The following is a 109459-nucleotide window of genomic DNA, read 5'->3' on the forward strand; positions in this document are numbered from 1 at the left end:
GGGCAGCTCGGTCGCCAGCCGCTCGCGCAGCCGGGCGTACTTGGCCATGGGGAAGCGGTGCCCGCTGGGCAGGGGCAACACGAAATGGTCGGCGTAGAAGGCGTGCACGGTGGGGCTGTCGCAGGGCGCGCGCATTGTGGCCGGGCCCCGATGCCGCAGCCCGGGCCCGGGATTTAGAACCGCACCCCTAAAATGTTGCAGCGCAACAAAAACCGCTTGCACACGGCCGACCGGTCCCTATAATTCGAGCCATGTTGCAGCGCAGCATAAACGGACGGGAGGGACGCTTGGATCCACAAGCACCAGCGTCCACGCCGCAACCGTGAGTGCCCTCTTCCATCCACCTCTCAAGGAGTACCGACATGCTGACCGCCGAACAACTCATCGCCGCCCAGAAAGCCCAATTCGACACGCTCTTCGGCCTGACCCAGAAGGCGTTCGAAGGCGTCGAGAAGCTCGTTGAACTGAACATCCAGGCCACCAAGGCCGCGCTGTCCGAGTCCGCCAACAACACCCAGGCCCTGCTGAGCGTCAAGGACGCCCAGGAACTGCTGAGCCTGCAGGCCAGCATGGTGCAGCCCATGGCCGAGAAGTCGGTGGCCTACAGCCGCCACCTCTACGACATCGCCTCGGGCACCGGCGCCGAATTCAGCAAGGCCGCCGAAGCCACCGCCGCCGACGCGCAGAAGAAGTTCATGGCCGTGGTCGACAACGCCTCCAAGAACGCGCCCGCCGGCTCGGAAAGCGCCGTCGCCGTGATGAAGAGCGCCGTGTCCGCCGCCAACAACGCCATCGAATCCGTGCAGAAGGCGGTCAAGCAAGCGACCGAAATGGCCGAAGCCAACTTCAACACCGTCACGGCCACCGCCGTCAACGCCACCAAGACCGCCGCCAAGAAGCGCTGAAAAGCGCGCCTTCGGCGCCGCTGATCGCAGGACTTGACTTCCGGTCGGTTGCCCACAATTGAGTGCAGGCAGTCGACCGTAAGCTCTTTCGCAAGGTCTGCTGCCCCGGTTTTTTTCTGGTTGTCTCCTCGGGTCCCTTTCGAAATTCGATTTCATCGGACCCTTCGAAGCCCCCACCCTGCGGTGGGGGCCTTTTTTTGTGCCTGGCGCCCGGGGTATTGCCCCTGGCGGGCTTCTAAAATCCCCGCTCCCCTGGCCGGCTGGGTCGTCCGACCCACCGGCGCAGGGCAGCCCGTGAGACGCCATGCACCCTGCCGACCCCGCGATTCGGACCTGCGACGTACTGGTGATTGGCGGCGGACCGGCCGGCTCGACCGCGTCGACGCTGCTCGCCCGCCAAGGCCACCAGGTGGTCCTGATCGACAAGGACCACCACCCCCGTTTCCACATTGGCGAGTCGCTGCTGCCCGCCAACATGCCCCTGCTCGATGAACTCGGCGTGGGCGAAGCGGTGCGCGCGATCGGCATGCTCAAGCCGGGCGCCGAGTTCGTCTCGCCGCAGCACAGCCACACCCAGACCTATTACTTCGCCGACGCCTGGGACAAGTCCATGCCCACGGCCTACCAGGTCAAGCGCGCCGACTTCGACCACCTGCTGCTGCGCAACGCGCAGGCCCAAGGCGTGGAGGTGCACGAAGGCACGCGCGCGACCGAGCTCGCCTGGTCCGGCGACCGCCAGCGGCTCGAAACCGTCACCAGCGTCGACGCGCAGGGACTGCGCACCGAATGGCGGCCGCGCTTCGTGCTCGATTGCACCGGGCGCGACACCCTGCTCGCGGGCCAGTTGCAGGCCAAGCAGAAGAACCCCGACCACAACAGCGCGGCGATCTACGCCCACTTCCGCGGCGCGCGCCGGCTCAGCGGCCACGACGAGGGCAACATCACCGTGTTCTGGTTCGACCACGGCTGGTTCTGGTTCATCCCGCTGAGTGACGGCGCGACCAGCGTGGGCATGGTCACCTGGCCGTACCACATGAAGACGCGCGGCGAGCGCGGCCTGCAGCAGTTCCTGCTCGACAACATCGCCACTTGCCCCGGGCTGTCCGAGCGGCTGCGTGACGCCGAGATGGTCACGCCCGCCGAGGCCACGGGCAACTACTCGTACACATCGCGCCTGAGCCACGGCGAGGGCTTTCTGCTGCTGGGCGACGCCTACGCCTTCATCGACCCGGTGTTCTCCTCGGGCGTGTGGCTGGCCATGAGCAGTGCGCAGGTGGGCGCACGCACGGTGGACACCTGCCTGCGCGAGCCCGGCAAGGCGCCGGCCGCGCTGCGCGCCTTCGACCGCCACATGCGCCACGGCCCGCGCGCGTTCTCGTGGTTCATCTACCGCATGACCAACCCGACCATGCGCGGCTTCTTCATGTACCCGCGCAACCCCCTGCGCATGAAAGAGGCCCTGTTGTCGGTGCTCGCGGGCGACCTGTTCGGACGCACGCCCATCGGGCCGTCGCTGCTGGCGTTCAAGAGCCTGTACTTCGCCGTCAACCTGGGCAACCCACTGCGCAGCTGGCGCGCCTGGCGGCAGCGCAAACGCAACATCCGCCCCGGCAGCGCACTGCCCACGGGCTCATGAGGGAACGGCGCACGCGAGCCCGCGCCCACGCCGTGGCATGTCCCCCGGAGCGAAGCCGGTGAGCGGGCTTCACCTGCTGGCCAACGCCCTGCCCGCCGACCCGCGCCACGCACTCGGCGGCGCCGCCGTGCGGGGCGCGCCGGGCGCGCCGGCCTGGCCCGAACAGCGCCTGCACATGGCCCCGGCTGCCGCCGACACCGCCTGGCGCGAGACCTGGTGCGCGGACGATGCCGTGAACGAAGGCCGCGAGCCGGGCCTGCATTGGCGCGCCACGCCCGATCTGCTGTTCGGCCTGATCGAGCTCGACGAGCAACCCGGTCCGGGCCGCGGCGAACGCCTGCGCGCGCTCAGCGAACAGGCCTATGGCCGCCTGTTCGCCCTGCTGCAGGCGCAAGGCATGCCGCACCTGTGGCGGGTCTGGAACTACCTGGCCGAGATCAACCGCGACGACGACGGCCTGGAGCGCTACCGCTGGTTCAACCAGGGCCGCCACGACGCCTACCGCGCTGCGGGCGCGGCCACCGAACACCTGGTGCCCGCGGCCAGCGCGCTGGGCTGCACGGGCGGACCGCTGTCCATCGCCTTCATGGCGGGCCGCGCGGCGCCCTGCCCGATCGAGAACCCGCGCCAGATCAGCGCCTTCCACTACCCGGCGCAATACGGCCCGCGCCCGCCGGTGTTCGCGCGCGCCGCCCTGGCCTGGCACGGCTCGCGCGAGCTGTTGTTCATCTCGGGCACGGCCAGCATCGTGGGCCACGAAAGCGTGCATCCGGGCGACGTGACCGCCCAGTGCGAGGAGACGGCGCGCAACATCCACGCCGTGCTAGGCGCGGCGCGCCGCCACAGCCGCTGCGGCGGCGTCGGGCCCGACAGCCTGGTGCACCGCGCCTACGTGCGCCACGCCGCGCACATGGATGCGGTGCGCGGTGCACTGCAACGCCACCTGGGCGGCGCCCGCCTCACGCTGCTGCAGGCCGATGTGTGCCGCACCGAATTGCTGGTCGAGGTCGAATCGCTGGCCATCGCACCGGTGGCGGGCGCATGAAGATCCTGCACGCGCTGCGCGAGCACCTGGCCATGGTCACGGGCCTGGGCCTGCTCGCCCTGCTCTGCCTGAGCTGGTTCCCGCTGGCCATGGTGCTGTACCGCGTGCTGCCGCGGCGCTGGGGCCAACCGCTGGGGCGGCGCGTGGCCACCCTCACGTTCCGCTTCTACCTGTTCGCGCTCGAGCGCCTGTGCGGCTGCCGCTTCGACCTCAGCGCGCTCGAGCAACTGCCGCGCGAGGGCCCGATGATCATCGTGGCCAACCACCCGAGCCTGCTCGACGCGGTGCTGCTGATCTCGCGCCTGCCCGATGCGGTCTGCATCATGAAGGCCGGCCTGATGGACAACCCCATGTTCGGCGCGGCGGCCCGGCTCGCGCGCTACATCCGCAACGACAACCTGCTCAACGTGGTGCTGCGCTGCCGCCGCGTGCTCAACGAAGGCGGCCAGGTGGTGCTGTTCCCGGAAGGCACGCGCACCACGCGCTGGCCGGTGAACCCGCTGCTGCCCTCGATCGGCCTGCTCGCGCAGCGCACGCGCGCCACGGTGCAGACGGTGCTGATCGAGTTCTCCTCGCCCTACCTCGGGAAACAATGGCCGCTGTGGCGCCGCCCCTCGCTGCCGCTGGTGGTGCGGGTGCGCCTGGGCCGGCGTTTCGAGCCGCCCGACGACGCGTGCGGTTTCAATCAGGCACTGCAGCAACATTTCGACGACGAATTGCGGGCCGGACCGCACACCGCCGCGTGACATGCTCCGCCCCATGCCCCAGACGCCCGCAATGCCCCACACGTCCCGCACCCACCTCGTCCTGATCCCCAGCTACAACCCCGGCGAGCTGCTCGCCGTCACGGTGCGCGCGGCGCGCGCGCAATGGGCGCCCGTGTGGGTGGTGGTCGACGGCAGCACCGACCACTCCACCGCCGCCGTGCAGGCCATGGCCGAACAAGACCCGCAGCTGCGCGTGATCGTGCTGCCGCACAACCAGGGCAAGGGCGCGGCAGTGCTCGCGGGCCTGCAGGCCGCGGCCGCCGAAGGCTTCACGCATGCGCTCACCATGGACGCCGACGGCCAGCACCCGGCCGAACTCATCCCCACGTTCATGGCCACCTCCGCGGCCGCACCCGAGGCCATGGTGCTGGGCAAGCCGGTGTTCGGCCCCGAAGCGCCCGCGCTGCGCGTGCAGGGCCGGCGCGTGTCCAACGCCTGGGCCAACCTGGAAACCCTGGGCATGGGCGTGGGCGATTCGCTCTACGGCTTTCGCGTGTACCCGATCGCGGCGCTGGTGCGCGTGATGCGGGGCACGCGCTTCATGCGCCGCTTCGATTTCGACCCCGAGGCCGTGGTGCGGCTGTGCTGGGCCGGCGTGCGGCCCATCAACGTGGACGCGCCGGTGCGCTACCTGCAGCCCGACGAGGGCGGTGTGTCGCACTTCAAATACCTGCGCGACAACGCCCTGCTCAGTTGGATGCACACCCGCCTGTTCACGGGCTTCGTGCTGAGGTTGCCGCTGCTGCTGGCGCGCCGGCTCAGGCCATCGCGCCGTTGATGCCGATCACCTGGCCGCTGATGTAGCCCGCCGCGTCGCTGGCCAGGAAGGCCACGAGCGCGGCCACCTCGTCGGCGCGGCCCGCGCGCTGCATGGGCACGAGCTGCTTGATGGCGTTGGCGTCGAAGGCCTCGGTGGCCATGCCCGTGTCCACGATGCCCGGCGCCACCGCGTTCACCGTGATGCCGCGCGAAGCCACTTCGAGCGCGAGCGAGCGCCCCGCCGCGTGCAGCGCGGCCTTGGCCGCCGCGTAGTTGGCCTGGCCGCGGTTGCCCATCACGCCCGAGACCGAGCTGATGTTGATCACGCGGCCCCAGCGCGTGCGGATCATGGGCAGCAGCAGCGGCTGCGTGACGTTGAAGAAGCCATTGAGCGAGACGTCGATCACGCGGTCCCATTGCTCGCCGCGCATGCCGGCGAGCACCGCGTCGTCGTGGATGCCCGCGTTGTTCACCAGCACCTGCACCGGGCCGGCCTCGACCACCGCGGCCAGCGCCTGCGCGCAGGCCTCGCGGTCGGTGACGTCGAAGCGCAGGGCCTCGGCGCTGCCGCCGGCGTCGCGCAGGCGCTGCGCGAGCGCCTCGGCGCGTTCCAGGCCCTGGTTGGCGTGGATCAGCACATGAAAGCCGTCTTGCGCCAGGCGCTGCGCGATGGCCGCGCCCAGGCCGCCGCTGCCGCCCGTGACCAGCGCGCGCTTCATGCCGCCCCCCCGGTCGCGGCCGCGGCATCGAGCACCGCGGCCGCGCGGCCGTCGGCCAGGGCGCCGCGCGCGCCCTCGACGCGGAACTGGTAGAGCACGCTGCCGCCGTCGCCCGACAGGCGTTCGGCGCGGATGCGCAGCGGCGCGTCGGCGGCCTCGATCGTGTCGCGGTGCAACTGCACGCCACGCACGCTCGCGAGGTAGCCGGCCTTGGGCGCGTCGTCACGGCCCGCGAGCAGCGTGCCGTGCACCGCCATGGCCTGGGCCGCGTACTCCACCGCGTGCACGGCCGACAGCGCGCCTTCGTGGCGCAGCGGGTGGGTGTCGCCGGGGTCGGGCCAGGCTTCGCACTCGATGGCCGACGCGGACCAGTGCAGCACGCGGTCGAGCAGGCACATGCGGCCCTGGTGGGGAATGCGGCGCGCGATCGCGTCGCGCTCGAGGGTGGCGTCAGGGCTCATGGGTCAACGCGGGGTGAAGCGCAGCTGCAGGTGCTGCGGCGCGAGGTATTCGACGGTGGCCGGCGCGGTGTCGCCGCGGGCGATGCGTTCGAGCAGGGGCAGCGCGCGCAGCGAGGGGAAGGCGGCGCGCAGGCCCTCCAGGCCCGGGTCGGCCATGGCGTCGGCGGCGCCGCGCACCAGCGCGGTCTGCACCTGGCCCAGGCTGTGCGCGCGCGGCGCGCGGCCCAGCCACAGCGCCAGGCCCGCGGCGTCGGGCAAGGGGCGGCAGGCGTGCAGCGGCTCGGGGTACTCGCTGTCGTAGGCCACAAGCAGCACCTCGTCTTCGGTCTGGAGCTGGCCGAGCGCGTCGAGCCAGCCCGCGCCGAAGCTCGCGTCGTGCGCGCAGAGCACCTGGCTGGGCGCCATCGAGCGCGTGGCGATGCCCCAGTAGCCCGCGGCCGCGTTGTGCACCGAGTTGTGGAAGCGCGTGGGCGAGATCGCACGGTCTTCGCCCGCGAGCTGTTCGCACAGCGCATGGCAGTTGTGGCCGTCGGCGCCCGAAGCGGTGAACACGGTGGCGATGTCGGCCGGGTCCTGGCCGTCGAGCGCCTGCAGGCCGAGCGCGAGCGCCACGCGCACCACGCGGCTGGCACGCCGGCGCTCGGCCGCGGGCAGGCGATCGGCCGGCGGCAGCACGGTGGGCGCGTTCGCCCACGCGGCTTCGCCGCGCAGCACGGTGCGCGCCTGCGTCCAATGGTCGAGGCCCGGCGCGATCAGCCCGATGCCGTGCAGCCAGAGGGAGGGCAGGCTCATGCGCTTCCCCTGCTGAAGACCAGGCTCGCGTTGCTGCCGCCGAAGCCGAAGGAATTCGACAGCACGTGGCGCATGCCGGGCAGCGCGCTGCCCTCGCGGCGGTAATCGATGTCGATCGCGGGGTCGACCGTTTCGGTGCCCGGGCTGCCGGGCAGCCAGCCCTCGGCCAGCGCGATGGCGCAGACCACGGCTTCGAGCGCACCCGCCGCGCCCAGCGTGTGGCCGGTGGCGCCCTTGGTCGACGAGCAGGGCACGCCGCGGCCGAACAGCGCGGCCACGGCCAGGCCCTCGGCCGCGTCGTTGGCGGGCGTGGCCGTGCCGTGCAGGTTGATGTAGTCGATGTCGCCCGGCTGCAGGCCCGCGCTGCGCAGCGCCGCGGCCATGGCGCGCTGCGCGCCCAGGCCCTCGGGGTGCGGCGCCGACATGTGGTGCGCGTCGCTCGACTCGCCCACGCCCAGCAGGCGCAGGGGCGCGGGTGCCTGGCCCGGCTCGAGCAGCGCGAAGGCCGCGGCCTCGCCGATGGAGATGCCGTCGCGCGCGGCATCGCCCGGGCGGCAGGGTTGCGGCGAGGTGAGCTGCAGCGAGGCGAAGCCGTAGAGCGTGGTCAGGCACAAGGAATCGACGCCGCCCACCACGGCCGCGTCGATGGTGCCGGCCTGCAGCTGGCGCGCCGCGGCCGCGAATACCTTGGCGCTGGACGAGCACGCGCTCGACAGGCTCATGGCCATGCCCTCGATGCCGAAGGCCGTGCGCACGAAGTCGGCCACCGAGTAGGTGTTGTGCGTGGTGGCGTAGTGGAAGTCGGGGGGCAGCGCGCCGCTGGCCGGGTCGCGGCGGCGGTAGGCGAGCTCGGTCTCGAGAATGCCCGAGGTGCTGGTGCCCACGAACACGCCCACGCGGTCGGCACCGCAGCGGGCCACGGCCGCGCGCACGCGCTCGGCGAAGCCGTCGGCCTGCAGCGCGAGCCAGGCCAGGCGGTTGTTGCGGCAGTCGAAGCGCTCCAGGCCGGCGGGCAAGGCCACGGCGTCCACGCCGGGCACTTCGCCGATCCAGGTCGGCAGGTCCACGGTTTCGAAGCGGCAGGGCGTGAGGCCGCTGCGGCCCTCGCGCAGCGCCCGGGTGTGCGCGGCCACGCCCTGCCCCAGGCAGGAGGTGGCGGTGTGCGCGGTGATGGCGACCGGTGGCATGACGAAGGCCTGCATCAGCGCACCCGGCAATGCAGCATGACGTTGGCGAAGGGCTTGCGCCCGCTCATGTCGCGGTGGCTCACCTCGAAGCCCAGGGCCTCGAGGTCGCTGCGCCACTCGGCCAGCGGGCGGCAGTGCAGGCGCGGCAGCCGGTGGCCGCGCGCGAACGTGACGACCTTGTCGACCCCGTTGCACACGTGAAAGCGCCAGCCCGCCGAGGCATCGCCGATGCGCGTGAGGAACACACCGCCGCGCGGCAGCGCTTCGCGGATGCGGCGCAGCAGCGCGCGCTGGCGGTCCACATCGACGTAGTGCAGCGCGTCGAGGATGGTCACGGCCTCGGGCTGGCCGAGCGCGCTCTCGGTCATGTCGCCGAGCTCGATGCGCACCACCGGGTGGTCGGCGCCGAAGGCCTGGCGCGCGCGCTCCACGTCGGCCGGCATGAGCTCGATGCCGCGCAGCTCGGTGGCGCGCGGCGCGGGCGCCCAGCCGGCGGGCCAGTGGCCGCGTTCGGCCATCTGCTGCGCCGCGAGCAGCCACGAGAACAGGCTGCCCTGGCCGCTGCCGAGGTCGAGCACGCGCGTGGCGCCGCCCAGCAGGCCGTGGCTCAGCACGTGGTGGAAGATGGTGTCGTGGCCCAGCTTGCCGCGCGCGTAGTGGTAGGCGAAAGGCCCACCCGCGCGGAAGCGGCTGCTCGCGTGGTCGACGAGGTCTCGGATGAAGGCGTGGCTCATGGGGACGGGGGAGAAAGCGTGTCGGCCAGGGTCACGGGCCGCAGGCCCAGGCGCTGCGCGTCGGCCATCAGCCGCGGCAGCAGGTGCAGCAGCACGGGCTGACCGTCGGGCGCGCGCGCGCAGTGGCCGTCGTGCAGCAGCAGGATGTCGCCGGCCGCGAAGCCGCGCGCCAGGCGGCGGTGCACCGTGGCCACGTCGCCCGTGCGGGTGTCGTAGCCGCGGCGCGTCCAGCTCGCGTGCACCAGGCCCAGGCCGTGCAGCACCGGGTCGAGAAAGGGGTTGCGCAGGCCCGCGGTGGGCCGGAAGAAACGCGGCGCCTGGCCGGTGATGTCGGCCAGCACCCGCTGCGCGGTGGCGATGTCGGCGCGCATGCGCCGCGGCCCGAACAGCGAGAAGGCGTTGGAGTGGCTGTGACCATGGTTCTCCACGCGGTGGCCGCGCGCGACGATGGCGCGGCACAGCGCCGGGTGGGCCTGCGCGCGGTGGCCGATGCAGAAGAAGCTCGCGCGCGCGCCGAGCGCGTCGAGCGCGTCGAGCACGCGCGGCGTGACCTCGGGGTCGGGGCCGTCGTCGATGGTGATCGCGAAGGCGCCTCGGGCCGCGGCCGCGGCGGGCAGGCGCGTCCAGTTTTCGCCCAGCCACTGCGAGCGCGGCCACAGGCTGCCAGCCACCAGCGCCGCGTGGTTGGCGACCACGGCCGACGCGAGCCAGGGCCACCAGCCCGGCTGCCACAGGCCCAGGCCCAGCGCCGCGCCATGCAGCAGCGCGCTGGCGGGCAGCGCGGGCGCGGGGCGCCAGGGGCGCGGGGCGGTGGCGGTCGGGTTCATGCGGAGGCTCCGGGGCCCCGAGCGTGCCACGGCGCCAGGCCGTGGTGGAGAAAGTCCCCCCAGAGCCGGTGCCAGCAGGCCCAGTCGTGATCGGCGTCGATGCGGTGCACGGCGTGCCGGTCGGGCGCGCCCTGCAGGCGCTCGGCCATGCGGTCCATGCCGTCGCCGAAGCGGTCGGCGCTGCCATAGCCCAGCCACACGCGCAGGCTGCGCGGCGGCCGCCGCCACCAGGCCCACACGGCCAGCGCCGGGTCGCTCTCGTGCGGTTCGGGCGTCCAGGCATCGAGCCCGCCGGCCTGCGCGATGCGGCGCCAGGCCAGGCGGTCACCCGGGTAGGGCGAGAACAGGCACAGGCCGTCCACCAGCCCGGGATGGCGCGCCGCGCACAGCACCGATTGCCAGCCGCCGAGCGAGATGCCCGCGAGCCACACGCGCTGGCCCGCTTCGCGCGCGGGCCGCAGCACCTCGCCCGCGCAGCGGTCGATCGCGTCGGCGCCGTCCAGGCGTTCGGGTTCGAGGTCGATGGCGTCCATGTCGGCCGCGAAGCCGTGCGCGGCGAGCGCGGCGCCCCAGGGCTGGGCGGCGATGTCTTCGGCGCGCATGGCCGCGCCGGGCAGCCAGCACAGGCGCACGGGCGCGGGCGCGGCGTGGCGCGCCATGGGCAGGATTCTCACGCGCGCGGCCCCCCGGCGGCGGACGTGGCACGCGGCGCGAGCACGGCCGACAGCAGCAGCGCGAGCAAGGCGCCGGGCGCCACGGTCTGGCCCACGGCGCTGAGCACCGGCACCGACGAGCTCGCAAGCGCGCCAAAGCCGATCACTGTGGTGGCGCAGGCCACCATGATGGACAGCAGCGACTGCGGGTCGCCGTTCTCGTCGCGCTGCCAGCGCTCGAGGAACAGCGCGTAGTTCGAGCCCACGGCCACGATCAGCAGCACGCCCACCAGGTGCAGCAGGTGCAGCCGCACGCCCAGCGCGTGCAGGCCGGCGATCACGATCACCACCGTGACCGCGATGGGCAGCAGCACCGCGACCAGGCGGCGCGTGTGGCGCAGCGCCGCCGCCATGAGCAGCGCGATGGCGGCCATGCCGGCCAGCGACAGCGTGATGGCCTCGTCGAGGTAGTCGCCGTAGACCGCTTCGAACTCGGTCTTGAGGTCCAGGAAGAGCACGCCGCTGCCCGCGAGCGCGTCGCGCACCGCCTGGGCCGGGATGTCCGAGCCCTCGGACGTGGCCGCGGGGCGCAGCGGCAGCAGCGCGGTCCAGGCGTCACCGTGCGGCTGCAGCAGCGAATCGACGGCCAGCGCGAGCGCCGTGCCTTCGAGGTCTTTCGCGGTGAGCGCCGGGGCGTTGCGCGCATCGGCCACGTCCTGCACGAAGGGCGCCAGCCGCGCGGCCGACAGCGGCAGGTCTTCGGTGGCGCGGGCCAGGCTGGCACGCAGCGCCGCAGGCTCGGGCAGGCTTTGCTGGCGTTGCCGCTGCAGCGCTTCGCTGGGCAGGAAGCGCGCGGGGCTGTCGAAGCCGCCGATCAGGCCCTGCTCCACCAGCGGCGCGAGGCGCCGGCCCGCGGCCTCGGCGCCCTGCAGCGCGGCCTCGCGGCTGGGCGCGCGAACCACCACGATGTAGCGCGCATCGGGCGCGCCGAGGTCGCGGCGCAACTGCGTATCGCGCTGCGCTTCTTCGGCGCTCACCGACGACAGCGCCGACAGGTTGGGCTCCCACAGCGCCTGCCGGTGCTCGACGATGTGGGCCAGCGCCAGCACGCCCAGCGCCAGCACCGGCCAGCGCAGCACACGCAGGCGCTGCACCAGCGGCACCACGAACGCGGGCAACTGCGGCGTGCGCACCGTGAGGTCGCCGGCCATGGCCGGCAGCACCAGGCGCGTGACCGCGGCCGCGGTGATCACGCCGGTGAGCGCGTACAGGCCGAGCTGGGCCAGGCCCGGAAAGCCCGCGAACAGCAGCGCGCCGAAGCCGCACACCGAGGTCGCCACGCCCAGGCGGATGGTGGGCCAGTAGCGCCGCTGCCAGGCCTCGCGCGCGGCGCGGCCCGACTGCACGAAGTAGTAGATGCCGTAGTCGACCGCCTCGCCGATGAGCGCGGCACCGAAGCCCGCGGTGATGGCGAAGATCGAGTCGTGCACCAGCCCCACCGCGACCAGGCCCGCCACCGAACCGCTGATGACCGGCACGGTCGTGAACAGCAGCAGGCGCACGCGCCGGTACATGGCGAACAGCAGCAGGTTGATGCCGATCGCGCTGAACAGCGTGAGCTGGGCGATGTCGCCCTGGATCGCCGCGCGCGCCTGCACCGCAAAGAGACCCGGGCCCGAGATCTCGAGCCGCAGCCCGGTGTGCTCGCGCGCCACGCCCGCGAAGGCCTCGCGCACGCGCTCGATCGCGGCGGCCTGGCCGTCGGTGTCGGTGCCCGCGGCGCGCGTCTGCAGCAGCAGCAGCGCACGCGCGCCGTCGCGCGACACCCAGACGCCATCGGCCATGGCGATCTGGCCCTGCGACTGCCAGCCCGTGAGCACCTCCAGCATCTCGCCCGTGGGATCGCGCGTGAAGTGCGGCTTGAACAACAGACCCGCGGGCGAAGAGACGAGGTCGATGCCGTCGAGGATGGCCTGGCGCAGGGGCTCGGGCTCGAAGCGCTGCTCGTCCACCGCGGGGCTGAGCTGGTACCGGTGCTGCAGCAGCACGCCGAGCTCCTTGTCGAAAGCTTCGAGCTCGCCGTTCTGTACCGCCACGAAGGTGTCGCCCCGGGCCAGCCGCTCGCGCAGTGCGCGCGAGGCCTGGCCGCGCGCGGCTTCGTCGCCGCCTTCGATGGCCACCATCAGCAGGCGCGAGACCACGCCCTCGCGCAGCTGTTCCACCAGCACCTGCTGCGCGGGCGTGGGCCTGGCGGGCAGGAAGAAGGACAGGTCGGTGGTGAAGCGCGTGTTCGCGACGAACCACGCGCCCAGGCCCAGCAGCAGGGCCCAGACCACGATCACCACGCCGGCGCGCGGCAGCTGCGCGCGGCTCATGGCTTGCTCACCGGCGCGCTGATGCTCATTTCGGAGCGGTCACCGTCGGCCTGCTGGTATTCGATGTGGCGCACCAGCGCCTGCTCGCCGCTGATCGCGATGCGCGTGACGATGGCCAGCATGCGCGGCTCGCGCGGCACCAGCGTGAGCGTCCAGCGCTGGCGGTTGCCCTGGTAGGCGAGCGCGTAGTGGCGCTCGAGCCCGGCGCGGTCGCCCGCGAGCGTGCTGCGCACGCTGGCCACGAAGGCCATCACCTCGGGGCGCTGCGACACCGGCATGCTGAAGCGGCGGCGCTCGCGCTCGACCGTGAGCGTGTCTTTTTCGAGCAGCACGCGCTCGGGCCGCGGCTTGAGCGTGCGGCGTTCGAGCCAGTCGGGCGGGTAGTAGCTCATCTCGCCGCTCGATTCGAGCGGCTTGTCGAACATGGCCATGTGGCGCTTCTCGACAAAGCGCACCGTGCCGCCGGGGTTGGCGGCCAGCTCGGCCATCAGGCGGTCGATGTCGTCGGCGGCGCGGGCCGCGCCCAGGGGCAGCAGCAGCAGCAGCGCGAGCAGACAGGTCCAGCGGGTGATCATGCGTTCCAGAAGTCGAAGAAGTTGAACCAGTTGTAGGGCGCGGCGCGGCAGTGGGCCTGCAGGCATCGCACGTAGTCTGCCTGGGCCTGGCGCGACTGCGCCGCGCGCTGCGCGCGTTGTGCACCGCGCAGGTCGGCAATGGGCTCGAACACCAGCCGGTAGCGCCGCCCGCCCAGGTACAGGCCGGCCATGAAGAACACCGGCGCGCGCAGCACCGTGGCCATGTGCCAGGGTGCGAGCGGGAAGCCCGCGGGCGCGCCGAGGAAATCGTGCGGCACGCGGTCCTCGCGCGTGAGCGAGCGGTCGACCAGCAGGCCCACGAGCTGTCCTTGCTCGAGCCGCCGCGAGGCCTCGATCATCGAGTCGGGCTGGCCCAGGGCCACCACGTCCTGGCGCGCGTCGGGGTTGATGGCGCGCAGGGCGTCGGCCACCTTGCGCGCGTTGTCCTCGAACATCATCATGGCCACGCGGATGTCGGGGTGGCGGCGGCCCACGCAGCGCAGCACCTCGAAGCTGCCCAGGTGCGCGCCCATGAGCAGCACGCCCTGCCCGCCCTTCATGGCCTGCAGCAGCGCCTCGCCGCCTTCGATTTCGATGTCGAACAGGTCGAAGCGGTCGTTGAGCAGGAACACGCGGTCGTGCACCGTGGTGGCGAAGCTGAACAGGTGGCGGTAGACCTCGCGCCAGTGCGCGGGCCGGCCGAGCACACGCGCCAGGTAATCGCGGCTCGCGCGCCGCGCGCGGGGCGCAAACAGCACGAAATAGGCCGTGGCCCCGTGCAGCACCACGCGGCTCAGCGAGCGGCCGAGCAGCAGCGACAGGCGCACCATGAAGCGCAGCAGCCAGGCGTTGCTGCGCTCGGGCTGGTTGCGCCAGTCGGGGCGGGCCGCGCCGGGCTGCGTCATGGCGCGGCCGGTTCGGGTTTGAGCTGGCCCTGCGCCACCACCACGCCGGCGTGCAGGAACTCGAAGGCGAAGGCCGACGACGGCAGCGCGCGCAGCCGCAGCCGCAGCAACTGCCCGGGCGCCACGGTGCGCAGGAACTTGGCCTGCGGCAGCGCCCAGCGTGCGGCGCCGGGCGCGAGCGTGCGCGCGGCCTGCAGGGCCTGGTCGAGCAGCACCACGCCGGGCAGGATGGGCTGGCCCGGGAAGTGGCCCGCGAAGGCCGGGTGGTCGGCGGGCACCACCCAGTCGCGCTCCAGGGCGAAGGCGGGGGTGGCCTCAGGCGCGCTCATGCAACACCTCCCGCCGATACAGAGCACCCAGCGCCTCGCGCGTGAGCTTGCCGGTGGCGTTGCGCGGCAGGCCGGGCAAGAGCACCAGCGGGCGCGGCAGGAAGATCGGGTCGAGCCGCTCGCGCAGCAGCGCCATGAGCTGCGCGGCGCTGTGCTGCGGCGCCACCGCGAAGGCCGCGAGGCGGGTGATGCCGGGCGCGTCGTCGGCGCCGTCAGGCAGGTAGAAGGCCGCGTCGACCACGCCGGGCAGGCCCGCGAGCTGCTGGTTCAGGTAGGCCAGCGACGTGCGCTTGCCCGCGATGTTGACAAGATCGGCGATGCGGCCGTGCAGCACGAAGCGGCCGTCGGGCAGCGGCTCGAGCACGTCGGCCAGCGGCACCTCGCCCTCCACGTGACCGCCCGAGGCGGTGGCCACGTCGGCCTCGATGCGCAGGGCCACCTGCTGCATCAGGGTCCAGGGCACGCCGTCCACCGTGCGCCGGCTGGCCAGCGCCGACGACTCGGTGGAGCCGTAGATCTCGTGCACCTGCGCGCCGCTGGCGGCCTCGGCCTGGCGCGCCAGGCCTTCGGCCAGCGGCGCGGTGGCCGAGAGCACGCGCTCCAGCGGCACGCTGGGCAGCGCCGCCGCCAGCCAGTTGCCCAGGTGAAAAGGCGTGGTGACGAGCATGCGCGGCGCGGGCACGGCGGCCAGTGCGTCGGCGATGTCCTGCGGGTAGAAGGGCTTGCCCGACCAGAAGCGGCAGCCGCCGTGCAGCGCGAGCAGCAGGGTCGACTCGAAGCCGTAGCTGTGCTGCACCGGCACCGTGCCCACCAGCGAACACGGGCGCTCGAGCAGACCCAGCGCCGCGGCCTCGGCCTGGCCGTTGCGCACCAGACGGCCCCAGTGCTTGCGGTGCGGCTGCGGCCGGCCGGTGGAGCCCGAGGTGAACAGAATGGCCGCCACCTGCGCGTCGTCGATCAGGGGCACGGCCTCGGGCAGCGGCCCGCCCTGCCCCGCGCGCGCGGGCACCGCGAGGGCCGGCAGGTCGGCAGGCGCGGCGGTGGCGTCGACCAGGCACACCGAACCGGGATAGTCCTCGGCCACCTGGCGCAGGCTGTGCGGCGCCTGCGACGAGGGCTGCAGGCTGGTCTTGCCGCGCAGCAGACCGGCCGCAAAACCCACGGCAAAGCGGTAGCGGTCTTCACACAGGTTGATGAGCTGGCCCTGCGCCGGCAGCTGCGCGGCAAAGGCCAGGGCGTCGGCCAGGAACTCGCGCACGCTCACCGGGCCTTCGGGGCACCAGGCGAGCACGTCGTCGAGGCCGTGGCGCGTGATCAGGGGGGAACGGCTCATGGGATCAGGGTCGGTGCGCGCCACGCCGGCGCTCGTGGTCGCGGCGCCAGGCCTGCACCACCGTGGCCAGGCCGGGCCGCTCGTGGGGCGGCAGCACGCAGCGGCGCCAGAGCGATTCGAGCAGGAACATCAGGCCCAGCAGCGGGCCGGTGAGCACATTGGCGTGCACCGACCAGACCTCGCGCGGTGCCAACAGGAACAGGCCGGTGGACACGCTGGCGTTGAGCAGGAAAAACGCGGTCCAGGCCCAGGTGACCTGGCGCGTGTAGCGCAGGTTGCGCGCCGAGAGCCCGGGGCCGAAGATGCCGCGCGCCATGCGCGTGACCAGGGGCTCGGCCCCGCCCATGAGGCTGGCGCCGAACAGCGCGGCGAGCGCCAGGTGCACACCCAGGTGCTGCAGGTAGTAGAGAAAGGCGACTTGCTGGCGCAGCAGCGGCCACAGCACCCACAGCAGGCCTGCGCAGGCCAGCGCAAGCAACAGCTTCAGGAGCAGCGAGCGCCAGCGCGCCGCGACGACGAAAACCGCGAGCACCAGCGGCGCCACCGCCACCGCCACATGCAGGTCCATGGGCCCGCGCCCCGTGCTGCCCAGGTGCGACGCGGCGATCCAGCCCAGCAGCACCAGCCCGGAGCCGGCGGCGCGCAGCTTCATGTGGTGCGGTGGCGCGCGATGTGGGCCGCGAGCGAGCGCGGGCTGGCGAAGATCTGCTGGTTCTTCTCGTTGTCCGAGCGCATCTGGAAGCCGTAGCGCTTGGAGATCACCAGGGAGATCTCGAGCATGTCGATCGAGTCCAGGCCCAGGCCCTCGCCGTACAGCGGCGCATCGGGGTCCACGTCCTGCACGGTCAGCTCGAGGTTCAGCGCCTCGATGATGAGCTGCACCAGTTCGGGCACGAGCCGGTCGATCGCTTCGGGTTGAACGGCATCTTCCTGCATGGTGGGGTTTTCCTCGGGGAACGGAAGGTGGGAATCGGGAGGTGTGTAACGGGACGTCAGGCGGGCGCGCCAAAGGCCAGCACCGCGTTGCTGCCCCCGAACGCGAACGAGTTGCTCAGGGCCGCGCGCAGGCCGCTCGCGCGGCGGCCTTCGAGCACGTGGTCCACGCCCTCGCAGGCGGGATCGATGCGGCCGCGCAGCTGCGCCGTGGGCGGGATGGCCTGCTCGCGCACGGCGAGCGCGGTCACCACGGCCTCGATCGCCCCGGCCGCACCCAGCAGGTGGCCGTGCACGGACTTGGTCGAACTCACGGGCAGGCGCGGGGCCAGGGCACCGAACACGTCGCGCAAGGACTGGACTTCGATCGGATCGCCCTCGGGCGTGGCGGTTCCGTGGGCGTTGATGTAACCAATGTCTTCAGCGGCCAGGCCGGCGTCGGCCAGCACGGCGTTCAGGGCCCGCACCTGGCCCGCGCGGTCGGGCCGCACCAGGTGGGTGTGATCGCAGTTGGTGGCGTAACCGAGCAGCTCGGCGTGGATGCGCGCGCCGCGCGCCACGGCGTGGTCCCAGTCTTCGAGCACCAGGGCCGCGCCGCCCTCGCCGAGCACCAGGCCATCGCGGTCCTGGGCGAAGGGGCGGCAGGCGCGCCAGGCCGTGTCGGCGTCGCCCTTGGCCAGCACGCGCATGGCCTCCCAGGCGCGCACCACGCTCATGGACTGGCAGATGTCGGAGCCGCCCGTGACCATCACCGGCGCCTCGCCCGCGCGCACGCGGCGAAAGGCCTCGCCGATGGCGATGGTGGAGGAGGCGCAGGCCGCCGTGTGGCTGCTGCTCACACCGCCCAGTCCGAACTGGATGGAGATGTGCGCGTTGGCCGCGTTGTTCATGCCCATCACCACCGACAGCGGCGACACGCGCTCGCGGCCGTTGAGCCAGAGCTCGCGCGAGCCGCGTTCGTGGGCCGACAGGCCACCGAGCGCGGTGCCCCAGAAGCAGCCCCAGGCACTGCGGTCGCTGCCGTCGTCGGCGGCCGATTTCGCGAAGCCGGCATCGCGCCAGGCCGCGAAGGCCGCGGACACGCCGAGCTGCGAGAAGCGCTCCATCATGGAGGCCAGCGGCTTGCCCAGCTCACGCTCGGGCTCGAAGCCCTGGCACAGCACAAAAGGGGTCTGGATCGGGCGCGGCTTTTCGTCCACCGCCATCCAGCGCACCGCCGATTCACCGGCCAGCACACGCTCGAAGAAATCGTCCAGACCACCGCCGTAGGGGCTGACCACCCCGAGGCCGGTGACCGCGACGCGACGCCGCGCCATGCTCACCCCGTCTTGACCGGCGACAGCGAATCGATGATCGCGACCATCTCGGCCACGGTCCTGGGCGGCGTCTGGTCGGACGAAATGTCGATGCCCATGCGGTCCTCCGCTTCGAACATGAGCTCGGCGAGCATGAGCGAATCGACGCCCAGGTCGGCCAGCACGGCCTCGGGCACCACGGCGGCTTCGGCCACGCCCAGGCGGTCCACGAGGAACCGGCGGATCAGTTCGATGGAGTTCACGTCATTCCCTCTCGGTGCCGGCTCTGCTGCCGCCCGGCCAAAATCTTTGTTGGAAGCGCTCGGGTACACGCACGGGCCGATCGTGGAGCACCACCGCTGCAGCGGCGGCCAGGCCCTTCGGGAATGCCCTGGGTCGCGCTGAGAAAGCGGCGGATTATAGCGATCCACCCCCTGGGAGCCGGCTTGGCCCGAGCGCCTGCAAATGGCGTCATGGGCCTGGGTTACATTCGCGCCGATACCCCCCAAACAGCGCACCGCCGTCTGCCCGAAAGCCCTTGAACACACACCCGACCCCAGGCTGGACGCACCGGCTCGCCGCCCGGTTCTGGACCCTGTGGTACCTGAAGGCAGCGGGCACCACCGCCTTCATGGTGCTGTTCTTCCAGGCCTATTTCTGGGTGCTGCACCACCCGTCGAGGCCCCCCGTCGAAGTGCCGCTGCTGGCCATCGACCACTGGGTGCCGTTCACGCCCGCGGCCATCTACGCATATGGCTGGCTCTGGATCTACGTGTCGCTGCCACCCGCGCTGATCGTGGGTTTCTGGGCGCTGGTGCGCTACGGCGTGTGGATCGCGCTGCTGTGCCTGGTGTGCCTGACGATCTTCTGGCTCTGGCCCACGCAGACACCGGTCTTCGACATCGACTGGTCCGCCCACCCCGAGCTCGCATTCCTCAAGGGTCTGGACGCCGCGAGCAACGCCTGCCCGTCGCTGCACGTGGGGGCCGCGGTGCATGCCGCTTTCTGGCTGCGCCATCTGCTGCGCGAGATCGGCGCCCCGGGCTGGCTGCGCGCGCTCAATGCGCTGCAGTGCCTGGCCATCGTGTGGTCGACCATGGCGATCCGCCAGCACGTGTTCCTCGACGTGCTCGCGGGCGCCGCGGCCGGCCTGCTGTTCGCGTGGCTGTCGCTGCGCCGCTGGCGGCCGCTGGCGCGCGCTACAGCGGTCGGCGCTTCGCGAGCAACACCTCTTTGATCTGCGGCAGCGCGGCGCGGGCCGCCTGGCGACCGGCCTCGATCGCGCGTTTGCGCGCCGAGAAATCGGCCCCGCTCATGCCATTGAGCGCGGGGCGAAGCACCACGTCGGCGGTGGTGAGTTCGTGCCGGTTGATGTTCTGGCCCATGATCGCGAAGGTCTGCAACACCACCTCGAGGTTGCCGACCGCTGGGTTGTGTTCGGGCACGCTGGACACGTCCACCGCCAGCACCACCTCGGCCCCCATCTCGCGCGCCTGGCGCACCGGCACGGGCGCGGTCAGCCCACCGTCCACATACTCGGTTTCACCGATCTTCACCGGCGAGAACACGCCCGGTACCGCGCTCGACGCGCGCACCGCGGTGGCGGCGTCGCCGCGGCGAAACAGCACCCCGCGGCCGGTCTGCAGATCGGTCGCCAGCACACCCAGTGGCAGCGCCATGTTCTCGAGCAGCTTGCCGTCGACCGCCTTGCGCACGTAGCGCTGCAGCGCCTCGCCACGCAGCAGGCCGCGGCCCAGGATGGGCAGCGACCAGTCGGTGATCTCGGCCTCCTGCATCTGCAAGGCGACACGTTCGAGCTCGGCGCCGTTCATGCCGCTGGCGTACAAGGTGCCCACCAGGCTGCCGGCCGAGGTGCCGGCCACGAGGTCGGGCCGGATGCCCGCGCGTTCGAGCTCCTGAATCACCCCGATGTGCGCGAACCCACGCGCCGCGCCCCCGCCCAGGGCCAGGCCCAGGCGCGGTGGCCGCGTCAGCACCACCGGCGGCGTCGGCGGCGTGACGGCAGGCGGCGGCTCGGGCAGATCCACGACGGTGGGGGCGGTCGAACACCCCACGAGAACCACCAGGGCGCAAAGGCCCACAACACGACCAAGATACTTAGTAAGAACCATTCTCGTTCTGATACGATGCGCCGCACCCGACGCTGACAAGCGTCCGATTGTCCCAAAGCGCCCTTTCAAGTTCCGGAAAGTGACATTCATGAACATCTCCCGCCGTTTCACGCTCGGCCTGCTGGCCGCGGCCGCCCTGACCACCGGTGCCGCCCAGGCGCAGGACAAGGTGCTCAACATCTATTCGGCCCGCCACTACCAGACCGATGAAGCGCTTTACAGCGGTTTCACCCAGGCCACGGGCATCAAGATCAACCGCGTGGAAGCCGATGACGCCGGCCTGGTGTCGCGCCTACGCGCCGAAGGCGCGGCCTCGCCCGCCGACATCGTGCTGATGGTCGACGCCGCGCGCATGGCCTCGGCCGACGCCCAGGGCCTGTTCCAGCCCATCAAGTCGAAGAAGCTCGACGACGCCATTCCCGCGACCCTGCGCGCCACGCCCACGGCCGACGGCGTGACCTGGACCGGCTTCTCGACCCGCGCCCGCGTGATCGTGTACGACCCCTCGCGCGTGAAGGCCGAAGACGTGGCCACCTACGAGCAACTGGCCGACCCCAAGCTCAAGGGCCTGCTCTGCACGCGCTCGGGATCGCACCCCTACAACATCTCGCTGTTCGCCACCGTGGTCGAACGCCTGGGCGACCAGAAGGGCGAAGAGTGGCTCAAGGGCCTGGTGGCCAACCAGGCGCGCGCCCCCAAGGGTGGCGACACCGACCAGATCCGCGGCGTGGCCTCGGGGGAGTGCGGCGTGGCGATCGCCAACAGCTACTACATGGCCCGCATCCTCAAATCGGACAAGCCCGAAGACAAGGCCGTGGCCGAGAAGGTCAAGGTGGTGTTCCCCAACCAGGCCACCTCGGGCACGCACGTGAACATCGCGGGCGCGGCTGTGGCCAAGCACGCCAAGAACCGCGACAACGCCATTGCCTTCATGGAGTACCTGGCCAGCCCCGCGGCCCAGCAGTACTTCGCCGACGGCAACAACGAGTTCGCGGCCGCCAAGGGCGTGAAGCTCAACAACCCGGCGCTCAGCGCCATGGGCGGCGACCACTTCAAGCTCGAGACCGTGCCGCTGGCGGCCGTGTCCAAGAACCTCACCAAGGTGCAGCAGATGCTCGACCGCGTCGGCTTCAAGTGAACGGGCTTTGCCCCTGAACCAAACGCCCGCGCTGCGGGCGTTTTTTTGGGCGTGCCGCTTCAGTACACCTGCGGCACGTAGATCTCGCCAGGCACCTGGTGGCGGCGATAGCCCTCGTGGCGGATGCGCTCGGGCAGCGTGATGGAAGGCCGCTCGACCTCGTGGTACGGAATGAGCGACAGCAGGTGGTGGATGCAGTTCAGGCGCGCGGTCTTCTTGTCGTCGGCCGGCACCACCCACCACGGCGATTCGGGCGTGTGCGTGCGCGCGAGCATCTCCTCCTTGACCTTGGTGTAGTGCTCCCAGCGGCGGCGGCTCTCGAGGTCCATGGGGCTGAGCTTCCACTGCTTGAGCGGGTCGTGGATGCGGCCCAGGAAGCGCGCTTCCTGCTCCTCGTCGGAGATCGAAAACCAGTACTTCACGAGTTGGATACCTGAGCGCACGAGCATCTTCTCGAACTCGGGCACGGTGCGGAAGAACTCCTCCACCTGCTCCTCGTTGCAAAAGCCCATCACGCGCTCGACGCCCGCGCGGTTGTACCAGCTGCGGTCGAACAACACGATCTCGCCGCCCGCGGGCAGTTGCGTCACGTAGCGCTGGAAGTACCACTGGGTGCGCTCGCGGTCGTTGGGAGCGGGCAGCGCCACCACGCGGCACACGCGCGGGTTCAGCCGCTGCGTGATGCGCTTGATCACCCCGCCCTTGCCGGCCGCGTCGCGGCCCTCGAACACCACCACCACCTTGTGGCCGGTGTGCACCACCCAGTCCTGCAGCTTCACAAGTTCGGCCTGCAGCCGGAACAGCTCGCGGAAGTAGGTGCGGCGCGCCTCGCGGCGCCGCGCGGCCTCGGCCGAGTCGAGGCCATCCGGCCGATCGTCGTCCTCGATCTCCATCTCGAGCTCTTCGTCGTAGCCGTCGATGAGGTCGTCGCTGACGCGGCGCAGGAGGTCGTCGGAGGGGGTGGGCATGGGTGGCAGGTGCAGGTCACAAACCCCATGAGCTTGATCGATCTTGGTGACATCTGGATGACTGTCACAGACATCCGCCACGCCCGCCCGGGGCATGGCCGCATCGGCCATTCGCCCGGATCGAACATGGCCGGCGAACCTGCGCCACCGTACCGTTACCCACGATCGCCCCTGTTCAACGCGTATCCACCCCACACCCATGAAGCCTCTCAGCAAAGCCATTTCGGGCCTGTTCAATTCCGCGCCCCCGCCCATCGAAGCCGCCGTTCCTGCTTATGTCTTCCAGAAAACGCAGCAGCTCGCGGAACTGTCGATCAATGGCAAGCCGGCCAAATTCCTCGTGCTCAAACCCACCAAAAGCGGTGACGATTTCGGATTCAAGGCCGACAGCCACCGCAAGAAGTGGTCCATCGCCAGATGGCAGGCGGCCAAGGCCTCTGCAAAGTACCAGCGCCGAGCGGCCACGCAGTACCTGAACCACGAAGACCATTCGGTCCGCAGTGCTGCCCATCGCCTCATCACCGACAAGCATCTCGGGCTCGACAAGGGAAAGGTGACGAGCGAATACCAGGCCTGCCTGAAAATCCTCGCAGAGGCTGAAAAGCAACGCCTCCAGCCCCGTGCAGAAGTGGCCACTGAAGCGGTTCAGGCAACCCCCATCACGCCATCGCCGGCCATTGCCGACAAAGGCAGCAAACGCTTCGAGTTCGAAGGCTGGAAACGCACACCCTTGTCGTCCATCCCAGGCATCGATTGGGCCGAACTCGAGTCCATCGTTGACTCGTCCGAGGAGACACCCGACTGACGTGGTCGCGGCGCACCGGCGCGCCTCCTTCAACACCCGGCAAGCCCTCAATGGCTGCCGGGTGTTTTGCTTTGTGACGGTCGGGCCAGGCAGGCGTGGCACTCACGGCATAATTGACGTTTACGTCAACGTCAACCGCCGTCCGCGGCACCCAGAGGAGCACCCGCATGGAGATTGCAGGCAAGGTTTTCATCGTCACCGGCGGGGCTTCGGGCCTCGGAGAAGGCACGGCGCGCATGCTCGCGGCCAACGGCGGCAAGGTCGTCATCGCCGACATGCAGGCCGAAAAGGGCGAGGCCGTGGCCCAGGCCATCGGCGGCGTGTTCGTCAAGTGCGACGTGAGCAGCGAGGCCGATGGCCAGGCCGTGGTGGCCAAGGCCGTGTCGCTCGGCAAGCTCGTGGGCCTGGTCAACTGCGCGGGCATCGCGCCGGCCGAGAAGACCGTGGGCAAGAACGGCCCGCATTCGCTGGCCGTGTTCACCAAGACCATCATGGTCAACCTGGTGGGCACCTTCAACATGATCCGCCTGGCCGCCGACGCCATGAGCAAGAACGAGCCCGAAGCCACGGGCGAGCGCGGCGTGCTCATCAACACCGCCAGCGTGGCGGCCTACGACGGCCAGATCGGCCAGGCCGCCTACAGCGCCACCAAGGGCGGTGTGGTCGGCATGACGCTGCCGATCGCGCGCGACCTCGCGCGCAACGGCATCCGCAACATGACCATCGCCCCCGGCATCTTCGGCACGCCCATGCTGTTCGGCATGCCCAAGGAAGTGCAGGACGCGCTGGCCGCCGGCGTGCCCTTCCCGAGCCGCCTCGGCACGCCCGAGGACTACGCCAAGCTGGCGAAACACATCATCGAGAACGACATGCTCAACGGCGAGGTGATCCGCCTCGACGGCGCGATCCGCCTGGCGCCGAAATGAGCCTCGGGGGCGTAGAGTCGCGCGCATGAAGCGCTGGCCCTACCCCCTGGTTCTGTCTCTCCTGCTGGCGGCCTGCGCGCAGCCGCCCGCCACACCTACCCAGCCGCCGCCCCCCGAGGCGGCTTCCGGTTACACCGCCAAGCCCGGCTGGTCCTTCGGCCGCTTTGCCGTGGCCGCGGCCAATCCGCTGGCCACCGAAGCGGGCGCCGCCATCCTGCGCGAAGGCGGCAGCGCGGTCGACGCGGCGATTGCCGTGCAGATGGTGCTCACGCTGGTGGAGCCGCAATCGAGCGGCATCGGCGGCGGCGCCTTCCTGCTGCACTGGAACGGCCGGCGCGTGCAGGCCTTCGACGGCCGCGAAACCGCCCCCGCGGCGGTGGACGAGCGCCTGTTCCTCGACGCCCAGGGCAAGCCCCTGCCCTTCGCGCAAGCCGTGGCCAGCGGCCGCTCGGTGGGCGTGCCGGGCGCCGTGGCGATGCTGGCCCTGGCCCACCGCCAGCACGGCCGCCTGCCCTGGGCCCGTTTGTTCGACCCCGCCATCGCGCTCGCCGAGCGCGGCTTCGCGGTGAGCCCGCGCCTGCACACCTTGCTGGCCGCCGAGACCGCCCTGCCGCAAGACCCGGTCGCCCGCGCCTACTTTTTTCGCGCTGACGGCCAGCCCCACCCCGTGGGCCATGTGCTGCGCAACCCCGAACTCGCGGCGGTGCTGCGGCAGATCGCCGCCCTCGGCCCGCAGGCGATGAGCGAAGGCCCGATCGCCAACGCCATCGTCGCCAAGGTGCGTCAGCACCCCAGGCTGCCGGGCGCACTTTCGCTCGACGACCTGCGCCGGTACCAGCCGCGCGAGCGCGAAGCGCTGTGCCAGCCGCAGCGCGCGGGCGGGCGCTGGGTGCGCCTGTGCGGCTTTCCGCCACCGAGTTCGGGCGGCATCGCGGTGGCCCAGATCCTGGGTCTTCTCTCGCGCACGCCGCAGGCGCTCGCGGGCCTGCGCGAGGGCAAGCCCGGCGCCGACTGGCTGCACGCCTACACCGAGGCCTCGCGCCTGGCTTTCGCCGACCGCGCCCAGTACCTCGCCGACCCCGACTTCGTGTCCGCGCCCGGCGGCGACTGGCGCCTGCTGCTCGACCCCGACTACCTCAACGCGCGCGCCGCGCTCATCGGCCCGCAGCGCATGCCGCAGGTGGCGCCCGGCCGGCCCGCGGGCGGCGCCGCGCTGGCCTTCGCGCCCATGCCGGCCCAGCCCGAGTCGGGCACCAGCCACATCAGCATCGTGGACGCACACGGCCACGCCCTGGCCATGACCACCACCATCGAAGCCGCGTTCGGCGCGCGCCTCATGGTCACCACCGACCCGTCGCGGCCCGGCGGCTTCCTGCTCAACAACGAGCTCACCGACTTCAGCTTCACCCCCGCCGACGCACAGGGCCGCCCGGTGGCCAACCGCGTGCAACCGGGCAAGCGCCCGCGTTCGTCCATGGCGCCCACGCTGGTGTTCGACGCCGAGACCGGCGAGCCGCTGATGAGCGCGGGCAGCCCCGGGGGCGCGCTCATCATCCACTACACGGCCAAGGCCTTGTTGGGCACGCTGCACTGGGGCCTGCACCCCCAGGCCGCACTCGACCTGCCGAACTTCGGCAGCCTGGGCGGCCCCTTGCTGCTCGAGAAAGACCGCTTTCCCGCGGCCACCGTGCAGGCGCTGCAGGCGCTGGGCCACACGGTGGAAGCGGTGGACATGACCAGTGGCGCCCAGGCGCTGGTGCGCCGCGGCGGGCGATGGCTGGGCGGGGCCGACCCGCGTCGCGAGGGCATCGTGAGCGGCGACTGAGCGCCCCGGGGCCAGGGGTTAAAGTTGCCCCCCTCCCGCCATGGCCATTCCCCAGAGCTTCATCCAGGAACTGCTCAGCCGCGTCGACGTGGTCGACGTGGTGGGCCGCTACGTGCAGCTCAAGAAGGGCGGCGCCAACTTCATGGGGCTGTGCCCCTTCCACGGCGAGAAGTCGCCTTCGTTCAGCGTCAGCCCGACCAAGCAGTTCTATCACTGCTTCGGCTGCGGGGCCAACGGCAACGCCATCGGCTTCCTCATGGAGCACGTGGGCATGGGCTTCGTCGAGGCGGTAAAGGAGCTGGCCTCGCAGGTGGGCCTGCAGGTGCCCGACGAAGACATCTCGCCGCAGGAGCGCGAGCGCGCCGCGCAGCAGCGCCAGCAGCAGGCCACGCTCACCGACGTGCTGGAGAAGGCCGGCAAGTCGTACCAGCAGCAGCTCAAGGGCTCGCCGCGCGCGGTCGACTACCTCAAGCGGCGCGGCCTTTCGGGCCAGATCGCCAAGGTCTTCGGCCTGGGCTACGCACCCGAGGGCTGGCGCCACCTGGCCGGCGTGTTTCCCGACTACGCCTCGCCGCTGCTCACCGAGTCGGGCCTGGTGATCGAACACGCCGACGAAAAAGGCCAGGACGGCCAGGCCAAGCGCTACGACCGCTTCCGCGACCGCATCATGTTCCCGATCCGCAACGTCAAGGGCGAGTGCATCGGGTTCGGCGGGCGCGTGCTCGACAAGGGCGAGCCCAAGTACCTGAACTCGCCCGAAACGCCCGTGTTCAGCAAGGGCCGCGAGCTCTATGGCCTGTTCGAAGCGCGCACCGCCATCCGCCAGCACGGCTACGCCCTGGTCACCGAGGGCTACATGGACGTGGTGGCGCTCGCGCAGCTCGGCTTCGCCAATGCCGTGGCCACGCTGGGCACCGCCTGCACGCCCGACCACGTGCAGAAGCTGTTCCGCTTCACGGACGCGGTGGTCTTCAGCTTCGACGGCGACGCCGCCGGCCGGCGCGCCGCGCGCAAGGCGCTCGACGCCGCCCTGCCCTGGGCCAGCGACACGCGCAGCGTGAAGTTCCTGTTCTTGCCGGCCGAGCACGACCCCGACAGCTACATCCGCGAGCACGGCACCGACGCCTTCGCCGAGCGTGTGAAAGAGGCCGTGCCGCTGTCGCGCTTTCTGCTCGAGGCCGCGGCCGCCGACTGCGACCTCAAGAGCGCCGAAGGCCGAGCACGCATGGCCAGCCAGGCCCGCCCGCTCTGGACCGCCCTGCCCGAAGGCGCGCTCAAGCGCCAGCTGCTGGGCGAAATCGCCCAAGGTGCCGGCCTCGACACCACCGACCTCGAGCGGCTCTGGTCGGCCCCCACGGGCCGAACGGGCAGCGGGACCCCGGGCCAGCGCCGTGCGGCCGGCCCCGACGACGGTGCGCCGCCGCGCGGCGACAACGAGCGTGCCTGGCGCCCGCGCCAGGCCGGCGGCCCGGGCCCGTCCGACCGCCAGGGCCGCTACGGACGTTCAGAGCGCACCGAACGGCGCGGCCCGGCCGGCGCGCGCCGCGGCCTGGTGAGCCGCGAAGACCGCGCGCTCGGCCTGTTGCTGTCCAACCCCGCGGCCTGGGACGCGCTCTCGGCCGACGACCACCACCTGCTGGCCGAACTGCCCGGCGCGCACGGTGTGCTGTTCGCCTGGCTCGAATCGCAGATCCACGAGCACGGCCCGCAACCCTGGGCGGTGCTGCGTGAAATCCTGCGCGAGCAGCCGCACGAGGCCCTGGCCCACCAGGCGGTGGAGCAGGTGGCGCTGACCCCGGGCGCGGAGCAGGACGCCGAAGAACTGGCCCACGTGATGCTGCGCCTGCGCATCGACCGCCTGAAGGTGCTCGAGAACGAGGCCATCGCCCGCGCCGGCAGCGACCCGGCCGAACTGCGGCGTTATGCCGACATCCAGGCCCAACGCAAGGCGCTGGAGCACCAGATCGGCGCCTCGCCGGTATAATCCACGGCTGCACCGCAAGCGCGACAGCAGCACCTCCGGCACCGGCCCGGCCCTCCTGCAAGGGCTACATGGATCACTTTCCTGGCCACCCCGCCGCCCCCCTCACCCGAGGCGGCGCGAGGAACCCCGCAAGGACTGCACACCAAATGTTCGCCCCCACAGCTTGCAGGCCCACCCGCACCGGCGCGCGGTGGGTCCGAGTGCCCTTCCAAACCACCGGTTCGGCCCCAGCTGAGGGTCTTCTGGCGGCTTCAGTGTGTTCTGCCGGTCCCGTTCGACGATTTTTTTGAGGTCTCCATGCCCGCGAAGAAAGCCAGTGCGTCCGCTGCTTCCAACACCAAGGCCACCGCCAAGAAGGCGCCTGCGGCCCAGGCCAAACCGGCGGCTTCTCCCAAGAAAGCCCCTGCAGTGACGACCAAGACCCCCGCCAAGGCGGCGCCGGCCAAAAAGGCCCCGGCCGCCAAGACCTCTGCCAGCAGCACCGCCAAGAAGGCCAAGCCCGAAGCGCTCGGCGAAGAGCTGCTCGACGAGGCCGTGCCCGCCAAGAAGAAGCCCGGCCGCCCGGCCAAGGCCGCTGCCGACAAGCCGGCCGCCAAGCGCGGCCGCAAGCCCGCCGCCGGCAAGGCCGCGGCCAAGGACGAAGACGACCTGGGCGACGACCTGGTCGACGACCTCGATGGCGAGGACCTGGGCGAGGACGTCGTCGAAGAGGTGACCACCGAGGAAGCGCAGCCGACCGAGAAGGCCAAGCCGCTGCGCATGAAGATCAGCAAGGCCAAAGAGCGCGCGCTGATGAAGGAATTCGGTCTCGACGAGACCATCCTGTCCGAGGAAGAAGCCCGCGCCCGCCGCGAGCGCCTCAAGACCCTGATCAAGCTCGGCAAGACCCGCGGCTACCTCACGCACGGCGAGATCAACGACCACCTGCCCGACAAGCTGGTCGAGGCCGAAACGCTCGAGGTCGTGGTCTCGCTGCTCAACGACATGGGCGTGGCCGTCTACGAACAGACGCCCGACGCCGAGACCCTGCTGCTCAACAACACCGGCCCCACCGCCGCCACCGAAGAGGAGGCGGAAGAGGAAGCCGAAGCCGCCCTGTCCACCGTGGACAGCGAATTCGGCCGCACCACCGACCCGGTGCGCATGTACATGCGCGAGATGGGCACGGTGGAACTGCTCACCCGCGAGGGCGAGATCGAAATCGCCAAGCGCATCGAAGGCGGCCTGCACAGCATGATGGAGGCGATCAGCGAATCGCCCGCCACCATCGCCGAGATCCTGGCCATGGCCGAAGAGATCCGCGAAGGCAAGGTCGTGATCTCCACCGTGGTCGACGGCTTCGCCGACGCCGACGAGGCCGACGACTACGTGGCCGAAGAAGACTTCGACGACTACGACGAGGCCGACGACGACGACGGCAAGGGCGGCTCCAAGGCCCTGACCCGCAAGCTCGAAGAACTCAAGCGCGAAGCGCTCGAGCGCTTTGACGCGCTGCGCGAAATGTTCGAGAAGCTGCACAAGGCCTACGACAAGGAAGGCTACGGCAGCGCCAACTACACCAAGACGCAGCAGGCCATCACCGAGAAGCTGATGACCATTCGCTTCACCGCGAAGGCCATCGAGAAGCTGTGCAGCACGGTGCGCGGCCAGGTCGACGAGATCCGCAAGAAAGAGCGCGAGCTGCGCCGGATCATCGTGGACAAGTGCGGCATGCCGCAGGAAACCTTCATCAAGGAATTCCCGCCCAACCTGCTCAACCTCAAGTGGGTCGAGAAGCAGGCCGCCGCCGGCAAGCCCTGGAGCACCGTGCTCGAGCGCAACATCCCGCCGGTGCAGGAACTGCAGCAGGGCCTGATCGACATCCAGAACAGCGTGGTGGTGCCGATCGAGCAGTTGAAGGGCATCCACAAGCGCATGAACGAAGGCGAGGCCTCGTCGCGCGACGCCAAGAAAGAGATGATCGAGGCCAACCTGCGCCTGGTGATCTCGATCGCGAAGAAGTACACCAACCGCGGCCTGCAATTCCTCGACCTGATCCAGGAAGGCAACATCGGCCTGATGAAGGCGGTCGACAAGTTCGAGTACCGCCGCGGCTACAAATTCTCGACCTACGCCACGTGGTGGATCCGCCAGGCCATCACGCGCTCGATCGCCGACCAGGCGCGCACCATCCGCATCCCGGTGCACATGATCGAGACCATCAACAAGATGAACCGCATCAGCCGCCAGCACCTGCAGGAGTTCGGCTTCGAGCCCGATGCGTCCATCCTGGCCGAGAAGATGGAGATGCCCGAGGACAAGATCCGCAAGATCATGAAGATCGCCAAGGAGCCGATCTCGATGGAAACCCCCATCGGCGACGACGACGATTCGCACCTGGGCGACTTCATCGAGGACACCACCAACACCGCCCCGATCGAGGCCGCCATGCAGGCCGGCCTGCGCGAGGTGGTCAAGGAGATCCTCGACAGCCTCACGCCGCGCGAGGCCAAGGTGCTGCGCATGCGCTTCGGCATCGAGATGTCCACCGACCACACGCTCGAAGAGGTGGGCAAGCAGTTCGACGTCACGCGCGAACGCATCCGCCAGATCGAGAGCAAGGCGGTGCGCAAGCTCAAGCACCCCAGCCGCAGCGACAAGCTGCGCAGCTTCATCGACTCGCTCTGATCGGGCGAGCCGACCCAAGAAAAAAGGGAGCCCGAGGGCTCCCTTTTTTCATTCGGGCTCGATGCCCGCGGCCTTGATCACCTTGCCCCACTTGGCCGTCTCGGCCGCCTGGAACTTGGCCAGGCCGTCGGGCGTGGTGGGGAACACCTCACCGCCGCTGCTGGCGAAGAACTGCAGCACCGCCGGGCTCTTGAGCGCCTCGGCCACGAGCTGGTTGAGGCGCGCCACCACCGGCGCGGGCGTGCCCGCCGGCGCGTAGGCGGCGAACCAGTAACCCATGTCGTAGCCCTTCACGCCGGCCTCGTCGATGGTGGGCACGTCGGGCAGCACCGCGGTGCGCTTGCTCGAGGTGACACCCAGCGCGCGCAGCTTGCCCGCGGTGATCTGGGGCACGCCGGTGGAGGCGTCGGTGAACATCATGGTGATCTGGCCGCCGAGCAGGTCGGTGATGCCCATGGGGTTGCTGCGGTAGGGCACGTGCAGCAGCTGCACCTGGGCCATCTGCTGGAACAGCTCGCCCGCCACGCGGCTCGACGAGCTGCCGCTGCCGAACGAGAGCTTGCCCGGCGCCTGGCGCGCGGCCGCGAGCACGTCGCCCACGCTGCGGTAGGGCGAATCGGCGCGCACCACCATGATCTGGCCGCCCTTGCCCAGGCCCGAGATCGGCGCGAAGTCTTTCACCGGGTCGTAGCTGAGCTTCTTGTAAAGGTGCTCGTTGGCCGCATGCGTGGTGTTGGTGGTGATGAGCACGGTGTAGCCGTCGGCCGGCGCGCGCGCCACCTGCTGCGCGGCGATGGCGCCGCTGGCGCCGGCCTTGTTGTCCACCACCACCGGCTGGCCGCCCTTCTCGGCCACCGACTGGCCGACCGCACGCGCGAGGCTGTCGGTGGCGCTGCCGGCCGCGAAGGGCACGACGAAGGTGATGGGCTTGCCGGGGAAGCCATTGCCCTGGGCCAGGGCCGCGGGCAGCGCGAGCGCGGCCGCGGCCAGCACGGCCAGGCGGCGTCGCGAGAACGGGGCGGTGAAGAACGAATGCATGGGTGTCTCCTGTGTGTGTAGAGCGAAAGGGCGTCACTCGGCGGGGCCGCGCAACCGGGAAACCAGGGGGCCGGGCACGCGCAGCGGCAGCTCCAGCAGATGGAACGACAGGCTCTTGCCGTGGCTGTCGAGGTTGAGTGCGTCGTTCACGCCGCCGTCCAGCGCTGCGTCGAGCACGAAGTTCATCGCGTGCAGCCGCGGCAGCAGGTGGCGCTGCACGGCCGTGGGCCGGCGGTGGCGGAAGTGCTCGCGCACCACCTCGGGCGTGATCTGCGCTTCGATCAGCGCATAGAACTCGGGCGCCCAGGCGATCACGCTGATGTTGGAGCGGTCACCCTTGTCGCCGGTGCGGCCATGGGCGGCGCGCCACAGGGGCACGGTGATGTCCTCAGGCATGCGCGGCCTCCACCATCACGAAGCGCGTGGGCACCTGCGCGCGCGACAGCAGGCAGGAGAGCGTGCCCAGCGTGGGGCGCAGCGCGGTGCGGATGCCGCCGCCCCCGGCCGGGCCGCAGGTGTAGAGCGCGGTCACCTCGTTGAGCAGGCGGCGCGCGCGCGCCGGGTCGCTGTGGCGCATGGCCAGGCGCAGGCGAACGTCGCGCGCGTCGCCCGGCGGCAGGTCGGCGAGCCAGCGGCCGTGATCGTCGGCCCACACGCTGGCCACGCCGATCAGGTCGGCGCGCAGGGACACGTCCGGCCCCATGCGCTCGCGCACGGTGGCGGCCGCCAGCCGTGCGCGCGCCTCGGCGCGCGGCCCGGCGTACGACACCTCGCCCTCGGCCAGCCAGCCGCTCTCATGGCACACGTTCACCTTCAGGTGCGTGGGCCGCGGGTGGCCGCGCACGCCGCGCAGGCGCACGCGGTCGGGGCCGATCTCGTCGAGCTCGGCCGCGCCGATGTCGGCCACCACGTCGGGCGTGAGGTAGGCCGTGGGGTCGTGCAGTTCGTAGAGCAGTTGCTCGGTCACGGTGTGGCGGTCCACCAGACCGCCCGTGCCCTCGGGCTTGGTGATCACGCAGCCGCCGTCGGCGTGCAGTTCGGCGATCGGGTAGCCCAGGCGCGCGAGCCCGGGCACGTCTTTCAGGCCGGGGTCGGCGTAGTAGCCGCCCGTGACCTGCGTGCCGCACTCGAGCAGGTGGCCCGCCATGGTCGCGCCGGCCAGGCGGTCCCAGTCGTCGAGCGCCCAGCCGAAGTGGTGCAGCGCGGGCCCGAGCGTGAGCGAGGGGTCGGCCACGCGCCCGGCCACCACGATGTCGGCGCCCGCCCGCAAGGCATCGGCGATGGCCTCGGCGCCGATGTAGGCGTTGGCGCTCACCAGCGCCAGGCTATCCAGCCCCGGCAAGGCCTCGCGCAGCGCGGGCCGGTGCGCTTCGCCGCTCACGTCGTCGCCCTCGATCACCGCGATGCGCGGTGCACGCAGGCCTTGGTCGGCGCACAGCCGGTGGATGTGCAGCGCTGCGCCCACCGGATTGGCCGCGCCGAAGTTGCTCACGATGCGGATGCCATGCCGCAGGCAGCGTGCCAGCACGGGCGACAGCATCTCGCCCAGCAGCGGCTCGTAGCCGCGCGCGGGGTCTTCGCGCCGCGCCAGTTGGGCGAGTGCGAGGGTGCGCTCGGCCAGGGTCTCGAAGATCAGGCAGGCCGGGCCGCCCGCGCGCACCAGCGCGTCGACCACCGGGCCGGCGGCATCGGCGCGGTCGCCCGAAAAACCCGCGGCCGAGGCGATGCGCAAAGTCTCCTGTCTGCTCATGGGCGGCACTGTAGGGGCCTGCCACTGATCCGCAAAACTCAAAATGCCGATACATTCATCGGCTATGCAGATCAATCTGTCGACCCGCGAACTGCGGGCCTTCGTGGCCCTGGCCGACCAGCGCAACTTCACGCGCGCGGCCGCGCTGTGCCACCTGTCGCAGCCCGCGTTCTCGGCGCTGATCCGCGCGCTCGAAGAACACGTGGGCGGCCGCCTGTTCGACCGCACCACGCGCCAGGTGGAACTCACGGCGGAGGGCGAGGCCTTTCTGCGCGCGGCGCAGCGCCTGCTCAGCGACGCCGAGGCCGCGGTGGGCGACGTGCGCGACCACGTGGCGCGGCGGCGCGGCCGGGTGGCCATCGCCGCCCTGCCCTCGCTGGCGGCGGGCTGGCTGCCGCCGCTGCTGGCGCGCTTTCACCGCGAACACCCGGGCATCGAGCTCGACGTGGCCGACGTGCTGTCCGACGACTGCGTGGCGCGCGTGCGCGCGGGCAGCGCCGATTTCGCGCTCGCCTCCACGCGCGCCCAGACCAACGGCCTGCGCACCGAGCGCTTCTGCAGCGACCAGTTCCACGCCGTGTTCCGCCGCGACCACCCGCTGGCGCGCGCGAGCGGCAAGCTCAAGCTTGCCGAGCTCGCGGCCTGGCCCATCGTCCAGCTCGCGCGCTCGAGCAGCGTGCGCCAGTACGTGGAGGCCGCGATCTACCCGAACCGGCTGCAGACGCTGATGGAGCTCGAGCAGCTCAGCACCGTGGCCGCCATGGTGCGCGAAGGCCTGGGCATTTCCATCGTGCCCTCGCTCACGCTGTTCCACTTCGACCACCCGGAGCTGCGCGCGCGGCCGGTGGTGTCGACCGGGCTCAAGCGGCAGGTGTTCCTGGTGCGCCGCGCCGACCGCGCGCTGTCGTCGGCGGCGCAGGGGCTTTACGAGCTGCTCATGGCGAACCGGCCGCGGGCCTGAGGCCCCGGGGCAGGGGCCGCGCGCTCAGGCGGGCAAGGTCACGCTCACCCGCAACCCCGGGTGCGCGTTGCGAATCTCGCAGCGCCCGCCGTGCGCCTGCGCCACCAGCCGGCACAGGTACAGCCCCAGCCCCACCCCGCCCGCGTCGCGGGTGCGGGCGCTGTCGGGGCGGTAGAAGGCCTGGCCCAGTTGCGACAGGCGTTCTTCGGGCACGCCCGGGCCGTGGTCGCGCACCACGAAGCGCACGCCGCCGTCGGCGTGCGCCAGGTGCAGTTCCACCGGCGCCGCCGCGTCGCCGGCGTGGCGCAGGGCGTTGTCGAGCAGGTTGCGCAGCAGCAGGCGCATGCGCACGCGGTCGAGCGGCACCGGGGGCAGGTTCTCGGCCACGCGCAGCACGGTGCGCTGCGCCTCGGGCCGCACGGCGGCGAGTTCGTCGATCACCTCGCGCGCGAGTGCGGCCGGGTCGGTGGGTTCGCGCTGCAGCACCGCGTGGCGGCCGGCCAGGCGCTCGCTCTCGAGCAGGTCGTTGATGAGGCGCGCCATCTCGCCGAGGTCGCGCAGCAGGGCTTCGCGCTGAGGGTTCACCTCGGCGGTCTCGGGCAGCAGCTCGGTGTTGAGCCGCGCGCGCGTGAGCGGGCTGCGCAGCTCGTGGCTGATGGCCAGCAGCAGCGCGCGCTGCGCCTGAAGCATCTGCTCGATGTCCTGGCCCATGGTGTTGATGGTGGCCGCGAGTTCGCCGAGCTCGTCGTGGCGGCGGCGCGGCGGCAGCACGATGGGCTGGCCGAAGTCACCGGCGCCGAAGCGCATGGCGCCGGCGCGGATGTCGTCGAGCGGGCGCAGCAGCCGGCGCAGGTACCCGAAGGCCAGCGCCGTGACGAGCAGCAGCGACAGCAGCGCCCACACCAGCATCCGCGGCCGGGCCATCGCGGCCGAGGTGTCGACGCCGAACTCGATCCGGTGGCCATCGGCGGTGCGGCGCTGCACCAGGGCTTCCCATTGCTCGGCGTCGCGGCCGTGAAAGGCGTCGCGCCGCCAGCCCCCCGCGGGCAGCTCGGGGTGCGATCGCCATTGCACCCGCGGCCCGCTGATGTCCACCGTCACCAGCGGCAGGCGCTCGGTGAGCGCACGCGCACGCTCGGTCTCGGGCGTGCCCTGCGGCGCGATGTCGTTCGCCAGCCGGTCCAGGTAATCGGCCAGCAGCGGTTGCGCAGCCTCTTTCCAGCCCAGCGTGAACGCGCGCTGCGCGCCACCGATGAAGATGAAGGCGACCGCGAACGCGAGCAGCAGGAACACCACCAGCAGGCGCAGCTTGACCGAATGGCGAAGGCGGTGAAAGCGCCGCATGGCCGCTCAGGCCTCGCGCCGCAGCGCGAGCGAATAGCCCGCGTTGCGCAGCGTCTTGATGCAGTCGAGCGGTTCGAGCTTGCGGCGCAGCCGGCTCACCACGATGTCGACCGCGCGCGTGAGCAGCTCGGCCTCGTGACCGCGCAGGTGGTTGAGGATGTCGTCGCGGCTGAGCACGCGCCCCGCCTCGCGCGCGAGCAGGTGCAGCAGTTCGAACTCGGTGCCGGTGAGCTCCACGCGTTCGCCCTGGCGCAGCACCTCGCGCCGCGCCGGGTCGATGCGCAGGCCTTCGAAGGCCAGCACGCCGGGTTCGGGCCGCGGCGCGGGCGCGGCCACGCGGCGGCGCAGCACGGTTTGTACGCGCGCCACGAGTTCGCGCGGCTCGAAGGGCTTGGGCAGGTAGTCGTCGGCGCCCAGTTCCAGGCCCACCACGCGGTCCATCACGTCGCCGCGCGCGGTGAGCATCACGATGGGCAGGTCGCTCTGCTTGCGGATGGTGCGGCAGAGCTCGAAGCCGTCCATCTCGGGCAGCATCACGTCGAGGATGGCGGCGTCGAAGCCGCCGCGGCGCAACTCGGCCAGGCCCTCGCTGGGCCGAAACGCCTGCACCAGCGCCAGGTCGAAGCGCTGGAAGTAGCTCGCCAGCGGCGGGCCGAGCTGCGTGTCGTCGTCGATCAGCAGGATGCGGGGCATGCGCGCATTCTCACACCGCGTCCGCCCCCTCAGCCGCGCTGGAACCAGCCGCGGCGCTTCTCCAGGAAGCCGCGAACCTCGGCCTGCTGCGTCGGGTTGAGGCTGTCGTAGAAGTCGGCCAGGGCGTTGATGACCTCGGGCGTGGCCACCTGCAACACACGGGTCTTTTCGTCGAGCAGGTGCAGGGCGCGCGCGCGGTCGAACTTCTCGCCCGCCACCAGCGCACGCATGGCCTCGCGCGGCTCGCCGGCCGGGCCCATCATGGCCTGGCGCTGGGCCACCAGCTTGTCGGCCAGCACGTCGAGCTTCTGGCGCTGGGCGGTGTCGAGATCGAGCTTGCGGCTGACACGCTCGACCGCCTTGCCGCGCCACTCGGCCACCTGCTCGGGCGAGGCCGGGCCGTGGTGGGGGCGGTGGCCGCAGGCCGCGAGGCCCCCGGCGAGCACGGTGACGCCGGTGAGGACTATGAAGGTGCGACGGATCCAGGGTTTCATGGCGGTCCTTCCGGAACGGTGTTGAACAGGCCGCCATGGTGCGATCGGGCCCCCGACACCGGGTCTCGGGGCGGTATCGCTTGATGTCGTTTTGTTTCGGCTCAGCGCGCGGCCGCGGCCTCGCCCTGCACGATCTTGCGCGCCATGCTCCAGCGGTGCACCTCGCTCGGGCCGTCGTAGATGCGGAAGGCCCGCATGTCGGTGAAGATGCGCATCACCGCGGTCTCGCCGGTCACGCCCTGCCCGCCCAGGATCTGCACGCAACGGTCCACCACGCGCCACTCGGCCTCGGAGCACACCACCTTGGCGCGGCTCGACTCGAAGTTGCAGCGCTGCCCCTGGTCGAGCAGCCAGGCCGTGTGCCAGATGTGCAGGCGCGCGGTCTGCAGGTCCATGTCGTTGTCGGCCAGCATGAAGCCCACGCCCTCGTGCTCGGCCAGCGGCCGGCCGAAGGCCTGGCGGCGGCGCGCGTAGTCCACCGCGATGTCGTGCGCGCGCCGCGCCTGGCCGAGCCAGCGCATGCAATGGGTGAGCCGCGCGGGCGCCAGCCGCACCTGCGCGTAGCGAAAGCCCTTGCCGGGCTCACCCAGGATGTCGGCCTCGGGCACGTAGAGGTTGTCGAAGCGCAGCACGCCGTGGCCGCCGGTGAAGCAGCGGTCCATGGCGTCCATGTTGCGCTCGAGCACGATGCCGGGCTGGTCCATGTCGGCGAGGAACATCGTGGCGGTGCCGTCTTCCATGCGCGCCATCACGATCGCGTAGTCGGCCCCGTCGGCGCCGGTGATGAACCACTTGCGGCCGTTGATGCGGTAGCCCGCGCCGTCGCGCACCGCGGTGGTCTGCAGCATGCCGGGGTCGGCGCCCGCGCCGGGCGCGGGCTCGGTCATGGCGAAGCACGAACGCGTGCGGCCCTGCACCTGCGGCACCAGCCAGCGCGCTTTCTGCGCGGGCGAGGCCACGGCCTCCATGAGGTGGATGTTGCCTTCGTCGGGCGCGTGGATGTTGAGCGCGGTGGGGCCGAGCCAGGAATAGCCCGCCTCTTCGAACACCACGGCCTTGGCGGTGTGCGACAGGCCCAGACCGCCGAGCTCGACCGAGGCGTGCGGCGTGAGCAGCCCGGCCGCGCGGGCGCGCGCCACCAGCTCGTCGCGCAGCGCCGGGTGCGGGCCGTGGCTGTCCTGGCGGGGGTCGTTCTCCAGCGGCAGCACCTGCTCGCGGATGAAATCGCGGGTGCGCTGCTGCAGCGCTTTCAGTTCGTCGGAGAGGTCGAAGTTCATGGCGGGGGCATCGGAGGAAAATGCCCCGCACCATAGCGGCGGATCGGCCGCGCGCCGCTCACCTGGGTGACAGCCGCGCGCGCTCAGTCGGCGAAGACCTCGGTGTCCACCTCGCGGTTGGCCTGGTCGCTGTAGCGGCTGCCGCTGACGGTGCGCGGGTTGATGAGCGCGTCGAGCCGTTGCATCAGGTCGGCGCTCAGCACGACGTCCGCCGCGCGGTTGTTCTCGCGCAGGTGCTCGATGTTGGCGGTGCCCGGCAAGGCGTGGATGTGCGGCGCCTTGTGCAGCACCCAGGCCAGCGAGAGCTGGGCCGGCGTGCAGCCCGCCTCGGCCGCGATGGCGCGGTAGGCCGGCAGCAGGCGCTGGTTGGCGGCCCAGTGCGGGGCGGCAAAGCGCGGCATGCTGCGGCGGATGTCCTTGGCGTCGAAGGCGGCGGGGTCGAGGTCGCCGGCGAGGAAGCCACGCCCGGTGGGGCTGAAGGCCACGAAGGCCGCGCCGATCTCGCGGCAGGCCTCGAGCACCGCGATCTCGGGGTTGCGCGTCCACAGCGAGTACTCGGTCTGCACCGCGGCGATCGGGTGCTCGGCGTGCGCCTTGCGCAGCGTGGCGGCCGACACCTCGGACAGGCCGACCGCGCGGATCTTGCCCGCGCGCACCAGGTCGCCGAGCGCGCCCACGCTCTCTTCGATCGGCACCTGCTTGTCCCAGCGGTGCAGGTAGTACAGGTCGATGACGTCGGTGCGCAGCCGCTTGAGCGCGGCCTCGCAGGTGGCGCGCAGCGTGGCCGGGCGGCCGTCGATCACGCGCACCAGCTGGCCGTCGCCTTTCACGTCCACGCCCTGCATGCCGCACTTGCTCGCGAGCGTGAAGCGGCTGCGGTGCGCCGAGAGCACGCGGCCCACCGTGGTCTCGCTGGCGCCAAAGCCGTAGAGCGCGGCGGTGTCGAAGTGGGTCACGCCGTCGTCGAGCGCGGCCAGCAGCAGCCGCTCGGCCTGCGCGTCGGGCACCGGCGGGCCGTAGGCGTGGCAGATGTTCATGCAGCCCAGGCCGATGGCCGAGACGGTGAAGGGGCCGAGGGCGCGGGTCTGCATGGCGTTCAACCCTGGGCGTTGAGCTTTTGCTCGAGCTCGTGCAGCACCTGGTAGCAGGCGAACACGCGGGCCACGCTGGCGTTGGGCTCGCGGCCCTCGCGGATGGCGGCGAAGAACTCGCGGTCCTGCAGCTCGATGCCGTTCATGCTCACGTCCACCTTCGAGACGTCGATCTTCTCTTCCTTGCCGTTGAACAGGTCGTCGTAGCGCGCGATGTAGGTCGCGGTGTCGCCGATGTAGCGGAAGAAGGTGCCGAGCGGGCCGTCGTTGTTGAACGAGAGCGAGAGCGTGCAGATGGCGCCGTTGGCGGCCTTGAGCTGGATGCTCATGTCCATGGCGATGCCCAGCACCGGGTGGATCGGGCCCTGGATGGCGTTGGCCTGCACGATGGGGCTGTTGGCCTGGTAGGCGAACAGGTCGACCGTGTGCGCGGCGTGGTGCCACAGCAGGTGGTCGGTCCAGCTGCGCGGCTGACCCAGCGCGTTGGTGTTGGTGCGGCGGAAGAAATAGGTCTGCACATCCATCTGCTGGATGTTGAACTCGCCCGCGGCGATCTTCTGGTGCACGTACTGGTGGCTGGGGTTGAAGCGGCGGGTGTGGCCGCACATGGCCACCAGGCCGGTCTGCTTCTGCAGGTCGACCACGGCCTGCGCGCCAGCCAGGCTGTCGGCCAGGGGGATCTCCACCTGCACGTGCTTGCCGGCCTTGAGGCACGCGATGGTCTGCTCGGCGTGCATCTGCGTGGGCGTGCACAGGATCACCGCGTCGAGCTCGGGGATGGCCAGCGATTCGGCAAGCTCGGTGGTGACGTGGCCGATGCCGTACTTGGCCGCGACTTCTTTGGTCTTGTCGAGCTCGCGGCCGATCAGCGAGATCACCTCGACGCCGTCGATGTTCTTGATGCCGTCCAGGTGCTTGACGCCGAAAGCGCCCGCGCCGGCCAGCGCGACTTTGATGGTCTTGTTGCTCATGTTCAGTTCTCCAGGATCAGGTGGCCCACGGCGGTGTTGCTCGCGGGCACGTGGAAGAAGCGGTGCTTCACCTTGGGCAGCGGACCGCCCGCCACGTCGGCCATCGCGCCGCGCGCGATCAGCCACATCACGAGTTCGATGCCCTCGCTGCCGGCCTCGCGCACGTAGTCGATGTGCGGGATGTCGGCGGCCGCGGCGGGGTTGGTCTCGAGCAGGTCGAGGAAGCGGTTGTCGAAGTCCTTGTTGATCAGGCCCGCGCGCGGGCCCTGCAACTGGTGGCTCATGCCACCCGTGCCCCAGATATGCACCTTGAGGTCTTCGTCGTAGCTTTCCACCGCCTTGCGGATCGCCTGGCCCAGGTTGAAGCAGCGGCGGCCGCTGGGCACCGGGTACTGCACCACGTTGACCGCGAACGGAATGACCGGGCAGGGCCACGCGCCCTTGACCGGGTCCTGCTCGCCGCACATGAGCGACAGCGGCACGGTGAGGCCGTGGTCCACGTCCATCTTGTTCACGATGGTGAGGTCGAAGTCCTGCTGGATCACGCTCTGCGCGATGTGCGAGGCGAGCTCGGGGTGGCCGATGACCTTGGGCACGGGGCGCGGGCCCCAGCCCTCGTCGGCGGGCTGGTACTCGGCCGCGGTGCCGATGGCGAAGGTGGGGATGATGTCCAGGCTGAACGCGGTCGCGTGGTCGTTGTAGACCAGGAAGATCACGTCGGGCTTGTTCTCCTTCATCCACTGCTTGGAGTACTCGTAGCCCTTGAACACAGGCTGCCAGTACGGCTCGTGGGTCTTGCCCAGGTCGAGCGCCGCGCCGATGGCGGGCACGTGCGAGGTGTACACGGATGCGGTGATGCGTGCCATGGTGTCAGCTCCTTCCCCATTTCGGGTCGCGCCCGCCGTTGATCATCATGTTGCGGTACTCCTCTTCGGACATGCCGGTCATGGAGCCCGCCATCTGCTGGAAGCTCTTGCCGTCGGTGGCGCCGATCTTGGCGAGGAAGTAGATGTTGCCGCCGAGCGCGATGCAGCGGTTGAGGTCGCGTGCGAGCACGGCCTGCTTCTGCTCTTCGCTCATGGCCCACTCGTCGAGGTAGGCGCGCTCGTCCTTCTTGAAGCGCTCGCGGTTCTCGGCCTTCATGAGGCTCATGCAGAACTGGTTGAGCCAGTAGCCCTTGCGGCTTTGATCGGCGTCGAAGATGGTCGTGCCGGGCACGTCCTTGTAGGGTTTGTCCAGGGCCATGTCAGACCTCCTCGGGCCAGTAAAGGCGCATCGGGTTGTCCACCAGCAGCTTCTTCTGCAACGCGGCGGTGGGCGCGATGTGCGGGATGAAGTCGACCAGCAGGCCGTCGTCGGGCATGTGGTCCTTGAGGTTGGGGTGCGGCCAGTCGGTGCCCCAGAGCACGCGGTCGGGGAAGGTCTCGACCACCTTGCGCGCAAACGGCACCACGTCGCGGTACGCGGCCTGCTCGCCGTTCAGGGCCTTGGGGCCGGCGACCGAGAGGCGCTCGGGGCAGCTCACCTTGCTCCACACGTTTTCATGCTCGCGCATGAACTTGAGGAACAGCGCGAACTCGGGGCCGTCCACGGGCTTGCTCACGTCGGGGCGGCCCATGTGGTCGACCACCACGGTGGTGGGCAGCGCGGTGAAGAAGTCCCAGAGCTCGGGCAGGTCCACCGCCTCGAAGTAGATCACCACGTGCCAGCCCAGGGCCTTGATGCGGCCCGCGATCTCCATCAGCTCGTCCTTGGGCGTGAAATCGACCAGGCGCTTGACGAAGTTGAAGCGCACGCCGCGCACGCCCGCGGCGTGCAGCCGCTGCAGCTCGTCGTCGGTCACGCTGCGCTTGACGGTGGCCACGCCGCGCGCCTTGCCGCCGCTGCTCAGGCAGGCGTCGACCATGGCGCGGTTGTCGGCGCCGTGGCAGGTGGCCTGCACGATCACGTTGCGCGCAAAGCCCAGGTGGTCGCGCAGCGCGAACAGCTGCTGCTTGCTCGCGTCGCAGGGCGTGTACTTGCGCTCGGGCGCGTAGGGGAATTCGGCGCCGGGGCCGAACACGTGGCAGTGCGCGTCCACGCTGCCCGCAGGCAGCACGAAGCGCGGCTTGCTCGGGCCGTCGAACCAGTCGAGCCAGCCCGCGGTCTTGGTGAAGTCGCCGGAAGTCGGTTTGCTCATCGCGTGCTTTCAGTCGATGTATTTCAGGCCCGCGGCGGCCAGCGGTTCGCGCATCTTGTACATGTCCAGGCCGAGCACGCCGCTGGCGAGCTTGTCGCGCTTCTCGCCTTCGTTGGCCTCGCGCTTGCGCGCGGCCTCGAGCGTGGCCGCGGCCTTCTCGCGCGGCACGCAGACCACGCCGTCGTCGTCGGCCACGATCACGTCACCGGGCGTGACCCACATGCCCGCGCACACCACTGGGATGTTCACCGAGCCCAGCGTGGCCTTGATGGTGCCCTTGCTGCTGATGGCCTTGCTCCAGACCGGGAAGTTCATTTCCTTCAAGGTCTTCACGTCGCGCACGCCGGCGTCGATCACCAGGGCGCGCGCGCCGCGGGCCTGGAAGCTGGTGGCCAGCAGGTCGCCGAAGTAGCCGTCGGTGCACTCGGCGGTGATGGCCGCCACCACGATGTCGCCCGGCTGGATCTGCTCGGCCACGACGTGCATCATCCAGTTGTCGCCCGGGTGCAGCAGCACCGTGACGGCCGTGCCGCTCACCTGCGCGCCGCTGAAGATGGGGCGCATGTAGGGCTTGAGCAGGCCCACGCGGCCCATGGCCTCGTGCACGGTGGCCGAGCCCAGCGCGGCGAGCGCGTCGGCGGTTGCGCGGTCGGCGCGCTGGATGTTGCGGTAGACAACGCCAAGTTCGTACATGTCGGTTCCTTCGAAAGCGGTTACAGGCCCTTGGCCTTGAGGCGCGCGTCCAGGCGCGAGAACACGCGGCGCGTATTGCCTTCGTAGATCGCGTGCTTGTCGTCGGCCGACAGGATCTTCGAGGCTTCGATGTAGCGCTTGGTGTCGTCGTAGTAGTGGCCCGTGGTGGGGTCGATGCCGCGCACCGCGCCGATCATCTCGGAGGCGAACAGCACGTTCTTGACCGGGATCACGGTGTTGAGCAGGTCGATGCCGGGCTGGTGGTACACGCAGGTGTCGAAGAACACGTTGTTGAGCACGTGCTCGGTCAGCAGCGGCTTCTTCATCTCCTGCGCCAGACCGCGGAAGCGGCCCCAGTGGTAGGGCACCGCGCCGCCGCCGTGCGGGATCAGGAACTTCAGCGTGGGGAAGTCCTTGAACAGGTCGCCCTGGATCAGCTGCATGAAGGCCGTGGTGTCGGCGTTGAGGTAGTGCGCGCCCGTGGTGTGGAAGCAGGCGTTGCAGCTCGTGCTCACGTGGATCATGGCCGGCAGGTCGTACTCCACCATCTTTTCGTAGATGGGGTACCAGTGGCGGTCGGTCAGCGGCGGGCTGGTCCAGTGGCCGCCCGAGGGATCGGGGTTGAGGTTGATGCCGACCGCGCCGTATTCCTTGACGCACTTCTCCAGCTCGGGGATGCAGGTGGCGGGATCGACACCGGGCGACTGCGGCAGCATGGCCACGGGCACGAAGTGCTCGGGGAACAGCGTGGACACGCGGTAGCAGAGTTCGTTGCAGATCGCGGCCCAGGTGCTCGACACGGCGAAGTCGCCGATGTGGTGCGCCATGAAGCTCGCGCGCGGGCTGAACAACGTGATGTCGCTGCCACGCTCCTTCATGAGCTTGAGCTGGTTGGTCTCGATCGACTCGCGCAGTTCGTCGTCGCTGATCTTCAGGTCGGACGCCCTGGGCATTTGCGCCGGGTCCTTGATGCCCGCGATCTGGGCATTGCGCCAGTTCTCCAGCGCCTTCGGGGCCGTGGTGTAGTGGCCGTGGCAGTCGATGATCAGTGACATGGGGTCTCCTTAGGGTGTTCTGGTGTTGGAATGACTCAGGCCGCGGCGGACATGCCCTGGCGCTGCTTGGCGGCGTCGGCCTCGGGCGTGTTCATGAAGTCCAGCAGCGCGCGCACCGCGTCGGCGCGCGCGGTGTTCGCGGTGATGCCCGCGCTGAACACGGTGACGATCTGGATGGCCTCGGGCAGCGGGCCCACGATGGTGATGCCCGACACATTGAGCAGCTCGCTCAGTTGCTGAAAGCCCAGCGCCACCTCGCCCTTGGCCACCAGCGAGGCCACGGGCACGCCCGGGGGCGCCTGCACCGTCTTGCCGGCCACCGCGTCGGCCATGCCCCAGCGCTCGAACAGCTTCTGCAGCGCCACGCCGCTCGGGCCGGTGGAGTAGCTGATGCGCTCGGCGGCCAGCACCGCCGACTTCACGGCCGCTTCGTTCGAGAGGTCGGGCACGGGGCTGCCTTCGCGCACGCAGGCGGCCACGCCGCTGCGCACCAGGTCCACGCGGCCGGGCCGCAGGTGGCCGGCCGCGATCAGCTTGTCGATCGCGTCGCTGGCGAGGATCACCACGTCGAAGGCCTCACCGCCCGCAACGCGCTTGGCCGCGTCCACACCGCCCACCGATTCGATGGCCACGGCCTGGCCGCTGCGCGCGGTGTAGGCCGCGGTGAGCTCGGCCAGCACCAGGCGGGTGGCCATGGACGAAATGCCCCGCAGGGCGCCGGCTGGGGTGGAAGGGGCGGAAGGGGTATCGGGCATGACCGCGCATTGTGGCCAGCCGCTCGCTGTGCGAAAACCCACACGTCGGGCTATCAGCTAGAACAAAATCCGATATCTCGAATCCCCCAGCCCCATGGACCTCAAACAACTCGAATACTTCGTGCGCGTGGCCGAACTCGGCAGCTTCACGCGCGCCGCCATCGCGCTCGACGTGGCCCAGCCCGCGCTGTCGCGCCAGGTGCGCCTGCTCGAGGTGGAACTGCGCCAGACCCTGCTGGTGCGCAACGGCCGCGGCGCCACGCCCACCGAGGCCGGCAAGCTGCTGCTGGCCCACGGGCGCGGCATCCTGCACCAGGTCGAGCGCGCGCGCGAAGAGCTGGGTCGGGTGCGCGGTTCGCTCGCGGGCCGGGTGGCGCTGGCGCTGCCGCCCAGCCTGGCGCGCGTGCTCACGGTGCCGCTCACACGCGCCTTCCGCCAGCGCCTGCCCGAGGCCAGCCTGTCGATCAGCGAGGGCCTGTCGACCAGCATGCAGGAATGGCTGCTCACGGGGCGCATCGACATCGCGGTGCTTTACAACGCGCAGCCCATGCCCGAGATCGAGCTGCAGCCGCTGCGCGAGGAGGAGCTGTGGCTGGTGCAGCCGCGACCGCGGGGTCTGAGCGAAGACCCCCCGCCCTCGCCGCTGCCGCTGCGCGCGCTGGCCGAGGTGCCGCTGATCATTCCGAGCCGGCCCAACGCACTGCGCATGCAGGTGGAGGCCGAACTCGCCAACATCGGCTGCCGGCCGAACGTGGCGCTGGAGATCGACGGCGTGTCGGCCATCCTCGACCTGGTGGCCGACGGCGCGGGCGCCGCCCTGCTCTCGCGCAACGCGGTGGCCAGCTCGATCCGGCCCTCGGCCTACAGCCTGCGCGGCATCACGCCGCCGCTGCGCACGCGGCTGAGCCTGGCCACCAGCTCACAGCGACCGGCCACGCTCACGCAGCAGCAGACGCTGGGGCTGATCGCGGAGACGCTGGAGGCAGTGAGCCGGGCCTGAGCGCGCGCAGCGCTCAGATCAGGCCCGCGCTGCGCGCCGCCGCCTCCAGGCCCTTGTAGTTCTCGGGCCGGGTCTCGATGTAGCGCGTGGCGCGGTTGAGCTTGAGGATCTCGGCCTGCTCGGGCACCGCGGGCGACAGGCCGATCAGCGCGGCCTTGACCTTGTCCTGCATGGCCTTGGGCATGTCGGCGTGCACCGACCAGTTGTAGTTGAAGTAGCCGGGCGTGGTGTAGAACACATCGACCGCCTTGGTGTCGACCTTGTTCTCGCCCACGAACTTGCGCCACACCGTGATGTCGAGCGCCGCCGCGTCGACCTTGCCGCTCACCACCGAGGCGATGGTCGCGTCGTGCGCGCCGCTGTAGGCCACGCGCGCAAAGTCTTTCTCGGGGTTGATGTTGGCCTGCAGCAGGAAGCTGCGCGGCATGAGGTGGCCCGAGGTGCTGCTCTGCGACCCGAACGACACCTGCTTGCCCTTCATGTCGGCCAGCGACTTGATGCCCGAATCGGTCTTGGCGATGAACACCGACTGGAACTTGGTGTCTTCCTCGCGCTGCGCGAGCGGCACCACCTTGCCGCCCGAGCGCAGGTGGGCCTGCACGAAGGTGAAGCCGCCGAACCACACCAGATCGACCTTCTTGTTCACCAGCGCTTCCACCGCCGCGGGGTAGTCGTTCACCGGCGTGAATTCCACCTTCACGCCGAGCTGCTTCTCGAGGTACTGCGCCAGCGGCGTGAACTTGCGCACCTGCTCGGTGGCGGCTTCTTCGGGGATGGTGGTGACGCGGAACACGGTCTGCGCCTGCGCGCCGAAGGCGATCAGGCCGGCGGCCAGCAGCAGCGCGCCGCGAACGGGTTGGAAGAAGGAACGAAGGCTCATGGCGGCTTCCTGGTGAAGAGAGGAAAGGACTCGAAAAAACGGCCGACGCCTTGCGGACAAGGGAAGGCGTCAGGCCGGCGGCGGATGTTACTGGGCCGGCGTGTCGCCCGGCGCCACCCAGTCGGTCAGCACCGCATCGGCGCGGGGTTTGTGGAACTTGGGCTGGCCCTGGCCCTGCGGCGTGCCCAGCACCATCCAGCCCACCAGGCTTTCACCCGGGCGGCAGAAGGCCGACATCACGGCCTGGGCGCGCACCTTGCTGCCCGAGAGCATCTTGCCGCCGTAGCCCATGGCATGGGCCGCGGTGAGGAAGTTGCTGAGCGCGCCGCCGAGCGCGATCCACTGCTCGTGCACGGTGGCCAGGGGGTGGCCGGCGTCGATGCGCGCGATCACGGCCACCAGCAGCGGCGGGTCGGTGGCGCGCGCGCGGTCGCGCAGCGCCTGCTCGGGGGCCTTGCCTTGCGCCAGCGCCACCCGCTCGAAGAGCGCACCGAGCCGCTCGCGCGCGCCGTCGCGCACCACGGCGAAGCGAAACGGGACCAGGCCCGCGTGGTCCGGGGCGCGCAGCGCCGCTTCGGTCATGCGCAGCAGATCGGCCGGGCTGGGCGCGGGGCCGCGCAGGTGGCGTGTGCCCACGGAGACACGCGTGAGCCAGGGGGTCAGGGGATCGGCCGGGCAGGCGGGGGTGTCCATTCGGGGCACGGGCTCGCGGCGCTCAGCCCAGGCGCTGCGCGATCTCGGCCACCAGCGCGCGCGCCAGCGAGAGCTTGTCGGCACGGGGCAGCTCGCGCGCGCCCTGCGCGTCCACCAGCAGCAGCGCGTTGTGGTCGAGTCCGAAGGTGTCGGGGCCGATGTTGCCCACCAGCAGCGGCACGCCCTTGCGCGCGCGCTTGGCCTGGGCGTGGGCCAGCAGGTCGTGGCTTTCGGCGGCAAAGCCCACGCAGTAGAGCGCGCCACTTTGCGCGCGCGCGCTGGCGGCCACGCCGGCGAGGATGTCGGGGTTCTCCACGAAGGCCAGCGCGGGCACGGCGCCGCTGCCGTCCTTCTTGATCTTCTGGCCGGCCTCGGTGGCGGGCCGCCAGTCGGCCACCGCGGCGGCGGCGATGAACACGTCGGCCGCGTCGGCGCTGGCCTGCACCGCGCGCTGCATGTCGAGCGCCGATTGCACGTTCACGCGCTGCACACCGCGCGGCGTGGGCAGGGCCACGGGACCGGCGACCAGCGTCACCTGTGCGCCCGCCTCGCGCGCCGCCCGCGCGATGGCGAAGCCCATCTTGCCGCTGCTGCGGTTGGTGATGCCGCGCACCGGGTCGATGGCTTCGAAGGTGGGGCCGGCGGTGATCAGCACGTGGCGGCCCGCGAGGCGCTTGGGCTGGAAATGCGCGATCAGCTCGTCAAGCAGCTCGTGCGGCTCGAGCATGCGGCCGTCGCCGGTTTCGCCGCAGGCCTGCTCGCCCGAGCCCACGCCCAGCACCACGGTGCCGTCGGCGCGCAGTTGCGCGAGGTTGCGCTGCGTGGCCGGGTGGGCGTACATCTCGCGGTTCATGGCGGGCGCCACGATCAGCGGCACGCGCTCGATCGGGCGCGCCAGGCACAGCAGCGAGAGCAGGTCGTCGGCGCGGCCGTGCAGCAGCTTGGCCATGAAATCCGCGCTCGCGGGCGCGATCACGATGGCGTCGGCCTCGCGGCTGAGGTTGATGTGGGGCATGTTGTTGCCCTCGCGGGCGTCCCACTGCGAGCTGTAGACCGGCCGGCCCGACAGGGCCTGCATGGTTACCGGGGTGATGAAGTGTTCGGCCGCTTCGGTCATGACCACCTGCACCGTGGCGCCGGCCTTGATCAGGCCGCGGCAGAACTCCGCCGCCTTGTAACAGGCCACCCCGCCGCTGAGGCCGAGCACGATGTGTTTTCCCGCGAGATCGCTCATGGGGCGCAATGTAGCAGCGCCCCGGGACAACCCCGGGGGCCTCAGGGCGGGCCGGGCACCCCACCTATAATCGGAATTTCCCACCTGAGCGAGCCCGCGGGCTCGCCCGAGTCATGACCAAATACGTGTTCGTCACCGGCGGTGTGGTGTCCTCCCTGGGCAAGGGCATTGCTTCTGCGTCGCTTGCCGCGCTTCTCGAATCGCGCGGCCTCAAAGTCACCCTCATCAAGCTCGACCCGTACATCAACGTGGACCCGGGCACCATGTCGCCGTTCCAGCACGGCGAGGTGTTCGTCACCGACGACGGCGCCGAGACCGACCTCGACCTGGGCCACTACGAGCGTTTCATCGAAACGCGCATGCGCAAGGCCAACAACTTCACCACCGGCAAGATCTACCAGTCGGTGCTCGAGAAGGAACGCCGCGGCGACTACCTCGGCAAGACCGTGCAGGTGATCCCGCACGTCACCAACGAGATCCAGGAATTCATCCGCAAGGGCTCGGGCGAAGGCACGGCCGACGCGGTCGACGTGGCCATCGTCGAGATCGGCGGCACCGTGGGCGACATCGAATCGCTGCCCTTCCTCGAGGCCGTGCGCCAGATGAGCCTGCGCCTGGGCCCCAACAGCTCGGCCTTCGTGCACCTGAGCTACGTGCCCTGGATCGCCGCCGCCGGCGAGCTCAAGACCAAGCCCACGCAGCACACCGCCCAGAAGCTGCGCGAGATCGGCATCCAGGCCGACGCCCTGCTCTGCCGCGCCGACCGCCGCATTCCCGACGAAGAGCGCGCCAAGATCAGCCTGTTCAGCAACGTGCCCGAATGGGGCGTGATCAGCATGTGGGACGTGGACACCATCTACAAGGTGCCGCGCATGCTGCACGAGCAGGGGCTCGACGGCCTGATCTGCGACAAGCTGCGCCTGAACACGCCGCCGGCCAACCTCAAGCGCTGGGACGACCTGGTGCACGCCGTGGAGCACCCCAAGGCCACGGTGCAGATCGCCATGGTCGGCAAGTACGTCGACCTGTCCGACAGCTACAAGTCGCTCAACGAGGCGCTGCGCCACGCGGGCCTGAAGAACCAGGCCAAAGCCGCCATTTCGTACATCGACTCGGAAACCATCACCCCCGCCAACGTGGCGCAAGTGCTGGGCCACTTCGACGCCATCCTCGTGCCCGGCGGCTTCGGCAAGCGCGGCGTCGAAGGCAAGATCTGCGCGGCGCGTTTCGCGCGCGAGCACAAGGTGCCCTACCTGGGCATCTGCCTGGGCATGCAGGTCGCCACCATCGAATACGCGCGGCACGTGGCCGGCCTCAAAGACGCCAACAGCACCGAATTCGAAGCCGACACGCCGCACCCCGTGATCGCCCTCATCACCGAGTGGAAGAACGAGGACGGCAGCATCCAGGTGCGCGACGCCAACTCCGACCTCGGCGGCACCATGCGCCTGGGCGCGCAGAGCTCCGACGTGGCCAAGGGCACGCTGGCGCACAGCATCTACGGCGACGTGGTGACCGAGCGCCACCGCCACCGCTACGAGGCCAACGTGAACTACCTCGATCAGCTGCGCGCGGCCGGCCTGGTGATTTCTGCACTCACGCAGCGCGAACAGCTCACCGAGATCGTCGAGCTGCCACAGGCGGTGCACCCCTGGTACGTGGGCGTGCAGTTCCACCCCGAATTCAAGTCCACGCCCTGGGCCGGCCACCCGCTGTTCAACGCCTACGTGAAGGCCGCGCTGGTGCACCAGGCCCAGCGCCAGCCGAGCAAGGCCGTGGCTTGATACCTGTCGATCGTTTTTTCTGAACCTGAGGACCCTTGATCCATGAGTGCCATCGTTGACATCGTCGGCCGCGAAGTGCTGGACAGCCGCGGCAACCCCACCGTTGAATGCGACGTGCTGCTGGAAAGCGGCGTGATGGGCCGCGCCGCCGTGCCCTCGGGCGCGTCCACCGGCTCGCGCGAAGCCATCGAGCTGCGCGACGGCGACAAGACCCGCTACCTGGGCAAGGGCGTGCTCAAGGCGGTCGAGCACATCAACACCGAGATCAGCGAGGCCGTGCTGGGCCTGGACGCCTCCGAGCAGGCCTTCCTCGACAAGACCCTGATCGACCTCGACGGCACCGAGAACAAGAGCCGCCTGGGCGCCAACGCCATGCTGGCCGTGTCCATGGCCGTGGCCCGCGCCGCCGCCGAAGAAGCCGGCCTGCCGCTGTACCGCTACTTCGGCGGCATGAGCGCGGTGCAGATGCCGGTGCCGATGATGAACGTCATCAACGGCGGCGCGCACGCCAACAACAACCTCGACCTGCAGGAGCTCATGATCATTCCCGTGGGCGCGCCGAGCTTTCGCGAAGCGCTGCGCTGGGGCGCCGAGGTGTTCCACGCGCTCAAGAAAATCCTCCACGACAAGGGCATGAGCGTGGCCGTGGGCGACGAAGGCGGCTTCGCGCCCAACATCGACGGCCACGAAGCGGCGCTGCAGCTGCTGCTCGACGCCATCAGCGCCGCCGGCTACACGCCCGGCGAGCAGATCGCGCTCGGCCTCGACTGCGCCTCGAGCGAGTTCTACAAGGACGGCAAGTACCACCTCGAGGGCGAAGGCCTGGTGCTGTCCGCCGAGGAATGGACCAACGTGCTGGCCACCTGGTGCGACAAGTACCCGATCGTGAGCATCGAAGACGGCATGGCCGAAGGCGACTGGGACGGCTGGAAGGTGCTTACCGAGCGCCTGGGCCAGCAGGTGCAGCTGGTGGGCGACGACCTGTTCGTCACCAACACCAAGATCCTCAAGGAAGGCATCGACAAGCGCATCGGCAACTCGATCCTGATCAAGATCAACCAGATCGGCACGCTGACCGAGACCTTCGCCGCCATCGAGATGGCCAAGCGCGCGGGCTACACCGCGGTCATCAGCCACCGCAGCGGCGAGACCGAGGACAACACCATCGCCGACATCGCCGTGGGCACCAACGCCGGCCAGATCAAGACCGGCTCGCTCTCGCGCTCGGACCGCATGGCCAAGTACAACCAGCTGCTGCGCATCGAGGAAGACCTGGGCGACGTGGCCGTGTACCCGGGCCGCGACGCCTTCTACAACCTGCGCTGACGCCCGTGGCCAACCGCCTGATCCCCGGCCTGCTCGTGGCACTGTTGCTGGTGCTGCATGCACAGCTGTGGTTCGGGCGCGGCAGCGTGCCGCAGGTGAAGAAGCTCGAGCGCGAGCTCGTGGCCCAGCAAAAGGCCAACGCCGACGCGCAACAGCGCAACCAGCAGATCGCCAGCGAGCTGCGCGATCTGCAGGAAGGCCTGGAAATGGTCGAAGAGCTCGCGCGGCGCGAGCTGGGCATGGTCAAGCCCAACGAAATCTTCGTGCAGATCGCGCGCTGAGCCGCGCGCCCTCGCCCATGCTCAGCGTCGCGCTGCTCGGCGGCGAATCCAGCGGCAAGAGCACGCTGGCACGGCAGCTCCATGAGGCCCTGGCGGCGCAGGGGCTGGCCACGGCCCTGGTGCCCGAGCACCTGCGCGCCTGGTGCGAGGCCGCGGGCCGCGCGCCCCTGGCGCACGAGCAGGCGGCCATCGCGGCCGAACAGACCGCCCTCATCGAGCAGGCCCGCGCCGGCGTGGTCATCGCCGACACCACTGCCCTGGTGGTGGCGGCCTACAGCGAGCACTACTTCGGCGACCGCAGCCTCTGGCCCGAGGCGATCGCGGCGCAGCGGCGCATCGGCCTCACGCTGCTCATGGGCCTGGACCTGCCCTGGCAGAGCGACGGCTTCTTCCGTGAGAGCCCTGCGGTGCGCGAAGCCATCGACGCCCTGCTGCGGCGCGAGCTGCAGGCCGCGGGCGTGGCCTACCAGACCATCTACGGACAGGGCCCGCAGCGCCTGCGCGCCGCGCTCGCGGCGGTGGCCACGGCCCTGGGCCGCGACCTGTTGCCCGACGACCCGGCGCTGCGCGAGGGCAGGGGCCGCTGGCAGTGCGAGGCCTGCAGCGACCCCGAGTGCGAACACCGTCTGTTTCGCGCGCTCATCGCGCGCCGCAGCGGCTGATCAGTGCTGCTGGTCGCTGCCGGGCGGCTGGTTCTGCGCCTGCAGGAAGATCTGCGCAGCGTCCACCGGGTCGAAGGCGTAGCCCGCACCGCAGAACTCGCAGTTCACCTGCACGCCGCCCTGCTCCTCGATGATGGACTCGACCTCGTCGCGGCCGAGCGAGCGCAGCATGTTGCCCACGCGCTCGCGCGAACAGGTGCAGGCAAAGCGCGGCCCCGTGTTGCCGTGCAGCGGTTCGAAGCGGCGCAGGTCTTCTTCCCAGAACAGGCGCCGCAGGATGGTCTCGGCGTCGAGCGTGAGCAGCTCTTCGCGCTTGAGGCTGGAGGCGAGGATGGCGATGCGGTTGTAGTCCTCGTTGCGGCCGATCTGGTCCTCGTCGCGCTGGGTCGACTGGCCCGCGAGGTTGGCCTCGCCCTGCAGCGGCAGGCGCTGGATCAGCAGGCCCGCGGCCATCTGGTCGTTGGCGGCCAGCACCAGCCGGGTGTCGAGCTGCTCGCTCTGCAGCATGTAGTGCTCGATCACCTCGCTGAGCTTCTCGAGCTTTTCGTGGCGGTCGCCGAACAGCGGCACCACGCCCTGGTAGGGCTGCTGGCCGGGCTGGCGGTCCTTGGGGTCGAGCGTGATCGCGCAGCGGCCCTGGTTGTTCACGTTGACCATGTGCGACAGCGGCGCGTCGTCGGCCACCTCGCCGGTCACGGTGGCGGTGGCGCGCAGCCGCAGGTCGGGCTGGATCTCGGCCACCGCGAGCTTCACCGGGCCGTCGCCCTGGATCTGCATGACCAGCGCGCCGTTGAACTTGATGTTGGCCTGCATCAACGTGGCCGCGGCCGTCATCTCGCCGAGCAGCTCGGTCACGGCCGCCGGGTAGCCGCCGGCCTGCTCACGGCGCTGCAGGATCTCCTGCCAGGCGTCGGTGATGCGCACCAGCATGCCCCGCACGGGCAGGCCTTCGAACACGAATTTGTGGAGCTCGGACACGGGTTTCCTTCGAACGAAAGACCGGCAGATGGCGCTCAGCCGGTCTTTTTCAAGCCTTTGCGGTAACGCTCGGCGTTTTCAACGTAGTGGGCGGCGCTGCGGCGCAGGCCCTCGATCTGCTCGGGCGTGAGCTGGCGCACGACCTTCGCGGGGCTGCCCAGGATCATGGAGCCGTCGGGGAATTCCTTGCCCTCGGTGACCAGGGCACGGGCGCCCACCAGGCAGTTCTTGCCGATCTTCGCGCCGTTGAGCACGGTGGCGCCGATGCCGATCAGCGTCTCGTCGCCGATCTGGCAGCCGTGCAGCATCACCTGGTGGCCGATGGTCACGCGCTCGCCCACCACCAGCGGAAAGCCGTAATCGGCGTGCATCACGGTGCCGTCCTGCACATTGCTGTGCTTGCCCACGGTGATGGTCTCGGTGTCGCCACGCAGCACGGCGCCGAACCACACGCTGCTGCCTTCGGCGAGCTGCACGTTGCCCATCACCTGGGCGCTGTCGGCCACCCAGGCCGAATCGGCCACTTGCGGGGCAACGCCATCGAGTTCGTACAAGGCCATCGGGGTCTCCTGCGGATGGGTGTCGGAAAGGCTGGGGATCGCAAACCTAGAATTGTAGGGATGCCCCCCACCCCATCGCTGCGCCGCGAGGCCCTGGCTGCGCTGTGCACCGCCGAACCGGCCGACAAGGCCGCGCGCACGCACGCGCTCTGGCAGCGCTGGCGCGCCCTGGGCGCCGACGACGCCGCGGCCTGGGACACCGCCAGCGACCTCGTGCCCGACCCCGCCCAGCCCCTGCCCGGCCGGCCCGAACGGCCGGTGCTGGTGGCGCCGCACGCGGTGGCGCAGCGATCGCCGTTCACGCGCGAAGGCCTGGCCGCGCTGGTGCACGCCATCGCGCACATCGAATTCAACGCCATCAACCTGGCCCTCGACGCGGTCTGGCGCTTCGCCGCCATGCCCACCGATTTCTACCGCCAGTGGCTGCAGGTGGCGCACGAAGAGGCCACGCACTTCGGCCTGCTGAGCGAGCAGTTGCAGGCCCTGGGCCACGCCTACGGCGACTTCCCCGCGCACAACGGCCTGTGGGAAATGTGCGTGAAGACGCAGCACGACGTGACCGCGCGCATGGCCCTGGTGCCGCGCACATTGGAAGCGCGCGGGCTCGACGCCACGCCGCTGATCCAGGCGCGCCTGAAGCAGGTGAACACGCCCGAGGCGCGTCGCGTGGTGGAGATCCTCGACCGGATCCTGCGCGACGAGATCGGCCACGTCGCCGTGGGCAACCGCTGGTACGCCTGGTTGTGCGAACGCCAGGGCCTGGCGCCGGTGGCGCACTACCGGCAGCTCGCGCGGCTGCATGCCGCGCCGCGCCTGCGCGGGCCCTTCAACCTCGAGGCCCGGCGCTCGGCCGGCTTCAGCGAGGCCGAGCTCGCGGAGCTGGAGGGCGCGCCGGCCGAGCGGACCGGGTAATACCGAAGACCCCATCGCACGCGCGCCGTCCCCGGCGGGCGTGGCGTTCATGATGAAACCAGCACACAAGATGCCCGCTTCAAGGAAAACCCGCCTGTGTCGATACCCCCAATGGCATAGCATGACCCATCGCCATCGATACCGCGCATGACCAACAGACGCATAGAGCTCGATGACTACCTGGGGCAGGCCTTCCACCGCATCCCGGTGGCCATGATCGTGGTGAACCAGCGTGGCGAGATCACGCGGGTCAACCAGCTGGCCGAAACCACCTTCGGCTACGACGCGCCCGAGCTCATCGGGCGCCCGGTCGAGGTGCTGATCCCCACGCGCTTTCGCGCGGCGCACCCGGGCTACCGCCAGGGCTTCCTCGCCGAAACCACGGCGCGCCCCATGGGCCTGGGCCGCGACCTCAGCGGCCTGCGCAAGGACGGCAGCGAATTCCCGGTCGAGATCGGCATCAACCCGGTGGAGACCGGCGAAGGCACCATGATCCTGTCGGTGATCCTGGACCTGTCGGAGCGCAAGCAGGCCGAAAAGCGCATCCAGGACGCGCTCACGCAGAAAGACCTGCTGCTGCGCGAGGTGCACCACCGCGTGAAGAACAACCTGCAGGTGATCCACAGCCTGCTCGACCTGCAGGCGCTCAAGCTGAGCGACAACGAGGTGGTGGAGGTGCTGCGCGACAGCCAGAACCGCATCCGCTCGATGTCGCTGATCCACCAGACGCTCTACCAGTCGCGCAACTTCGCGCGCGTGGACTTCCAGCGCTTCCTCGACGACCTGCTGCCCAGCCTCACCGAGTCGTACCGCTCGGTGGCCGGCAAGGTCGACATCGTCGTCGACGCGCACAAGGTGCAGCTGCCCATCAACGAGGCCATTCCCTGCGGTCTGGTGATCAACGAGCTGGTGAGCAATGCGCTCAAGCACGGCTTCGCCCAGGGGCGCAGCGGCCGCATCGAGGTCTCCATCCAGCAGCTTGCCGAGCGCCAGGTCGAGCTCTCGGTGAGCAACGACGGCGAACCCATCGCCGCCGACCTGAACCTTGAACACACGCCCTCGCTCGGCCTGCAGCTGGTGCAGCTGCTGGCGCGTCAGCTCAATGGCAGCCTGCAGGTGCAGCGGGCCGCGCCCACGCGGTTCACGCTGCGCTTTGCACTCGGAGGCGACACATGAGCGCGCAACCCAAGATCCTCATCGTCGAGGACGAAGGCATCGTCGCCTTCAACCTGCAGCAGCGCTTGCAGCAGATGGGCTACCAGGTCACCGGCCTGGCCGAATCGGGCAACGAAGGCCTGTCGCTGGTCTCGAGCCAGCGGCCCGACCTGGTGCTCATGGACATCCACATCAAGGGCGAGATGGACGGCATCGAGCTCGCGCGCATGCTCACGCGCGACCACGCGCTGCCCATCATCTACCTCACCGCCTACTCGGAAGACACCACGCTGGAGCGCGCGCGCCAGACACAGCCCTACGGCTACCTCATCAAGCCGTTCTCCGAACGCGAGCTGCACGCCACCATCCAGATGGCGCTCGAACGCCACCAGGTGCAGACCGCGCTCAGGGACAGCCAGCAGCTGCTGAGCCAGGCGCTCGAGGCCGCGCTGATGGGCACGATCGAGATCGACCTGGCGCAAGACACCGTGCGCATGAACGGCGCGCCCGGCGCCACGCTGGGCTTCGTGCCCGGTCAGGCCCAAACCGTCGACGCCTTCCTGGCCAGGCTGAGCGCCGCCGACCGCGAGCAGATGCGCGAAGACCTGCGCCCCGGCGTGAACCGGCGCCACGTGCTCAGCCTGGTGAGCACCGAAGGCCTCGAACACTGGCTGCAGATCGACGTCACCACCACCGACGACGGCCGCATGCGTGGTGTGGTGCAGGACGTGAGCGCGCGCGAGCGCGCGCGCCTGACCATGCTGCGCACCAACGAACAGCTCGAAGAGCGCGTGGCCGAGCGCACCGCCGAACTGCGCCAGCACGTGCAGGAACTCGAGGCCTTCAGCCACACCGCCGCGCACGACCTGCGCTCGCCGATCCGCGCCATTGCGGGCCTGGGCGAGATCCTCATGGAGATGCACGGCGAGCAGCTTGGCGACGACGGCCGCCAGATGCTCGACCGCATGCGCCAGGCCGCGCGGCGCATGGGCGAACTCATCGAGGCCTTGCTCGGCCTGTCCAAGCTGTCGCGCGCGCCGCTGCACCCGCAGCCCGTGGACCTGGCCGTGATGGCGCGCGAGATCGGCGAGGCCTTGCGCCAGGCCGAGCCGGGCCGGGCGGTCGACTTCGACACACCCGACTCGCTGATGGCCACCGCCGACCCGGCACTGATCCGCAGCGTGCTCGACAACCTGTTGCGCAACGCCTGGAAGTTCAGCCGCGAGCGCGAACGCGCCCACATCCGCTTCAGTGCCGAGGAGCAGGACGGCGAGCCGGTCTACGCGGTGAGCGACAACGGCTGCGGCTTCGACATGAAGCACGGTGCGCAGCTCTTCAGCCCCTTCTTCCGCCTGCACAGCGAACAGACCTATGGCGGCACCGGCCTGGGCCTGAGCATCGCGCAGCGCATCGTGGGCCGGCACGGCGGCCGCATCTGGGCCGAAGGCCGGCCGGGCGAAGGCGCCACGATCCGTTTCACCCTCGGCGCGTGAACCTCGCGGCCGCTCGGAGATCGCAAGGGGTGCCATGCGACGCAGACACCTCTTCTTCGCCCTGGGCGCCCTGATCGGCGTGCCCACCGCCGCGCACGCGGGCGACGCCGACGCCGACAGCGGCAAGCCGCCCGGTTACGCGGTGAGCACCGCGCAATTGCAGCAGATGGTGGCGCAGCGTTTCCCGCTGCGCTACCCGGTGCACGGCGTGCTCAATCTCGACGTGCAGGCCCCGCGCCTGCAGATGCTGCCCGAGCAGAACCGCCTGCGCGCCGCGATGGCGGTGGAGGTGGCGGGCCCGCTGCTCTCGCGCGTGCACCCGGGCAGCTTCGACGTGGACTTTGCGCTGCGCTACGAGGCCAGCGACCGCACCGTGCGCGCCCACCAGCTGCGCCTGGCGCGGCTGAACTTCCCCAACATGCAGCCGCCCGCGCAGGAGCTGCTCAACACCTACGCCCCCGCCGTGGCCGAGCGCGCGCTGCAGGAAGTGGTGCTGCACCAGCTGCAGCCGTCCGACCTGCGCGCCATCGACGCCATGGGCATGCAGCCCGGGCCGATCACGGTCACGAAAGACGGGCTGGTGATCGCGCTGGTGCTCAAGCCGCTGTGAGCGGCCCTAGCCCCGCGGGTGGTGCTGCGCCACCACGCTCTTGAGCCGCTCGCGCGCCACGTGGGTATAGATCGTGGTGGTCGAGATGTCGGCGTGGCCGAGCAGCATCTGCACGGCGCGCAGGTCGGCGCCGTGGTTGAGCAAATGGGTGGCGAAGGCGTGGCGCAGGGTATGCGGCGACAGCGGCGCGGTGATGCCGGCCTGCACGGCGTACTTCTTCACGAGCTGCCAGAACATCACGCGCGACATGGCCTCGCCCGCGCGCGCGCCGCGCGAGGTGACGAACAGGTCTTCGCTCGACTGGCCCTGCAGGATCGCGGGCCGGCCCTCGCCCAGGTAGCGCTGCAGCCACTGCCCCGCCACCGCGCCGAAGGGCACCAGTCGCTCCTTGTTGCCCTTGCCGGTGATGCGCAGCACGTGTTCGCTCAGGCCCACGTGCCAGGTCTTGAGCGTGACCAATTCGCTCACGCGCAATCCGCTTGCGTACATCAGTTCGAGCATGGCGCGGTCGCGCAGGCCCAGCGGCGTGGCCGCGTCGGGCGCGGCGAGCAAGGCCTCGACCTGGGCCTCGCTCAGCGTCTTGGGCACGCGCAGCGGCTGGCGCGCAGGCAGCAGGCGCAGCGTGGGGTCGGTGGCGATCAGGTGCTCGCGCAGGGCCCAGCGGAAAAAGCGCTTGAACACCGTGAGCCGGCGGTTGGCCGTGGTGGCGCGCGTGGCCGCGTGGCGCGCGGCGAAGTAGGCCTGGATGTCGCTTTCCTGCGCGGCGGGCAGGGCCGTGCCGCGTTCGCCCAGCCACTGGGCGAAGAGCGCGAGGTCGCGGCGGTAGGCGTCGAGCGTGTTGCGCGACAGGCCTTCTTCGAGCCAGAGGCTGTCGATGAAGGCCGACAGCGACGCGTGTTCGCTGCCGGCGGGGGCGTCGGGCATCGGCGCTCGGGGTCAGTCCAGCTTGAGCTGCTGCTTGGCGACCACCTGCTTGTAGACCTCGAACTCGGCCTTGATCTGGGCCGCGAACTCGGTCGGCGAGTTGCCCACCACGAGCGAGCCGGTGTCCTCGATGCGCTTGCGCACCGCCGGGTCCTTGAGCGCTTCGACCGCGGCGCCGTGGATCTTGTTCACCACCTCGGGCGCCATGCCCTTGGGGCCGATGAGGCCGTAGTAGGCCATGCGGTTCACGGGCTCCAGGCCCACCTCCTTGAAGGTGGGCACGTTGGGCAGCGCGGCCACGCGCTGCGGCGCGGCCACCACGATGGCGATCAGGCGGCCGCTGAGGATGTGCGGCAGCGCCGAGGGCAGGTTGTCGAAGATGATGGGCACCTGGCCGCCCACGGTGTCGTTGAGGGCCGGGCCCGCGCCGCGGTAGGGAATGTGCGTGATGAAGGTGTTGGTCAGGCTCTTGAACAGCTCGGTCTGCAGGTGGCCGATGCCGCCCGTGCCCGAGCTCGCGTAGCTGTAGCGGCCCGGGTTCTTCTTGATGACGTCGAGGAAGCCCTTGAAATCCTTGGCCGGGAAGCTCGGGTGCACCGCGATCACGTTGGGCGTGGCGGCGATGTTGATGATGGGCGTGAAGTCGTTGAGCGTGTCGTACGGGATCTTGGGGTTGATCGCCGGGTTGGCCGCGGTGGTCGAGACCGTGGCCACGCCGATGTAGTGGCCATCGGGCGCCTGGCGCGAGAGCTCCTGCGCGCCCACCACGCCGCCGCCGCCCGCGCGGTTGAGCACGATCACGCTCTGGCCCAGGGCTTTGCCCAGGGGTTCGGACATGACGCGGCCGATGATGTCGGTGGTGCCGCCGGGTGCGAACGGCACCTGCAGCGTGATCGTCTTGCTGGGGAACGCCTGCGCCAGGGCAAGGCCCTGGGTTCCGAGTGCAGCAAAAGCGGCGGCACTGGCCAGGGCGGTGCGACGGTTCATCATGGGTTGGTTCTCCTGAGGGGATGACACGGATGTGAAGCGCCGACTTTACCCAGTTGAACGCGCCTGGCGCGTTCGGGACACTACATAAGGGGAAACCCGGCGTAAGGCTATGCTCGCGCGGTGAACTTTGCCCAACTGCTCTTCCCCGACTTCTCGCTCATCCTCTGCGGCTACCTCGTGTGCCGCTTCACCAAGCTCAACCGCACCGTGTGGGAGCAGGTGGAGAGCCTGGTGTATTACTTCCTGTTCCCGGTGCTGCTGTTCCACAGCATCGTGAAGAGCCCGCTCGATCTGTCGGCCGCCTCCAGCCTGGTGGGCGCGGCGATCTCGCTCGCGGTGTGCGCCATCGCCCTCACCTATTCGCTGCCGCACTGGCCGCTGCTGGGCCGCTTCATCGACGTGCGGCTGCACGCCGCGAGCGCGCAGGTGGGCTTTCGCTTCAACTCCTTCATCCTGCTCGCGCTGGCCGACCGCGTGGCCGGGCCGCAAGGCCTGCTGATGGTGGCCGTGATCATCGGTTTCTGCGTGCCGATCTTCAACATCGGCGCGGTCTGGCCCATGGCACGCCACGCCAACAAGGGCTTCGCGCGCGAGCTGGTGCGCAACCCGCTGATCGTGGCCACGGCCTCGGGTCTGGTGGCCAACCTGCTGGGCTTTTCCATGCCGGGCTGGCTCGAACCCACGGTGAACCGCATCGGCCAGGCCTCGCTGGCGCTGGGCCTGATGGCCGCGGGAGCGGGCATGCAATTCGGCTCCATGGCCGCGGGCAAGGCGCTCGCGGCGGCGGTGCTCGCGGTGAAGCACTTTGCGGTGCCGCTCATGGCCTTCGGCCTCGCGCGCCTGTTCGGGCTCGACCCGGTGCAGACCGCGGTGCTGCTCACCTTCTCGGCCGTGCCCACGGCCTCGAGCTGCTACGTGCTCGCGGCGCGCATGGGCTACAACGGCCCTTATGTGGCAGGGCTGGTCACGCTGTCCACGCTGCTGGGTATGCTGAGCCTGCCGTTTGCGCTCGGTGTGCTGGGCGCGCCGCGGTGAGGGCGGGATCGTGAACCGCCTGGTTGAGGTCGATGAGATCCATGGGGTCGTGTTCGGGCGTCTTCAGGCCAACGGTGTCGAGCGCCGCGCGCACCGGTGAAAGGGGCACGGGCGCGCCGCCGGCCGCCCGCGGGGCCTGATCGTCGGGGCCCCGATACCGCAGGTGCATGACCTCGATGCAGAACCGCGCCAGTGCCCGATTCTGGGCCTTGGTGTGGCACACGGCGTCCCAGTCCTGCTGGGCCAGATTGGCGAGCCGATGCAGCACGGGCTCGAGCGCGGCCACGCCCGAGCCCGCCTCCCCGGGCACGGCGTCGGGCATCGATGCGGGCCATTGCAGCACCAGGCGGCACAGCATGGCCGTGGCGCACAGGGCTTCGATGTCCTGCGCCGCCGGCGCCTGGATGCGCTCCAGCCACGCGAGCTGGTCGGGCAGCCCATCGGCCAGCCGCGCGAGCAGCAGGCGCATCGCCTGAGGCGCGCACACCGTGGCGCCGGTGTCCAGCAGGGTCAGCTGCAGGCCCGTGAGCGCCACCCGGTGCGGGTGCGGCCAAGGGCTGTCCGGCGGCGGGGGCATGCGCCGCTCAATGGCATTCAGCATCCGGGTGAAATCGACGCCGAGCAGCCACCGGCTCTCGCGCAACTCCAACAGCCCGAGGCTCAGGATGCGCAGGCAGGCGAAGTCGCACCGCGCCCAGTCGGCGCGGTCGAAGCGCTCGACCAGGGCGTTGCGCGCGGCGCGCAGCGCGCGTTCGATGTCCGGGCATGCCATGAACCCGCTGCGGGCGATGCGCGCCAGAAAGCGAAAGGCCGTGCTCACCTCGGCCGGGCCCGTGAGGCTGCGCTCGGTCTGCCCCGCGCGGTGCAGCAGGTTATCCAGCGACACCTCGAGCGCGCAATGGAAATCGCGGGTGCAGAACGCCCCGGCGTGGCGCTCGTCCAGCAGCATCTGAACGGTGACGATCAGTTCCTGGACCGCCTCGGAAGGCAGCCCCGCCAGCAGGGGCGGCGACAGCCGTTGCAGCAGACAGGGCAGCGCGTCGTCCAGCGCCCATTGCAGCCGTTGCGGCGCCGCGTGCGGGAGCTCGCTCAGCAGCGCTCGGTTGATCAGCACCCGCCGCACGCCCAGGAAAACGCCGACCACCTCGGTGGCGGACAGCGGCAGATCGGTGCTGCCCAGCTGCGTGAGCAGAAAGGGCAGGCTGTCCGACAGCGCCCGCTGGGCGATCGGGTGCTTGCAGAGCGGGCCGCGCACATCGCCCAGGAGCGCTTGCACCGTGGAAAACGCCTCCACCACGGGCAGGGGCGCGTTCCACGGGTTGTGGTGGGCGGTGTGCATCAGCGCCTCGCAGGCCCGGGCGAACAGCGTGGCCACCAGGTGCTCGCCCAGGTACGCCGTCAGGCGCTGATGGTCGACCTGCCGGACCAGATCGAACGCCGACGCGATGTCGTCTGGATCGGCGGGTCGGGCCGCGGCACGCCCGAGCGGGTTGGCGCGATCGAGCCGTGCGTTCAGCGTGGCGCACGCGCGCTGGAAATCGCCGCGCTCGCGGCGCGTCAGTGGCGCGGGGCGCGTAGCCGCCGCGGACGGCAGGGGCTGGGCGTTTGACGGTGGACCGGATGTGCTGCTGCGAACGTTCATGGGGCTTGTTTCAAAAAACACGCCCGGACCGGGGCGCGCAGCGCCATGAGTGCGCGGCGCAGCCACCTGGTTCCGTGGCCGACCCTTGCAGAAGCAAGTGCGGCCGGCCCCGGGGTGCTCCTAAACCCCGAGCAGGTTCTGCCGCACGTGCAGCAGGTGCGCCAGCGTGTGCTCGCGCGCGCGCGCCGCGTCGCGCTCGCGCAGCGCGTCCACGATCGCACGGTGCTCGGCCTGGTAGGCCAGGCGACGCTCGGGCGTGACGCTCTTCTTCTTGAGCTGGCCCCAGTCGCCCTGCGCGCGCACCGTCTTCATGAGCTGGAAGACATTGGCCACGAAGCTGTTGTGGGCCGCGTCGGCAATGGCCTGGTGCAGCTCGGCGTCCCAATGTTCGAAGGCCTCCAGCGTCTGCGCCTGCTCGGCCTCGGCGCAACACTGCTCCATGCGGCGCAGGTCGGCCGCGTTGGCGTTGCGGATCGCCATCTCGATGATGGCGGGCTCGAGCGCGAGCCGCGCCTCCATGAGCTCGGCCGGGCTGGTGGTCTGCGACGAGTCCTGCACCACGCGCTGGCCCAGGCGCAGGCCCGCGTGTTCGGCCACGTAGGTGCCGCTGCCCACGGTCTGCTCGATCAGGCCCTGCTGCTTGAGCTCGAGCAAGGCCTTGCGCACCGTGGTGCGGCTCACGCCGTGCTGTTCCGAGAGCTCGCGTTCGGTGGGCAGGCGGTCGCCGGCGCGCCACTGGCCGCTGTGCAGCTTGTCGAGGATCGCGTCGCGCAGGGGATTGGCCAGGCTCATGCGCGCGACTGTACCAAACCAGACCAATTCACCAAGCCCGAGCCCACCCCGGGGCTTACCCGTAGCGCTGCGCCGCGGTCTTCGACTACGATGGGCGCTCTGGTACCAATTGGTACTTTTTGGTATTTCACTGAAACCGCAACACCGAGGAGCCGTTTTGCGCATCGCCACCTTCATCCACCAGGGCCAACGCCGCGTTGGCCAGGTTTCGGCCGATGGCCTGTCCGTCACCGCGTTCGCGCTGCCGCCCGAGCAGGCCGCGCTCGGCGCGCTCGCGCTGATCGGCGCGGCCACGCCCGCCACCGAGGGCGCGGCGATCGCGCTGTCGTCGGTGCGGGTGGAAGCGCCCATCCCGCGCCCGCGCCGCAACATCTGGTGCGTGGGCCGCAACTACCACGAGCACGCCAAGGAGCTGCAGGGCTCGGTGTTCAAGAACAACAACGCCAACCCCGCGGCCTGGCCCATCGTGTTCACCAAGGTGCCCGAGTGCGTGGTGGGCCCGACCGACCCCGTGCAACTGCCCGGCGACGCGGTGTCGGCCCAGATCGACTACGAGGCCGAGCTCGCGGTGGTCATCGGCACCGGCGGCAAGAACATCGCCAAGGCCGACGCCATGCGCCACGTGTGGGGCTACACCGTGGTCAACGACGTGACCGCGCGCGACGTGCAGATGCGCCACCAGCAGTGGGACATGGGCAAGAGCTTCGACACCTTCTGCCCCATGGGCCCGTGGATCGTGACCGCCGACGAACTCGACGGCCAGCACACGCGCGTGCGCTGCTGGGTCAACGGCGAGCTGCGCCAGGACGGCCGCACCGAAGACCTGATCTTCGACATCCCGACGCTGATCGAAACCGTCTCGCGCGGCATCACGCTGTACCCGGGCGACGTGATCGCCACCGGCACGCCCGCGGGCGTGGGGCTGGGCCTGAACCCGCCGCAGTTCCTGCGCAACGGCGACGTGGTGCGCATCGAGATCGACGGCATCGGACAGATCGAAAACCGCTTCGTGGCCTGAGCCACGGCCCCCCCCCAGAGGAGACAACACGCATGAACCGACAACAGTTCCACCGCGCCGCCGCCGCGGCCCTGCTGGGCCTGGCCACGCTGGCCAGCGCCTGGGCGCAAGACGCCTACCCGAGCAAGCCCGTGAACATGGTGGTGCCCTTCCCGCCCGGCGGCGTGGCCGACGTGGTGGGCCGCCCCGTGGCCGAGGCCATGGCGCGCCACCTCAACCAGTCCGTGGTGGTGGTCAACCGCGCGGGCGCGGGGGGCGGCATCGGCATGGCCCAGGTGGCCAAGGCCGCGCCCGATGGCTACACCGTGCTGATGGCGCTGTCGTCGCTGGTGGTGCTGCCCGAGGCCGACCGCATCCTGCAGCGCGCGCCCATGTTCGAGATCAACCAGCTGATCCCGATCGCGCGCATGACGGCCGACCCCACGGTGCTGGTGATGCGCGCCGACAGCCCCTGGAAAACCTATGCCGACTTCGTGGCGCACGCGCGCGCCAACCCCGGCCGCGTGACCTTCGGCTCCTCGGGCAACTACGGCACCATGCACGTGCCCATGGAGCAGCTCAAGGCGGCCACCAACACCTTCATGCTGCACGTGCCCTACACCGGCGCGGGGCCGGCCATCGTGGGCCTGCTCGGCGGCCAGGTGGATGCCATCGCCACCGGGCCGGCGAGCGCGGTGCAGCACATCAAGGGCGGTCGGCTGCGCGCGCTCGCGCACTGGGGCGAGGGCCGGCTCGCGCTGCTGCCGGACGTGCCGAGCTTCAAGGAGCTCGGCGTGAACATCGGCTATTCGCAGTGGGCCGGCCTGTTCGCGCCCGCGGGCACCCCGCCCGCGGTGGTGGACAAGCTGCGCGAGGCCGCGCGCGCCGCGGTGCGCGACGAGCGCACTATCCAGACCATGACCAGCGCGGGCACGCAGTTCCAGTACCAGGACGCGGCCGAGTTCGACGCCTTCGTGAAGGCCGACGCCGCCGCCATGAAGGCGGTGGTGCAGCGCATCGGCAAGGTGAACTGAGGCCGGCGCGCGCGCTCAGCGTGCGCGCGGGGCCACGGTGTCGATGCGCCGCTGAAGGCGCTCGACCGTGGCGGTGTCGCCCGCGGCCAGCGCCGCGCGCTGCTGCACCATGAGCCAGGCCAGCAAGGGCCGCGACCACCCCTGTTCGCTGGCCGTGTCCGCCGCGAGCCGCTGCAGCGCCGGGCTCGCCTGGCCGCGCTGCAGGGCCGCGCCCGCGGCCACCAGGCGCGTCACGGGATCGTCCACGTGCTGCAGCGCGGTGGCGGCGTCGGCCGCGAGCAGCGCCGCGCGGTGCGCGGGCGGCAGCCGCTCGGCGTCGCCGGGCAGCGGCGCGTTCGAGAGGTAGCGCGCGTAGGCCGCGTCATCGGGCGCGGCGTCCACCGCCAGGGCGCTGAAGCCCGTGCAGGGGCCGAAATCGAGCGTGGCCACGCGCAGCGCGCAGCGGTGCAGTTCGGCGCGGGCCACCAGGCCGGGCTGGCCGGTGCGCGCGAGCGCGGCGCGCGCGCGGCCGAATTCGGCGGCCTCCACCGCGTCGCGGCCTTCGAGCCAGGCGATGGCCGCGGCGTCGAGGCCGCTGCGCGCGGTGGTCTGCCACGCGGGCGGCGGCGGGTTCGACGAACAGGCCGCGAGGGCCAGCGACAGGGCACACGCGGGCAGGGACAGGCTCAGGCGTTTCATGGCAGGCGGATCTCCGAGCCGCGCGGATCGCGGGCGAACGGCCACTTGCGGTTCACCTCGTCGATCAAGCCGTCGATCTTGCGCAGGCTGCTTTCCACATCGGCACGCAGCGTGCCCAGGTCGGTGGTGGCGGCGCGCGTGTTGCTGGCCACGCCCTGGGCCTCGACCAGCACCGCGTCGAGCTTCTGCAGGCTGCCGCGCGCCTCCTGCAACAGGCCGTTGAGCTGCGACACGCTCGCGCGCACGTCGCCCACCACGCTGCCCTCCCCGGGGGCCGCGCCCTGGCCGAAGACCTGCCGGTCGGCATTGGCCACCAGGCCGTCAAGCCGCGCGGCGAGCGCGTCGGCGCGCGCGATCAGCGCGTTGCTGCGCGCCAGCGCCTCACCGAGCTGTTTGGCGTCGGCCTCGTTGCCCACCAGCACACCGAGCGCGCCGTGCGGGCCGTTGAGCTTGTCGGTGGTGGCCTGCAGGTTGGCCAGCGTGCGGTTGATGGCTGCGCCCTCGCGCGTCATGGCGTTGAGGTTGTCGAGCAGCGCGCGCACCGAGGCCGTGAGCTGCGGGATCTCGGCCGCCACGTCGCCGCGCAGCACGGTGCGCTCGGCGCCCGGGGGCAGCGGCGGGTCGTCGAGCACGCCGCTGAAGGCGCGGATGCGCGTGCCGCCCACGAGGCCGCGCTCCATGGTGAAGATGCTCGAGGTGCGCAGCCACTTGGCGTCTTTTTCCGCCACGTCGATCAGGATGCGCGCATTGCCGTCGGCCCCGAGCTCCACGCGCGTGACACGGCCGATGGGAAAGCCCGCGAAGGTCATGTCCAGGCCCACGTTCACGCCCTCGGCGTCGTCGGCGATCAGCACCAGGCGCTGCGTGGGATCGAAGGCGCCGCGCGCGAACAGCACGTAGAGCGTGGAGCCCAGCACCAGCAGCAGCGTGAGCGCCATGAGCAGCGCGGCCTTGAATTCGAGCGCGCGCACCGGCGGCGGTTCGGGCACCAGGGGCTCGTCGGGCTCGGGGGCGCGTTCGGTGGGCTGCATGTTCAGTAATAGTTGCCGGCGAGCGAGGCGATCTCCACCATCAGCAGCACCGAGAACAGCCGCGCGAACGCGGTCATGTCGCTGTGCGCGCGGTAGCGGCCGTGTTCGTCGGGCTCGGCCGCGCCGGCCAGCGGCACCACCGCCACCGCGAGGCTGAAGAAGGCGGTCTTGAGCACGAAGATCAGCGAGACCACGGGGCTGAACACGCGCCCCACGTCGTGGGTGTAGGACGGCAGGGCCCAGGGCGAGAAGCCGTGCACGAGCAGGTAGGTGAGCACCAGCGCCACCACGCCCGACAGCGAGGCCAGCAGCACCACCGCGTGGCCGCTGGCCAGCGCGCGCGGCAGCAGCGTGCCCGCGAGCCCGGCGATGCCCGGGATGTGCCGGCCCGCGCGCTGGCGCGCATCGAGCTGCTGGCGCAGCTGCTCGGCACCCGGCATGGCGTGGCGCAGGGCCACGAACAGCGCGGCGAACAGCGGAATGAGTTCGAGCACCAGGGTCCGCACCAGCACCTCGAGCGCGTACTGCGACAGGCCGTAGCTCGCGGCCGTGGCCGTGACGATGCGGATGATGACCAGGCTGATCAGCGCCGACAGCACCAGGAACCAGGGCAGCATGGGCCACACCGCCACCACCAGGTGCGACAGCACCTGGCGCGCGCGCGGCCCGGTATAACTCGAGGGCGAGAGCATGAGCACCACGATCTGCGCCGCCATCTGCAGCGTGTGCCACCAGGCCCGCACCTGGGCGCGCCGGCGCCGCACCTGGCGCAGCAGGCTGCTGTCGATGTCGGCAATGGCACGCATGCGACGCATGATAGCCAGCGCTTGTGCCACGCTCGCGCGCTCGAAGGTAAGCAAACGCAGGAGACACCCGAGATGACCACCGCCCTCGCCCCGGCCGTGCGCCGCCAGACCATCGCCGATGCGCTGCACCGCACCGCCCTGCGCCTGCCCGACAAGCTCGCCATCGCCTGCGGCGACACGCGCTGGAGCTATGCCGACTTCAATGCCCTGGTGACGCGCCTGGCCGCCGGCCTGGCGCAACTGGGCGTGGCCGAGGGCGACAAGGTGGCCGTGCTGGCGCGCAACTCGCACGGCTTCGCGGCGCTGCGCTTCGCGCTCGCGCGGCGCGGCGCGGTGCTGGTGCCCATCAACTTCATGCTCAAGGCCGACGAGGTCGCCTACATCCTGCGCCACGCGGGCGCCAAGACCCTGGCCACCGACAGCGGCCTCGCCGAACTCGCGCGCGCGGCCGCCGCGCTCGACACCGCGGTGGAGCGCTTCATCTGGCTGCCCAGCGAAGACCCCACCGAGCCCGATCCGGCCATGCACCGATTCGATCACCTCGCCGCCTGCGCCGACCCGCTGCCCGAGGTGTCGCTGCAAAGCACCGACGTGGCTCAGATCGTCTACACCAGCGGCACCGAGTCCATGCCCAAGGGCGCCATGCTCACCCACGACGCGGTGCTGTGGCAGTACGTGAGCTGCGTGATCAACGCCGAGATCGCCGAGGCCGACGTGGCGCTGCACGCGCTGCCGCTGTACCACTGCGCCCAGCTCGACGTGTTCTTCGGGCCCGCGATCTACATCGGCAGCAGCAACGTGATCACGGGCAAGCCCGTGCCCGACCACCTGCTCAACCTGCTCGAGCAGCACCGCATCACGAGCTTCTTCGCGCCGCCCACGGTGTGGATCGCGCTGCTGCGCTCGCCGGCCTTCGACGCCGCGCGCCTGAAGCACCTGGCCAAGGGCTACTACGGCGCGTCCATCATGCCGGTGGAGGTGTTGAAGGAGCTCGCCGCGCGCCTGCCCGCGGTGCGGCTGTGGAACCTCTACGGCCAGACCGAGATCGCGCCGCTGGCCACCCTGCTCGGCCCCGACGACCAGCTGCGCAAGCCCGGCTCCTGCGGCAAGGCGGTGCTCAACGTGGAAACGCGCGTGGTCAACGAGGCCATGGAAGACGTGCTGCCGGGCGAAGTCGGCGAGGTGGTGCACCGCTCGCCGCACCTGATGCTGGGCTACTTCAACGACCCGGAAAAAACCGCGGCCGCGTTCTCCGGCGACTGGTTCCACAGCGGCGACCTCGCCACGCTCGACGACGAGGGCTACATCACCATCGTCGACCGCAAGAAGGACATGATCAAGACCGGCGGCGAGAACGTGGCCAGCCGCGAGGTCGAAGAAATGATCTACCGCCTGACGGCCGTGAGCGAGGTGGCGGTGATCGGCCTGCCCGACCCGAAGTGGGTCGAGGCCGTGACCGCGGTGATCGTGGTGAAGGCCGGCCACACGCTCAGCGAAGACGAAGTGATCGCACATTGCGCCGCGAACATGGCGGGCTTCAAGGCCCCCAAGCGCGTGGTGTTCACCGAAGCGCTGCCCAAGAACCCGAGCGGCAAGCTGCTCAAGCGCGAGCTGCGGCTGCGGCACGCGCAGCAGGGCTGAGCCCCCTCAGCGCTGCGCCAGCGCCCAGGCCACGTGCTCGCGCACCAGCGCGCTCGGGTGCTCGGCGCGCGCCCGCAGCGCCCGGGCCAGCGCCGGGTCGCCGGTGGTGCGCCAGGCGTTGCCCAGGCCCACGGCCAGGTTGCGCAGCCAGCGCTCGTGGCCGATGCGGCGGATGGCGCTGCCTTCGGTGCGGCGCAGGAACTCGGCTTCGCTCCAGCCGAACAGTTCGATGAGCGAAGCGCCCGCGAAGCCCTCGCGGGCGTCGAAATCGGGCAGCGTGGCCCGCTGCGCGAACTTGTTCCAGGGGCAGGCGAGCTGACAGTCGTCGCAGCCGTACACGCGGTTGCCCAGGGGCGCGCGCAGGTCTTCGGGGATGGGGCCGGCGTGCTCGATGGTGAGGTAGCTGATGCAGCGCCGCGCGTCCACGCGGTACGGCGCGGTGATGGCCTGCGTGGGGCACAGGTCCTGGCAGGCGCTGCAGCTGCCGCAGTGTTCGCTCACGGGCTCGCTCGGTGGCAGGGCCAGGTCCACGTAGATCTCGCCCAGGAAGAACATCGAGCCCGCCTCGCGGTGCAGCGCGAGCGTGTGCTTGCCGCGCCAGCCGATGCCGCTGCGCGCGGCCAGTTCCACCTCGAGCACCGGCGCCGAATCGGTGAACACGCGGTGGCCGAACGGGCCCACCGCGGCAGCGATGCGATCGGCCAGTTGCTGCAGCCGCGCGCGCAGCACCTTGTGGTAGTCGCGGCCCCGCGCGTACACCGACACCACGGCCTCGTGCGGCCGCTGCTGGCGCTGCCATTCGGCGTCCACCCAGCCCTCGGGCGTGTCGCGCGGCAGGTAGTCCATGCGCGCGGTGATCACGCTCAGCGTGCCCGGCACCAGCTCGGCCGGGCGCGCGCGTTTGAGGCCGTGCGCGGCCATGTAGGCCATCTCACCGTGGCATCCAGCCGACAACCAGGCCATCAAGCCCGGTTCGGCGGCGCTCAAATCCACCCCGGCCACCCCGATTTGGGAGAATCCGAGCTGTCGTCCCCAAGCACGCAACTGCGAGACGAGTTGAGCAGCATCCACAACAGCCTTCATGGGGCGCCGATCGTAACAACGGCGGCCCCCGCCCGGCCCGACCCCCAGCCCGACACCTGGCAGGGCCGCTGGGCGCACGAGGCAGACACCCAGGCCTTCGCCCAGCGCCTCGCCCTGTGCCCGGCGCTGGCGCGCGCCACGCTCGCGCTGCACGGTGACCTCGGGGCGGGCAAGACCACCTTCGTGCGCCACCTGCTGCGCGCGCTCGGCGTGCGCGGGCGCATCAAGAGCCCCACCTACGCGGTGGTCGAGCCCCACAGCGCCATCGACTGCCCGCTGATGCCGCCGGGCGAGCCGCTGTCCATCTGGCACTTCGACTTCTACCGCTTCAGCGACCCGCGCGAATGGGAGGAAGCGGGCTTTCGGGAACTGTTCGCCAGCCCCGGCCTCAAGCTGGTCGAATGGCCCGAGCGCGCCGAGGGCTTCCTGCCCCCCATCGACCTCGACCTGCACATCGACCCCGACCCGATGCCCACAGACCCCGAGCACGACGACGCCCGCACGGTGCGCGCCCAGGCCCGCACCCCCCTCGGCCAGACCTTGCTGGCCAGCCTGGCATGACCGAAGGCCGCGGCTTCACCCTGCCCCGCCGCTCGCTGCTGCGCGCGGGCTCGCTGGTGCTGCTGCTGGGCGCGGCCCACCTGGCGCGCGGCGCCAGCGTGCTCGCGGTGCGCCTGTGGCCCGCCGAGGACTACACGCGCGTGACCATCGAGAGCGACGTGCCGCTCAAGGCGCGCTCCTTCCTGGTCGACGAGCCGCCACGGCTGGCGGTGGACATCGAAGGCGTCGACCTGCTGCCCGGCCTGCGCGAACTGGTGGCGCAGCTGCGCGCCGACGACCCCAACATCGCGGGCCTGCGCGTGGGGCAGAACGCGCCCAACGTGGTGCGGCTGGTGATCGACCTCAAGCACACCATCAAGCCGCAGATCTTCAACCTCGAACCGGTCGCGGCCTACCGGCACCGGCTGGTGTTCGACCTCTACCCCACGCAGGCGCCCGACCCGCTCGAGCAGCTCATCGCGCAGCGCCTGAAGGAGCGCGACGCCGCGAGCCAGCGCGCGGCCGACGCCATGGCGCGCGAAACCGGCCCGCTCGCGCAGTCCACGCCGGCGCCGGCCACGCCCCTGGGCGGCCCCGCGGCCGACCCGCTGGGCGAGCTGATCGCGCGCGCCAACCGCCCCGGCGCCGATCTCAAGCCGCCCGGCCCGCACGACGACAGCCCGGTGATCGAGCCCACGCCGCCCGCGGGCATTGCGTCCAAGCGCCGGCCCGGCACGGGCACGGCCCCGGCGCGCAAGACCGAGCGCCTGATCGTGGTCGCGCTCGACCCGGGCCACGGCGGCGAAGACCCCGGCGCCATCGGCCCGCGCGGCACGCAGGAGAAGGTGGTGGTGCTGCAGATCGCGCGCAAGCTGCGCGACCGCATCAACGCCGCCACGGTCAACGGCAGCCCCATGCGCGCCTACATGACGCGCGACCAAGACTTCTTCGTGCCGCTGGGCACGCGCGTGAGCAAGGCCCAGCGCGTGCGCGCCGACCTGTTCATCAGCATCCACGCCGACGCCTTCATGAGCCCCAAGCCCGCGGGCGCGAGCGTGTACGCGCTGAGCACGCGCGGCGCGAGCTCGGCCGCGGCGCGCTGGATGGCCGACAAGGAGAACGCGTCCGACCTCGTGGGCGGCGCCAACGTGAAGGTGAAAGACGCCACCGTGCAGCGCGCCATGCTCGACATGAGCACCACCGCGCAGATCAACGACAGCCTGAAGATCGGCAGCAAGCTGCTGGGCGAGGTCGAGCGCGTGGGCAAGCTGCACAAGCCGCGCGTGGAACAGGCCAACTTCGCGGTGCTTCGCGCGCCCGACATCCCCAGCGTGCTGGTCGAAACCGCCTTCATCAGCAACCCCGACGAAGAGCGCCGCCTCAACGACCCGAAGTACCAGAACGAACTCGCCGACGCGCTGGTGCGCGGCATCGTGAAGTACTTCGAGGCCAACCCGCCGCTGGCGCGCACGCGGCAGATCTGAGGGTGCCGCGCCCTCGATGGCGGGGTCGAACCCGCACTACCCACGGGGGGTACGTAGCACTACCGCCTTCTAGAGTACCAACTTTTGGTACCATTTTCTCCGAACGTGAAGCGAAGCCACGAACGCACGTTGAAGCTGATCTTCGACCACCCGATCAGTGCCAACCTGGCCTGGAAGGACATCGAGGCCTTGTTGGGCGCGCTGGGAGCCGACATCTCCGAACGCGAAGGCAGTCGGGTGGCCGTGGTGCTGTTCGGCGAGGTGCGTGTGTTCCACCGGCCACACCCTTCACCGCACACAGACAAGGGAGCCGTTGCCAGCGTGCGGCGCTGGCTGGAGCAACACGGAGTGAAGCCATGAACCTGATGACCGTCGACGGCTACCAAGCCCGCATCGAGTACGACGCCGATACGGATCTGTTCCGCGGCGAGATCCTCGGGCTCAACGGCGGCGCCGACTTCTACGGACGCAACCCGCGCGAACTGCGCGCCGAATTCCGCAAATCGCTGTCGGCATTTCTTGAGGTTTGCAAAGAGAGGGGCATCGAGCCGCGCCGAAGCTATTCGGGCAAGTTCAACCTGCGCATTCCGGCTGAACTCCATGAGCGGCTGGCCATCGTGGCCCAGGCCGAGGGCAAGAGCATCAACACCGTGGCGCAGGAGGCGCTGCAACAGCGGCTGGCCGCCTGATGGCTGCGCCCGGCCGCGTCATCGAGGTACTGGTCAAGCCCAACGCCCGCAGCAGCGAACTCAGCGACAACGGCGACGGCACCTGGACCGCGCGGCTCAAGGCCGCGCCCGTGGATGGCAAGGCCAATCAGGAGCTGATCGCGCTGGTGGCGCAGCACTTTGGCTGCGCCAAGGCCGCGGTGAGCATCAAGACCGGCGCGTCGGGGCGGCGCAAGCGGCTGGTGGTGGGCTGAAGCCCGCCGCGCTCACACCGGATAGATCAGCGAGTTCAGCACCATCTCGCTGTCGTACACGCAGTGGCGATCGAGCAGCTTCCAGCCGGCCTCGGTGACCACGAAGGCGTCCACATAACGGCCCACCTGGTACACCTCGCTCGGGTTGCCCGGCTTGGTGCGGAACACCGCGTAGTTCGCTTCGGCGCGCACCGGGTCGTCGGCCGTGCCGGCGCCGTCGTGCGTGATGCGCGCAGGGCCGATCACGTGGCGCGTGTAGTACGGCGCGTGGTAGATGGTCTGCGTGGCGCCCACGATGCGGTCGCGCATCATGGCCTGGCTCTCCAGGCGCAACAGGCACAGCGGCAGGCCGCGCTCGGCGTTCTCGCGCGCCTGCACGCGGTAGCAAGCGTCGGCCACGAACAGCTCGGGCCATTCGGCGAAGCGGCGCTGGTCGAGCACGCCGGCGTAGGCGCCGTTGAAGCGGTCGATCGCGTGATGGCGTTGCAGCGATCGCAGTTCGTCGTTGTGGTTGTCCATCACAGCCCCATCGCCTTGCGCCAGTAGGCGTACATCGAGCGGATCAGCGTCTCGGTGACCATGTGCTCGGTGGGCGGCTGGCCCACGCCGTCGGCCTTGCCGCCGAGCTCGCACAGGGTGCTGCCGTCGGCGCCCCATTGCCGGAAACCGTCCTGGCTGAACTCGATGACCTCGCCGTCGTCGGCGCTCACGAAGCCCGCGGGGCCGAACAGGTTGGCCTGGCGCAGGCGGCGCGTGGTCATCTCCTCGGTGTCGTCGGCAAAGCCGAAGTGCGTCCACACGAAATCGAACTCACCCGGGCCGCGCGGCACGATGTGGCGCGTGGACAGCGAGTTGACCTGCTGCTGGATGATGACGCTCGGGAACAGCGTGATCATGGTCACCGTGGGGGTGATGGTCTGGCCCGGCTGCTGCGGGTCGGCGATGGTCCACCACGGCTCGGGCACCACGTCGAGCAGGCGCGGGTCGTTGAGCTTCATGTCGGCCTTGAAGCTGGTCACGCCCTGGGTCACGGTCTTGTTCTCGCCGCCGTCGTTGCGGCGGCTGATCATCACGGCGTGGCGGCCGTGCGCGTCCATCACCATGCGGCTTTTCTGGTCGGCGCGCCACAGGCCGAAGGTGACGAACCAGGTGTGCAGCAGGCCCGGGTGGTACGGGTCCTTGATGTTCTCCTGCATCAGCTTCCAGTTGCCCGGAATGCGCTGTCGGTTGTAGCCCAGCAGCTTGAGTTCGCGGCCCGCGAAGATGCGGTCGAGCCAGGGCTTGAGGGCATCGCCCAGGTAGGCCTCGAGCGGCTCGGCCTCGTCGCTGAAGGTGGCGAACACCAGGCCGTGCAGCACGGCCACACGCAGCTTGGTGAGGCCGTTCTTCGAGAGGTCGAAGTCGGCCGGCATGCCGCCGTTGACGCAATCGCCGTCCTTCACGCCGTCCTTGAAGGGCAGGCCCGCGAGGTCGCCGTTGAGCTTGTAGGTCCACTGGTGGTAGGGGCAGACGAAGCTGCGCGCGTTGCCCACCTGGCCGTCCATGGGCGGCTGGCAGAAGCGCACACCGCGGTGGGCGCAGCGGTTTTCCACCACGCGGATGCCGGGGTCGCTGCCGCGGTCCTTGGGGGCCACGCGGTCGCGCACCATGATCACCTGGCGCTCGCCCACCCAGCTGAGCTTGTAGTCGCCGGTGTTGGGGATCTCGACCGCCAGGCCCACGTAGCACCAGTGCGGGCCGTGGAACAGGCGGTCGAGTTCGCGCTGGTAGAGCGCCGGGTCGGTGTAGGCCCCGAAGGGCACGCGGCTGGTGCCGCTGCCATGCCAGTGCAGCGGCGCTTCGGGCGCGTTCATGCGGTCTCCTGTTGCTGTTGGCGGCGGGCCTTCCAGGCCCCGAAGAGGGCGATGAGGCCGGGGACGATGATCAGCGCCCAGATGATCTTGCTCAGGTTGGCCTGCACCCAGGGCAGGTTGCCGAACAGGTAGCCCGCGCCCACCAGGCCGATCACCCAGATCAGCGCGCCGATCACGTTGTAGGCGGTGAACTTGGCGCGCGTCATCTCGGCCACGCCCGCCACGAAGGGCGCGAAGGTGCGGATGAAGGGCATGAAGCGCGCGAGGATGATGGTGATGCCGCCGTAGCGTTCGTAGAACGCGTGGGCCTGGTTGAAGGCGTTCTTGTTGAACAGCCGCGAGTTCTCCCACTGGAACACCTTGGGCCCGAAGTAGCGGCCGATGCTGTAGTTGGTCTGGTCGCCGAGGATGGCGGCGATCACCAGCAACACCATGGCCAGCGGCAGGCTCATGAGGCCCGCGCCGCACAGCGTGCCCACCACGAACAGCAGCGAGTCGCCGGGCAGAAACGGCATGACCACCACACCCGTCTCGGTGAAGATGATGAGGAACAGCAGGGCATACACCCAGGGCCCGTAGGCCTGCACGAAGGCCTGCAGGTGCTGGTCGACGTGCAGGATGAAGTCGATGAGGAAGGTGATCAATTCCATGGCGGCGGATTATCCGCGCCCCTTCCTACAATCCCTGGAATGACCGATTCGCCCCTGCGCCGCCCCATCCGCGAACTGCCCGACGAGCTGATCAGCCAGATCGCCGCGGGCGAGGTGGTGGAACGGCCGGCCTCGGTGGTGCGCGAGCTGGTGGACAACGCGCTCGACGCCGGCTCGACCCAGATCACCGTGCGCCTGCTCGGGGGCGGCGTGCGGCTGATCGCGGTGGAAGACGACGGCATCGGCATTCCCAAGGACGAACTCGCGCAGGCGCTCAAGCGCCACGCCACGAGCAAGATCAGCAGCCTCGCCGAGCTCGAGGCCGTGGGCACCATGGGCTTTCGGGGCGAGGCGCTCGCGGCCATCGCCTCGGTGGCCGAGGTCTCGCTGCTCTCGCGCACCGGCGACGCGCCGCACGCCTGGCTGCTCGACGCGCGCAGCGGCGAGCTCTCGCCCGGCGCGCGGCAGCGCGGCACCACGGTGGAGGTGCGCGAGCTGTTCTACGCCACGCCCGCGCGGCGCAAGTTCCTCAAGAGCGACACCACCGAACTCGCGCATTGCGTCGAGGCCGTGCGCCGCCACGCGCTCGCGCGGCCCGATGTGGGCTTTGCCATCTGGCACGAGGGCAAGCTGGTGGCGCAATGGCGCGCCTCGCTCGTGGCCCGTGGCGAAGACGCCCTGGAAGCCACGCGCGCGCGCCTGGCCGACGTGCTCGGCGACGACTTCGTCACCGAGGCCGTGACGCTGCAGTGGCCGGCCGACGGCTCGCTCGCGCGCGGCCTGCGCGTGCGCGGCTTCGCGGGCGTGCCCGATGCCGCGCGCTCGCGCGCCGACCAGCAGTTCGCCTACGTGAACGGCCGCTACGTGCGCGACAAGGTCATCGGCCACGCGGCGCGCGCGGCCTACGAAGACGTGCTGCACGGCCACCGCCAGCCGGTGTACGCGCTCTACATCGACATCGACCCCGCCCGGGTTGACGTGAACGTGCACCCCACCAAGATCGAGGTGCGCTTTCGCGACAGCCGCGAGGTGCACCAGGCGGTGCAGCAGGCCGTGCAGAGCGCGCTCGCGGTGCCGCGCGCGGGGCAGGCCCTGGCCGCCCTGCCCGCTGCGGCCGCGGTGCCTGTTGCACCCCTTGCACCCGCCGAGCCCGCCGAGCCCGCGTGGGCCCCGCCGGTGCGCCAGGCCGGCTTCAGCTTCGCGCCGCGTGAACCCGAGGCCGGCCAGCGCGTGAGCGACGTGGCGGCGTTGTGGGCGCCCGCGGCCGACACCGCCACGGCAGCCCCCGCTTTCAGGAGCGCTGCACCCGCCGCGGCCCCGCTCCCCGAGGGCGACTGGCCGCTGGGCCGCGCCATCGCGCAGCTGCAGGGCGTGTACGTGCTGGCCGAGAACGCGCACGGGCTGGTGATCGTGGACATGCACGCGGCGCACGAGCGCATCGTCTACGAGCGGCTCAAGCGCCAGCTCGACGCGCGCGCGGTGCAAAGCCAGCCGCTGCTGATCCCGGCCACCTTCAGCGCCACGCCCGAAGAAGTGGCCACCGCCGACACCGCGGCCGCCACGCTCGCGGCCCTGGGCCTGGAGGTCACGCCGCTGTCGCCGCGCACCTTGGCGGTGCGCGCCGTGCCCACCACGCTGGCGCAGGGCGACCCGGTGGCCCTGGCGCGCAGCGTGCTGGGTGAGCTGGCCCAGCACGAGGCCACCCAGGTGCTGCAGCGCGCGGAACACGAACTGCTGGCCACCATGGCCTGCCACGGCGCGGTGCGCGCCAACCGCCGCCTCACCCTCGACGAAATGAACGCCCTGCTGCGGCAGATGGAAGTCACCGAGCGCAGCGACCAGTGCAACCACGGCCGGCCCACCTGGCGGCAGCTGGGGCTGCGCGAGCTCGACGCCCTGTTCCTGCGCGGGCGCTGACACCCCTGTGACGCGGTTCACGGGGCCTCAGGGCAAGCCCGGGTGAACTTTTGGCGCGGTGTTTGCATCCTTTGCGGGCATGACGCGCCTGCTCCTTGCCCTCTTTGCCGCCCTGGCCTTGCTGGCCGGCTGCGCCACACTGGACGAAAAGCAACGGGTCTGGATCTTCCAGCCCTCCGACCGCACCTGGAGCGGCGGCAGTTACGCCGCCGAAAGCATGGACGACGTGTGGATCGATTACACGTCGTCCATCACCGACGAACCGGTGCGCCTGCACGGTTTGTGGGCGCCGCACGAGAACCTGGCCACGCGCAGCGATGCGCCCGTGCTGCTGTACCTGCATGGGGCGCGCTGGAACGTCACCGGTTCGGCCATGCGCATCCGCCGCATGCAGGAGCTGGGCTTTTCGGTGCTGGGCATCGACTACCGCGGCTTCGGCCGCAGCAGCGCGGGCCTGCCGTCCGAGAAGATGGCCACCGAAGACGCGCGCGCCGCCTGGGACTGGCTGGCGCAGAAGTACCCGCAGCGGCCCCGCTACGTCTTCGGCCACTCGCTGGGCGGCGCGATCGCGATCAACCTCGCGGCCGAGGTGGCCGACGAAAAAGGCACCCTGGTCGAAGGCACCTTCACCTCCATCCCCGACGTGGTGCGCACCTTCAAGTGGGGCTGGCTGCCGATCTCGCCGCTGATCACGCAGCGCTTCGAATCGGCCAAGCGCGTGGCCGACATCGGCTCGCCGCTGCTGGTGGTGCACGGCAGCGACGACCAGCTGATCCGCCCCGAACTGGGGCGCCAGCTCTACGAAGCCGCCAAAGGCCCCAAGCGCTTCGTGCTGGTGGAAGGCGGCTCGCACCACAACACCAACTCGGTGGGCCAGGGGCAATACCGCGAGGCGCTGGCCGAGCTCTACGGGCTGGGCGACGCGGTGCGCGTGGTCAACGCAACCCGCTAACGGGCGCGGAACCGGGCGCGGCCGCGAGCGCGTGCGCCACCATGCCTTCGAACAGCCCGGGGTCTTCGGCCGCCAGGGCATCGAGGAAATGCAAGGCCATGAACAGCGGGTGCGAAAGGTTCGACGCGTGCCGCGCCATGACGGTGCTCACCGTGTCGCGCAGGCCCTGCGCCGACAGCGCGGGCAAGCGCACCGCGCTGGTCTCGGTCGAGTATTCGTACTCGCTGTCGTCCACGCCGTGCTCGTCGCCGCCGCGCGGCATCACCGCCAGGCCGTAGAACTCGGGCTTGCCGCCCCGGTGCAGCATGCGGGCGTGGCCCGTCACCACGATGCTCAGGCCGCGGCGCCCGGTCAGCGAGGACCAGTTGCCCACCCAGGTTTCTTCGAGCATCTCGCGCAGCATGCCCATCTCGATGAAGCGGTCGCCGGCCTCGGTGTAGTCGGACCAGTCGAGCGAGCCCGAGCCCGAAGGCGCGAGCATGCCGCCCGAGGCCAGGCTGAGCAGCGACTGGCCCACGAAGTACAGGTGCCCCTGCGCTTCGCCAGCCGCGGCGCGCGACACGCCCAGCGCCATCACCGACACCCCCAGCTGGCCCGAGGTCGACGACTGGGCCAGGGGCCGCAGCTCGTCGCTGCGCGCGCTGCGCTTGAAGCCGGTGGACACGCCATCGAACATCGGGTGCCCCGCCGCGTCGAGCACCTCGATACCGGTGATGTGGCCCGTGACCAGGTCCGACAGGTAATCGGTGCGCTGCACATGCAGCACCGGATCGCCCCGCAGGCCGGCCGGCGTCAGGTCGTCGCACAGCCGCAGCTTCTGCTCGTTGGCCAGGCGGCCGCTGGTGTAGGCCGGCAACGCGCTGACCACCGGGATCTGCAGGCGCCGCGACAGCTCGGGCACGGCCCAGAGCGGGAAATTCCAGGCGCCCCGCGCGAGGGCGGGCGACCAGCGCCCCACCCAGCGCCCGAGCGCGGGCCAGCGCTGCGCGCCCGGCGCCGGCTCGAAGCGCGCCACCGGCAGGCCGCGGGCCGAGCGCTCGCGCAGCAGGCGCGACACCTCGGGGCTGTACACCGAGCAGCCCGCAAAGCGCGTGCGCTTGAGCACGTCGACCGCGTGGCCGCCGAAACACTTGCGGTAACCCGCCTCGAGCAGTTCGGGCGGCAGCGCCACCGCTTCGAGGAAGTGCGCCATGTCTTCGGCCGGCAGCGGTTGCAGCCGGCCGCCGCTGGCCTCTTCGATGCTGCGGCGGGTGGCGATCACGTCCTTGAGCAGCGACGCCAGCGTCCAGCCGACCAGGGCCGCGACGATCCACAGGCTGAATTGCCGGCGCTGTTCGAACAGATCGAGCGCCGAGCTCACCAGCGAAAAGCCGATCGTGGCCGCGCCGAGCCACAGCGTCCAACGCGGCTGGTGGCGCAGGTAGAGCGTGAGGTACCAGCGGTTGACGATCCGCGGCTGCTTGCGCTTTTGCGGCAGCGCGGCGCGGGCGATGGCATCGGCGGGGGCAAAGGGCGTCATGGGGGCGGTGGTTCGGGCGGCGCGGGGGTCGGGCGACTATGCCATCTGCTACCCTCGACCGGATGTCTGTCTCTCCCTCGCCAACCCCCATGTCCGCGGGCCTGGTGGTGCTGGTGCTCACGCTGCTGCTGGGCATACAGCCCGTCACCACCGACCTGTACCTGCCCGCGCTGCCCACCCTCACCGCGGGCTTCGGCGCCGCGGTGGCGCAGGCCCAGCTCACGCTCACCGCGCTGCTGCTCGCCTTCGGCACCTCGCAGCTCGTGTGGGGCCCGCTGTCCGACCGCTTCGGCCGCAAGCCGGTGCTGATCGCGGGCATGGGCCTGTTCGTGGTGGCGGCGGTGGGCGCGGCGTCGTCCACGTCCATGGGCCAGCTCATTGCCTGGCGCATCGTGCAGGGCGTGGGCATGGGCGCGGCCGTGATGTGCGCGCGCGCCGTGGTGCGCGACCTCTACGCGCCCGCCGAAGGCGCGCGCGTGATGAGCAAGGGCCTCACCGGCCTGGGCGTGATCGCCTGCTGCAGCGCGCCGCTCGGGGGCCTGCTGTCGGACCTGTTCGGCTGGCGCGTGGCGCTGCTCGCGGTGGCCGCGTTCGGCGCGGCCACGCTGGCGCTGCTGGTCTGGCGCTTCCACGAAACCGTACCGCAACGCAACCCGCAGGCCCTGCAGCCCGCGCGCCTGCTGCACACCTGGCTGCAGATCGCTCGCCACCCCACCTTCCTGACCTGGACGGTGCTGGCCACCGGCTCCTACGCGGGCCTGTTCACCTTCCTCGCCTCGTCGTCCTTCGTGCTGATTGGCGTGCTGGGCCTGAGCAAAACCCAGTACGGCGTGATGATGTTCACCATGTCGCTGAGCTACATCGTGGGCACCTTCATCTGCCGCCGCCTGCTGCCGCGCCTGGGCGTGCGCCGCACCGTGGCCACGGCGGCCGTGGTCACGCTCACGGGCGGCACGCTCATGGGCGTGCTGCCGCTGCTGGGCGTGCAGACGCTGTGGAGCGTGGTGCTGCCCTTCTACCTGTTCATGCTGGGCCACGGCGTGCACCAGCCCTGCGGCCAGAGCGGCGCGGTGGCGCCGTTCCCGCAGGCCGCGGGCGCGGCCTCGGCGCTCGCGGGTTTCATCATGATGGTGGTGGCCTTCGGCGTCGGCGGTTGGCTCGGCCTCGCGCTGGCGCGGCCCGAGCTCGGCGCCGGCACCGTGCGCCCGCTCACCGACGGCGTGTGGTTCTGGAGCACGCTGATCGCGGTCACCGCCTGGACCCTGGTGCAGCGCCACGGCGAAGCCCACACCCCGCCGCAGCGCCAGGGCGTCGCCACGCCATGAACGCCCCCGCGCCACTGCGTTGCATCGCGCTGGCCGGCCCCACGGCCAGCGGCAAGACCGCCGCGGCGCTGGCGATCGCGGCGCGCTGGCCGGTGGAGATCGTGAGCGTCGATTCGGCGCTGGTCTACCGCGGCATGGACATCGGCACCGCCAAGCCCAGCGCGGCCGAACGCGCGGCCGTGCCGCACCACCTGATCGACATCCTCGAGCCCACGCAGGCCTACAGCGCGGCCGACTTCGTGCGCGACGCCACTCGCCTGGTCGGCGAGATCGCCACGCGTGGGCGCACCGCGCTGCTCGTGGGCGGCACCATGCTCTACTTCAAGGCCCTGCTCACCGGGCTCGACGACCTGCCCGCGGCCGACGCCGCGGTGCGCGAACGCCTGGAGGCGCGCGCCCGCGCCGAGGGCTGGCCCGCGCTGCACGCCGAGCTGCAGCGCGTGGACCCGGTGAGCGCCGCGCGCCTTTTTCCCAACGACGCGCAGCGCATCCAGCGCGCGCTCGAGGTGTTCGAGGTCTCGGGCCGGCCGCTGTCGGCCTTTCACACCGGCCGCGGCGCCGACCCGCACAGCCCGCTGCGAGAAGAACACCTGATCGCGCTCGAACCCGCCGACCGCGCCTGGCTGCACGCGCGCATCGCCGCGCGTTTCGACGCCATGCTCGCGGCCGGCTTCGTCGACGAAGTGCGCGCCCTGCGCGCGCGCGGCGACCTGCACCCCGAGCTGCCGGCGATGCGCTGCGTGGGCTACCGCCAGGCCTGGGCCGCGCTCGACGCCGCGCCCACCCCCGACGCCGCCGCGCTCGCCGAACTGCGCGAGCGCGGCATCTTCGCCACGCGCCAGCTCGCCAAGCGCCAGCTCACCTGGCTGCGCTCGCTGCCGCAGCGCCGCGTGATCGCGGCCGACGCGCCCGATGCGCTCGCGCAGGTGATGGCCGCCGTGGCGGGCTGGCTGGGAGAACCCGCATGAGCTTGCTCGTGGAAGGCCTGGCCAAGCGCTACGGCGACACGCCGGTGTTCGGCAACGTGCATCTGCGCCTCGAACCCGGCGAGTTCGTGGCCGTGGTGGGCGAATCGGGTGTGGGCAAATCGAGCCTGCTCAACTGCCTGGCCGCGCTCGACACCTGGAGCGAGGGCCGCATCACCCACGACGGCACCGACCTCGGCGCGCTCGACGAAGCGCAGCGCGCGCACTGGCGCCGCCGCCACCTGGGCTTCGTGTTCCAGGCCTTTCACGTGCTGCCGCACCTGGACGTGGCGCAGAACGTGGCCCTGCCCCTGCTGCTGCTGAACCAGAGCGACGACGCGCGCGTGGCCGCCATGCTCGACGCCGTGGGCCTGCAGGGCATGGGCGCGCGGCTGCCGGCCTCGCTCTCGGGCGGACAGCTGCAGCGCGTGGCGATCGCCCGCGCGCTGGTGCACCGCCCCGCCATCGTGCTGGCCGACGAGCCCACCGGCAACCTCGACCCCGACACCGCGGCCCGCGTGATGGACCTGCTGCAGGCACAGACGCGCGAGCACGGCAGCTCGCTGCTGCTGGTGACGCATTCGGACGCGGCGGCGGGGCGGGCGGATCGGGTGCTGCGGCTCACACGCAGCGGCCTGCAGCGAGACTAACTCAGCGTTTCGCTGCCGCGGCTTCGACAGGCCACTTGACGGGTGCAACCGCAGGCTGGCTCGCCTGGCAACTGGCGAGAGCGTGCAGACCCGAACAAGGTGACGGCATACGGGCGAACGCTCGCTATCGGCTCTCACGGTTTAAGGCACCAAAAAGTGTTTATTTGGTGTTGGCTCGGAGGGTAATGGACCGAACGAATCAGTTGCCTGGGGTTACACAACGCATGCAGGCGCGCTTGACCGCGCCGACACCAGCAACATGTTCAGGGAGGACATATGACCACCGCCGCATTGGTGCGCTCCGCAGGTTCTGATCGCGTGAGCTAGCGCAGATCAGCTTCCTAAATCCCGTTTGGCTCATACAGATATGTCTGCCGTGATCGCAGATGTAAGTGCCTGCGCGCGCGGCATTGCTGCACACATCAACCATCGCTACTTCGTCAAGTGGCGGTGGCGTTCACCCCCATAAGTGCATAGCCACCGCCAAACGTCAGGCCTCATTGGCCTTTCACTTCTTCAAAGGAACTTCCCATGAATTCGAATGCGATCGACTTGAGTGCGTCCAATTGGTGCCGGGACATGCGGGAGATCTTCCGCCACAGCCCCACCGCTTTCAGCGAGTTCTTGCAGCAACCAGTCATTGCTATTGGTGAGCTTGGCTTCGACGACGATGTGCGCCTTAGCGATGGCGCTGTCAGCAAAGTCAGCACAATCCTGGCCAGTCTTTCCGCGCTAGAACTCAATCAGGTGATCGAAGCCGTCAGTCCCATCACATATCGCGCAGGCGATGGAGGAGGAGGTGGGGGTGACGGAACATGCTCAGGCGATGCCGGAGGCACTGGCAGCGATTGCGGCGATACGGGAGACACGGGCGACACCGCAGGCGTCGCCTCGGCCGTCGCTGTGGCCTCAAACGTCGCTGTAGTAGGCGAAGTGGCTGTGGCCGTCGCTGCGGTGGTCGTCGCAGTCTATGGGGGGGCAGTGGAGAACCCCTCGGTTCTGGTGCTGTCGCCAAAGATGGGCATTGAATGGTCGCCGGACTTTGCTGACTCGGATGCCTACCGTCATATGGCAGACGAAGGCCTCACGGACCGACGCAAACGCGCATTGATCAAGCAGCGTCTCATCGAATCCCGCACCGCAGAAGGTCGACTGGAGGTCGAGATGATGGGCAAGCAGGCGTGGTTCGAAATCGCCCAACAGGGCAGCACGATTCGCGTTCTGTCGGGCGGCATGCTGTAAATGAAGAGACCAGAGTGGGCCGGCGGCTCACTCTTCTTCCGAAGAACAGAAAGCACACCATGACGCCGCTGTTTCCCAGGATGCTCACCATTCTCACCACCAACACATGCACCGCCGAGTGCGGGCATTGCACCGTTCACTCATCTCCTCAGCGTTCAGGTCGCCTTTCGCTAGAGGCCATGACGAAGGTCATTGACGAACTGCATACTGCCGATGGCTTGCAGGTTGTGGTGTTCGCGGGTGGCGAACCCACGCTGCTCAAGGAGAACTTGCTTGAGGCCATCGCCCACTGCGATTCCCTGGGCATATCGACCCGCATGGTCACCAATGCATCCTGGGCCGTCAGCGACCATGCAGCGCGACGCATGGTGCGCAAGTTACGCGAAGCAGGCCTAGCCGAATTGAACCTCAGCGCGGACGACTTCCACCTGCCATACATCTCATTCGACAATATCAAGCGGGCGTGGCGAGCAAGCAAGGGACAGGGCTTTCTCAATGTGGCTATCGCAAATTGTCATGGACCGCGCAGCCAGATCACGCCCGAGTTCATTCGCCGGGAACTAAACGAGCCAGACATCGACGTTCGTTTCGACGAAGACGGAAGCCAGACGCAACCGCGCTCGACGCACGACGACGGGTCCACCTACATGCTCTCCAATGGTCTACTACAGCGCATAGGGCGTGCCCGAAACACGCTTAAAGACGAAGATCTGATCTTCCCTGCATCGCAGACGCAGTTGAATCGCCCTTGTCCCTGGGCGGTTCGGTCCGCCGCTCTGGCGCCCAATGGCCATCTTGTCGCCTGCTGTGGCATCGAAGCTGCCGGTAACGAAGTCCTTGATTTCGGCAGCACCGATGAAGAGAGCGCGTCCGCGAAGGCACGCAAAGCTTCGCAAGATGTACTGATCAAGGGGATCGCAACGCTCGGCCCATACATGCTTCTCCATTTGGCGGGTGCGCTCGACCGCCATCGCACGGTAAGCACACGTGACCGATATGCCTCCATGTGCGAGGCCTGCGAAGATCTTGTGCGGCAGCCCAGCGCGGTTTCGGTATTGCGCAAGCACTGTTCCGTGGTCGAACGCGAACTGGCGGCTGCCCAAGCGAAGGAGGCCCGGTGACTGACCGGAAAACTCAAACGTATTCTGAATGTCGGGAATGAAACTCTCCGAGAACTTCTTTTTCGACGTCACTATTGCGGGCAAGTTGCTGGCAGAGTCCTCCGCGCTGTGGTTTCCGAATGCCGACGCTAGTGGGAATTTCCTGCTCCTCGCAAGAACCAGAAGCTTGGAGGGACCAGCAAAAGACGCCTGCACTGCTCACAGTCTCACGGCGTACACGGCGCAGGGCCATGTATCGGGCTTTTCGGTGCGCTACGGAGATGGCAAGTGGGTGCGGTACCAGATCGATGCTTCGGGCTATCGCGTGCTTTGGTCGAGTTTCGGAGAACCGGTTTCAACGTCAGGACCCGCCATTTGTACTATTCTGGAGCACAACAACATCGCGGCCCTTGTGTTGCTGATGCGCATGGCTTCATCGCAATTGGCACCCGGCGAGCGCAAGGCCTGCGCAGTGCTACTGCCAGAACTCAATAGGACGACCGAATTGCAGCTGGTGAGGCAGGCAGATGAGGTGCTCTGCGAAACACTTGGCCTGCGCTACGCACCACCACTGCACGGGCGAGCTGAAAGCCTGCAGTTCGTGGAAAGCCGGGCGCTGCTCAGGCAAAGGCAGAAGCCAGACGAAGCAGAACTCGTCGAGGAAGGGCTGGCTTTGGCTGAGCTCCAAAGGCAGTTGGGGTCAGACGTCTATAGGTCATCCTCGCCAACGAGCATACGGTTCAGCGACTGCTTGGCGGCAGCGGGCGCAGACACACCGCCATTGGCGGCCTTGTTCACTCCAGCCGTGGGCACGTCCCGCGGCTTGTTCGTGTTGATCGGTGGCTCGGGCGAGTACGACTCTCGAGGTTACACGCGGCTAGGCGAGAACCTTGGGTACCGCCATTGGATCACCCACATGGCGCTCCACGGCCTTGACGTTCTATCGGTCGGGCGAACCAATGACGCTGCGATGGACTTCGAGGTCTACCGGACTGCATTGCTTCGGCTGATCTCCCTGCATCGCCCAATTCAGACGCGAGCTTTGGTGCTGGCTGGTCATAGCCTGGGCGGACTGGTGGTGGCCGACATCGCACCCGACATGCATGGGCTCGCTGCGGTGGTCATTGCGGCTTGCCCTGCCCGAGGATTGCGAAAGACGATCCTGCGCCAGTCCTTCGCGCAGTCTCTGAGTCCATGTCGGTCCGCACAGCCACGCGACCGCACTGTGCTGCGCCAGCAGGCACAGGCGTTCGACCGATTGATCCACGGCGAGGCATCGTCGCCAGCAGCCGAACTCCGGCGCGGCGATCGCGCACTGATCACGCACTTTGCGGAATGTCAGGCACCCTTGCTACTTGAACGCTGGCCGGCCAATACCCCGCTGCTGATCATGCACGCCGACGGCGACGAAAAGGTCAACATCAGCGACGCGCACCGATGGCATACGGCCGCGGTCAAGAAGGGCTTGAGGGCAGAAAGTTACCTACTGCAGGGCAAGGACCATGTCTTTGGACTGATGGCGCCCGAGGCAGACCCTGCCGAGGTCCTGAATTCGGTCACCGACTTTCTGCGCGGGCCGCTGTCGACCTGGCGAGCGCCGTCGTGAAATTCAGCTCTGTTGCTGTTGTACTCGCACACCGTGTCCCTGAGCTCTGGGCGCAATGCCGGCCGCTTATCCAATCGGCCATTGCCACGTCACCGGACCGGGGCAACGTTGATCGCATCTACGACCAGCTGCTTATGGGAGAGCGGGAATTACTCGTAGGCCTGGATTCGCTGGGCGCCGTGCAAGCAGTTTTGGTGTTGCGGTACCAGCCCGAGCGCGACGGCTTCATCGTCCATATCCAGGCCGCTGCCGGTCGCGGCCTGTTGTCCGCAAGGGATGAGTGGGCAGAGCTGCTCCGATGGCTTTGCACGAAAAAGGTCAAACGCATTCAGTTGCACTGCCAGGCGGCCCAAGAGCGGCTGTGGCGAAGAATGGGATTTGAAACAGCCTACCGCGTAATGTGGTTCGAAATGCCGGCGCAGGGGGAGAAATGATGGTGTTGCGCGAGAGCCTTGGTGGCGTTCGCCAGCTTCTGGAGCCACTAGCGATGTACCGCCGTGCGATTGTCTCGATCTTCTCGGCCGCTTTGCTCGTGCAGGTACTCGCGCTGGTGAGCCCATTGCTGAGCCAAATGATCGTCGACCATGCCGCAGGGCTTGCGATGCATGGCGACGCCTTTTACATCGTCTTTGGCTACGGCCTGGTGCTGATGACGGCGGCGATCGCGGAATGCATTCGAAGCCTTTGGGTCAATGCGGTGCTGGCGCGGCTCGAAGCCGATGCCCACCCTCAGGCTTATTCGGTGGTCTTCGGCTCGTTCTCGCGCGATGCCTTGCAGCTCAATACGTCGGAAGTGATTTCTCGGTTCCAGTCCTTGCGCACTGCGCACCAGGGCGTCGGCAACATCCTGGTCGAAGGCGTGGTGGACAGCTTATACGTGGTGACCATATTGGCAGCCCTGGTGGTCTATGACAGCCTGATCGCGTCGGCGGCTGCATTGGCAGTGACGATCTACTTCGCAGCGAGACTGCTCGTGGGCAGGCGCCTGACCAAGGTGACGCGCGAGATAGCCCAAGCAGACGCGTCCCAGGTGGCGTACCTGAAAGATGAGGTGGACGCTCATCAGTCGGTGCGTTTCTTCGATGCCCACTCGGGCCGCAGAGCCGACTGGAATGCTCTTGTGACCGGGCGTTTGCGCAAGGAGGCAGAGCGTGCGAGGACCACTGCACTATTGCGCTGCATCCAGCAGTTCAGCATCGGCGCCATCTCGGTGATCACGATTGCGGTCGGCGCTCATCGTGTTGGCATTGGTGAACTTCCCCTCGGGGCAATGTTCGCCCTGATCGGATTGACCTATGCAATGTTCACCCGCATGACCGTTCTGACCGAGCGCTTGTCATCGCTGGATGTGCTGAACGTGCACTGGCGCCGTTTCCGCGAACTGGCCCATCGGCCCAGTCAGCCAAGGCGAGCCCTCGTTCGCCTGTGCGATCCCGATGCGGGTTGGCAGCCCGGTCTGCATATTCATGACTTACGAGTAGCCTTTGCCGGACGCACGGTGCTTGATCTGAAGCCTGTTGTTTTCCCTAGGGGTAAGCTCACCGTGATCGTGGGGCGATCGGGCGAGGGCAAGACGACGCTGGTACGAGCAATCACGGGACTGGTGCCATGTGAATCGCTGGAAATGAGTTGCGTGGCACAACCAGCGGATACAGACACGGGTCTGGAATCGGTATGGAACGAGCGCCAATGGAGCCGCCACTGCGCAGCTTGCTTTCAAGGCGACGCCTTGTTCGACGGCGTTCCGATCGCGCAGAACATCGCGTGCTACGACCCGGCGCTCGACATGGAGCGCGTCGAACGCGCCGCACGCTTGGCCTGCATCGAGGCGGATATCGTGCGCCTGCTGGGTGGCTATCACGCCCCCACGGCGGTGCAAAAGCTGTCGGAGGGCCAAGCGCAGCGCCTGTTGGTGGCCCGTGCCCTCTACCGGGCGCCGCTGGTGCTGCTGCTCGACGAGGCCACGTCTGCCTTGGACGAACACACCGAGGGCGCAATCATCGAGAACGTCAAGGGGCTTGGTGTGACCGTGATTGCAGTAGCCCACCGACCGCAGTGGATTAGGGCAGCAGATGCGGTGCTGCGGCTTTCCAACGGCAGTTTGCGGTTTGTCTCCCCCAAGGAGGACACTGCATGACGATTGCTGTTCATGACGGCTTTCTTGCTCGCCATCACGTGGCCATGCTTTTCGAGCGATTGAACGAACGGGGCTGGACCTATGGATGGATGGCGGATCGATCCTCGAACAGGCCGGCGCGCCACTGGCATGTCAATCTGGCCGACAACGGTTTCCAGGCGGAACAATCGTGCCTACCCGAACTGGAGACCTTGAGTGCTTGGTCCGACTTGCTGCCGCTTTGGGGCTCGATCGCCAAGATGCTGCCTCAGGGCCATCAACCGACACGCATCTATGCGAACGCGCATACCTACGGTGTGGATGGTGCGCTGCACACCGATTGCCCACCGGGAACAGGGGGGCGCACCGCACTGATCTACCTCAATCCTGTGTGGAAGCCTGATTGGGGAGGCGTCACCCTGTTCACTCCGGCCGAGAGCGACCCCTTGTCCGTCATGCCCAAGCCGGGGCGCTTGGTGATATTTCCTGGCGACGTACCCCATTGCGCATTCGCGCCCACGAAGTCGTGTCATGACCTGCGGGTAACACTCGTCTTCAAGAGCAAGGTCCTCCCATGAGCAGGCTGCTGTTCACCGCACGCGCTTTACTCGACTCACTGTCGCTTGATCTGGTGCCGCACGGAAATGGCCAACTGCACGATCACCTGGTACGAACAGCCGCGTACCTACACGGCTGGGGATTCGACGACGAGGTGTGCGCTGCTGGGATGTTTCACAGCATCCTAGGTACCAGCCATTATTCGTATAGGGCGCTGCCACTGCACGACATGCCTCGACTTGTGAGCGCAATCGGTTCACACGCTGCACGCCTGGTTGGCCTGTTTGCGGTGGCCAGGCGACCCGTAGGTCCGGCCCATGCTCTCGTGACAGGACGTCTTGGTTTGTTGCACGGCGGGGAGGAAGCAGTTTCGCCCCGAGAAGCATGCGACCTTGTGTCGATTGAGTACGCGAATTTGGTGGACCAGGGTGGCGAGGCGGCGCTGCTGAAAGAGCTTCACCACTTGCCCCTGAGCCCGATGACGCGCGCCAACGATGCCGTGATGCGCTCCTGGGGTTCGGCTCTGCTGGCCCTGCGGGCATGAAGGCATCGGCTGACGAGTTCGAGCCTCGTCTCGCATCATGGGTGGGTATCTTGATCACACTCGGAGTGGTCGCCTATCTTTTGTTCGGTGTGAGTGTCGCTGCACGGGAGGTGGTACACGGACGCGTGCTTTACCAAGGTGCTATCACGCACCTTGCCGCGCCGATTGATGGCTATATAGAGGGAGTCTTCGTGCAATCTGGCCAACGCGTCAAAGCGGGCGACAAGCTTCTGTTGATCCGCCATGGCAGACACGTGGCAGAAAACGGCACGGGCCTGGCCGACATCGAACGGACGCTTGAGCGCCGTGTTCACCTGACAGCAGAACGCAGCCGTTCACAACGCCGCCTGCTGATGTTCGAACATGACCAGTGGGACGGTCGGGAACGCGCGCAAGCGCGCGAAATCGAGGCGCTCGGCAGGCAGATCGCACTGGTCGAAAGGCTCATATCGTTGCAGGCGAAGGCGATGGAGCGAACTCGGCAGATGATTGAGCAAGGCTTCTATTCGCAGGCACTCGGAGAGGACAAAGAGCGTGAGGCGGTCGACCTTCAACTGCGCTTGCAGGAGTTGCAAAGATCGCGACAGACCAGTGAGTCCTTGCAACGCGAAGCCAGCAGTCAACGGCAAGCGAATGCACAGCGCCTGGCCCAACTGGACATGGAAACCGCCACTGAACAAGAGTCTTTGGCCTTTCAACAGGGCGAGCTTGCCATGAAGAACAGCGCTGTTCTTGTGGCCCCTTCAGATGGCTTGGTGGACAGCCTTGCAGTCAGGATTGGCGACGATGTCAAGGAGAAGCAACGCATGGTGGCGGTCAGAAAGGTGGATGAGAACTTCCGCATCGAGCTTGATGTTCCATCCACTGCCGCGGGCTTTCTGCGGGTGGGGCAGCGGGTCGATGTGAAGTACGACGCCTTTCCCTACCTCAAGTACGGCTTTGGCAAAGGCGAAGTCACCTTTATTGGAACAACCTCAGTTCAGGATAGCCTGGACGAAACCCGTTCGGGTGAGGCCGTCTTTAAAGCTGTGGCGCAAGCGTCTTTGCCCACCGGACTCGCCCGGACGGGCGATTACCAACTGCGCGATCGCATGGGGGTTCAGGTTGAAGTGGTTGTGATGGAGCGGGCGCTGTATCAGTGGATCTTCGATCCCCTGATCGCTGCGCGTAGATATCTCGCCGGGGACTGAGGCCACCGGCTGCGCACCATGTGTCGGTAGGCGACGCGCGCATTCAGCATCGACCGGCTGACGCTTTCCACATCTGTCAGCATAGGCGGCCTGGCAAGTAGCTGCCCAGGCAAAGCCTCCCCATTCAAAGTCACCACCCGTAACTCACAGGTAACTTTATTACATTACCATCACCCCACCGTGTAACCCAAAACAAGCCTCACGCCATGGAGACCCCCGCCCCCAGCCCGAGCGCCCCCGCCCTCGACCTCGTCATCTTCGGTGGCGCCGGCGATCTCTCGGTGCGCAAGCTGCTGCCCGCGCTCTACATGGCGCACCTGCACAAGACCCTGCCCGACGACACGCGCATCGTGGCGCTGGGGCGCCAGGCCTGGGACCGCGCGGCGTTCACGGCCTTCATCGACGCGCAGGTGCGCGGCTTCATCGCCGCCGCCGAGTTCGACGCCACCGCCTGGGCCGGCTTCATTCAGCGCCTCGTGTACGTGGGCCTGGACGCCACGCGCGCCGACGACTTCGCCGCGCTCGCCCACACGCTGCGGCCCGGCGCCGACCGCGTGTTCTACCTCGCCACCGCGCCCACCCTGTTCACCACCATCTGCGCCCACCTGCACGGCGCGGGGCTGGTCAACCCGCAATCGCGCGTGGTGCTCGAAAAACCCCTGGGCCACGACCTCGCCTCGGCGCGCGCCATCAACGACGAGGTGGCCAGGTACTTCACCGAGGCCCAGACCTTCCGCATCGACCACTACCTGGGCAAGGAGACGGTGCAGAACCTCATGGTGCTGCGCTTCGGCAACGCCATCTTCGAGCCGCTGTGGCGCAGCCCCAGCATCAAGAGCGTGCAGATCACCGTGGCCGAGTCGGTGGGCGTTGGCAGCCGCGCCGGCTTCTACGACGGCACCGGGGCGCTGCGCGACATGGTGCAGAACCACCTGCTGCAGCTGCTGTGCATCGTGGCCATGGAGCCGCCGGTCTCGCTCGACCCCGACGCCGTGCGCGACGAAAAGCTCAAGGTGCTGCGCTCGCTGCGCCCCATGGGCGTGGCCGATGTGGCGCGCGACACCGTGCGCGGCCAGTACACCGCGGGCAACGTGGACGGCGAACGCGCCGTGGGCTACCTGCAGGAGGCCAACGTGCCCGCCGGCAGCGAGACCGAAACCTTCGTGGCGCTGCGCGCCCACATCAACAACTGGCGCTGGGCCAACGTGCCCTTTTTCCTGCGCACCGGCAAGCGCATGGCCGAGCGCCGCAGCGAGATCGTCATCGAGTTCGCGCCCCTGCCCTACTCGCTGTTTCCCGACACGCCGCGCCAGCCCGTCAACCGCCTGCTGATCCGCCTGCAGCCCGAAGAGCACGTGCACCTGCAGATGATGGCCAAGCAGCCCGGCAGCGGCATGAAGCTGCGGCCCGTCTCGCTCGACCTCGACCTGCAATCGGCCATGACCGGCCGCCGCGCCGAGGCCTACGAGCGGCTGCTGATCGACGTCATCAAGGGCCGCCTCACCCACTTCATGCGCCGCGACGAGCTCGAGGCCGCCTGGGCCTGGGCCGAGCCCATTCTCGCGGGCTGGCAGGCGCTGGCCGAGAAGCCCCGGCCCTATGCGGCCGGCAGCTGGGGGCCCGCGGCCTCGTCGGCGCTGATGGCGCGCGAAGACACGAGCTGGTCGGAAGAAACGTGAACGAGCCCTCGCGCCTGCACCCCTGCGCCTCGCCGGCCGCGCTCGCGCACGGCCTGGCCGCGTGGATCGCCGAGCGGCTGCGCGCGGCCATCGCCGCGCGCGGCCACGCGGTGCTCGCGGTGTCGGGTGGCAAGTCGCCGGTGCCGCTGTTCGAAGCGCTGCGCACACAAGCGCTCGACTGGCCGCGCGTGCGCATCACCCTGGTCGACGAGCGCTGCGTGCCGCCCGGGCACGCCGACAGCAACACCGCGCTCGTGCGCACCCACCTGCTGCAAGGCCCGGCCGCCGCGGCCACGTTCGTGCCCTGGTTCGACGCCCTGCCCGCGGCCTTCGACCCCGCCGACGCCACCCTGCAGCGCCTGGCCGACGGCGCGAACGCGCGCCTGGCCCACCAGCCCTGGCCCTGGGACCTCGCCGTGCTCGGCATGGGCGAAGACGGCCACACCGCCTCGCTCTTTCCCGGCGCCGACGGCCTGGCCCACGCGCTGCACGCCAGCGGCCCCGTGGCCTGGACGCGCCCCGCCACCGCGCCGCACGCGCGCCTCACCCTCACCCTGCCCGCGCTGCTCGCCACGCGGGAACTGGTCTTGCCCCTGATCGGCCCCACCAAGCTGCGCGTGTTCCAGCAGGCCCGGCTGGCGCAAGACGAAGCGCTGCCGGTCTCGCACCTGCTGCACCAGCACCACACGCCGGTCCACGTCTGGCTGGCCTGAACAACCCACCGCCATGAACCCGCTGAACCCCGTCCTCGAGCGCGTCACGCGCCGCATCACCGAACGCAGCGCGCCCACGCGCCGCGCCTACCTCGACCACATGGCCGCGCAGCGCACGCGCGGCACGCAGCGCGCCGGCCTGGGCTGCGCCAACATGGCCCACACCACGGCCGCGCTGCCCAAAGAAGACAAGCTGCGCATCCATGCCGAGCGCGCGCCGCACATCGGCATCGTCACCGCCTACAACGACATGCTCTCGGCCCACCAGCCGTTCGAGTCCTACCCCAGCCTGATCCGCTGGCACGCGCAGCAGATCGGCGCGAGCGCCCAGGTGGCCGGCGGCGTGCCCGCCATGTGCGACGGCATCACCCAGGGCGAGGCCGGCATGGAGCTCTCGCTGTTCTCGCGCGACACCATCGCGCTGGCCACCGCGGTGGCGCTCTCGCACAACGTGTTCGACGCCGCGCTCATGCTGGGCGTGTGCGACAAGATCGTGCCCGGCCTGTTCATGGGCGCGCTGCAGTTCGGCCACCTCTCCACCGTGTTCGTGCCCGCCGGCCCCATGACCTCGGGCCTGTCGAACGACGACAAGGCCAAGGTGCGCCAGCAGTTCGCCCAAGGCCTGGTGGGCCGCGAGGCGCTGCTGGAGAGCGAGGCGCAGGCCTATCACAGCCCCGGCACCTGCACCTTCTATGGCACCGCCAACAGCAACCAGATGCTCATGGAGATCATGGGCCTGCACCTGCCGGGCAGCTCGTTCGTGAACCCGGGCACGCCGCTGCGCGAGGCGCTCACCAAGGCCGCGGTGGAACGCGCCGTGGCCAACAGCGGCCGCACCGGCCAGCCCTACCTGCCGCTGGCGCACATCATCGACGAGCGCGCCATCGTCAACGGCATCGTGGGCCTGCACGCCACCGGCGGCTCCACCAACCACACGCTGCACCTGGTGGCCATGGCGCGCGCCGCGGGCATCCTGATCGACTGGGACGACTTCGCCGAGCTCTCGGCCGTGGTGCCGCTGCTGGCGCGCGTGTACCCCAACGGCAGCGCCGACGTGAACCACTTCCACGCCGCGGGCGGCCTGGGCTTTCTCATGCGCGAGCTGCGCACCGCCGGCCTGCTGCACGCCGACGTGAACACCGTGATGGGCCCGGGCCTGGACGCCTACGCCTTCGAGCCCTGGCTCGACGGCGAGCGCCTGGCCTGGCGGCCGATCGCCGAGCGCAGCGCCGACACCCAGGTGCTGCGTCCGGTGAGCGAGCCCTTCAGCGCCGACGGCGGCCTGCGCCTGCTCACGGGCAACCTGGGCCGCAGCGTCATCAAGGTCTCGGCCGTGAAGCCGCAGCACCGCGTGGTGCGCGCGCCCGCCGTGGTGGTGCACGACCAGCAGGAACTGCTCGCCAAATTCCAGGCCGGCGAGCTCGACAAAGACCTGATCGCCGTGGTGCGCTACCAGGGCCCGCGCGCCAACGGCATGCCCGAGCTGCACAAGCTCACGCCGCCGCTGGCGGTGCTGCAGGACAAGGGCTTCAAGGTGGCGCTGGTCACCGACGGCCGCATGTCCGGCGCCTCGGGCAAGGTGCCCGCGGCCATCCACGTCACGCCCGAGGCGCTGGCCGACGGCCCGATCGCGCGCGTGCGCGACGGCGACATGATCACGCTCGACGCCGAGCGCGGCGTGCTGCAGCTCGAGGTGGACGAAGCCACCCTCGCCGCGCGCAGCGCTGCGGTGCCCGAGCTCGACGCCCACCGCCACGGCAGCGGCCGCGAGCTGTTCGGCCTGTTCCGCGCCCAGGTGAGCGGCGCCGAACAAGGCGCTTCGCCGCTGTTCGGCTGATGCCCGGAGACCCCGAGATGACCGACACCTCCACCAACCCCAACACCCCCGCCCACCTCCAGCACCCGCGCTTTCGCTCGCGCGTGGTTCCCGTCATCGTGCTCAACGACCCGCAGCACGCGGTGCCGCTCGCGCACGCGCTGCTCGAAGGCGGCATCGACGTGATGGAGATCACCCTGCGCTCGGACGCCGCGCTCGACGCCATCGAGGCGGTGGCCAAGGCCGTGCCCGAGATGCACCTGGGCGCGGGCACGGTCACGCGCGCCAGCGACGTGCCGCGCATCATCGACGCGGGCGCGCGCTTTGCGCTCTCGCCCGGCTGCACCGACGCGCTGGTCGACGCCATGCGCGCCACCGGCCTGCCCTTCATCCCGGGCGTGATGACGCCCGGCGAGGTCATGCGCGCGCGCGACCACGGCTTCACGCTCATGAAGCTCTTCCCGGCGCAGCAGGCCGGCGGCATCGCCATGCTCAAGGCGCTGGGCGCGCCGCTGCCCGACGTGCGCTTCTGCCCCACGGGCGGCGTGGGCCCCGACAACCTGCGCGAGGTGCTGGCCCTGCCCAACGTGGCCATGGCCGGCGGCTCGTGGCTCACGCCGGCCGACGCGCTGCAAGCCGGCGACTGGCCGCGCATCACGGCGCTGGCGCGCGAGGCGGCCGCCATCGCTCGCGGACAATGAGCCCCATGCCGCAGACCCCGCCCACCCCCTGGCCCCTGCCCGTCACCCTGCCCGCCTGGCAGCACCTGGCCGCGCTCGCGAGCGAGCAGCAGGTGCCGCTGCGCGAGCGCCTCACCGAGCCCGACCGCGCCGAACGCCTCACCTGGTCGGCCGCGGGCATCACGCTCGATGCCAGCCGCCAGGCCATCGGCAGCGAGATCGAGCAGGCGCTGCTGCAGCTCGCGGCGCAGAGCGACCTCGCGGGCCAGCGCGAGGCCATGTTCCGCGGCGACCCCATCAACACCACCGAACAGCGCCCCGTGCTGCACGTGGCCCTGCGCGGCGACGCCGCGGGCGGCCCCTGGGGCCTCGAGGTGCAGGCCCTGGTGCAGCGCGAGCTCGACCGCGTCTGCCGCTTCGCCGACGAGGTGCGCGAAGGCATCGTGCGCAGCGCCTCGGGCGAGGCCTTCACCGACGTGGTCAACATCGGCATCGGCGGCTCCGACCTCGGCCCGCGCATGGCCGCCGACGCGCTGGCCCACCTGGCCGGCCCCACGCCGCGCGTGCACTACGTGTCCAACCCCGACGCCTGGGCGCTCTACAGCGTGCTGCGCGGGCTCGATGCGAAACGCACGCTGCTGATCGTGTCGAGCAAGACCTTCACCACGCAGGAAACGCTCACCAACGCCGCGAGCGCGCGCCAGTGGCTCACCGACCAAGGCGTGCCCGCCGACGCGATCGCCCGGCACCTCGTGGCCATCACCGCCTCGCCGGCCAAGGCCGCCGAACTCGGCTACCCCGCCGAGCACACCTTTCTGTTCTGGGACTGGGTGGGCGGTCGCTACTCGCTGTGGTCGGCGCTGGGCCTGCCGCTGGCGCTGGGCATCGGCGGTGCGGCCTTCAAACGCTTGCTCGCGGGCGGCCGTGCCATGGACGAGCACTTCCGCCACGCGCCGCTGGCGCAGAACCTGCCGGTGCGGCTCGCGCTGCACGGCATCTGGAACCGCAACTTCCTGCAGCGGCCCACCCAGCTCATCGTGAGCTACGCCTCGCGGCTGGTGCGCTTCGTGCCCTTCGTGCAGCAGATGGACATGGAGTCCAACGGCAAGCGTGTGCACCTCGACGGCAGCGAGGCCACGGTCGACACCGGCCCCATCGTCTGGGGCGGCCTGGGCATCGACGGCCAGCACGCCTACTTCCAGCTGCTGCACCAGGGCCGCCACCAGGTGCCGGTGGATTTCATCGGCGTGCAGAGCGAAGACACGCCGCTGCCGCAGGCCGCCACGCACCACGGCGTGGTGAATGTGAACCTGCGCGCGCAGGCCCAGGCCCTCGCGCTCGGCCGCACGCGCGCCGAGACCGAGGCGCAGCTGCTGAAAGACGGCGCCGACGCCGCCACCGCACAGGCCCTGGCGCCGCACCGCGAATTCCCGGGCAACGTGCCCAGCCACATCCTCTGGCTCGACCGGCTCGACCCCGAGCGCCTGGGCGCGCTGATCGCGCTCCACGAGCACAAGGTGTTCACGCAGGCCGCGATCTGGCGCATCAACGCCTTCGACCAATGGGGCGTGGAGCTGGGCAAGTCCATGGCCCGGGCGCTCGAGCGCGAAGGCCGGGGCTGAACACCGACACGCGGGTCGGACCGGTCCTACAGGACCGGCCCCCGGGCCGGCCTAGCATGGCATGACACCCGGCGGCGCAGCGGCGCCGCCCTGCCATGAGAGGACACGCCATGAACCTTCGCAAGACCCTGGTCACCCGCCACCTGATCGCGGCCGCGGCCATCGCCCTCACGCTGCCCGCCTGGGCCGCCGACACCACCCCGGCAAAACGCGGCGCCAGTGCCGACACCACCTACCGCCAGGAACGCGCGGCCTGCGCCGCCATGACCGACGCCGACGCGCGCAAGAGCTGCCTGCGCGACCTGGGCGCGGCGCGCCAGCAGGCGCAGCGCCAGGGCCGCGCACCCGCGCCCTCGGCCGAACAACTGCAGCAGAACGCGCTGCAGCGCTGCACCGTGCACAAGGACACCGAGCAACGCGCCATCTGCGAGCGCATGGTGCGCGGCGAAGGCCAGGTGTCGGGCTCGGTGAGCGGCGGCGGCCAGCTGCGCTCGCTCGAAACCCTCGAAGAGCCCATGACCCGCTGAGGGCAGCGCGGCGCCCGCGGGGGGCTCGCGCCGCGCGTTTGATCCAGATCAAGGCGCCGTCGGGCAGCCGCCCGACGGCCTCAAGTCGCCGGTGCAGAAGGCCGAAATCGAACCACGGCCTCAAAGGGCCGCGAACCCCCTGGGCGGCCGCCGCCCCTCACCGATTGCGCCCCACCATGCCCTCCCGCCTCGACCCGAACGACACCCTGATCCTGATCGCCATCGGCGTGGTGGCCGCCGCCGCGGCCGCCTACGGCATCGTCTACGACGGGCTGGGTCTGGCGCTTGGGGTGGGCGCGCTGCTGCTCGGCGCGGCCACCGGCGTGGCCCTGGTCTCGCAGGGCGGCCTGGGCAGCCGCATCGGCCTGCCCGCGATCGGCATGGCCATGGTGGCGCTGGCCATCCACGTGGCCCGCGGCCACACCGAGGCGCACTTTGCGGTCTTCGCTTTCCTGGCCGTGACCACCGTCTACCGCCACTGGCTGCCGGTGCTGGCCGGCGCGGCCACCATCGCGGTGCACCACCTGAGCTTCAACTACCTGCAGCAATGGGGCTGGGGACCGATCTGCTTCACCGAGCCCAGCCTGCTGATCGTGGTCGAGCACGCCGCCTACGTGGTGGGCGAAGCCGCCATCCTCATGATGCTGGCCGCGCGCTCGCGCGCCGACTTCGCGGCCAACGAACAGCTCTCCGACATCGCCACCCGCCTGGTCACGCCCGATGGCGCGATCGACTTCGGCGCCGCGCAGCTCGAGCGCCCCGCGCCGGCCGCCGCCCGCATGCTCGAGGTGCTGGGCCGCATCGAAGACGCCATCGCCACGGTGCGCGCCAGCACCGACTCGATCGCCAACGCGTCGAGCGAGATCGCCCAGGGCAGCATCGACCTGAGCCAGCGCACCGAGCAGACCGTGGGCAACCTGCAGGAAACCGCCAGCGCCATGGACCAGCTCACCGGGGCGGTGCGCCAGTCGAGCAGCGCGGCGACCAAGGCCGACGAAATGGCGCGCTCGGCCTCCGAGGTGGCGCGCCGCGGCGGCGAGGTGGTGCAGCAGGTGGTGACCACCATGGAAGACATCCACGCCGCCAGCCGCAAGATCGGCGACATCATCGGCACCATCGACGGCATCGCGTTCCAGACCAACATCCTCGCGCTCAACGCCGCGGTGGAAGCCGCGCGCGCGGGCGAGCAGGGCCGCGGCTTCGCGGTGGTGGCCGGCGAGGTGCGCAACCTCGCGCAGCGCAGCGCCGAAGCGGCCAAGGAGATCAAGGTGCTGATCGGCAACAGCGTCAGCCGCGTCGAAACCGGCAGCCAGCTCGTGGGCCATGCGGGCACCACCATGCAGGACATCCTGGGCAGCGTGCGCGGCGTGACCGACATCATCGGCGAGATCTCCACCGCGTCGGCCGAGCAAAGCACGGGCATCGGCCACGTCAACGACGCGGTGGTGCAGCTCGAAAGCATGACGCAGCAGAACGCCGCGCTGGTCGAAGAATCGGCCGCGGCCGCGGGCAGCCTGCGCGAGCAGTCGGCGCGGCTGGCCGAGGCGGTGAGCATGTTCCGCCTGCGCGCCCTCAGGTGACCGGCGCGGGGTTGAACAGCACCAGCTGGTTGTGCAGCTTCCAGCGTTCGGCCCAGGTTTTCTGGCGGCCGCTGGCCACGTCGAGCATGTAGCGGAACAGCTGCCAGCCCACGTCTTCGATCGTGGCCTCGCCGTCGGCGATGGTGCCGGCGTTGATGTCCATCAGATCGTGCCAGCGCCGCGCGAGCTCGGTGCGCGTGGCCACCTTGATCACCGGCACCGCGGCCAGGCCATAGGGCGTGCCGCGGCCGGTGGTGAACACGTGCAGGTTCATGCCCGCGGCCAGTTGCAGCGTGCCGCAGATGAAATCGCTCGCGGGCGTGGCCGCGTAGGTCAGGCCGCGGGCCCTGAGCTTCTCGCCCGGTGAGAGCACATTGGCGATCGGCGCGCTGCCCGATTTCACGATCGAGCCCATGGCCTTTTCAACGATGTTGGAGAGCCCGCCCTTCTTGTTGCCCGGCGTGGTGTTGGCGCTGCGGTCCACGCTGCCGCGTTTCAGGTAGTCGTCGTACCAGGCCATCTCGCGCACCATGGCCTGCGCCACCTCGGGCGTGGTGGCGCGCGCGGTGAGCTGGGCGATGCCGTCGCGCACCTCGGTGGTTTCCGAGAACATCACGCTCGCGCCCGCGCGCACCAGCAGGTCGGTGCAGAAGCCCACCGCCGGGTTCGCGGTGACGCCGCTGAAGGCGTCGCTGCCACCGCACTGCACGCCCACCACGAGCTCGCTCGCGGGCACGGTCTCGCGGCGGCGCGCGTTCAGGCGCTTCAAATGCACCTCCGCCTGACGCACGATCGAGTCCACCATGGACATGAAACCGACGTGCGCATCGTCCTGCAAACAGACGACGTCCAGAGCGTCGGGCTCAACCCGTTGGTCGGCAATGGGGATGCTGCCCGGCGGCAGCAGCCGCTCGGGCTGCAGCTTCTCGCAGCCCAGGCTCACCACCATCACCTCGCCACCGAAGTTGGGGTTCTGGCTGATGTGGCGCAGCGTGCGGATGGGGATCACCGCGTCGGGCGCGTCGATGGCCACGCCGCAACCGTAGCCGTGTTCGAGGGCGACCACGTCGTCCACATTCGGGTACCGCGGCAGCAGCTCGGCCTTGATGCGCTGCACCGCGAAGTCGGTGACGCCGGCCACGCACTGCACCGTCTGCGTGATGGCCAGGATGTTGCGCGTGCCCACCGAGCCGTCGGGGTTGCGGTAGCCCTCGAAGGTGAAGCCTTCCAGCGGCGGCAGCGGCCCGCGCTGCAGCGTGGCCATGGGCAGGTCGTCGAGGCCGCGCGCCTCGGGCATCTGCAGCCGGCGCTCGTGCACCCAGGCGCCCGCGGCGATGTCCTCCAGCGCGAAGCCGATGGGCACGCCGTAGCGCAGCACCGCCGCGCCGCGCGGCAGCGCCACCAGCGCCACCTTGTGGCCCTGCGGCACCTTCTCCACCAGCACCGGCCCGCCGGGCAGCGCCGTGCCCGCGGGCAGGCCGCCGTCGTTGGCCACGATGGCCACGTTGTCCTCGGGATGCATGCGGATGGTCAGCGGCGCGCGGGCGGCCACCGGCGCAAGGGTTTCGGCCATTCGGCGTCTCCTATGATGCGGCGCGCCTTCGGCGGTCCGGCCCCCTGGCCGGGGGCTTACGCAAGGCGCTTGGTACCGGTACCATTCTACGCCGCAAATGAAAGACTCCGACAACAACCGGCGTGCCCGCCGCGGCAGCGGCGCCATCACCGTGCGCGACGTGGCCCGGCTCGCGGGCGTCGCGCCCATCACGGTCTCGCGCGTGCTCAACACGCCCGCCCAGGTCTCGCCCGACGTGCGCCAGAAGGTGCTAGAGGTGGTCCAGAAAACCGGCTACGTGCCCAACCGCCTGGCCGGCGGCCTGGCCTCGTCGCGCAGCCGGCTGATCGCCGCGGTGGTGCCGAGCACCGTGATGTCGGTGTTCATGCCCACCATCGAGGCCCTCAACGACACCCTGTTCGGCGCCGGCTACCAGCTCATGCTGGGCCAGTCCGACTACTCGCCCGAGCGCGAAGAGGCCCTGCTCGAAGCCATCGTGGGCCGCCGGCCCGACGGCATCCTGCTCACCGGCATCCTCGGCCCCAGCCCGGGCCGCACGCGGCTGCTGGCCTCGGGCATTCCGGTGGTGGAAACCTGGGACCTCACGCCCACGCCGGTGGACATGCTGGTGGGCTTCTCGCACGCCGACATCGGCCGCGAGGTCGCGCGCTTCCTGCTGGCCAAGGGGCGGCGGCGGCTGGCGCTGATCCGCGCCGACGACGAGCGCGCCGAGCGCCGCGCCGCCGCCTTCATCGATGCGGTGGAGCGCGCCGGCCACGGCCCGGTGGCGGTGGTGAACGTGGGCGCCTCGCGCTCGCTGCGCAGCGGCCGCGAAGCCCTGGGCCGCCTGCTCGACACCGCGCCCGACACCGACGCCGTGTTCTGCAGCTCCGACCTGCTCGCGCTCGGCGTGGCCACCGAGGCGCGCGTGCGCGGCCTCGATGTGCCCGGCCGCATCGCGCTCATGGGCTTCGGCGACGTGCCCTTCGCCGCCGACATGGCGCCCGGCCTGAGCACGGTGCGCATCAACGGCGCCGAGATCGGCCGCCTGGCCGCGCGCTGGCTCATCGACCGCGCCGAGGGCCGCCCTGTGGAGCAGCCCGTGCGCGACATGGGCTTTTCCATCGTCGAACGCGAGACCACCTGAGGCCCCGGCCTCGGGAGATGCCCGGTTGACGCCCCGGATTGGTACCGGTACCATGCCCGACGTTTTGATTTGGTACCGGTACCATTTCAAGGCCCTTCAGACCCCTACACGGAGACAAACCATGAAGAAGCTGCTGCTCGCGCTGGGCACCGCCATGACCCTGACCTCGGCCATGGCCTGGCCCACCAAGACCGTCACCCTCGTGGTGCCCTTCCCGCCCGGCGGCTCCACCGACCTGATCGCGCGCACGCTGCAGCCCAAGCTGGCCGAGAAGTTCGGCGGCACCTTCGTGGTGGACAACAAGCCCGGCGCCACCGGCACCATCGGTGCGGCCCAGGTGGTGCGCTCGGCCCCCGACGGCCACACGCTGTTCGTGTCCTCGCTCGGCCCCTACGTGATCGCGCCGCACCTCACCAAGGTCACCTACGACGCCACCAAGGACTTCGACTACATCACCGTGGCCGTGCAGGCCCCCAACGTGCTCGTGGTGCCCGCCGCCTCGCCGCACAAGACCATGGCCGACGTGATCGCCTGGCAAAAAGCCAACCCCGGCAAGATGACCTTCGCGTCGTCGGGCAACGGCAGCAGCGACCACCTCACCGCCGAGCTCTACTGGCAGCAGACCGGCACCAGCGGCATCCACGTGCCCTACAAGGGCGGCGGCCCCGTGATGACCGACCTGCTGGGCAACCAGGTCGACTCCTCGTTCATGAACATCAACACCGCCATGCCGCAGATCCAGGCCGGCAAGCTGCGCGCGCTCTCCATCACCAGCGCCACGCGCTCGCCGCTGCTGCCCAACGTGCCCACGCTCGAAGAGCTCGGCATCAAGGACGCCAACGTCTACTCGTGGCAGGCCGTGGCCGCGCCCAAGGGCATTCCGGCCGACCTCAAAGCCAAGCTGCAGGCCGCCATCAAGGACGCGCTCAACGACCCCGCGATCAAGCCCAAGCTGCTCGAACTCGGCTTCGAGATCGTGGCCAACACGCCCGAGCAGTTCACCGCTTTCCAGGCCGCGGAATTCGCGCGCTGGAAGAAGCTGATCGAGAGCCGCAACATCAAAGCCGACTGAGCTTTTCCGACCGAGCCTTCAATGCTGAACCCCGTCCCCGTCGGCGCCACGCCCCGCATCACCGAGCTCATTGCCATTCCCGTCGCGGGCCGCGACGGCATGCTGCTCAACCTGAGCGGGGCGCACGCGCCCTTCTTCACGCGCAACCTGCTGATCCTGCGCGACAGCGCCGGCCGCACCGGCGTGGGCGAGGTGCCCGGGGGCGAGAAGATCCGCCAGACCCTGGAAGACGCGCGCGAGCTGGTGGTGGGCCGCGCCATCGGCGACCACCAGCGCGTGCTGCGCGACATGCAGGCCCGCTTCGCTGACCGCGACCGCGGCGGCCGCGGCCTGCAGACCTTCGACCTGCGCACCACCATCCACGCCGTGACGGCCGTGGAATCGGCGCTGCTCGATCTGCTGGGCCAGCACCTGAACGTGCCGGTGGCCGCGCTGCTCGGCGAAGGCCAGCAGCGCGAATCGGTGGAGATGCTGGGCTACCTGTTCTTCGTGGGCGACCGCACGCTGACCGACCTGCCGTACACCGACCCGGCGAGCGAGCCCGACGGCGCCGACGCCTGGTGCCGCCTGCGCCACGAGAAAGCCATGACGCCCGAGGCCATCGTGCGCCTGGCCGAAGCCGCGCGCGAGCGCTACGGCTTCAACGACTTCAAGCTCAAGGGCGGCGTGCTGCGCGGCGACGAGGAGGTCGACGCCGTGATCGCGCTGCACGAGCGCTTTCCCGACGCGCGCGTGACGCTCGACCCCAACGGCGGCTGGCTGCTGAAAGACGCGATTCGCCTGGGCCAGCGCATGCGCGGCGTGGTGGCCTATGCCGAAGACCCCTGCGGCGCCGAAGACGGCTTTTCGGGCCGCGAGGTGATGGCCGAGTTCCGCCGCGCCACCGGCCTGCCCACGGCCACCAACATGGTCGCCACCGACTGGCGCCAACTGAGCCACGCGCTCGCGCTGCAAAGCGTGGACATTCCCCTGGCCGACCCGCACTTCTGGACCATGGCCGGCAGCGTGCGCGTGGCCCAGACCTGCCGCGACTGGGGCCTGACCTGGGGCTCGCACTCCAACAACCACTTCGACGTGTCGCTGGCCATGTTCACCCACGTGGGCGCGGCGGCGCCGGGCAAGGTCACCGCCATCGACACCCACTGGATATGGCAGGATGGGCAGCGCCTGACCCAGGAACCGCTGCAGATCGTGAACGGCCATGTGCAAGTGCCCCGCAAGCCCGGACTGGGCGTGACGCTCGACATGGCCGAGGTGGAAAAGGCCAACCGCCTGTACCAGCAACACGGCCTGGGCGCGCGCGACGACGCGATCGCCATGCAGTGCCTGATCCCCAACTGGCGCTTTGACCCGAAGCGCCCCTGCATGGTCCGCTGAACCCGATCCCTTCACCCCACACGAACACATGAGACCGAACCGACTGCGCGAGATCTGGGCCCAGGGCGGCGCCGTGATCAACGGCTGGCTGGCCATTGCCAACAGCTTCTCCGCCGAAACCATGGCCCACCAGGGCTGGGACTCGCTCACCATCGACCTGCAGCACGGCGTGGTGGACTACGCGGGCATGGTGCCCATGCTGCAGGCCATCTCCACCACCAACACCGTGCCCGTGGTGCGCGTGCCCTGGCTCGAGCCCGGCATCATCATGAAAACGCTCGACGCGGGCGCCTACGGCGTGATCTGCCCCATGGTGAACACGCGGGCCGACGCCGAGAAGCTCGTGGCCTACACGCACTACGCGCCGCAAGGCACGCGCAGCTTCGGCCCGGTGCGCGCCCTGCTCTACGGCGGCGCCGACTACCCGCAGCACGCCAACGACACCATCGTGGCCTTCGCCATGATCGAGACCGCGCAGGCGCTCGAGAACCTCGACGACATCCTGGCCACGCCGGGCCTCGACGCGATCTACATCGGCCCCTCGGACCTCTCGCTCGCGCTCGGCTGCAAGCCCGCCTTCGACGACCTCGACCCCAAGGCCGCCGAGGCGGTGCAGCACATCCTCAACCGCGCCAAGGCGCACGGCGTGGTGGCCGGCTGCCACAACGGCACGCCCGAGGCCGCGCTCAAGCGCATCGCCATGGGCTTCCAGTTCGTCACCATCAGCTCCGACGCGCGCCTGATGGCCGCGGGCGCGCAGCAGGTGGTGAACACCATGCGCGCGGGCGTTCGCGCCTGACCACCCAACCCCCAACTCCCCTTAGCAGCATGAAACTCGGATTCATCGGCCTCGGCATCATGGGCACGCCCATGGCGCTGCACCTTGCCAACGCGGGCCACCAGCTCTTTGTGCACACGCGCCGCAGCGTGCCCGAGGCCATCACCGCCGCGGGCGGCGTGCGCGCCGAGAACGCGGCCGCCGTGGCGCGCGAGGCCGAGGTGGTCTTCACCATGGTGCCCGACACGCCCGACGTGGAAGCCGTGCTGTTCGGCCCCGGCGGCGTGGCCGAAGGCCTGCAAGGCGCGGGCGGCGCGCGCAAGGTGGTGGTGGACATGAGCTCCATCTCGCCCATGGCCACCAAGGCCTTCGCGCAGCGCATCAACGCGCTCGGCGCCGACTACATCGACGCGCCCGTGTCGGGCGGCGAAGTGGGCGCCAAGGCCGCGTCGCTCACCATCATGTGCGGCGGCGACGAAGCCGTGTTCCACCGCGTGAAGCCCCTGCTGGAGCTGATGGGCAAGAACATCACGCTCGTGGGCGGCAACGGCGACGGCCAGACCACCAAGGTGGCCAACCAGATCATCGTGGCGCTGAACATCGCGGCCGTGAGCGAGGCCCTGGTGTTCGCGAGCAAGGCCGGCGCCGACCCGGCCAAGGTGCGCCAGGCCCTCATGGGCGGCTTCGCATCCAGCCGCATCCTGGAAGTGCATGGCGAGCGCATGATCAAGCGCAGCTTCAACCCGGGCTTTCGCATCAAGCTGCACCAGAAGGACCTGGGGCTGGCGCTGCAGGGCGCGCGTGAACTGGGCGTGGCGCTGCCGCAGACGGCGGGTGCGGCGCAGCTGATGCAGGCCTGCGCCGCCAACGGCCTGGCCGAGCTGGACCACTCGGCGCTGGTGCAGGCGCTGGAGCTGATGGCCCAGCACCCGGTTGCCAAGGGCTAAGGCGCCTCAAACAGCAAGCGCCGGCCCGGGGCATCGCCCACGGGCCAACCATCGGTGGTGCGCAACTGCGGATCGCGGCCCCGCTGAAACAGCAGCGGGCCCACGGCGGGCGATTCGCCCGGCGCGGGCGCCCACAGCGCGCCCATCCAGTCCAGGGCCCAGCGCGGGCCGGCGCCGCGCCGCGGTGCAAGGCGCGCAATGCCGCTCAAGTCCGCCGCGGGCATCTGGGCCAGCAGATCCAGCAGGCTCGCGTCCCAACCCACCAGCGTGGTCTGCGACCGCCGCTGGCCGTGGCAGCACACGTCGTGCACCAGCAGGTACCAGGGCCGCTCCAGCGCGAGCGTGACGGCGGGCCAATGCGTCTGGCGCGGGGCGACCTGGGACGGGTGGAGGTACTGGAAGAGGCCGGGGGCGGTGATGAACACGGGTGGGCTCCCAAAAATTCGAACACAAAAATGTGCCTCTAATTAGCAATCCCACCGTGTTCGGTGCCAACCTTTTTTGGTGTCTGAACCAGCACCCGAACTTCTGCCCTGCCTTGCCCGGTTGGCGGCCAACCTGCGCGCGCTTCGAGCGGAGAGCAACTGGACGTCCAGCGCGCTGGCGGACCAAGCGCATGTGAGCCGACGCATGCTTCAACTGCTGGAGATGGGCAAGGTCAACGTTTCATTGGGCACGGTGGACAAGCTGGCGCGGGCCCTTGGCGTCACCACGGGTTCGCTGCTGGGGAAACGGCCTATGGCCCGGCAAGCCGGCGCGACCTCGATCGAGCAGGTTCTGGCATCGAACCTCCAATCGGCGAGGAAAGAGCGGCAGATGACCCAGGAAGCCCTGGCTCAACAATCCGGTGTCAGCAGACCCGTCATCGCGCACATCGAACGCCAGGCGCGCAACCCATCGCTGCAAACGCTGGCGCGGCTTGCGGCGGCGCTGGATTTGTCGGTTGAAGGGCTGCTGAGCAGGTAGGTGGGGCCGACGCGGACGGTGTTGCCGTGCGGTTGGGTGTCTCAGTTGCAGCGATTGCAGTCTGTGGAGCCACCTCGCCACCTGTCCGCTCCAGGCCACCTAGCAGTCGTTCGTCCTCGATACCGCTAGATCGCCTCCTCGCTACTGGCGCGGTGAGGGCTAGACTGCCGCGATCGGCCAGAAGGCTAGCTTCGCATGCGTCGGCCACTTATCGCCGCATGGGGAAGCGCGCTGTATGGTTGGGTGACGATCACCCGGCGGTTCAATGAGACCGGAAGCACATGTTGCATCGCTCGTCTGGGACAAGACTCAGGTGGCCTGCCGAAGTCGCGCAATAGCCACCACTTCAACGACAGCTGGGAGGACTTCATGGCTGCACCAAAAACCGAGCGTCTCGGCGTTTCAGCACTAGACCATTTCTTTTCGCAGCACGGTTGGTTGTTCCGAGAGCAAACCACTCATGACTATGGGATCGATGCGCACATTGAGGTCGTGAATAAGGAGCGACCCACTGGAAAGCTTGTCGCCTTGCAGATCAAGAGTGGCACAAGCTTCTTTACCGAGGAGACCAACGACTCTTTCGTTTTTAGGATCGACGATAAGCACGTCGCCTACTGGGTTGATCACTCAATGCCCGTGGTCCTTGTAATTTACAACCCCGAGACGAAATCGG

General features: G+C 69.9%; 111 protein-coding genes (2 of these 111 cut by a window edge). 58 read left to right on the forward strand and 53 right to left on the reverse strand.

Annotated features, from left to right (window positions below; translation table 11 throughout):
* A protein-coding gene (locus G9Q37_RS09785) for a histone deacetylase family protein (RefSeq protein ID WP_166231148.1) crosses the window boundary here: on the reverse strand, positions 1-108 show its beginning. Its footprint begins 882 nt before the window's first position; 108 of the gene's 990 nt are visible here — the first part of the coding sequence; its start codon is at positions 106-108; its stop codon lies off the left edge, out of view.
* Between the two features lie 254 nt (positions 109-362).
* Between G9Q37_RS09785 and G9Q37_RS09790 the strand changes: the two genes are divergently transcribed.
* The 5 genes from G9Q37_RS09790 to G9Q37_RS09810 all read left to right on the forward strand — a co-directional run bounded on the left by G9Q37_RS09790 (position 363) and on the right by G9Q37_RS09810 (position 5131).
* The gene (locus G9Q37_RS09790; protein WP_166227015.1) at positions 363-905 is read left to right on the forward strand and encodes a phasin family protein; all 543 of its coding nucleotides are present in this window, start codon (positions 363-365) and stop codon (positions 903-905) included.
* A 304-nt stretch (positions 906-1209) separates the two neighbouring features.
* Positions 1210-2541 (forward strand): NAD(P)/FAD-dependent oxidoreductase, encoded by a 1332-nt coding sequence (locus G9Q37_RS09795; protein ID WP_166227016.1) that lies wholly within the window; start codon positions 1210-1212, stop codon positions 2539-2541.
* A gap of 58 nt (positions 2542-2599) precedes the next feature.
* Positions 2600-3586, forward strand: a complete 987-nt coding sequence (locus G9Q37_RS09800) for a chorismate transformation FkbO/Hyg5 family protein (RefSeq protein WP_166227017.1) — start codon at positions 2600-2602, stop codon at positions 3584-3586.
* Entirely contained in the window at positions 3583-4332 is a 750-nt protein-coding gene (locus G9Q37_RS09805; protein WP_166227018.1) for a lysophospholipid acyltransferase family protein, read from the forward strand. Before G9Q37_RS09800 ends, G9Q37_RS09805 begins: the two co-directional genes overlap by 4 nt.
* A 31-nt stretch (positions 4333-4363) precedes the next feature.
* Positions 4364-5131, forward strand: coding sequence for a glycosyltransferase family 2 protein (locus G9Q37_RS09810; RefSeq protein WP_166227019.1), 768 nt, complete (start codon positions 4364-4366; stop codon positions 5129-5131).
* On the opposite strand, the gene fabG is transcribed toward G9Q37_RS09810, so the two are convergent.
* Genes fabG through G9Q37_RS09890 form a run of 16 tightly spaced genes read right to left on the reverse strand, consistent with a single transcriptional unit; the run spans position 5112 to position 18493 of the window.
* Positions 5112-5831, reverse strand: a complete 720-nt coding sequence (fabG, locus tag G9Q37_RS09815; RefSeq protein WP_166227020.1) for a 3-oxoacyl-ACP reductase FabG — start codon at positions 5829-5831, stop codon at positions 5112-5114. The two genes, G9Q37_RS09810 and fabG, sit on opposite strands and share 20 nt — an antisense overlap.
* A complete protein-coding gene (locus G9Q37_RS09820) occupies positions 5828-6292 on the reverse strand; it encodes a hotdog family protein (protein WP_166227021.1) in 465 nt (154 codons plus the stop codon). The genes fabG and G9Q37_RS09820 overlap by 4 nt, the downstream gene beginning before the upstream one ends.
* A 3-nt stretch (positions 6293-6295) precedes the next feature.
* A complete protein-coding gene (locus G9Q37_RS09825) occupies positions 6296-7084 on the reverse strand; it encodes a beta-ketoacyl synthase chain length factor (protein ID WP_166227022.1) in 789 nt (262 codons plus the stop codon).
* Entirely contained in the window at positions 7081-8271 is a 1191-nt protein-coding gene (locus G9Q37_RS09830; protein ID WP_166231151.1) for a beta-ketoacyl-[acyl-carrier-protein] synthase family protein, read from the reverse strand. Before G9Q37_RS09830 ends, G9Q37_RS09825 begins: the two co-directional genes overlap by 4 nt.
* 14 nt (positions 8272-8285) lie before the next feature.
* The gene (locus G9Q37_RS09835) at positions 8286-9005 is read right to left on the reverse strand and encodes an SAM-dependent methyltransferase (RefSeq protein WP_166227023.1); all 720 of its coding nucleotides are present in this window, start codon (positions 9003-9005) and stop codon (positions 8286-8288) included.
* Positions 9002-9832, reverse strand: a complete 831-nt coding sequence (locus G9Q37_RS09840; RefSeq protein ID WP_166227024.1) for a polysaccharide deacetylase family protein — start codon at positions 9830-9832, stop codon at positions 9002-9004. The genes G9Q37_RS09835 and G9Q37_RS09840 overlap by 4 nt, the downstream gene beginning before the upstream one ends.
* On the reverse strand, positions 9829-10491 hold the full coding sequence (locus tag G9Q37_RS09845) for an alpha/beta hydrolase-fold protein (protein WP_166227025.1): 663 nt from the start codon (positions 10489-10491) through the stop codon (positions 9829-9831). The genes G9Q37_RS09840 and G9Q37_RS09845 overlap by 4 nt, the downstream gene beginning before the upstream one ends.
* An 11-nt stretch (positions 10492-10502) precedes the next feature.
* Positions 10503-12860 carry an MMPL family transporter gene (locus G9Q37_RS09850; RefSeq protein ID WP_166227026.1) on the reverse strand — a complete coding sequence of 786 codons (2358 nt, stop codon included), beginning with the start codon at positions 12858-12860 and terminating at the stop codon, positions 10503-10505.
* Positions 12857-13435 carry a LolA-related protein gene (locus G9Q37_RS09855; RefSeq protein ID WP_166227027.1) on the reverse strand — a complete coding sequence of 193 codons (579 nt, stop codon included), beginning with the start codon at positions 13433-13435 and terminating at the stop codon, positions 12857-12859. The genes G9Q37_RS09850 and G9Q37_RS09855 overlap by 4 nt, the downstream gene beginning before the upstream one ends.
* Positions 13432-14340, reverse strand: a complete 909-nt coding sequence (locus G9Q37_RS09860; protein WP_166227028.1) for an LpxL/LpxP family acyltransferase — start codon at positions 14338-14340, stop codon at positions 13432-13434. Before G9Q37_RS09860 ends, G9Q37_RS09855 begins: the two co-directional genes overlap by 4 nt.
* A complete protein-coding gene (locus G9Q37_RS09865; RefSeq protein ID WP_166227029.1) occupies positions 14337-14669 on the reverse strand; it encodes an ApeI family dehydratase in 333 nt (110 codons plus the stop codon). The genes G9Q37_RS09860 and G9Q37_RS09865 overlap by 4 nt, the downstream gene beginning before the upstream one ends.
* Positions 14656-16002: an AMP-binding protein gene (locus G9Q37_RS09870; protein WP_166227030.1), complete on the reverse strand. Its 1347-nt coding sequence runs from the start codon at positions 16000-16002 to the stop codon at positions 14656-14658. The genes G9Q37_RS09865 and G9Q37_RS09870 overlap by 14 nt, the downstream gene beginning before the upstream one ends.
* A gap of 4 nt (positions 16003-16006) precedes the next feature.
* A complete protein-coding gene (locus G9Q37_RS09875; RefSeq protein ID WP_166227031.1) occupies positions 16007-16654 on the reverse strand; it encodes a COG4648 family protein in 648 nt (215 codons plus the stop codon).
* Positions 16651-16938, reverse strand: coding sequence for a phosphopantetheine-binding protein (locus G9Q37_RS09880; protein ID WP_166227032.1), 288 nt, complete (start codon positions 16936-16938; stop codon positions 16651-16653). The genes G9Q37_RS09875 and G9Q37_RS09880 overlap by 4 nt, the downstream gene beginning before the upstream one ends.
* A 56-nt stretch (positions 16939-16994) precedes the next feature.
* Complete coding sequence (locus G9Q37_RS09885) at positions 16995-18251, reverse strand: beta-ketoacyl-[acyl-carrier-protein] synthase family protein (protein ID WP_166227033.1); 1257 nt, start codon at positions 18249-18251, stop codon at positions 16995-16997.
* A 2-nt stretch (positions 18252-18253) separates the two neighbouring features.
* Positions 18254-18493 carry an acyl carrier protein gene (locus tag G9Q37_RS09890; RefSeq protein WP_166227034.1) on the reverse strand — a complete coding sequence of 80 codons (240 nt, stop codon included), beginning with the start codon at positions 18491-18493 and terminating at the stop codon, positions 18254-18256.
* A 275-nt stretch (positions 18494-18768) separates the two neighbouring features.
* Here G9Q37_RS09890 and G9Q37_RS09895 point away from each other — a divergent pair, with 275 nt between their 5' ends.
* Positions 18769-19467 (forward strand): phosphatase PAP2 family protein, encoded by a 699-nt coding sequence (locus G9Q37_RS09895; RefSeq protein ID WP_205710744.1) that lies wholly within the window; start codon positions 18769-18771, stop codon positions 19465-19467.
* Here the strand turns inward: G9Q37_RS09895 and G9Q37_RS09900 are convergent.
* Positions 19430-20362, reverse strand: a complete 933-nt coding sequence (locus G9Q37_RS09900) for a patatin-like phospholipase family protein (protein WP_166227035.1) — start codon at positions 20360-20362, stop codon at positions 19430-19432. The genes G9Q37_RS09895 and G9Q37_RS09900 overlap by 38 nt on opposite strands.
* 88 nt (positions 20363-20450) lie before the next feature.
* Between G9Q37_RS09900 and G9Q37_RS09905 the strand changes: the two genes are divergently transcribed.
* Positions 20451-21500, forward strand: coding sequence for an extracellular solute-binding protein (locus G9Q37_RS09905; protein ID WP_166227036.1), 1050 nt, complete (start codon positions 20451-20453; stop codon positions 21498-21500).
* Positions 21501-21559: 59 nt separating this feature from the next.
* Here the strand turns inward: G9Q37_RS09905 and ppk2 are convergent, their stop codons facing one another.
* Entirely contained in the window at positions 21560-22468 is a 909-nt protein-coding gene (gene ppk2 / locus G9Q37_RS09910) for a polyphosphate kinase 2 (protein WP_166227037.1), read from the reverse strand.
* 199 nt (positions 22469-22667) lie between these two features.
* Here ppk2 and G9Q37_RS09915 point away from each other — a divergent pair, with 199 nt between their 5' ends.
* The 5 genes from G9Q37_RS09915 (at position 22668) to rpoD (ending at position 30675) form a co-directional block, all read left to right on the forward strand.
* Complete coding sequence (locus G9Q37_RS09915) at positions 22668-23273, forward strand: hypothetical protein (protein ID WP_166227038.1); 606 nt, start codon at positions 22668-22670, stop codon at positions 23271-23273.
* A gap of 167 nt (positions 23274-23440) precedes the next feature.
* On the forward strand, positions 23441-24199 hold the full coding sequence (locus G9Q37_RS09920; protein WP_166227039.1) for a 3-hydroxyacyl-CoA dehydrogenase: 759 nt from the start codon (positions 23441-23443) through the stop codon (positions 24197-24199).
* A 25-nt stretch (positions 24200-24224) separates the two neighbouring features.
* Positions 24225-26024: a gamma-glutamyltransferase family protein gene (locus G9Q37_RS09925; RefSeq protein WP_166227040.1), complete on the forward strand. Its 1800-nt coding sequence runs from the start codon at positions 24225-24227 to the stop codon at positions 26022-26024.
* A 40-nt stretch (positions 26025-26064) separates the two neighbouring features.
* The gene (gene dnaG, locus G9Q37_RS09930; RefSeq protein WP_166227041.1) at positions 26065-28008 is read left to right on the forward strand and encodes a DNA primase; all 1944 of its coding nucleotides are present in this window, start codon (positions 26065-26067) and stop codon (positions 28006-28008) included.
* Positions 28009-28305: 297 nt separating this feature from the next.
* Positions 28306-30675, forward strand: a complete 2370-nt coding sequence (gene rpoD / locus G9Q37_RS09935; protein WP_166227042.1) for an RNA polymerase sigma factor RpoD — start codon at positions 28306-28308, stop codon at positions 30673-30675.
* A gap of 48 nt (positions 30676-30723) precedes the next feature.
* Here rpoD and G9Q37_RS09940 read toward each other — a convergent pair whose 3' ends face one another.
* The 3 genes from G9Q37_RS09940 to G9Q37_RS09950 are packed head-to-tail and all read right to left on the reverse strand — an operon-like array spanning position 30724 to position 33463.
* Complete coding sequence (locus G9Q37_RS09940; RefSeq protein WP_166227043.1) at positions 30724-31713, reverse strand: Bug family tripartite tricarboxylate transporter substrate binding protein; 990 nt, start codon at positions 31711-31713, stop codon at positions 30724-30726.
* Positions 31714-31746: 33 nt separating this feature from the next.
* Complete coding sequence (locus tag G9Q37_RS09945) at positions 31747-32109, reverse strand: AtuA-related protein (protein WP_166227044.1); 363 nt, start codon at positions 32107-32109, stop codon at positions 31747-31749.
* Positions 32102-33463, reverse strand: a complete 1362-nt coding sequence (locus G9Q37_RS09950; protein WP_166227045.1) for an acyclic terpene utilization AtuA family protein — start codon at positions 33461-33463, stop codon at positions 32102-32104. The genes G9Q37_RS09945 and G9Q37_RS09950 overlap by 8 nt, the downstream gene beginning before the upstream one ends.
* Positions 33464-33527: 64 nt before the next feature.
* Between G9Q37_RS09950 and G9Q37_RS09955 the strand changes: the two genes are divergently transcribed.
* Positions 33528-34424, forward strand: coding sequence for a LysR family transcriptional regulator (locus G9Q37_RS09955; RefSeq protein ID WP_205710745.1), 897 nt, complete (start codon positions 33528-33530; stop codon positions 34422-34424).
* A gap of 24 nt (positions 34425-34448) precedes the next feature.
* On the opposite strand, the gene G9Q37_RS09960 is transcribed toward G9Q37_RS09955, so the two are convergent.
* The 12 genes from G9Q37_RS09960 to G9Q37_RS10015 all read right to left on the reverse strand — a co-directional run bounded on the left by G9Q37_RS09960 (position 34449) and on the right by G9Q37_RS10015 (position 44916).
* The gene (locus tag G9Q37_RS09960; RefSeq protein WP_166227046.1) at positions 34449-35768 is read right to left on the reverse strand and encodes a HAMP domain-containing sensor histidine kinase; all 1320 of its coding nucleotides are present in this window, start codon (positions 35766-35768) and stop codon (positions 34449-34451) included.
* Positions 35769-35774: 6 nt separating this feature from the next.
* Entirely contained in the window at positions 35775-36461 is a 687-nt protein-coding gene (locus tag G9Q37_RS09965; RefSeq protein WP_166227047.1) for a response regulator transcription factor, read from the reverse strand.
* Positions 36462-36490: 29 nt separating this feature from the next.
* Complete coding sequence (locus G9Q37_RS09970; protein WP_166227048.1) at positions 36491-36955, reverse strand: Spy/CpxP family protein refolding chaperone; 465 nt, start codon at positions 36953-36955, stop codon at positions 36491-36493.
* A 101-nt stretch (positions 36956-37056) separates the two neighbouring features.
* Complete coding sequence (locus tag G9Q37_RS09975) at positions 37057-38232, reverse strand: acyl-CoA dehydrogenase family protein (RefSeq protein ID WP_166227049.1); 1176 nt, start codon at positions 38230-38232, stop codon at positions 37057-37059.
* 83 nt (positions 38233-38315) lie between these two features.
* The gene (locus tag G9Q37_RS09980) at positions 38316-39323 is read right to left on the reverse strand and encodes an aldo/keto reductase (protein WP_166227050.1); all 1008 of its coding nucleotides are present in this window, start codon (positions 39321-39323) and stop codon (positions 38316-38318) included.
* 5 nt (positions 39324-39328) lie between these two features.
* A complete protein-coding gene (locus G9Q37_RS09985) occupies positions 39329-40294 on the reverse strand; it encodes a Gfo/Idh/MocA family oxidoreductase (protein ID WP_166227051.1) in 966 nt (321 codons plus the stop codon).
* Positions 40295-40296: 2 nt separating this feature from the next.
* Positions 40297-41160 carry a class III extradiol dioxygenase subunit beta gene (locus tag G9Q37_RS09990; protein WP_166227052.1) on the reverse strand — a complete coding sequence of 288 codons (864 nt, stop codon included), beginning with the start codon at positions 41158-41160 and terminating at the stop codon, positions 40297-40299.
* A 4-nt stretch (positions 41161-41164) separates the two neighbouring features.
* The gene (gene ligA / locus G9Q37_RS09995) at positions 41165-41539 is read right to left on the reverse strand and encodes a protocatechuate 4,5-dioxygenase subunit alpha (RefSeq protein WP_166227053.1); all 375 of its coding nucleotides are present in this window, start codon (positions 41537-41539) and stop codon (positions 41165-41167) included.
* A 1-nt stretch (position 41540) separates the two neighbouring features.
* On the reverse strand, positions 41541-42473 hold the full coding sequence (locus G9Q37_RS10000; RefSeq protein ID WP_166227054.1) for an amidohydrolase family protein: 933 nt from the start codon (positions 42471-42473) through the stop codon (positions 41541-41543).
* A gap of 9 nt (positions 42474-42482) precedes the next feature.
* A complete protein-coding gene (ligK, locus tag G9Q37_RS10005; protein ID WP_166227055.1) occupies positions 42483-43166 on the reverse strand; it encodes a 4-carboxy-4-hydroxy-2-oxoadipate aldolase/oxaloacetate decarboxylase in 684 nt (227 codons plus the stop codon).
* Positions 43167-43186: 20 nt separating this feature from the next.
* Positions 43187-44221, reverse strand: coding sequence for an amidohydrolase family protein (locus G9Q37_RS10010; RefSeq protein ID WP_166227056.1), 1035 nt, complete (start codon positions 44219-44221; stop codon positions 43187-43189).
* A gap of 35 nt (positions 44222-44256) precedes the next feature.
* The gene (locus G9Q37_RS10015; RefSeq protein ID WP_166227057.1) at positions 44257-44916 is read right to left on the reverse strand and encodes a substrate-binding domain-containing protein; all 660 of its coding nucleotides are present in this window, start codon (positions 44914-44916) and stop codon (positions 44257-44259) included.
* Positions 44917-45070: 154 nt separating this feature from the next.
* Here G9Q37_RS10015 and G9Q37_RS10020 point away from each other — a divergent pair, with 154 nt between their 5' ends.
* Positions 45071-45976, forward strand: coding sequence for a LysR substrate-binding domain-containing protein (locus G9Q37_RS10020; RefSeq protein ID WP_166227058.1), 906 nt, complete (start codon positions 45071-45073; stop codon positions 45974-45976).
* A 13-nt stretch (positions 45977-45989) separates the two neighbouring features.
* Here G9Q37_RS10020 and G9Q37_RS10025 read toward each other — a convergent pair whose 3' ends face one another.
* The 3 genes from G9Q37_RS10025 to coaBC form a co-directional block, all read right to left on the reverse strand.
* Positions 45990-46856, reverse strand: a complete 867-nt coding sequence (locus tag G9Q37_RS10025; protein WP_166227059.1) for a putative selenate ABC transporter substrate-binding protein — start codon at positions 46854-46856, stop codon at positions 45990-45992.
* 87 nt (positions 46857-46943) lie between these two features.
* On the reverse strand, positions 46944-47549 hold the full coding sequence (locus G9Q37_RS10030) for a nitroreductase family protein (protein ID WP_166227060.1): 606 nt from the start codon (positions 47547-47549) through the stop codon (positions 46944-46946).
* A 22-nt stretch (positions 47550-47571) separates the two neighbouring features.
* Positions 47572-48783 (reverse strand): bifunctional phosphopantothenoylcysteine decarboxylase/phosphopantothenate--cysteine ligase CoaBC, encoded by a 1212-nt coding sequence (gene coaBC / locus G9Q37_RS10035; RefSeq protein WP_166227061.1) that lies wholly within the window; start codon positions 48781-48783, stop codon positions 47572-47574.
* A gap of 113 nt (positions 48784-48896) precedes the next feature.
* Between coaBC and G9Q37_RS10040 the strand changes: the two genes are divergently transcribed.
* Genes G9Q37_RS10040 through G9Q37_RS10055 form a run of 4 tightly spaced genes read left to right on the forward strand, consistent with a single transcriptional unit; the run spans position 48897 to position 52836 of the window.
* Complete coding sequence (locus tag G9Q37_RS10040) at positions 48897-50567, forward strand: CTP synthase (RefSeq protein WP_166227062.1); 1671 nt, start codon at positions 48897-48899, stop codon at positions 50565-50567.
* A 42-nt stretch (positions 50568-50609) separates the two neighbouring features.
* Positions 50610-51893 carry a phosphopyruvate hydratase gene (gene eno, locus G9Q37_RS10045; protein WP_166227063.1) on the forward strand — a complete coding sequence of 428 codons (1284 nt, stop codon included), beginning with the start codon at positions 50610-50612 and terminating at the stop codon, positions 51891-51893.
* A 5-nt stretch (positions 51894-51898) separates the two neighbouring features.
* Positions 51899-52174 (forward strand): septum formation initiator family protein, encoded by a 276-nt coding sequence (locus G9Q37_RS10050; protein WP_166227064.1) that lies wholly within the window; start codon positions 51899-51901, stop codon positions 52172-52174.
* Between the two features lie 17 nt (positions 52175-52191).
* The gene (locus G9Q37_RS10055; RefSeq protein ID WP_166227065.1) at positions 52192-52836 is read left to right on the forward strand and encodes an AAA family ATPase; all 645 of its coding nucleotides are present in this window, start codon (positions 52192-52194) and stop codon (positions 52834-52836) included.
* Here G9Q37_RS10055 and hslO read toward each other — a convergent pair whose 3' ends face one another.
* Positions 52837-53814: an Hsp33 family molecular chaperone HslO gene (hslO, locus tag G9Q37_RS10060; protein WP_166227066.1), complete on the reverse strand. Its 978-nt coding sequence runs from the start codon at positions 53812-53814 to the stop codon at positions 52837-52839.
* A 35-nt stretch (positions 53815-53849) separates the two neighbouring features.
* Positions 53850-54374: a gamma carbonic anhydrase family protein gene (locus tag G9Q37_RS10065; RefSeq protein WP_166227067.1), complete on the reverse strand. Its 525-nt coding sequence runs from the start codon at positions 54372-54374 to the stop codon at positions 53850-53852.
* Between the two features lie 60 nt (positions 54375-54434).
* Here G9Q37_RS10065 and G9Q37_RS10070 point away from each other — a divergent pair, with 60 nt between their 5' ends.
* The 4 genes from G9Q37_RS10070 (at position 54435) to G9Q37_RS10085 (ending at position 58544) form a co-directional block, all read left to right on the forward strand.
* Complete coding sequence (locus G9Q37_RS10070) at positions 54435-55286, forward strand: ferritin-like domain-containing protein (protein WP_166227068.1); 852 nt, start codon at positions 54435-54437, stop codon at positions 55284-55286.
* 147 nt (positions 55287-55433) lie between these two features.
* Positions 55434-56462: a sensor histidine kinase gene (locus G9Q37_RS10075; RefSeq protein ID WP_166227069.1), complete on the forward strand. Its 1029-nt coding sequence runs from the start codon at positions 55434-55436 to the stop codon at positions 56460-56462.
* Positions 56459-57934 (forward strand): sensor histidine kinase, encoded by a 1476-nt coding sequence (locus G9Q37_RS10080; protein ID WP_166227070.1) that lies wholly within the window; start codon positions 56459-56461, stop codon positions 57932-57934. The genes G9Q37_RS10075 and G9Q37_RS10080 overlap by 4 nt, the downstream gene beginning before the upstream one ends.
* A gap of 34 nt (positions 57935-57968) precedes the next feature.
* Positions 57969-58544: a DUF1439 domain-containing protein gene (locus G9Q37_RS10085; RefSeq protein WP_166227071.1), complete on the forward strand. Its 576-nt coding sequence runs from the start codon at positions 57969-57971 to the stop codon at positions 58542-58544.
* A gap of 6 nt (positions 58545-58550) precedes the next feature.
* Here the strand turns inward: G9Q37_RS10085 and xerD are convergent, their stop codons facing one another.
* Both xerD and G9Q37_RS10095 read right to left on the reverse strand, forming a co-directional pair.
* Positions 58551-59468, reverse strand: a complete 918-nt coding sequence (gene xerD, locus G9Q37_RS10090; protein WP_166227072.1) for a site-specific tyrosine recombinase XerD — start codon at positions 59466-59468, stop codon at positions 58551-58553.
* 12 nt (positions 59469-59480) lie between these two features.
* Positions 59481-60455, reverse strand: coding sequence for a tripartite tricarboxylate transporter substrate binding protein BugE (locus tag G9Q37_RS10095; protein WP_166231160.1), 975 nt, complete (start codon positions 60453-60455; stop codon positions 59481-59483).
* A gap of 123 nt (positions 60456-60578) precedes the next feature.
* Between G9Q37_RS10095 and G9Q37_RS10100 the strand changes: the two genes are divergently transcribed.
* Entirely contained in the window at positions 60579-61493 is a 915-nt protein-coding gene (locus G9Q37_RS10100) for an AEC family transporter (RefSeq protein ID WP_166227073.1), read from the forward strand.
* On the opposite strand, the gene G9Q37_RS10105 is transcribed toward G9Q37_RS10100, so the two are convergent.
* The gene (locus G9Q37_RS10105) at positions 61423-63135 is read right to left on the reverse strand and encodes a hypothetical protein (protein ID WP_166227074.1); all 1713 of its coding nucleotides are present in this window, start codon (positions 63133-63135) and stop codon (positions 61423-61425) included. The two genes, G9Q37_RS10100 and G9Q37_RS10105, sit on opposite strands and share 71 nt — an antisense overlap.
* A 120-nt stretch (positions 63136-63255) precedes the next feature.
* Complete coding sequence (locus G9Q37_RS10110; protein WP_166227075.1) at positions 63256-63927, reverse strand: FadR/GntR family transcriptional regulator; 672 nt, start codon at positions 63925-63927, stop codon at positions 63256-63258.
* A gap of 157 nt (positions 63928-64084) precedes the next feature.
* Between G9Q37_RS10110 and G9Q37_RS10115 the strand changes: the two genes are divergently transcribed.
* Positions 64085-64945 carry a fumarylacetoacetate hydrolase family protein gene (locus G9Q37_RS10115; RefSeq protein ID WP_166227076.1) on the forward strand — a complete coding sequence of 287 codons (861 nt, stop codon included), beginning with the start codon at positions 64085-64087 and terminating at the stop codon, positions 64943-64945.
* A 32-nt stretch (positions 64946-64977) separates the two neighbouring features.
* A complete protein-coding gene (locus G9Q37_RS10120; RefSeq protein WP_166227077.1) occupies positions 64978-65958 on the forward strand; it encodes a tripartite tricarboxylate transporter substrate binding protein in 981 nt (326 codons plus the stop codon).
* A gap of 15 nt (positions 65959-65973) precedes the next feature.
* Here G9Q37_RS10120 and G9Q37_RS10125 read toward each other — a convergent pair whose 3' ends face one another.
* The 3 genes from G9Q37_RS10125 to G9Q37_RS10135 are packed head-to-tail and all read right to left on the reverse strand — an operon-like array spanning position 65974 to position 68473.
* Positions 65974-66636, reverse strand: a complete 663-nt coding sequence (locus tag G9Q37_RS10125) for a hypothetical protein (RefSeq protein WP_166227078.1) — start codon at positions 66634-66636, stop codon at positions 65974-65976.
* A complete protein-coding gene (locus G9Q37_RS10130; protein ID WP_166227079.1) occupies positions 66633-67667 on the reverse strand; it encodes an MlaD family protein in 1035 nt (344 codons plus the stop codon). The genes G9Q37_RS10125 and G9Q37_RS10130 overlap by 4 nt, the downstream gene beginning before the upstream one ends.
* Positions 67668-67669: 2 nt before the next feature.
* A complete protein-coding gene (locus G9Q37_RS10135; RefSeq protein ID WP_166227080.1) occupies positions 67670-68473 on the reverse strand; it encodes an MlaE family ABC transporter permease in 804 nt (267 codons plus the stop codon).
* A 72-nt stretch (positions 68474-68545) separates the two neighbouring features.
* On the opposite strand from G9Q37_RS10135, the gene G9Q37_RS10140 reads away from it, so the two are divergent.
* Entirely contained in the window at positions 68546-70114 is a 1569-nt protein-coding gene (locus tag G9Q37_RS10140) for an acyl-CoA synthetase (RefSeq protein WP_166227081.1), read from the forward strand.
* A gap of 6 nt (positions 70115-70120) precedes the next feature.
* Here G9Q37_RS10140 and queG read toward each other — a convergent pair whose 3' ends face one another.
* The gene (gene queG / locus G9Q37_RS10145; RefSeq protein ID WP_420810315.1) at positions 70121-71197 is read right to left on the reverse strand and encodes a tRNA epoxyqueuosine(34) reductase QueG; all 1077 of its coding nucleotides are present in this window, start codon (positions 71195-71197) and stop codon (positions 70121-70123) included.
* 9 nt (positions 71198-71206) lie between these two features.
* Between queG and tsaE the strand changes: the two genes are divergently transcribed.
* The 5 genes from tsaE to G9Q37_RS10170 all read left to right on the forward strand — a co-directional run bounded on the left by tsaE (position 71207) and on the right by G9Q37_RS10170 (position 74143).
* Positions 71207-71758 carry a tRNA (adenosine(37)-N6)-threonylcarbamoyltransferase complex ATPase subunit type 1 TsaE gene (tsaE, locus tag G9Q37_RS10150; protein WP_166231166.1) on the forward strand — a complete coding sequence of 184 codons (552 nt, stop codon included), beginning with the start codon at positions 71207-71209 and terminating at the stop codon, positions 71756-71758.
* On the forward strand, positions 71755-73221 hold the full coding sequence (locus G9Q37_RS10155; RefSeq protein ID WP_166227082.1) for an N-acetylmuramoyl-L-alanine amidase: 1467 nt from the start codon (positions 71755-71757) through the stop codon (positions 73219-73221). Before tsaE ends, G9Q37_RS10155 begins: the two co-directional genes overlap by 4 nt.
* Positions 73222-73350: 129 nt before the next feature.
* Positions 73351-73581 (forward strand): type II toxin-antitoxin system HicA family toxin, encoded by a 231-nt coding sequence (locus G9Q37_RS10160; protein ID WP_240936589.1) that lies wholly within the window; start codon positions 73351-73353, stop codon positions 73579-73581.
* Entirely contained in the window at positions 73578-73910 is a 333-nt protein-coding gene (locus tag G9Q37_RS10165; RefSeq protein ID WP_166227084.1) for a type II toxin-antitoxin system HicB family antitoxin, read from the forward strand. Before G9Q37_RS10160 ends, G9Q37_RS10165 begins: the two co-directional genes overlap by 4 nt.
* The gene (locus G9Q37_RS10170; RefSeq protein WP_166227085.1) at positions 73910-74143 is read left to right on the forward strand and encodes a DUF167 domain-containing protein; all 234 of its coding nucleotides are present in this window, start codon (positions 73910-73912) and stop codon (positions 74141-74143) included. The genes G9Q37_RS10165 and G9Q37_RS10170 overlap by 1 nt, the downstream gene beginning before the upstream one ends.
* Positions 74144-74155: 12 nt before the next feature.
* Here G9Q37_RS10170 and G9Q37_RS10175 read toward each other — a convergent pair whose 3' ends face one another.
* From G9Q37_RS10175 to G9Q37_RS10185, 3 genes are read right to left on the reverse strand one after another with little or no spacing between them, the layout of a single operon-like run.
* Positions 74156-74662, reverse strand: a complete 507-nt coding sequence (locus G9Q37_RS10175; protein ID WP_166227086.1) for an aromatic-ring-hydroxylating dioxygenase subunit beta — start codon at positions 74660-74662, stop codon at positions 74156-74158.
* Positions 74662-75996, reverse strand: a complete 1335-nt coding sequence (locus tag G9Q37_RS10180; protein WP_166227087.1) for an aromatic ring-hydroxylating dioxygenase subunit alpha — start codon at positions 75994-75996, stop codon at positions 74662-74664. Before G9Q37_RS10180 ends, G9Q37_RS10175 begins: the two co-directional genes overlap by 1 nt.
* The gene (locus G9Q37_RS10185; RefSeq protein WP_166227088.1) at positions 75993-76646 is read right to left on the reverse strand and encodes a DedA family protein; all 654 of its coding nucleotides are present in this window, start codon (positions 76644-76646) and stop codon (positions 75993-75995) included. The genes G9Q37_RS10180 and G9Q37_RS10185 overlap by 4 nt, the downstream gene beginning before the upstream one ends.
* 39 nt (positions 76647-76685) lie before the next feature.
* On the opposite strand from G9Q37_RS10185, the gene mutL reads away from it, so the two are divergent.
* Together mutL and G9Q37_RS10195 are read left to right on the forward strand one after the other, a co-directional pair.
* Entirely contained in the window at positions 76686-78563 is a 1878-nt protein-coding gene (gene mutL, locus G9Q37_RS10190; RefSeq protein WP_166227089.1) for a DNA mismatch repair endonuclease MutL, read from the forward strand.
* 79 nt (positions 78564-78642) lie between these two features.
* The gene (locus G9Q37_RS10195) at positions 78643-79515 is read left to right on the forward strand and encodes an alpha/beta hydrolase (protein WP_166227090.1); all 873 of its coding nucleotides are present in this window, start codon (positions 78643-78645) and stop codon (positions 79513-79515) included.
* On the opposite strand, the gene G9Q37_RS10200 is transcribed toward G9Q37_RS10195, so the two are convergent.
* Complete coding sequence (locus G9Q37_RS10200; RefSeq protein ID WP_166227091.1) at positions 79499-81034, reverse strand: hypothetical protein; 1536 nt, start codon at positions 81032-81034, stop codon at positions 79499-79501. The genes G9Q37_RS10195 and G9Q37_RS10200 overlap by 17 nt on opposite strands.
* Before the next feature lie 89 nt (positions 81035-81123).
* On the opposite strand from G9Q37_RS10200, the gene G9Q37_RS10205 reads away from it, so the two are divergent.
* From G9Q37_RS10205 to G9Q37_RS21935, 18 genes are all read left to right on the forward strand, one after another.
* Positions 81124-82359: a Bcr/CflA family efflux MFS transporter gene (locus G9Q37_RS10205; protein WP_240936590.1), complete on the forward strand. Its 1236-nt coding sequence runs from the start codon at positions 81124-81126 to the stop codon at positions 82357-82359.
* Positions 82356-83327 carry a tRNA (adenosine(37)-N6)-dimethylallyltransferase MiaA gene (gene miaA / locus G9Q37_RS10210; RefSeq protein WP_166227093.1) on the forward strand — a complete coding sequence of 324 codons (972 nt, stop codon included), beginning with the start codon at positions 82356-82358 and terminating at the stop codon, positions 83325-83327. Before G9Q37_RS10205 ends, miaA begins: the two co-directional genes overlap by 4 nt.
* Positions 83324-83974 carry an ABC transporter ATP-binding protein gene (locus G9Q37_RS10215; RefSeq protein WP_166227094.1) on the forward strand — a complete coding sequence of 217 codons (651 nt, stop codon included), beginning with the start codon at positions 83324-83326 and terminating at the stop codon, positions 83972-83974. The genes miaA and G9Q37_RS10215 overlap by 4 nt, the downstream gene beginning before the upstream one ends.
* Before the next feature lie 531 nt (positions 83975-84505).
* Entirely contained in the window at positions 84506-85216 is a 711-nt protein-coding gene (locus tag G9Q37_RS10220; RefSeq protein WP_166227095.1) for a hypothetical protein, read from the forward strand.
* Positions 85217-85275: 59 nt separating this feature from the next.
* Positions 85276-86337, forward strand: a complete 1062-nt coding sequence (locus tag G9Q37_RS10225) for a radical SAM protein (RefSeq protein ID WP_166227096.1) — start codon at positions 85276-85278, stop codon at positions 86335-86337.
* Between the two features lie 37 nt (positions 86338-86374).
* Positions 86375-87922, forward strand: coding sequence for an alpha/beta hydrolase (locus G9Q37_RS10230; protein WP_166227097.1), 1548 nt, complete (start codon positions 86375-86377; stop codon positions 87920-87922).
* Positions 87919-88356, forward strand: coding sequence for a hypothetical protein (locus G9Q37_RS10235; protein WP_166227098.1), 438 nt, complete (start codon positions 87919-87921; stop codon positions 88354-88356). Before G9Q37_RS10230 ends, G9Q37_RS10235 begins: the two co-directional genes overlap by 4 nt.
* Positions 88353-90059, forward strand: a complete 1707-nt coding sequence (locus tag G9Q37_RS10240) for an ATP-binding cassette domain-containing protein (RefSeq protein ID WP_166227099.1) — start codon at positions 88353-88355, stop codon at positions 90057-90059. Before G9Q37_RS10235 ends, G9Q37_RS10240 begins: the two co-directional genes overlap by 4 nt.
* Entirely contained in the window at positions 90056-90616 is a 561-nt protein-coding gene (locus G9Q37_RS10245) for a 2OG-Fe(II) oxygenase (RefSeq protein WP_166227100.1), read from the forward strand. Before G9Q37_RS10240 ends, G9Q37_RS10245 begins: the two co-directional genes overlap by 4 nt.
* Complete coding sequence (locus G9Q37_RS10250; RefSeq protein WP_166227101.1) at positions 90613-91140, forward strand: DUF6817 domain-containing protein; 528 nt, start codon at positions 90613-90615, stop codon at positions 91138-91140. The genes G9Q37_RS10245 and G9Q37_RS10250 overlap by 4 nt, the downstream gene beginning before the upstream one ends.
* Positions 91137-92330: an HlyD family secretion protein gene (locus G9Q37_RS10255; RefSeq protein ID WP_166227102.1), complete on the forward strand. Its 1194-nt coding sequence runs from the start codon at positions 91137-91139 to the stop codon at positions 92328-92330. Before G9Q37_RS10250 ends, G9Q37_RS10255 begins: the two co-directional genes overlap by 4 nt.
* 206 nt (positions 92331-92536) lie before the next feature.
* Positions 92537-94009 (forward strand): glucose-6-phosphate dehydrogenase, encoded by a 1473-nt coding sequence (gene zwf / locus G9Q37_RS10260; RefSeq protein ID WP_166227103.1) that lies wholly within the window; start codon positions 92537-92539, stop codon positions 94007-94009.
* Complete coding sequence (gene pgl, locus G9Q37_RS10265) at positions 94006-94722, forward strand: 6-phosphogluconolactonase (protein WP_240936591.1); 717 nt, start codon at positions 94006-94008, stop codon at positions 94720-94722. Before zwf ends, pgl begins: the two co-directional genes overlap by 4 nt.
* Before the next feature lie 13 nt (positions 94723-94735).
* Complete coding sequence (gene edd / locus G9Q37_RS10270) at positions 94736-96559, forward strand: phosphogluconate dehydratase (protein WP_166227104.1); 1824 nt, start codon at positions 94736-94738, stop codon at positions 96557-96559.
* Positions 96560-96576: 17 nt separating this feature from the next.
* Complete coding sequence (gene eda / locus G9Q37_RS10275; RefSeq protein ID WP_166227105.1) at positions 96577-97239, forward strand: bifunctional 4-hydroxy-2-oxoglutarate aldolase/2-dehydro-3-deoxy-phosphogluconate aldolase; 663 nt, start codon at positions 96577-96579, stop codon at positions 97237-97239.
* Positions 97240-97244: 5 nt separating this feature from the next.
* Positions 97245-98840: a glucose-6-phosphate isomerase gene (gene pgi / locus G9Q37_RS10280; protein ID WP_166227106.1), complete on the forward strand. Its 1596-nt coding sequence runs from the start codon at positions 97245-97247 to the stop codon at positions 98838-98840.
* A 110-nt stretch (positions 98841-98950) separates the two neighbouring features.
* A complete protein-coding gene (locus tag G9Q37_RS10285) occupies positions 98951-99367 on the forward strand; it encodes a hypothetical protein (RefSeq protein ID WP_166227107.1) in 417 nt (138 codons plus the stop codon).
* Between the two features lie 176 nt (positions 99368-99543).
* Positions 99544-100947 (forward strand): methyl-accepting chemotaxis protein, encoded by a 1404-nt coding sequence (locus tag G9Q37_RS21935; RefSeq protein ID WP_166227108.1) that lies wholly within the window; start codon positions 99544-99546, stop codon positions 100945-100947.
* On the opposite strand, the gene garD is transcribed toward G9Q37_RS21935, so the two are convergent.
* On the reverse strand, positions 100940-102520 hold the full coding sequence (gene garD / locus G9Q37_RS10295; RefSeq protein WP_205710746.1) for a galactarate dehydratase: 1581 nt from the start codon (positions 102518-102520) through the stop codon (positions 100940-100942). The two genes, G9Q37_RS21935 and garD, sit on opposite strands and share 8 nt — an antisense overlap.
* A 97-nt stretch (positions 102521-102617) precedes the next feature.
* Here garD and G9Q37_RS10300 point away from each other — a divergent pair, with 97 nt between their 5' ends.
* From G9Q37_RS10300 to G9Q37_RS10320, 5 genes are all read left to right on the forward strand, one after another.
* Positions 102618-103646, forward strand: coding sequence for a LacI family DNA-binding transcriptional regulator (locus tag G9Q37_RS10300; RefSeq protein WP_166227109.1), 1029 nt, complete (start codon positions 102618-102620; stop codon positions 103644-103646).
* A 121-nt stretch (positions 103647-103767) separates the two neighbouring features.
* Positions 103768-104718: a Bug family tripartite tricarboxylate transporter substrate binding protein gene (locus G9Q37_RS10305; RefSeq protein ID WP_166227110.1), complete on the forward strand. Its 951-nt coding sequence runs from the start codon at positions 103768-103770 to the stop codon at positions 104716-104718.
* Positions 104719-104739: 21 nt separating this feature from the next.
* Positions 104740-106095, forward strand: a complete 1356-nt coding sequence (gene gudD / locus G9Q37_RS10310; protein WP_166227111.1) for a glucarate dehydratase — start codon at positions 104740-104742, stop codon at positions 106093-106095.
* A gap of 28 nt (positions 106096-106123) precedes the next feature.
* Positions 106124-106894 carry an HpcH/HpaI aldolase family protein gene (locus G9Q37_RS10315; protein WP_166227112.1) on the forward strand — a complete coding sequence of 257 codons (771 nt, stop codon included), beginning with the start codon at positions 106124-106126 and terminating at the stop codon, positions 106892-106894.
* Between the two features lie 29 nt (positions 106895-106923).
* A complete protein-coding gene (locus G9Q37_RS10320; RefSeq protein WP_166227113.1) occupies positions 106924-107820 on the forward strand; it encodes a 2-hydroxy-3-oxopropionate reductase in 897 nt (298 codons plus the stop codon).
* Here the strand turns inward: G9Q37_RS10320 and G9Q37_RS10325 are convergent.
* Positions 107817-108245 (reverse strand): hypothetical protein, encoded by a 429-nt coding sequence (locus G9Q37_RS10325; protein WP_166227114.1) that lies wholly within the window; start codon positions 108243-108245, stop codon positions 107817-107819. The two genes, G9Q37_RS10320 and G9Q37_RS10325, sit on opposite strands and share 4 nt — an antisense overlap.
* 121 nt (positions 108246-108366) lie before the next feature.
* Here G9Q37_RS10325 and G9Q37_RS10330 point away from each other — a divergent pair, with 121 nt between their 5' ends.
* Together G9Q37_RS10330 and G9Q37_RS10335 are read left to right on the forward strand one after the other, a co-directional pair.
* On the forward strand, positions 108367-108786 hold the full coding sequence (locus G9Q37_RS10330; protein ID WP_240936593.1) for a helix-turn-helix transcriptional regulator: 420 nt from the start codon (positions 108367-108369) through the stop codon (positions 108784-108786).
* Positions 108787-108981: 195 nt separating this feature from the next.
* A protein-coding gene (locus G9Q37_RS10335) for a DUF4365 domain-containing protein (protein ID WP_205710747.1) crosses the window boundary here: on the forward strand, positions 108982-109459 show its beginning. 641 nt of this gene lie beyond the right edge of the window; the window shows 478 of its 1119 coding nt (coding positions 1-478); the start codon lies at positions 108982-108984; its stop codon lies beyond the right edge, outside the window.

It is taken from the genome of Hydrogenophaga crocea (assembly GCF_011388215.1).
GTDB classification, from domain to species: domain Bacteria; phylum Pseudomonadota; class Gammaproteobacteria; order Burkholderiales; family Burkholderiaceae_C; genus Hydrogenophaga; species Hydrogenophaga crocea.

What these genes read in the sequence shown, in the direction of transcription:
- G9Q37_RS09790 (WP_166227015.1), top strand. Translation starts at nt 363, where the DNA reads ATGCTGACCGCCGAACAACTCATCGCCGCCCAGAAAGCCCAATTCGAC.
- G9Q37_RS09795 (WP_166227016.1), top strand. Translation starts at nt 1,210, where the DNA reads ATGCACCCTGCCGACCCCGCGATTCGGACCTGCGACGTACTGGTGATT.
- G9Q37_RS09805 (WP_166227018.1), top strand. Translation starts at nt 3,583, where the DNA reads ATGAAGATCCTGCACGCGCTGCGCGAGCACCTGGCCATGGTCACGGGC.
- G9Q37_RS09810 (WP_166227019.1), top strand. Translation starts at nt 4,364, where the DNA reads ATGCCCCACACGTCCCGCACCCACCTCGTCCTGATCCCCAGCTACAAC.
- fabG (WP_166227020.1), bottom strand. Translation starts at nt 5,831, where the DNA reads ATGAAGCGCGCGCTGGTCACGGGCGGCAGCGGCGGCCTGGGCGCGGCC.
- G9Q37_RS09820 (WP_166227021.1), bottom strand. Translation starts at nt 6,292, where the DNA reads ATGAGCCCTGACGCCACCCTCGAGCGCGACGCGATCGCGCGCCGCATT.
- G9Q37_RS09825 (WP_166227022.1), bottom strand. Translation starts at nt 7,084, where the DNA reads ATGAGCCTGCCCTCCCTCTGGCTGCACGGCATCGGGCTGATCGCGCCG.
- G9Q37_RS09830 (WP_166231151.1), bottom strand. Translation starts at nt 8,271, where the DNA reads ATGCCACCGGTCGCCATCACCGCGCACACCGCCACCTCCTGCCTGGGG.
- G9Q37_RS09835 (WP_166227023.1), bottom strand. Translation starts at nt 9,005, where the DNA reads ATGAGCCACGCCTTCATCCGAGACCTCGTCGACCACGCGAGCAGCCGC.
- G9Q37_RS09840 (WP_166227024.1), bottom strand. Translation starts at nt 9,832, where the DNA reads ATGAACCCGACCGCCACCGCCCCGCGCCCCTGGCGCCCCGCGCCCGCG.
- G9Q37_RS09845 (WP_166227025.1), bottom strand. Translation starts at nt 10,491, where the DNA reads ATGGCGCGCCACGCCGCGCCCGCGCCCGTGCGCCTGTGCTGGCTGCCC.
- G9Q37_RS09850 (WP_166227026.1), bottom strand. Translation starts at nt 12,860, where the DNA reads ATGAGCCGCGCGCAGCTGCCGCGCGCCGGCGTGGTGATCGTGGTCTGG.
- G9Q37_RS09855 (WP_166227027.1), bottom strand. Translation starts at nt 13,435, where the DNA reads ATGATCACCCGCTGGACCTGTCTGCTCGCGCTGCTGCTGCTGCTGCCC.
- G9Q37_RS09860 (WP_166227028.1), bottom strand. Translation starts at nt 14,340, where the DNA reads ATGACGCAGCCCGGCGCGGCCCGCCCCGACTGGCGCAACCAGCCCGAG.
- G9Q37_RS09865 (WP_166227029.1), bottom strand. Translation starts at nt 14,669, where the DNA reads ATGAGCGCGCCTGAGGCCACCCCCGCCTTCGCCCTGGAGCGCGACTGG.
- G9Q37_RS09870 (WP_166227030.1), bottom strand. Translation starts at nt 16,002, where the DNA reads ATGAGCCGTTCCCCCCTGATCACGCGCCACGGCCTCGACGACGTGCTC.
- G9Q37_RS09875 (WP_166227031.1), bottom strand. Translation starts at nt 16,654, where the DNA reads ATGAAGCTGCGCGCCGCCGGCTCCGGGCTGGTGCTGCTGGGCTGGATC.
- G9Q37_RS09880 (WP_166227032.1), bottom strand. Translation starts at nt 16,938, where the DNA reads ATGCAGGAAGATGCCGTTCAACCCGAAGCGATCGACCGGCTCGTGCCC.
- G9Q37_RS09885 (WP_166227033.1), bottom strand. Translation starts at nt 18,251, where the DNA reads ATGGCGCGGCGTCGCGTCGCGGTCACCGGCCTCGGGGTGGTCAGCCCC.
- G9Q37_RS09900 (WP_166227035.1), bottom strand. Translation starts at nt 20,362, where the DNA reads ATGGTTCTTACTAAGTATCTTGGTCGTGTTGTGGGCCTTTGCGCCCTG.
- G9Q37_RS09905 (WP_166227036.1), top strand. Translation starts at nt 20,451, where the DNA reads ATGAACATCTCCCGCCGTTTCACGCTCGGCCTGCTGGCCGCGGCCGCC.
- ppk2 (WP_166227037.1), bottom strand. Translation starts at nt 22,468, where the DNA reads ATGCCCACCCCCTCCGACGACCTCCTGCGCCGCGTCAGCGACGACCTC.
- G9Q37_RS09915 (WP_166227038.1), top strand. Translation starts at nt 22,668, where the DNA reads ATGAAGCCTCTCAGCAAAGCCATTTCGGGCCTGTTCAATTCCGCGCCC.
- G9Q37_RS09920 (WP_166227039.1), top strand. Translation starts at nt 23,441, where the DNA reads ATGGAGATTGCAGGCAAGGTTTTCATCGTCACCGGCGGGGCTTCGGGC.
- G9Q37_RS09925 (WP_166227040.1), top strand. Translation starts at nt 24,225, where the DNA reads ATGAAGCGCTGGCCCTACCCCCTGGTTCTGTCTCTCCTGCTGGCGGCC.
- dnaG (WP_166227041.1), top strand. Translation starts at nt 26,065, where the DNA reads ATGGCCATTCCCCAGAGCTTCATCCAGGAACTGCTCAGCCGCGTCGAC.
- rpoD (WP_166227042.1), top strand. Translation starts at nt 28,306, where the DNA reads ATGCCCGCGAAGAAAGCCAGTGCGTCCGCTGCTTCCAACACCAAGGCC.
- G9Q37_RS09940 (WP_166227043.1), bottom strand. Translation starts at nt 31,713, where the DNA reads ATGCATTCGTTCTTCACCGCCCCGTTCTCGCGACGCCGCCTGGCCGTG.
- G9Q37_RS09945 (WP_166227044.1), bottom strand. Translation starts at nt 32,109, where the DNA reads ATGCCTGAGGACATCACCGTGCCCCTGTGGCGCGCCGCCCATGGCCGC.
- G9Q37_RS09950 (WP_166227045.1), bottom strand. Translation starts at nt 33,463, where the DNA reads ATGAGCAGACAGGAGACTTTGCGCATCGCCTCGGCCGCGGGTTTTTCG.
- G9Q37_RS09955 (WP_205710745.1), top strand. Translation starts at nt 33,528, where the DNA reads ATGCAGATCAATCTGTCGACCCGCGAACTGCGGGCCTTCGTGGCCCTG.
- G9Q37_RS09960 (WP_166227046.1), bottom strand. Translation starts at nt 35,768, where the DNA reads ATGCGGCGCTTTCACCGCCTTCGCCATTCGGTCAAGCTGCGCCTGCTG.
- G9Q37_RS09965 (WP_166227047.1), bottom strand. Translation starts at nt 36,461, where the DNA reads ATGCCCCGCATCCTGCTGATCGACGACGACACGCAGCTCGGCCCGCCG.
- G9Q37_RS09970 (WP_166227048.1), bottom strand. Translation starts at nt 36,955, where the DNA reads ATGAAACCCTGGATCCGTCGCACCTTCATAGTCCTCACCGGCGTCACC.
- G9Q37_RS09975 (WP_166227049.1), bottom strand. Translation starts at nt 38,232, where the DNA reads ATGAACTTCGACCTCTCCGACGAACTGAAAGCGCTGCAGCAGCGCACC.
- G9Q37_RS09980 (WP_166227050.1), bottom strand. Translation starts at nt 39,323, where the DNA reads ATGCAGACCCGCGCCCTCGGCCCCTTCACCGTCTCGGCCATCGGCCTG.
- G9Q37_RS09985 (WP_166227051.1), bottom strand. Translation starts at nt 40,294, where the DNA reads ATGAGCAACAAGACCATCAAAGTCGCGCTGGCCGGCGCGGGCGCTTTC.
- G9Q37_RS09990 (WP_166227052.1), bottom strand. Translation starts at nt 41,160, where the DNA reads ATGGCACGCATCACCGCATCCGTGTACACCTCGCACGTGCCCGCCATC.
- ligA (WP_166227053.1), bottom strand. Translation starts at nt 41,539, where the DNA reads ATGGCCCTGGACAAACCCTACAAGGACGTGCCCGGCACGACCATCTTC.
- G9Q37_RS10000 (WP_166227054.1), bottom strand. Translation starts at nt 42,473, where the DNA reads ATGAGCAAACCGACTTCCGGCGACTTCACCAAGACCGCGGGCTGGCTC.
- ligK (WP_166227055.1), bottom strand. Translation starts at nt 43,166, where the DNA reads ATGTACGAACTTGGCGTTGTCTACCGCAACATCCAGCGCGCCGACCGC.
- G9Q37_RS10010 (WP_166227056.1), bottom strand. Translation starts at nt 44,221, where the DNA reads ATGTCACTGATCATCGACTGCCACGGCCACTACACCACGGCCCCGAAG.
- G9Q37_RS10015 (WP_166227057.1), bottom strand. Translation starts at nt 44,916, where the DNA reads ATGGCCACCCGCCTGGTGCTGGCCGAGCTCACCGCGGCCTACACCGCG.
- G9Q37_RS10020 (WP_166227058.1), top strand. Translation starts at nt 45,071, where the DNA reads ATGGACCTCAAACAACTCGAATACTTCGTGCGCGTGGCCGAACTCGGC.
- G9Q37_RS10025 (WP_166227059.1), bottom strand. Translation starts at nt 46,856, where the DNA reads ATGAGCCTTCGTTCCTTCTTCCAACCCGTTCGCGGCGCGCTGCTGCTG.
- G9Q37_RS10030 (WP_166227060.1), bottom strand. Translation starts at nt 47,549, where the DNA reads ATGGACACCCCCGCCTGCCCGGCCGATCCCCTGACCCCCTGGCTCACG.
- coaBC (WP_166227061.1), bottom strand. Translation starts at nt 48,783, where the DNA reads ATGAGCGATCTCGCGGGAAAACACATCGTGCTCGGCCTCAGCGGCGGG.
- G9Q37_RS10040 (WP_166227062.1), top strand. Translation starts at nt 48,897, where the DNA reads ATGACCAAATACGTGTTCGTCACCGGCGGTGTGGTGTCCTCCCTGGGC.
- eno (WP_166227063.1), top strand. Translation starts at nt 50,610, where the DNA reads ATGAGTGCCATCGTTGACATCGTCGGCCGCGAAGTGCTGGACAGCCGC.
- G9Q37_RS10055 (WP_166227065.1), top strand. Translation starts at nt 52,192, where the DNA reads ATGCTCAGCGTCGCGCTGCTCGGCGGCGAATCCAGCGGCAAGAGCACG.
- G9Q37_RS10065 (WP_166227067.1), bottom strand. Translation starts at nt 54,374, where the DNA reads ATGGCCTTGTACGAACTCGATGGCGTTGCCCCGCAAGTGGCCGATTCG.
- G9Q37_RS10070 (WP_166227068.1), top strand. Translation starts at nt 54,435, where the DNA reads ATGCCCCCCACCCCATCGCTGCGCCGCGAGGCCCTGGCTGCGCTGTGC.
- G9Q37_RS10075 (WP_166227069.1), top strand. Translation starts at nt 55,434, where the DNA reads ATGACCAACAGACGCATAGAGCTCGATGACTACCTGGGGCAGGCCTTC.
- G9Q37_RS10080 (WP_166227070.1), top strand. Translation starts at nt 56,459, where the DNA reads ATGAGCGCGCAACCCAAGATCCTCATCGTCGAGGACGAAGGCATCGTC.
- G9Q37_RS10085 (WP_166227071.1), top strand. Translation starts at nt 57,969, where the DNA reads ATGCGACGCAGACACCTCTTCTTCGCCCTGGGCGCCCTGATCGGCGTG.
- xerD (WP_166227072.1), bottom strand. Translation starts at nt 59,468, where the DNA reads ATGCCCGACGCCCCCGCCGGCAGCGAACACGCGTCGCTGTCGGCCTTC.
- G9Q37_RS10095 (WP_166231160.1), bottom strand. Translation starts at nt 60,455, where the DNA reads ATGAACCGTCGCACCGCCCTGGCCAGTGCCGCCGCTTTTGCTGCACTC.
- G9Q37_RS10105 (WP_166227074.1), bottom strand. Translation starts at nt 63,135, where the DNA reads ATGAACGTTCGCAGCAGCACATCCGGTCCACCGTCAAACGCCCAGCCC.
- G9Q37_RS10110 (WP_166227075.1), bottom strand. Translation starts at nt 63,927, where the DNA reads ATGAGCCTGGCCAATCCCCTGCGCGACGCGATCCTCGACAAGCTGCAC.
- G9Q37_RS10120 (WP_166227077.1), top strand. Translation starts at nt 64,978, where the DNA reads ATGAACCGACAACAGTTCCACCGCGCCGCCGCCGCGGCCCTGCTGGGC.
- G9Q37_RS10125 (WP_166227078.1), bottom strand. Translation starts at nt 66,636, where the DNA reads ATGAAACGCCTGAGCCTGTCCCTGCCCGCGTGTGCCCTGTCGCTGGCC.
- G9Q37_RS10130 (WP_166227079.1), bottom strand. Translation starts at nt 67,667, where the DNA reads ATGCAGCCCACCGAACGCGCCCCCGAGCCCGACGAGCCCCTGGTGCCC.
- G9Q37_RS10135 (WP_166227080.1), bottom strand. Translation starts at nt 68,473, where the DNA reads ATGCGTGCCATTGCCGACATCGACAGCAGCCTGCTGCGCCAGGTGCGG.
- G9Q37_RS10140 (WP_166227081.1), top strand. Translation starts at nt 68,546, where the DNA reads ATGACCACCGCCCTCGCCCCGGCCGTGCGCCGCCAGACCATCGCCGAT.
- queG (WP_420810315.1), bottom strand. Translation starts at nt 71,197, where the DNA reads ATGAAGGCTGTTGTGGATGCTGCTCAACTCGTCTCGCAGTTGCGTGCT.
- G9Q37_RS10155 (WP_166227082.1), top strand. Translation starts at nt 71,755, where the DNA reads ATGACCGAAGGCCGCGGCTTCACCCTGCCCCGCCGCTCGCTGCTGCGC.
- G9Q37_RS10165 (WP_166227084.1), top strand. Translation starts at nt 73,578, where the DNA reads ATGAACCTGATGACCGTCGACGGCTACCAAGCCCGCATCGAGTACGAC.
- G9Q37_RS10170 (WP_166227085.1), top strand. Translation starts at nt 73,910, where the DNA reads ATGGCTGCGCCCGGCCGCGTCATCGAGGTACTGGTCAAGCCCAACGCC.
- G9Q37_RS10175 (WP_166227086.1), bottom strand. Translation starts at nt 74,662, where the DNA reads ATGGACAACCACAACGACGAACTGCGATCGCTGCAACGCCATCACGCG.
- G9Q37_RS10180 (WP_166227087.1), bottom strand. Translation starts at nt 75,996, where the DNA reads ATGAACGCGCCCGAAGCGCCGCTGCACTGGCATGGCAGCGGCACCAGC.
- G9Q37_RS10185 (WP_166227088.1), bottom strand. Translation starts at nt 76,646, where the DNA reads ATGGAATTGATCACCTTCCTCATCGACTTCATCCTGCACGTCGACCAG.
- mutL (WP_166227089.1), top strand. Translation starts at nt 76,686, where the DNA reads ATGACCGATTCGCCCCTGCGCCGCCCCATCCGCGAACTGCCCGACGAG.
- G9Q37_RS10195 (WP_166227090.1), top strand. Translation starts at nt 78,643, where the DNA reads ATGACGCGCCTGCTCCTTGCCCTCTTTGCCGCCCTGGCCTTGCTGGCC.
- G9Q37_RS10200 (WP_166227091.1), bottom strand. Translation starts at nt 81,034, where the DNA reads ATGACGCCCTTTGCCCCCGCCGATGCCATCGCCCGCGCCGCGCTGCCG.
- G9Q37_RS10205 (WP_240936590.1), top strand. Translation starts at nt 81,124, where the DNA reads ATGTCCGCGGGCCTGGTGGTGCTGGTGCTCACGCTGCTGCTGGGCATA.
- miaA (WP_166227093.1), top strand. Translation starts at nt 82,356, where the DNA reads ATGAACGCCCCCGCGCCACTGCGTTGCATCGCGCTGGCCGGCCCCACG.
- G9Q37_RS10215 (WP_166227094.1), top strand. Translation starts at nt 83,324, where the DNA reads ATGAGCTTGCTCGTGGAAGGCCTGGCCAAGCGCTACGGCGACACGCCG.
- G9Q37_RS10220 (WP_166227095.1), top strand. Translation starts at nt 84,506, where the DNA reads ATGAATTCGAATGCGATCGACTTGAGTGCGTCCAATTGGTGCCGGGAC.
- G9Q37_RS10225 (WP_166227096.1), top strand. Translation starts at nt 85,276, where the DNA reads ATGACGCCGCTGTTTCCCAGGATGCTCACCATTCTCACCACCAACACA.
- G9Q37_RS10230 (WP_166227097.1), top strand. Translation starts at nt 86,375, where the DNA reads ATGAAACTCTCCGAGAACTTCTTTTTCGACGTCACTATTGCGGGCAAG.
- G9Q37_RS10240 (WP_166227099.1), top strand. Translation starts at nt 88,353, where the DNA reads ATGATGGTGTTGCGCGAGAGCCTTGGTGGCGTTCGCCAGCTTCTGGAG.
- G9Q37_RS10245 (WP_166227100.1), top strand. Translation starts at nt 90,056, where the DNA reads ATGACGATTGCTGTTCATGACGGCTTTCTTGCTCGCCATCACGTGGCC.
- G9Q37_RS10250 (WP_166227101.1), top strand. Translation starts at nt 90,613, where the DNA reads ATGAGCAGGCTGCTGTTCACCGCACGCGCTTTACTCGACTCACTGTCG.
- G9Q37_RS10255 (WP_166227102.1), top strand. Translation starts at nt 91,137, where the DNA reads ATGAAGGCATCGGCTGACGAGTTCGAGCCTCGTCTCGCATCATGGGTG.
- zwf (WP_166227103.1), top strand. Translation starts at nt 92,537, where the DNA reads ATGGAGACCCCCGCCCCCAGCCCGAGCGCCCCCGCCCTCGACCTCGTC.
- edd (WP_166227104.1), top strand. Translation starts at nt 94,736, where the DNA reads ATGAACCCGCTGAACCCCGTCCTCGAGCGCGTCACGCGCCGCATCACC.
- eda (WP_166227105.1), top strand. Translation starts at nt 96,577, where the DNA reads ATGACCGACACCTCCACCAACCCCAACACCCCCGCCCACCTCCAGCAC.
- pgi (WP_166227106.1), top strand. Translation starts at nt 97,245, where the DNA reads ATGCCGCAGACCCCGCCCACCCCCTGGCCCCTGCCCGTCACCCTGCCC.
- G9Q37_RS10285 (WP_166227107.1), top strand. Translation starts at nt 98,951, where the DNA reads ATGAACCTTCGCAAGACCCTGGTCACCCGCCACCTGATCGCGGCCGCG.
- G9Q37_RS21935 (WP_166227108.1), top strand. Translation starts at nt 99,544, where the DNA reads ATGCCCTCCCGCCTCGACCCGAACGACACCCTGATCCTGATCGCCATC.
- garD (WP_205710746.1), bottom strand. Translation starts at nt 102,520, where the DNA reads ATGGCCGAAACCCTTGCGCCGGTGGCCGCCCGCGCGCCGCTGACCATC.
- G9Q37_RS10300 (WP_166227109.1), top strand. Translation starts at nt 102,618, where the DNA reads ATGAAAGACTCCGACAACAACCGGCGTGCCCGCCGCGGCAGCGGCGCC.
- G9Q37_RS10305 (WP_166227110.1), top strand. Translation starts at nt 103,768, where the DNA reads ATGAAGAAGCTGCTGCTCGCGCTGGGCACCGCCATGACCCTGACCTCG.
- gudD (WP_166227111.1), top strand. Translation starts at nt 104,740, where the DNA reads ATGCTGAACCCCGTCCCCGTCGGCGCCACGCCCCGCATCACCGAGCTC.
- G9Q37_RS10315 (WP_166227112.1), top strand. Translation starts at nt 106,124, where the DNA reads ATGAGACCGAACCGACTGCGCGAGATCTGGGCCCAGGGCGGCGCCGTG.
- G9Q37_RS10320 (WP_166227113.1), top strand. Translation starts at nt 106,924, where the DNA reads ATGAAACTCGGATTCATCGGCCTCGGCATCATGGGCACGCCCATGGCG.